Origin of the sequence: Bradyrhizobium sp. UNPA324 (assembly GCF_006658635.1) — a bacterium.
Taxonomy (GTDB): domain Bacteria; phylum Pseudomonadota; class Alphaproteobacteria; order Rhizobiales; family Xanthobacteraceae; genus Bradyrhizobium; species Bradyrhizobium nanningense.
In genome coordinates this window covers 6,425,732-6,537,895 of record NZ_LFJD01000004.1, presented here as the reverse complement: position 1 = coordinate 6,537,895, position 112,164 = coordinate 6,425,732, and the positions used below count along the sequence as shown (strand labels likewise).

Sequence of the window (112,164 nt, the reverse complement as noted above, 5' to 3'; positions counted from 1 at the left end):
TCCACGGCTGCGTGCTGTGCAAGGAGGGCACCCCGCTCTGCTACACCGAGGATGTCGGCCGCCACAATGCCGTCGACAAGATCGCCGGCTGGATGTATCGCCACGGCGTCGACCCCAGCGACAAGATCCTCTACACCACCGGGCGTCTCACCTCGGAGATGGTGATCAAGACGGTGCGCATGGGCATTCCGATCCTGGTGTCGCGCTCCGGCTTCACCGCCTGGGGCGTCGATCTCGCACGCCAGGTCGGTCTGACGCTGGTCGGCCGCACCCGCGGCAAGCGCTTCATCGTCCTCGCGGGCGAGGAGCGCATCGTCTACGACCAGGACCTCGCTTACGTCGAGGAGGAATCGGCGAAGCACAAGCGCAAGGGTGAAGCTGGTGACGACTGAATTTCCGGCCACGCAAGGTGTGCTGCTCGCCGGCGGTCTCGCCCGCCGCATGGGCGGCGGCGACAAGCCGATGCGCACCATCGGCGGCCGCACCATTTTGGAACGCGTGATCGCGCGCCTGAAGCCTCAATGCAGTGGGTTGATCCTCAATGCCAACGGCGATCCCGCGCGTTTCGCCGCGTTCGGCTTGCCGGTCGTCGCGGACGACGTACCCGGCTTTCCCGGCCCGCTCGCCGGCATCCTTGCCGCGCTCGACTGGACCGCGGCAAATCGGCCGGGCGTCGAATGGGTGCTCAGCGCCGCCGGCGACTGTCCGTTCCTGCCGCGCGATCTGGTCGCCCGCCTGCATGACGCGCGGAGCCGAGAGAACGCGCAGCTCGCGGTTGCCGCATCCGGCGAGCAGTCGCACCCCGTGATCGGCCTGTGGCGGGTCGCCTTGCGCGACCAGCTGCGCCATGCCCTGGTCGTCGAAGACCTCCGCAAGATCGACCGCTGGACCGCCCGCTATCCGCTGGCGACCGTGACGTGGCCGGCCGAGCCACTCGATCCCTTCTTCAACGCCAATACGGTCGAGGACATCGCCGAAGCCGAGCGGCTCGCGGCACTGGATGACGCGGCCTAACGGCCACGAAACGGCGGAGCCCGGCGGCTCGGGCAGCGACAGGATCAATCCGCCAGCGGCGCCTCCCAGGCATCGTAGCCGTAAACCCAGCTCGTATCGGTGCGCTCCTTCAACCAGATGTTCGCGCGCGAGGTTTCCTGCACCCGCGTCGTGCGCGCTTTGCGCGTCGCCTCGAAGCGGCGGAACGCATCCGCGAGCCGGTCGCGATCGACACCTTGGAGGCAACGCGACAGCACCGCAGCATCCTCGATCGCCATGGCCGCGCCTTGCGCCATGTAGGGTGTCATCGGGTGGCAGGCATCGCCGAGCAAAGTCGCCTTGCCGTCGGCCCAACGGTCGAGCGCCTCCCGGTCCATGATCGCCCATTTGTGCACGTCGGGGCAGGCCGCGAGCACTTGGCCGACTTGCGGATGAAAGCCTTCGAACGAGGCGCGCAGGTCGCGCACATCGCCCTTTGCCGACCACGACTCGATGCGGAAGTCCGGTTCGGGCTGGCTGGTGACGAGATAGACCTCGCTGCGATCAGGCTTGACGTAATAGATCACGATGTGGCGGTCCTCGCCCCACCATTTGGTGCAGTCGTCGATCTCTGCGCCTGCGAGCAATGCGGCGGGATAGGTGGTGCGGTAGGCGATGCGGCCGGTGAACCGGGCTGGCGCGGTGTCGAACAGGATATCGCGCACCGCCGAATGCACGCCGTCCGCGCCGACCACGGCATCGGCGACGGCGCTGGTGCCGTCGGCAAAGCTCAGCCGGACGCCATCTGTGGCCTCGTCGAGGCCGACCAGCTTGTGATTGAGCTTCACGAGCTCGGCCGGCACGACGCTCGCCAGTGCCGCATGCAAATCACCGCGATGGGCAAGCAGATAGGGTGCGCCGAATTTCTCTTCCGCGCTCTCCCCAAAAATCATGTCGAACTTGATGTCGCCGCTCTTCCAGTCGCGGTTGTTCCAGGAGCGTGGATAGAAGGAGTGCTCGCGCATCCGCGCTTCCAGTCCCAGCGCACGCAGCACCTTCATCGCGTTGCAGCCGATCTGGATGCCGGCGCCGATGCGGGCGAATTGCGAGGCCTGCTCGTAGACGATGACATTGATACCGACACGTCTCAGCGCCGCGGCGGTCGCAAGCCCGCCCATGCCGGCACCGACGATCGCAACCGAGAGCGGTCTCGCCATCGCGTCCCCTACCCTGTCGCGCGGCTTGAACGCCGCGTCGCCTGTCCTTACGCGGGCCGGAAGCCGGCCTGCTGCAGCGCCGCGCGCGCCTCGTCCGAGCGAAGCGCATCGAGAAAAGCCCGCACTGCCGGCCGGTCTTTGCGCGCCGTCACCAGAGCGAAATCATAATGCTCTTCCGCGAGCGGAATGAAACCGAGGCCGGCCGCATGGGCGACCGGCGCAATGGTCATGCCCCAGTCGGCGCGGTGCTGTGCCACGGCCGCCGCGACAGCGTTGTGCGACCGCGGCTGGTTCCAATAACCCTCGGGGCGCGCACCGCCGAGCAGACGGTCGATCAGGATGCGCGTGCCAGCACCCTGGTTGCGGTTGACCATGATGCAGGCGGGATCTTTGAGCGCGGCGGCGACCGCCTCCCTCGCATCAAGGCCCTCGAAACGTTGGTCGCCCTTGCGGAAGACGATGCCCTGCATCCGCCGCCAGCCCGGCACGAGTTCGAGTCCCTCGACGAGATAGGGCGAGTTGTAGGTCTCGCTCTTGTCGTCGAACAGATGGATCGGCGCGAGATCGCATTCGCCGCGCTTGGCCGCCGCGAGGCCGCCAAGACTGCCGACGGCGATCGAGCGCACGGCGAGACCGACATGCGCGAGCCCAGCGGTGACGAGATCGAGGCCCGTGCAATGGCTGCCGATAATGACGAGATCGGGCACGCGCACGTGCGGCGTGAACAGCGTCACCTCGGTTTCGGTGCCGGCCGGCATCTGGTCGGCGAGCGCATCGATGCGCAGAAAGCCGTCGGCCTGCGCGAAGGACGTGATCGCGCCGGAGCCTTTGCCGGAGGGATAGGCGATCAGGCGATCCCGCCCCTCGACCAGCGAGACCATGACGAACTCGGTGCGGCCGAGCTCGGACGCAATGCGCACCGGCACGGTCGCGCTCACCTTGGCATCCGAGCGCGGCGGCAGGCCGGCCAGCTTGCGCAGCACCGGCACGATCATGTCGTGGAAGGTGAACATCGCCGAGGTCGGAAAGCCCGGCAGGATCACCACCGGCTTGCCGTCGCACACCGCAAGGCACAGCGGCTTGCCGGGCTTGAGCGCAACACCATGCGCGATGATGCCGGGCTCGCCGAGCCGGCCGATAATGCGATGGGATAGGTCGCCGGCGCCTTTCGAGGTGCCGCCTGACAGCACCAGCATGTCGGCATCGGCGAGCGCGCCGCGCATGGCAGCTTCGAGCCTGGCTTCATCGTCGGGAATCGCACCCAGAAAGACCGCCTCGCCACCATTCTCGTCGATCGCGGCCGCGACGATGGCGCCGTTGGTGTCGTAGATCGCGGCGGGCGGAAGAGCCGCGCCGGGCTGAACCAGTTCATCGCCGGTCGAGATCACGGCAACAAGCGGCTTGCGCGCGACCTTCACCTCGGCGATGCCGCAAGCCGCCAGCATGCCGATCTCGCGCGAGCCGATGATGGTGCCGGCACGCAGCAGCGCCTCGCCGCGCGCAATGTCGGATCCGGCGTAGGACACGAATTGCCCGGGAGACGTGGCGCGACGAACCTCGATTGCATCCGACCCCGCCGGCTGGGTGTGCTCGACCATGACGACGGCGTCGGCGCCACGCGGCAGCGGACCGCCGGTGGCGATCGGCGTTGCGGTTCCCGCCGCCACCTGCAGCGCCGGCGCAGTGCCGCAGTGAATGGTCTCGCCGTTCAGCACAAGGCGCACGGCCGCGCCTTCCCCGGCCGCCGCAAGGTCGGCGGCGCGCACGGCGAAACCGTCGACATTGGAGCGGTCGAACGGGGGCACGTCGATTGGCGCCGTGATGTCTTCGGCAAGCGCTTTACCGAGCGCATCGGCGAGCTTGCGCGTTTGGCACGGAAGCGCGCGTGGAAACAGCGCCGCCTCGAAGCGCGCCAGCGCCTCTTCACGCGAGAGGATTTTGAGGAATTGCTCCTGTTCGAGCACGCTGCGATCTGGCGGTTTTGGGATCATCGTCATGCCGGAACTGATATCACTCCCGGATTAGATAAGCATCGACCGGCTCACCTGCCGCAAATCCCTCGTGATTGCCGGGAATGAGCAACCATGCATCGGCACGGGCAATCGCCTGAAGCGGCCATTCGCCCACGGCAAGCGGCCTCCACGTCCTATGTTCCTCAGCCAGCAGCACCATTTCGGCGATGCCAACGCCGGAGGCAATCTTGCGAGATAGCGGCAAGGTGATCTGACGGCGCGGCTGTCGCGCCGACAGGCGATCGACCAGCGGAAGCACGAGCGCGAACCACGCCGAGAGCGCCTGATCCGATGAACCGGGCAAGGCGACGGCGGGAACCCTGCCGAGCCGTGCGACTGCGGCGGTGCGTCCGGGCTGAAGTGCGAGACCATGAGCAAGCACCTCGCCGCGCTCGGCCAGTGCCGTGACGGCTGCGTCGTGGCGACCGACGCCGCTGCCGCCCATCGTCACGACAAGGTCGCAGGCGTCATCGGCGAGGGCCTCCGCGATCGATGCCGCAGCACGCGTGCCGGCTTCATGCATCTCCACGTGCAGTCCCGCTGCGCGCGCGATCTCGGCAATCAAATGAGCCGTCGTCGTCGCACCGGGCACATTGATGAGACGCAACCGCGGCCGGCGCACGCTCAGCTTGCCGACACCTGCAACGCGCGCGAGCAGCAGAGTGGCAGGCGTGACCGGACGCCCCTCTGCCACAACGGCTGTACGTTCTCCGATATCGCTGCCGGCGCGCCTGATGCCCTGCCCCGGCACGCCTTCCGCAAGCACCTGCACGAGCGGCCCCGACACTTCCACCGCATCGGCGTCGAGCACACAATCGCATCCCGCCGGCATCGCATCGCCAGCCTCGACCCATGCCGGCATTCGTGTCAGAGGCAGCGGCGAATAAGAGGAGGCGCCGACGAGGTCATTGGCGCGGAGCGCCCAGCCGTCCGTGGCGGCACTGTCGTGCGGCGGATGGGCCGCAAGCAGCGGAGTGCCCGCCGCAATGCACCCGGCTGCGTCGAGCAGCGGCAACTCCACCGGTGCAAGCGGCTCGAGCCCGTTCAACAACGCGGCGAGCGCGGCGTCGAGCGGTGTCAGCGATGGCGGCAGGCGCTGGGTCATGCGTCATGATGGACCATGCATCGCCCGGTTTGGCAACCGCCGGCGGTGCGGGCCTCAACCGCCTGACCTGTCCGAATTCGGGAAGAACAGCTGCTGCCCGTCGACCTTGTAGCCGGCGATCGCGGCCTGCCCCTCCGGCGAGGTCAGCCAATCGATGAAGGTCTGCGCGAGACCCTTCTTCACGTTCGGAAACTTCTCGGGATTCACCAGCATCACGCCATACTGATTGAGCAGCCGCCGGTCGCCTTCGACGACGATGTCGAGATCGCCGCGATCCCTGAACGAGATCCAGCTGCCGCGATCCGACAGCACATAGGCATTGGCGGCGCGCGCGGCGTCGAGAGCCGAGGCCATGCCCTGCCCCGCCTCGCGATACCAGGCGCCCTTGGCGCCGGCGATGTCGATGCCGGCGACGATCCAGAGCGCGAGCTCCGCGGCGTGGGTGCCCGACCGATCGCCGCGCGTCACGAACGGCGCGCCCTTGGCTTCGATCGCCTTCAGCGCCGTCACGATGTCCTTGCCCTTCACCGCCGCGGGATCGCTCTTCGGCCCGATCAGCACATAGTCGTTGTACATCACGTCGAAACGCTTCACGCCAAACCCGTCGGCGACGAATTTCTCCTCCTGCGGCCGCGCATGCATCAGCACGACGTCGGCCTCGCCTCTTCGCGGCCCGTTGAGCACCTCGTCGGCGCGCCGCGCGATCACGGTCACCTCGATGCCGGTCTTGTCGTGGAAGATCGGCAGCAGATAGTCGAGCAGGCCGGATTCCTGTGTCGCCGTCGTCGTGGCGAGGACGATGCTACGGTCCTCTGCGGATGACGCCGCAACGCCCGCGATGAGGCCGCAAAAGAGCGCGAATACAACGAACAGGCGGCCCATGATCAGGTTCCCACTGGCTAAGACGCGATCATGATGAGGATTGATTGCGCCCCACTCGTGACGGGCTTGCGCCGCCTAGCCGGGAAATTTCGGCAACGCCGGAGCGCCTTCCGGATCGTTCACCAAAGCAAAAACTGAGCGTGCGGATGTGTTGCAAAGCAGCGAGATGATCGGGCATGGTTCCGCTGACAGAATTGAAATGCAGAATTCCACCTGCGTCGAACGTCAAAAAGAAGCAAGAATTTGCATAGGAATGCAGGATGGAATTCCTGACGACCAGCGAAGCCGCCGACTATCTTCGGCTCGGCGAACGCAAGCTCTACGAACTCGTCACCACCGGCGCGATCCCCTGCACCAAGGTGACCGGAAAATGGCTCTTCCCGCGGCACGAACTCGATCTCTGGGTGCTGTCGGGCCTCGCGCGTCCGGCCGGCATGCTGATCGCGGAGCCGCCGCCGGTGGTGGGCGGCAGCCAGGACGAACTCTTGGATTGGAGCCTGCGCGAATCCGGCTCGGGCCTGGGATCGATGAGCGAGGGCAGCCTGCGCGGGCTCGAGCGCCTGCAGCGCAACGAGGTGATGGCGGCAGCGGTGCACTTCCACGGCCGGGATGCTTCCGACGATCTCGCCGTCGATGCCAGCATCGAAGCGCTGCGCGCAGCTCCCGACCTGCATGATGCGGTGCTGGTGGCGTTCGTGCGCCGCGAGCAGGGGCTTGTGCTGCCGCAAGGCAATCCCAAGCACCTGCACGGCCTGACCGACGTGCTCGCGCTCGGCGCCAGGATGGCGATGCGCCAACAGGGCACCGGCGCGCAGATGCTGCTCGACATGCTGCTGAAGCGCGCAGGCGCCTCGACGCGGGATTTGCGCCGGATCGAGCCGCCGGCCCTGACCGGGCCGGACCTCGTCGAGATCGTCCGCGCCGGCCAGGCCGATTGCGGCATCGCGACGCGCGCCAACGCCCGCTCGGCGGGTCTGGATTTCGTGCCGCTGGTCTGGGAGAACTTTGATCTTGCGATGCGGCAGCGCAGCTATTTCCGCCCCGCCATGCAGGCCCTGCTCCGGTTTCTCTCCGAAAGGCGCCTGCGCCAGCGCGCCGAGGAGCTGACCGGCTATGATCCCTCGCCCGCAGGGCAGATCCGGTTCGCAGCCTGATTGACGCCCGCCCCCAAATAGTTGCAAAAGAAACCAATTCAGCCGGGGGCACACCCGGGGCAACGCCGGCCAACGCGCCGGATCAGGGGAGGAGACACGTGAATCCAACGAGATTTGGACTACCGATCGCGGCCGCGTTGGCGGCAACGCTGATGTCGGGCGCCGCAATGGCGCAGCTTTCCGACGACGTCGTCAAGATCGGCGTGCTCACCGACATGAACGGTCCGGCCTCCGCGCCGACCGGCCAGGGCTCGGTGACGGCGGCGCAGATGGCGATCGACGATTTCGGCGGCACCGTGCTCGGCAAGCCGATCAGCGTCGTGGTCGGCGATCATCAGCTCAAGGCCGACATCGGCGCCTCGCTCGCGCGGCGCTGGTTCGATGTCGAGCAGGTCGACTTGATCGTCGACGTGCCGGTCTCGGCGGTCGGGCTCGCGGTGCAGAACATCGCCAACGAGAAGAAGCGGCTGTTCATCACCCACTCCACCGGCACCGCGGACTTCCACGGCAAGTTCTGCTCGCCTTACGCGATCCAGTGGGTGTTCGACACCCGCGCGCTCGCGGTCGGCACGGCGGACGCGGTGGTGAAGCGTGGCGGCGACAGCTGGTTCTTCATCACCGACGATTACGCCTTCGGCCATTCGCTGGAGCGCGACGCGTCCGCCGTCGTCACCGCCAATGGCGGCAAGGTGCTGGGCTCGGTGCGGCCGCCGCTGGCAACGCCGGACCTGTCCTCCTTCGTGCTGCAGGCGCAGGCCTCCAAGGCCAAGATCATCGGCATCGCCGCAGGCCCCCCCAACAACATGAACGAGATCAAGACCGGCTCGGAGTTCGGCGTGTTCAAGGGCGGCCAGCAGATGGCCGCGCTGCTGGCGCTGATCACCGACATCCACGGCCTCGGCCTGCAGGCGGCGCAAGGCCTGTTGCTGACCACCTCGTTCTATTGGGACATGGACGACAAGACCCGCGAATGGTCGAAGCGCTACTTCGCCAAGATGAACAAGATGCCCTCGATGTGGCAGGCCGGCGTCTATTCGAGCGTGATGCACTATCTCAACGCGATCAAGGAAACCGGCACCGATGATCCGCTCAAGGTCGCCGCCAAGATGCGCGAAAAGCCGATCGAGGATTTCTTCGCCCGCAACGGCCGCTTGCGGGAGGACAATCTGATGGTCCACGACCTCTGGCTGGTGCAGGTGAAGACGCCGGAAGAGAGCAAATATCCGTGGGATTATTACAAGATCCTCACCACGATCTCCGGCGACAAGGCGTTCGGCCCGCCGGACCCGACCTGCGCGATGGTGAAGAAGTGAGATTGGCGAGCGGCGAATAGGGAGTAGCGAATGGATTAACTCCATTCGCTACTCACCACTCGCCACTATTTCACCACCCCGATCTCGCGAAAATACTTCATCACGCCGGGATGGATCAGCTCCGGCCTTGGCGCGGCGGCGACCGTGTTCGACGCCGTGGTCTCGCAGGCCTGGGCGAGCTTCTTGCAGAAATTTCCCTCATTGCCGTGCAGCGTCTTTGCGAGGCGATAGGCAACATCGTCAGGCAAATCCTCGCGCGTCAGCACAAAGCTCCAGGAGCCGAGCGAGGCGATCGGCGCGTCCTGCTTCGGATAGCTATTCGCCGGCACCAGCAGCGGCTTCAGGAAGGAATGCTTGGCGCGGATGCGCGTCATCTCGTCGGCGGTCGGCGCGATGAAGCGCGCGCCTGACGCGCTCGAGGCGACCGCCGCAAAGCCGGGCCAGCCGATGCCGGCGCCCCACAGCGCGGCGACCCGGCCGTCCTCGACCATCGCGGGGCCATCGCCGGCGCGATCGAGATAGACGGCCTTGAAGTCCTCGTCCTGCTTCAGGCCGATGCCGTCCAGCACGTAGCGCGCCAGGATCGGCAGGCCAGAGCCCTTGGCGCCGAACGCGATCGGCTGGCCGATGAGATCGCGGATGGTCTTGTAGGGACTGTCCGCGCGCACCACGAACATGCCGGGATTGGAATAAATCGCCGTCAGGATCTTGAGCCGAACCGGCGCGCGGCCGATGCCGGCGAAGGCCTCATAGGCCGGCTCGCCCGCGACCAGCGCGAGATCGAGCTCGCCTTTCTCCAGAAGCGGGATGTTCTCGTTGCTGCCCTTGGTGTTGCGGGGCGCGATCGAGATTTGCGGATCGGCTGCGTTCATTACCTCCGCAAAGGCGTTGCCATAGAGCGGAAAGCCGCCGCCGGGCGTCGCGGTGCCAAGACTGATCGTGTGGCTGAGTGTCGTGGTCGGAATGGCGTTGCCTCCGGTCTGAGCAGCAGCGGGGCTGACGAGCAGCGCTGCGGCGAGAACGATAATCGCGAATCTCATGGTCGTCCCTGACGGGCCTGCGTCAACACCGACTTGCGGCGATGTAGGCAGCCGCCCGATTTTGTGAAAGCATGCCCCTAACGACAATAATGCAATGGGAGGCGTCATGTTGCGAATTTTGCGGTGCGGTGTTTTCGGGCTCGCAGTCCTTACAGGTCTTTTCAGCGCCACGCCTCCCGCCTCCGCCGCCTATCCCGACCGCCCCGTGCACTGGCTGATTGGATTTGCCGCCGGCGGCCCGGTCGACATCGTGGCGCGGATCATGGCGCAGTGGCTGTCGGACCATCTCGGCCAGCAATTCATCGTCGAGAACCGCACCGGCTCCGGCGGCAACATCGCCGCCGCCGCCGCGATCAACTCACCGCCGGACGGCTACACGCTGCTGTTCGTCGCGCCCAACAACGCGATCTCGACCTCGCTCTACAAGAAGCTGCCGTTCGACTTCCTGCGCGACACCACCCCCGTGGCCAGCATCATGCAGCTCACCAACATGCTCGTCGTCTCCAACGCGTTCCCGGCCAAGACGGTTCAGGAGTTCGTCGACTATTGCAAGGCCAATCCCGGCAAGATCTCCTTTGCCTCCTCCGGCAATGGCACCTCGGTGCACATGTCGGCCGAGCTGTTCAAGGTGCTGACCAAGTGCGACATGGTGCACGTGCCCTATCGTGGCTCGGCCATCGCCTTCCCCGACATCATCTCCAACAAGGTGCAGCTGATCTTCGACAATCTGCCGTCGGCCATGGAGCAGGTGAAAGGCGGCACTGTCCGCGCGCTCGGCGTGACCTCGCCGCAGCGCTGGCCGAGCGTGCCCGACGTGCCCGCGATCGCCGAGACCGTGCCGGGCTTCGAATCCGTCGGCTTCTACGGCATCTCCGCGCCGAAGGGCACGCCGCCCGAAGTGATCGAGACGCTCAACAAGGCCGTCGGCGAAGCGCTGAAGGACCCGAAGCTGGTCGCGCGCCTCACCGAGACCGGCGGCATTCCCAAGCCGATGACGCCAGCCGAGTTCGGCAAGCTCGTCGCGGACGAGACCGAGAAGTGGCGCAAGGTGGTGGAGTTCGCCGGGGTCTCGGTGGACTAGCGCCGGGCTAAGCCGCGAGCCTAACATTCGCCGGCAGGACATCGGAGGGGGCGAGGCAGGCCCCCTCCCATCAAAAGTCGCAAACAACCCCATGCACAGTAGACGAGGCCAGCAATTTCAATGAGTTAGCGGACGCGAAAAAGCCACCCTTCGCGAGGCGGTTTGCGTCGTCGGGCAAAACAGGGGTATACCGGCATCTTCGCCAATTTCGGTTATTTGAAAATGACTCGCGATGCCGCTCGGGCGTTCCCATCCGCCAGAGCCAGCATTGCACCCCCGCCTCCGTCCCTGTAAACGAACCGCGCACCGTTGCCGGCCGCACCTCCGCGGCCGCCTCGCGGCGGGGCCTGTAGCTCAATGGTTAGAGCCGGCCGCTCATAACGGTCTGGTTGCAGGTTCGAGTCCTGCCGGGCCCACCAGCCTTCGCTCGCTTCGCGAGCTTCGGCTCGGCAAGCCCGTGCCACGAACTCCGAGCGAAGCGAGTGAAGGCTGTCACGCCGAAGCCCGCAGGGCGAAGGCGGACTGGAGTCGACGAAATGCGTTGCCGAGGGTTCGCCGCTTCAGCTCGATGATGAGTTTTGTGCACTGTCGCCGTAATCCCGAGAGCTCTTCAGCCTCCATGATTTTCAAACCGGCCTCGGTTATTTTGACGACATCGGTCACGCACGATTCAAATTTTGTCTTTTGACCTTGGGGCAGGCAAATATCCGCCCACGCGGTCGTTGCCACCGTGTGCGGCGATGAACATGGCGACGGCCGACCGGCAACCGGACGTTCGACAACCGGCCTCTACACGTGCCCGTTTGGCCGCTCTTCTCCGCCAGTGCCGGATGGCGCTTCCAGGTCGAATGAGTATGATTGAGCATTGCAAGATCAGGAGGGCCGATCATGCCCTTGGACGGCCCCGTTCCGTTTTTCTCCCAAAACGCCGGTCCAAGCGGACCTGAGATCGATGATCCCACAGGTTGTTGGTACGCATGCGCACGAATGATGAGCGTGTACTACGGGGGCCCCTATTCCACACGCAAGGCAGTGCCGGAGCTCGACAACCCGGACGGGACTCATAAGGGGCTGCCGATGGCGGGGCCGGAATTAAGCACCTTCCTGAGAAATGAAAGATTGGTCCCTGTTACGACACGATTGACTACGCCGGACGATTTCGATGCGGTGCTGACCAACAGCGGGCCGATCATGGTCAATTGGTGGGTCCCTGGTCGCGGCCTTCACGTGTCGGTCATCGTCGGAATCATGGACAAGGACGTCGTCTTCCATGATCCCGCCGTTGGCCCCAATCAGTCGATGTTGGTGACAATGTTGAACCTTCGGCGCACCGGTCCGATCGGCGCCGTAAGCCCAATGTATGTGCGCGACCCAAAGGCCACAGGAAAGCGGCCGGTATCAACTCCGAACGAACTCGTTCTCGCATCGGACGGAGTAATTAAGAAATACCCGCTGCCGTGGCCGACGGGCTGGTGGCGCGTGTGGGACGGCGGCACATGGTACTACTACCTCGGCGACAACCGGATCGCGATGTCGAGCAAGACGGCGCCGTCCAATACCCAGCCGCCCGCCAAGACCAAGGTACACAACACCGGCACATGGGCTCGCACCTCGCCGCGGTCGCTCGTGGTCACCTGGAAGCAGGTCGCCGGCGCGCCGAAGAAGTGCGAAGAAACGTTCTGGAACGTGGTTGACGAGTGCGAGCGGATGAACGCGACCTCGAATTTGTACTCCCCGCTGGTGGCGACGCGGTTCCGGGCTCCGTGAAATGCGCCGGCCGCGGCGGCCCGGTTGCGCATCGAGCCGATGTGAAGCGTGGTGTCAGGCGTGCGGATCGACCGCCTTGGCAGGGAGCTTTGCCCCAGCTTGATTGGCCAACCGGCCGGCACCTGTGGGGATCAGAAAAGGAGTTGTCGCGGCGTAGGCGGCATATTCGGGAAAAGCCCGCCTCAGGATCCGCTCTTCGTTGATCATCCGTCGGCATTGGATCATCACGATCACGATGGCGAGGAGGACGGCAAGCGGTGAAAGGACCTGGAGTGTCATGCCGACGAGGGCAATCCCCTCGCAGAGATAGAGAGGATGCCGGACGATCCGATAAGGCCCTTTCGTCACAAGGCGCCTGGCTTCCGCTTGAATGCTGAAGGATCTCCCTAACCAGCGGAGCACCACGATAGAGAGCGAGGTACCCACCAGGATCAACGTCGTGGATACAGCCAACCAGATCGGGCCGAGCTCTGCCTTCGGAAGAAATGCGAGGACGATGCTCAAAAAAGTGCCCAGCAAAGCTGAGATCCGCGTCTCGATGCCCTGCGATTTCATGATCGGCGCTAGCCGGGCGATGGTTGTCAGCGCGACGAGGCCGAGGAACAGGGTGTTGGCAATTCTGGCCGCAACCGCAAGCCAGCCGTGGAGATTGTCCGGCGGAAGCAGCTGAGGGACGCTGGCGGCGCCTATCAGAGCAGACCCGCCATAAACGATCACGACAATTGCCCTGGCGGTCCAATCCAACCAAGAATTGACGCCGCGCCCGGCAATTTCCTTCCGGGCTATGACCGCCTGGTCGAGTTTGGCGTCAGTCACGGAGCAACCTCGCCTGTTCGAAACGTGCCTCATCAAAGGGCAGGCTGGCGGGGAGGTCAATTGGCCGGCCAGCCACGGCGGTCATGCCGTTCCCTGTGGGTTCCACAGCCTGATCATGGGATCGCATTGAACCCGCTGCTGTCGTGGCGAGACAAACGATGGAAGAAGACCATTAAGAAGTGGTGCTGGCATGCATTTGCACCGATCTGTGACATTGCGCCGTATCCTGTTTTTTGTCGCTGCGCTGATCATCTGTCACCCGGCATGGGCTGCGAATCGTGTCGCGCTCGTCATCGGAAACTCGGCCTACAAGAACGCCGCACTGCTTGCCAACCCGGCCAATGATGCTGCGATCGTTGAGGAGACGCTGAAGAAAGCGGGCTTCGACGTCGTCCAGACCCGCACGGATCTTCAGGCTGCCGAGATGCGGCGTGCGCTGCGCGATTTTGCCGATACGGCGCGCGACGCGGATGTCGCCGTCGTCTACTACGCAGGCCACGGCATCGAGCTCGAAGGTACGAACTACCTGATCCCGACGGACGCGACGCTCGAGCGCGACACGGATGTGTACGACGAAGCCTTTTCGCTCGAGCGAGTGCTGCTGGCGATCGAGCCGGCACGGCAGCTGCGGCTGGTGATCCTCGATGCTTGCCGCAACAATCCTTTCGCCGACAAGATGAAGCGGACGGTCGGCTCGCGGGCTGTCAGCCGGGGGCTCGCCAGGATCGAACCGGCGACCTCGAATACGCTGGTTGCCTTCGCCGCCAAGGCCGGCTCGACGGCGTCCGACGGTGGCAGCAAGAACAGTCCCTATGCTTCGGCACTGGTGAAATATATCGCCACTCCCGGCATGGACCTGCGCCGGGTGTTCGGCTTCGTCCGCGACGACGTCATGAAGGCGACCGGCAACAAGCAGGAGCCCTATGTCTACGGCACGCTTGGTGGCGACGACGTGCCGCTCGTGCCGGCACCGGCCAAGGAAGCGTCCAAGGAAGCGGCCGCCGCAACGCCTCAACCGGCCCCACCACCGCTGCCTGCAACTCCACCGGTCTCGGCGCGTGCCGAGATTCGCCAGGACTACGAGCTAGCCCTGCAGATCGGCAACAAGGATGCGCTGAACTACTTCCTTGCCCAGTATCCGGACGGCTACTACGCAAATCTGGCCAAGCTGCAGCTCGCCAAGATCGATGCGGAAGACAAGCGCGCCGCCGCAGCCGAAAAGGCGCGCCAGGCCGAGCAGGAGCAGGCGCGACTCGTCAACCAGGGTGCCCAGCAGACGCAACTGGCCAAAGCCGCCTCGGAGCTGAAAGCGGCGCAGGACGCCCGTGTGGAGGCGGAGAAGGCCAAGGAGACCGCGCAGCAATTGGCCGCGCAGGCCGAGCAGCGTCGCCGGGAGGCTGAAATAGCAGTCGCCGCAAAATCGGGCGCTCAGACCCCGTCGCAAGACGCCAACCCGAACTCGGACGCAAAACTGGCCGCGCGGTCGGCGCCACAGACGCCCGCGCCGGCACCGCCGCCCACTCCGCCGTCCAAAGCCGAGCTTGCAAAATCGGTGCAAGCCGAGTTGCGCCGAGTCGGTTGCTTCAGCGGACCGGCCGACGGCGACTGGGACGCGGCCTCGCGGCGTGCGCTCGAGTTGTACAACAAGAATGCCGGCTCCACGCTCGATGCCAAGGCCGCGAGCGCTGAGGCGCTCGAGGCGATCAAGCTCAAATCGGCGCGGGTTTGCCCGCTAGCCTGCAAATCCGGTCAGAGACGCGACGGAGATCAGTGTGTCAAGATCACCTGCGCCGCGGGCTACTTCCTGAATGACGATAATGACTGCGAGAAGCGCAAGGCCCGTCCGACACCATCTGCAAGGCTCGAGCGCCGGTACAGGGACCCCGAAGAGGCTCCGGAACGGCCTGCAAGGCCGCCGAAGCCCGAGGCTAGCGCTAGCGGAGGCGGCGGTGGCGGCATCGGCTTCATTCCGTTCTTTCTGCCCTGAGGATGCTCGGTAGCCGTCGCATACTTCATGCACCTCGTTAGACCCATCTCAAATCGGGCTAACGCATTCCGACAATCGGGTGCCTTACACCGCGAGTGCAAGCGCTTGGAACATGGCTGAAACTGCCGCCGACGCCGCAGCGAGCATGTCGAGGCGCCCGCCTTCTTCATCGCGGCGTGGAAAGGCACAAGGCCGTCAATGACGTCGTAAGTCGATCCAATCACCGCAAGAACCAAATCGTCGGTTTGGCGTTATCCCCGCGCTACGGCACCGTCTCGCGGAGGTCTCATGATGGACAACCAGGATCGGACGGCCTTAGTCCTATCAGCAGTCGCGTTGGCCATCGCCCTTGTGGTTGCATCCACGGTCACGATAGAGCACGTCAACACGCGCACGGCCAGCAACGACACGCCTCCCGGCACGACCGGGCTTGCCAAGCCGCACCCACCGCTGGACCGTGCGGCCGGCGAACCGATACAGACGGTAGGAACGCCGTCTCATGCGAGAATTTGGCAGCGCCCCTGACCGGACGCCAGCCGGCAGGCCGAAGCTCAATCTCGCCAGACAGAAATGTTCGGCCGGTTTCACGAAATGGGTGAAAACGAAGCGACCTTGACGCGCTGGACATCCAACCTCAAGCAAGAGCGGGAAACATGTCTCGGATGGCTCGCTCGTGCGCCAGCAGGAAGGGGACAACGTCGATGTAGTCGGACAACTGGAAGCTCATGCAGATCATCGAAGCAGCCCCCTTGCCTTGCATGCAAACGCTCCTCCAACAGGAGGAGGCGAGGCGCGACCAATGTGCTATCCTCCAGCCGGAAGGACGAACGGAGACACCCCATGCCAACCAGCGTCAAGCAGATGCTCGAAGCCGCCAACGCCGCGGTCCCCAAGATCTCGTCGGACCAGGCCGCCGAGATGATCAGAAGCGGCAACACGCTCGTCGTCGACGTTCGCGATGCACCGGAGGTCGCCGCCAGCGGCAAGATCGCGGGGGCCGTCAATGTCTCGCGCGGAATGCTGGAGTTTCGCGCGGACCCGGAATCGCCCTATCACGACAAGGCGTTCGACAAGGCCAAGACCGTGATCCTCTATTGCGCGTCCGGCGGACGGTCGGCGCTGGCGGGCAAATTGCTGAAGGATATGGGCTACGACAAGGTCTACAATGTCGGCGGCTTCAAGGACTGGACCGGGGCCGTCGAGAAATAGCGATCGCCGGCCAATCGTCGCTGAGGCAAATGCGGCGCGCAGACCATCGATTTTCAAACAGAGCTGCGTGGCCGCGCATCCGCCGCCCTACTCCATCGACGCCGTCTGCCGCCGGCGCAGCTCGGACGGGCTGTGGCCGAACTTGCGGCGAAACACCGTGCTGAAGTGCGATGAGCTGCTGAAGCCAAGGCGATAGGCGATCTCGGTCACCGACAGCGCGCGCAGCTCCGGGCGCATCAGCGCGTCGTAACAACGCTGCAGGCGGCGGTTCAGGATCCATTCCGATACCGACATCTCGGTCGATCGAAACAGATAATGCAGATGCCGGAGCGAGACGCCGTTATTCCTGGCAATCTTCTCCAGCGAGAGATCAGGCTCGGTGAGGTGCTCCTCGATCCAGGCCTTGACCGAGCGCAGCCGCGCCTTGCGGGCAGTGGCGTCCTCCGAGAACTCGTCCTTGTCGCCCATGTCGAGCGCGAGCGCCAGAACGTCCATCAGCTCGTGGCCGAGCCGGCCTCGCGCCGTCTCCTCCAGGCTTGACGCCTCCGAGGCGAGCAGCGCGCAGAACTCGGCGGCGATCCGCCCCAGGCCACGTCCCGTCGCGATCGTCGCAGCCAAGGGCATCTTGCCTTCGGCGAAGCGCGAGGAAAACTCCTTGCGCGGAATTTCCAGATAGAGCGACCGGAATTGGTTCGAGCACTCCAGATCATAGGCATCGGACGCCGAAAAGATCGCGCCGATGCCCGGGCTGGTCGCCAGCGTCTGGCCGGCCTGGAGCACGTCCATGGTGCCCTGTTGCAGAAACTGGACGTAGTAACAATCCTTGTCGAGCTTGGCGATGTGCCGCTCGCGCCGCGATATGCGCTGCTCCGACAGGAAGACGTCGCTCATCGTGACCGGGCCAAATTGCGCCTCGCGGATAAAGCCCTGGTAGTCGGCCGGCTTCACCGCGTTCACGTCGACATGAACGTAGTGATCGCAAATGGCATCCTGCCAGGCCGCAAAGCGCTTGGCGGGATCCAGCTCCTCGGTCGTAAACACCAGATCCATCGGCGGCCCGTTGCAGCAGTTTGGCTGTGCAGCGCACAAAAGCTGATGGCTTCAATCTTAGGTTCCCGGCGGCGTCGCGCAAGGCACTTTGCGCGCCAGCGCAAAAGGTTTGCGCGTACACGCAAGCCATGTTGAGGCCGCTCGCCTATCAAGCGCAAAACAAGTCTTGGGACGGGGGAGGCAGCGCGCGCCGAGACGGCGATCCCGCACGCGCAATGCCCTAAGGGATGGCAAGCGATGAAGCGCGTTCGGATCAGCCAACAAGAGATCGTGTTTGCGGTCTTCGCCGCACTCTTCCTGAGCTTCTCGATCTTCCTCAACGGCTTTCTTTCTGCCGACAACATGCTGACATTGCTGCAGAACGTGGCAGTGCTCGGCATCCTTGGCCTGGCCATGGCGATCGTCGTGATCGGGCGCGGCATCGACCTGTCGCTGATCGCGGCCCTCGCCGTCCCCGGCGGCCTCGTGCTGCAGATGGTGCAGAACAGCCATTCGCTGCCCGCCTCGCTGCTGGCGGCCGGTTTGCTGTCGATCGCGGTCGGTCTCGTCAACGGCTGGCTGATCGCCTATGCGGAGGTGCCGCCCCTGTTTGCCACACTTGCAACCGGCCTGTTCGTCGCCGGCCTCGGCCAGGCCGCCCTCTTCCAGCTCGACGTCGTGCAATGGAGCGACGGCATGGCCGGATTCGAGCGGCTCGGCCAGGGCAGCATCCTCGGTATCCCCACCTCGATCGTGATGTTCGCGATCGCCTGCGTGGTGGTCTTCATCCTGCTGCGCAAGACGCGCTGGGGCGCCTACATCTACGCGATCGGCGACAACCCGTTCGCGGCGCGCGTCACCGGCATCCCGACGCGGCCCATCATCGTGCTGCAATACGTCCTCGCGGGGCTGATCGGCTGCTTTGCCGGCCTCGTGATGGCGGCCTCCGTCAATTCCATGCCGACCCGCATCTTCAACTCGACGTTGATCTACGACGTCATCCTCGTCGTCGTGCTCGGCGGCATCGGCCTGTCGGGCGGACGCGGCGGTGTCGTCAACGTCATCATCGGCACGCTCTTGATCGGGACGATGCTGAACGGAATGACGATCCTGAACATCCCCTATGCCGGCCAGAACCTCATCAAGGGCCTCGTGCTCCTGATCGCGGTCATCACCGACACGTTCCTCAATCCACGCAACGAAGAAACGGCCCAACAGGGCGATATCTGATCTGCCCAAGGGGAAAATGCCTGGGAAAACGCCCGTCCAACAAGGAGGAAGACAATGGCCTGCATGAATAAGTTCGCGCTTGCGAGTATCGCCACACTGGCGCTCTCGGCCGCCGCAGTTCCGGCCCTCGCCCAACAGGGCCTCGACGAGCCGTTTCAGAAGACCTTCCGGGAGGCGCTTGCCGGCAAGACCGTCGCCTACGTGCCGGTCGCGATGAACTTCGACCTGACCGAAGGCTGGTATGCGGGCCTCAAGAAGGAGCTCGAGCCGTTCGGCGTCAAGTTCGTCATTCGCGATCCCAACTGGAATACCAATGCCGGCGCACAAGCCGTCACCTCGCTGATCTCGGAGAAGCCGGCGGTGATGGTGATCCACAATCCGGACGTCCAGACCTACGCAAAACTGCTTCAGCGCGCGGAGAACGAAGGCATCTACGTCATCCAGATCAACATGGGCTCGGCCTATCGCAGCTCGGCCTTCGTCGGCGCCAACTGGATCGAGATCGGCGAGCGCCAGACCGAAGGCGTGGTAAAGGCCTGCCAGGGCAAGTCGAACAAGATCGCCATCATCCAGGGCGCGCTCTCCGCGGCGGCCAGCGCCTACACGCTCAAGGGCGTCGAAAACATCCTCGCCAAGCACCCCGAGATCAAGGTCGTCTCCAGCCAGGCCGCCGATTGGGATGCCGCCAAGGCCAAGGCAATCACCCAGACGGTGCTGAAGCAGAACCCCGACCTCTGCGGCATCGTCGGCTTCTGGGACGGCATGGACATCGGCACCGCCGCCGCGATCAAGGAAGCCGGCCTGACCGGCAAGGTGTTCCTGGCGACATCGGGCGGCGGCGAGCGCAAGGGCGCCTGCGAGCTCGTGAAGAACGGCTCGTTCGATCTGAATATGAGCTACGACGTGCCGACGCAGGCAGCCCAAATGGCCGGCACGATCAAGTGGCTGTTGTCGTCGGGTGCCAAGCCGGGATCGATCAAGGGCTCCGAGTACACCACGCTGATCCCGATCACCAAGGAGAATGCCGACACCCAGACGGCGTGCTGGAATCTCTCCGATCTCAAGAAGTGATCGTATCCGAAGCTGCGCGTTCCGCCCCTTCTGATGCGGAACGCGCAACCTTGCTCATGGAATCAGCGGAAGGCAGATGCGCGAGACACTGACCAGGCTACGCTATCGCTACTGGCCGGACCATCTCCTCGGCGAGATCCTGTCCAAACGATGGACCGAGACCGCCATTCCGGTGATCCTGCTCCTGATCGTCGGCTTCGCGCTCAGCCGCTCACTCGAGCACTTCCTGTCGCCGGCGAGCCTCGCCGACACCGCGCGGCAGGCCGGCGAGATCGGCTTCATCGGCCTCGGCATGGCGCTGGTCGTCATCGTCGGCGGCATCGACCTCTCGGTCGGATCGATCTTCGCGCTGTCGGATTTCTGCGCGCTCTACCTGCTCGACGTCCTCAATTGGCCCGTCCCGGCCGTGGTGGTCGTCACCATGATCGTCGGTGGGCTGCTTGGCGCCGTGAACGGCGTGCTGATCGGGTATCTCAGGCTCCGCGCCTTCATCACCACGCTGATCACGCTGATCATCTACCGCTCCGCCTACGATCTCCTGATCCAGCGCTATTCCAACGCCATCGCCTCGGCCTTCCCCGACATTCCGTCGTGGGACTTCATCGGCGGCGGCACCGTGCTCGGCATCCCCAGCGTCGCGCTGGTCTATATCGTGATCGCGATCTTCGGTCATATCTTCCTGACGCGGTTGCGACCCGGCTGGCACATCACCGCAATCGGCGGATCGCGGCGCTCGGCCTACAATTCCGGCATTCCCGTCCGCCGCACTATCGCGCTCTGCTATGTCGCGAGCGGCGTGCTGACCAGCATCGGCGCGCTGTTCTTTGCGGCGCGGCTCGGCACGGTCGGCGGCGACATCGGCGTCGGCCTCGAGGTGATCGTGCTGACCGCAACGGTGCTCGGCGGCATCACGCTCGGCGGCGGCAAGGGCTCGGTGGTCAAGTCCATGGTCGGCGTGCTGATCGTCCTCCTCGTCACCAACGGGCTGACCGCCATGAACGCGCGCGGCGGGGTCAACCGCATGGCGCTGGCCTCGATCCTGCTGGTGGCCGCGATGGTCGACATCCGCTGGCAGAAGAACCGCACCCGCATCATCAGCAAGGTCTACGTCGCCCCGACCTATCATGCGCTGCCGCCACCGCCACCGACCGAGATCGGCAAGGGCGGGCCGTTCGAGCAGAACGACAGGCTGCGCGACGTCTCGCTGATCGGACTCGGCCGGATCGAGGCGCCCGAGGACGTCATTCTCGATCGCAACGACGTGCTCTACGCCGGATCGCGGCACGGCGACATCATCCGCTTCTTTCCGCCCGATTACGAGCGGATGGAGGTGTTCGCGCATATCGGCGGCCAGCCGCTCGGCATGGCGTTTGACAAAGAGGACAATCTCTATGTCTGCATCGGCGGCATGGGGCTCTATCGCATCAAGCCCGACGGCACCGTGGAGAAGGCCACGGACGAGACCAACCGCAGCATCTATTCCGTGAACGACGACAGCCGCCTGCGGCTTGCCGACGATCTCGACATCACCGACGACGGGCTGATCTTCTTCTCCGAGGCGACCGTTCGCTACGAGATGGACGAGTGGCCGGTCGACGGGCTGGAGGCGCGCGGCAACGGCCGCATCATCTGCTACGACACCAAGACCGGCACGACCCATACCGCGCTTCGCGGCCTCAAATTCCCGAACGGCGTCGCGGTCGCGAGCGACGGGCAATCCATCCTGTTCGCCGAGACGTTCGGCTGCTCGATCAAGCGCTACTGGTTCGCAGGTCCCAAGAAGGGCGCCGTCGAGATCGTCATGGACAATCTGCCCGGCTACCCCGACAACATCAACCTTGCCTCGGACGGCAACTACTGGCTGGCCCTGGTCGGCATGCGCAGCCCGTCGCTCGATCTCGCCTGGAAGATGCCGGGCTTCCGCCGGCGCATGGCCAAGCGGGTGCCGGTCGACGAGTGGCTGTTCCCGAACATCAACACCGGCTGTGTCGTCAAGTTCAACGAGCAGGGCAAGATCCTGGAATCGTTCTGGGACCTCAAGGGCCTCAATCATCCCATGATCACGTCGATGCGCGAGCATCGCGGCTATCTCTATCTCGGCGGCATCGCCAACAACCGGATCGGCCGCTTCAAGCTCGACAATGCCGATCCGAACTTCGTGCAGTACGACAAGCGCTGGGGGAAGTCGCCGTGATCGCCACTATCAGCGAATTCGCCAACCGCTTTCTCGGCCGCGGCGAGGCGGCCATCACCGTTCCGTCGTTCGACGGGGCGTTGAAGCCCAACCAGGCGCTCGAACAGGCGGATATTCTCTTCGAATGCGAAGCGCCGGAAGACGTTGCCACGGACGGCACGTCGCTGCTCATTGCCGACGGCGTGCGGCTGATACGCCTTTCCGGAAACTCGGCAACGACGGTTCGTACCTTCGAGCGACCGATCTCCGCGCTGGCGTGCTTGCCTCATGGAGGCTTGGCTGTCGCGCTCGGCGGCACGGAGGTCCGGCTCTACGACAACACCGCGGCCGAGACGCCCGCGACCGCATTTTCGCAAGGGCTGCACGCCGTCAATGCGCTGGCGCCCGCCGCCGACGGCACGTTGATCGCAACCGACGGATCGTCGTTGCGCGGTGTCGACGATTGGGCACGCGATCTGATGGAGCTCGGCAGGAACGGCCGGGTGCTGCGGCTGGATCCGAAGACCGGCGCGGTCACGCAGCTCGCCGGCGGATTGGGCTACGCTTTCGGCACTGTGGCGAGCGACGGCGATCTGCTCGTCAGCGAAAGCTGGCGGCATCGCGTGATCTCGATCGCGCCGGACGGAAGCCGCAAGGACCTGCTGCGCCACCTGCCCGTCTATCCGTCCCGGCTTTCGCCGGCGCGCGGCGGCGGCTTCTGGCTCACCGCATTCGCCGCGCGCACCCAGCTCGTCGAGTTCGTGCTGCGCGAGCCGGCCTATCGCCGCCGCATGATCGCGGAGATCGCCCCGGAATTCTGGGTCGCGCCGCGGCTGCGGTCCGGCGATTCCTTCAAGGAGCCGCTGCAGGGCGCGCACATCAAGACCATGGGGGTGATGAAGCCCTGGGCGCCGCCGCGGTCCTACGGTCTCGTCATCCGCCTCGGGGCGGACGGCCTGCCGCGCACCTCGCTCCATAGCCGGGCCGATGGCGTCAACCACGGGATCGCGGCCGCGGTCGAATTCGGAGGCGACCTCGTGATGATCGCCAAGGGGCCCGGACGCATCATCAAGCTGCCGCTGGCCTCCCTCGGCGAGGAGGTCCGCGCATGAACGACCTGGTCCTGTCGCTATCGAAGGCGACCAAGCTTTACGCCGGCGTGCCCGCCATCGACGGTGTCGACTTCGAGCTGCGGCGCGGCGAGATCCACGCCCTGGTCGGAGAAAACGGCGCGGGAAAATCGACGCTGACGAAAGTAATGGCCGGCGTCGTGACCCTGACCTCCGGCGGCATGACGGTCGACGGCGTCGAAGTCACTCCGAAGACTCCGCTGGAGGCGCGCAACCTCGGCATCGCCATGGTGTTCCAGGAGAACAGCCTGGTGCCGACGATGACGGTGGCGCAGAACCTGTTCCTCGGCCAGGAGAAGTTCTACAATCGCCTGCGCGGCATCTACATCGCGGCCCAGCAATTCCTGCAATCGCTCAACTTCGACGTGACGCCGACCGCGACGGTCGGCGGGTTAGGGGCGGCCAAGAAGCAGATGGTCGAGATCGCTCGCGCCGTCCTGCACAAGGCGAAGGTGATCATCTTCGACGAGCCGACGGCGACGCTGACGCCGGAGGAGAAGAAATACTTCTTCGATCTGGTCAAGGACCTGAAGCGGCGCGGGGTCTCCATCATCTTCATCTCGCATGCGCTCGAAGAGGCGCTGTTGCTTGCCGACCGCATCACGGTGCTGCGCGACGGCAGGCATGTCGTGACCGACGACGCCTCCCGCTTCGACCGGGCGCGCATCGTCCAGGCGATGGTGGGGCGGGATCTCTCCAACACGCTCTACGGCGCGCGCAAGACGCAGGTCCGCCCCTCGGGCAAGCGGGTGCTGACGGTGCAGAACCTCAAGATGGCGCCGATGGTGAAGAACAACTCGCTGTCGGTGTTCGCGGGCCAAATCACCGGCGTCTTCGGCCTCGTCGGCGCCGGGCGCACCGAGACGTTCAAGATCGTCGCGGGCGTCATGAAGCGCGACTTCTTCCATGGCGGTGAGGTGATCCTCGAGGACAAGCCCGTCCGCTACCGCGTCCCCGCGCCGGCGGTGCAGGCAGGCATTGCCTACGTGACCGAGGATCGCAAGGTCGAGGGGTTCTTCGAGACAGCATCCATCGCGCGGAACATCTATCTCGGCTTGCTCGCCAAGTTTCCCAGGGGACGCGCCTGGCTGTCGCGGCGCGAAAGCACGGCGGCCGGAAAGTCCTGGATCGAGCGCCTCAAGGTGCGCGCCATCGGCGACGAGGCCAAGGTCGTCGAATTGTCCGGCGGCAACCAGCAGAAGGTCGTGATCGCGAAATCGCTGATCCAGGATCCGGAGCTCATCATATTCGACGAGCCGACGCGGGGCGTCGATGTCGGCGCCATCGTCGAGATCCACGAGCTGATCAATTCGCTGGCCGACAAGGGCAAGGCGGTGGTCGTGATCTCCTCCTACCTGCCCGAGATCATGGCGCTGTCGGACCGCATCCTGGTGTGCCGGCAAGGCAAGGTCGTCGAGGAGTTTTCCGCGCTGGAGGCGACGGAGGAAGCCATCATGTACGCGGCGATCCACTGACCGCTCTGCGATCAGGGCGTCGCAGCGCAATCGGCGCGGACGGATCAGGCGGAACGCGGCCTGGAGCCGGGCTGCCCGCTCGGCTCATTCAGCAGCTTGCCCGTGGTGCTGTTGACGAAGTGCAGCGACATGCAGGCCGGGCACCTCACGGGCACATAACTGTCCGCCGGCTCGGAACGCTCGGGCCGCTCGTCATCGGTCCGATGCTGGACGTTCATGCCGGTGCGCGGGCACCTGAAGAGGATCTGGCGCTGCATGCTGCTTTCATGCGCCCTAATCTGAGCCGGCGAAATTGCGGACGATCCCTTACGGGCCTTCCCTATGGTTTGCGATGGGTCAATGCAAATGGCCTGCCGCGCCCTATCCTCTGTCCAGCATCGGGCGCGCTGTCGATCCGGTGCCGAACGAAGCGGAGCCCGGACTCCTAGGCACTCCGGGCACCGCTTCGGAAGACAGGGTGCAAGCGACCGCGATCAGGGAGCCGGCTTTGGAGAGCGGCTTCGCCGGCGGGTTCGATGGAACGAAGGCCGGTACCGCGGGTTGGATGGCCCAGCCCTGGATAGACCATGCAATCGGCCTCGGTGCCCCCTTGGAAAACCTCCTCGGAAACCGAGGCTGATTGATTTCGCCCGGCCGGCCGACACGAATGCCCGCCGCCGGCGACAGGCCACCATCGGGACCGCCTCGACCAGGAGAGCAGCCATGATGTCCGCCAACCTCGACGATCTCTCTGCGGCTGTGCGTTACGCGCTCGAGACGACGCGCGCGACCACGGTCTGCCCGTTCCACGATGAGGTGATCATCCGCGTGGGCGACGACGCCGCCGAGAGCCATGCGTACGAACGCGCCAAGCGCATCCTCAGGAGCGATGGGACGCCCTTCGAGGCAAACGCCCTCAGGGAAGAGATCGGCCACCAGCTCGCCAGCGCCGCGGACGGCCGCTGCCCGAAATGCGACTGCACTCGTCCGGCCGGCTAATGGCTGCAGAGTGCGCGGGCGTTCACCTCTACCGCTTGCGGGAGAGGTCGGCGCGAAGCACCGGGAGAGGGTTTTCTCCTCTTGGGGATTATCCCGTTGCGGAAGAAGCCCTCTCCCCGACCTTCTCCCGCAAGCGGGAGAGGGGTGCACCTCCGGTTGCAGCAATCAAACGTGATCTCATCACACGCTGGGCCTTGGCCCAACTCAATCATTGCCTAAAGGCGCATGCAGCTGCGGTCAGGATGCCGCTCGCCTGGAAGCATTCTTGCTTTGTCTGGAGCGCGCAAGGCTCCCAGGCCGCCCGATCAAATATCCCTGCATCTCGTCGCAGCCTTCCTGTACCAGGACCGACATCTGTGTTTCGGTTTCGATGCCTTCCGCAAGCACCGGCACCCCGAGCCCGTGGGCGAGGCCGATCACGGCCCGTACGATGGCCAGCGACCGCTCGCTCTGGCCGAGCAAGGCGACAAAGGATCGATCGATCTTGATGCGGTCCAGAGGAAACGCTTCGAGGTATGACAACGATGAATATCCGGTTCCGAAATCGTCGAGCGCGATCAGGATGCCGAGCGCCTTGAGCGACTGCATCGTCCGCTTGGCGCGCGACATATCCTCGATCAGGACGCCTTCGGTGATTTCGAGCTCGAGACGCGCGGCCGCAAGCCCGCTGTCCCGGAGCGCCCGACGGACCTGCCCGTCGAGATTTTCCCGGCGAAACTGCGCCGCCGAGACGTTGACGGCCACCCGCAGCGGCTGATCCCATGACGCCGCTTCCCTGCACGCCTCCATCAGGACCCAGTCGTCGATCTCTGCGATGGAACCGCTTTGCTCCGCGATCGGGATGAATTCTCCCGGAGGGATGATACCGCGCACCGGATGCCGCCAGCGCACGAGCGCCTCATAGGCCATGAGCGTGCCGTCGCGATGCTGCTGCGGCTGATACTCCAGATAGAGCTCGCCTCGTTCGACGGCGTTGCGCAAATCGTGCTCCAGCGCGCGGCGGTCCCGCAGCTGCTGATCCATCGCGCTGGTGAACAGGCGGATGGCTCCCCTGCCCTCGTGCTTGGCGCGATAGAGCGCAGCATCCGCATTCGCCAGCAGTGAAACGGAATTATCGGCGTCTCTCGGATACAGCGCGGCGCCGACGCAGAGATCGATCTTCAGCGCATGGCCGTCAACCTCGATCGGCTGCTCGAATTGGGCCCGCATCCTGGTGGCGAGCAGCTCTGCGGTTGCTGGCAGCGGCGACTGATCGGTGATGCCGATGAATTCGTCGCCGCCGACGCGCGCCACATAGCATCCCTGCGCGGCTTCCTGCAGGCGCCGCGAGGCCTCGCACAGCACGGCGTCGCCGACGGCATGGCCGAAACGGTCGTTGATCTCCTTGAAGTGATCGAGATCGATGCAGAGCACGGCAAAGGCGCTGTCGGTAATCTCCGCTCTTTCGATCGCGGCGCCGAGATACTCGTCCAGGGCGGCCCTGTTCGGCAGTTCCGTCAGCGCATCGTGACAGGCGAGATAGCTCACCCTCTGCTGCGCCCGATTGCGCTCCGTCACATCGAAGGCGACGCAGACATGGGCGGACTGCCCGTCATAGACCAGCGGCCGGGATTCGATCACGACCTCGATCGCCTCGCCGTCAGCGGTCCTGTGCAATTCGCAGTCGCGTTCGGCTCCTGCCTGCTGCTCACCATGCGCGAGCTGATGCTCGGACATGGCGAGGAGATCCTGGCGGACATAGCCGTAATGCCGGCACATCGCGCCATTCACGGCGATGAGCTGACGCGTCTTCGCATCGACAACCCACATCGGAAGCGGGTTCTCTTCGAAGAGCAGGCGGAAAGAGGCCTCCGCTTCCGCTAGCGCCCTCTCGGTTCGATGGCGCTCCGTGATGTCCTCGTGGGTCGCAACCCAACCCTTCCCCTCCATCGGGCGATGCCGGATCCGCACGATCCGCCCGTTGGTCAATTCCACATTCGTATCCGAGTTCTCGGCGGTCACCGAAGCGCTATTGCGCCAGTCCAGATAATCCTGCTTGGACATCTTCGGGGCGCTGCCGACCGAATAGCGGAGATCGACGATCTCGTTCAGCTTCATGCCCGGCCGGACCAGTTTCGGGTCGAGATCGTAGACCTCGAGGTACTGCCGGTTGCAGACGATCAGGCGCTGATCGGTGTCGAAGAAGCAGAGACCGTGGGACATGTTATTGAGCGCCCTGTCGAAGCGCTCCGCGAATGCGGTCGCGGTCTGCTCTGCGGCCCGCGCGCGATCACCTTCCTCGGACAGCCGTCCGTGGGTCTCGACCAGCTTCACGAAAGAACGAAAATTAGTGTTGATCATCCGGGCGAGCAGGGCAAGCAACGCCAGCAGATTGATCCCGACCGAGATCATCATGCCGTCACCGGAGAGCAGTAGGAGCGTGGCGATCGGTGCACCGGCAATCAGCATCGTCAGCAGGGACGCCGGCGGGAAGCTGCCGAGGCAATAGGCCGTTCCGACGCATCCCATGAAGATGAGAAGGGCAACCGGAGCGCGCAGGCCGGGATCCACGGCCATGAACAGCGCGAGAATCCAGATCACGAAGCTGGAGCAGATCACCACGGTGGCGAGACGAGCCCTTGCAAGCTCGCGATAGGCTTCCTCGGCGGTGAAATCGGCCTTCTTCAACCGGAGCCATTGGGCCAGCCGGAACGAACAAATGGCAAGGAGAGCGGCCGGCAAGGCAAATCTCAGCCATGCCGAGACCGTGTCCGGGAGGACCAAGCCTACGCTGATGCTGTCGACGAGGAGCACGGCGTAGAGCACCGGCACCTGCTCGCGAAGCACCCGGAACTGCTCGACGAGCAGCGCGCGGCCGAGCGGATCGGTCGTGTCGCCCACGGAGAAAGAATCACGAAGCCGCGCGAAGAAGCCCATCAATGCCGTCCCAACCACTCCGAAGGCTAGGGCAGAGAGGCGAAGGACCCGTAAAGGCGTGTGGTGTCTCCGACCTTAACGCGGCTAGCGCGAATAGGAAGAAGCCAATCCCGTCAACGAGTTCCGCGCTCCGCAACCCGCCATCGCGGAGGTTGAGGCGGTTCCAGCCGCGCTCAATCTTCAACCCGGTACAGCCGCCACCGCTCCGGCACGCCCTTGAGCTGGTGCATGCCGTGATCCCTGAAGCGGATCTCGGACTGCGCCACCAGGTCCCTGACCGCGCTCGAGACGAGAACTTCGCCGGCACGCGCCTTGGCGGCGACGCGCGTGCCGATGTGAAAGGCGAGACCGACCATCTCGCCCCCGCTCACACTATATTCGCCCGCATGCAGCCCGACCCTGATGTCGAGCCCCAGCGTGCGCACGGCCTTTTGAATCGCGGTCGCGCAGCGGATGCCGGAAGCCGGCGCCTTGAAGGTCGCCAGTACGCCGTCGCCGGTGGTCACCACTTCCTTGCCGCGCGTGCTTTTCAGCTCCTTGCGCACGGCGGCGTAATAGTGGCCCATGACCTTGGTCCAGCGCGCATCGCCGAGCTTCGCGGCCTTTGCGGTGGAGCCGACGATATCGACGATCAGGATGGTGGCGAGTGCTTGCTTGAGCTCGGCACTGCGCTCGCCGGATCGACGCCGCAGCTCGATCGGTCCGATCAACGGCTCATAGCGGTGGCTGCGGCGCCGCGCGATCGCGGCCTTCGTGTAGTCCTGGGCACGCAGCACCGTGCCGCAGCGAACCGTCTTCTCCTGCGGCAGACGCGTCCAGTAGACCGTTCGTCCATCGCCAGCGCCCTGGACCTCCACGGCGCCCCACTTCAGGAAAACCGCCGAACCAACCCGCCGGACGCACCACGCCTTCGACGTGTACCCCGATACGTTCGACTGATGGACTCCGATGCGAAGAAATTTGGGCATGTACGTGCAGCTGATCGTAGGACCGTGGGCTGGTCGAGGTGAAGCGTAGTTGCACATTCCCGCGTTGGCAACAGGCGAACTGCCGTGCGCGCTCACCGAGCAATGGCTCGCAGTCGACTTGGATCTCGTCGATCATCCCCTCCGCGTCGGCGCAATCGTCAGACGGATTCCGATCGCGGTCAGTGCCACCCCCGCGACGAGAGAAGCATTGATCGGCTCCTTCAGCACCCACGCGGAAATCAGCAGGCCCACGCTGGGTGTCGCCAACAGCGCCATCGACATGGTGCTTGCGGCAAAGCGACGGCCGGCCTCGACCACGGCCCAATAGGCGAACGCGGTTGCGATCGGTGCTACATAGAGGAGCGTGGCCGCGCCAAGCGGCGATATTGTTGGCGGGGCTCCCTCGACAGAGATCGCGATGGGAAGGAGCAGGATTGCCGCGATGAGCATTTGCCAAGGGGCGAGGCTCAACGCCGAAGAGGTGAAGCGATGCCCCCGTACTGTCACGATGGTGATGGCCCAAGCCGTTGCGGCGCCCATCAGCATCGCGTAGGCCAGGGTTTGCCTGCCGACGACGGCAAAGGATGGCGAGGCGATAACGGCAGTTCCTGCACATCCGACCAACACGCCCGCCACCGCCTTCGGCCCCAGATCTTCACCCAGCCGCCAGGCCGCAAGCGGCGCGACCACGATAGGTGTGGCAAAGGCCAGCACGGACGCGCGCCCCGGCGGCAAGATCGTCAGGGCGAGACCGGTGAGCGCCGAATACGCCGCCATTTGAAGCGCGCCCGAAATGACGACGAAGGGGAAATCAGCGGGCGGCGGCAACGCAAGCTCACCCCGCGCAACCAGCACTGCGAACAGGATGAGCGCCGCGACCGCATAACGCAGAAAGCCATACCAGATCGGCGGAATCTGTCCGACACCAATCTTGATGACCGGCCAACTGACGGCCCAAATCAACACCAGGGACAGCAGCAGCAGCCAGTCGCGCGGCTTCGGGGCGACGGCTCGGATTGCTGCAGCGGTCGACGATCTAGAATCTTTCACTGAACGGCCGCAGATCGAGCTCATGGGTCCACGCGCTGCGGGCCTGCCGGTGCAACTGATAATAGCTCTGTGCGATCGCCGCAGGCTGAAGCAGGGTCTCCGAGGAATCGTCCTCCCGCGCGATCATGCCGTCGAGGACGACGTGCGCCACATGAATGCTCTCTGAGCCCAGCTCGCGAGCCATCGCTTGTGCCAGCCCGCGCAGGGCGAATTTCGGAGAGGCAAACGCCGCAAATCCGGCGCCGCCGCGGACCGATCCGGTTGCACCGGAGAAAATGATCGTTCCGCCTCCGCTCTCCAACATGGACGTCGCCGCGGCGCGCCCGACCAAGAACCCGGCAAAGCAACCCGTGCGCCACGCCTGCTCGAACAAATCCGCGGAAATGTCGAGGATTCCTCCCCGATCCCATATGCCGACGTTGAACACGACCAGGGATGGCGGTCCAAGTTCGCCCCGCACGCGTTCGAACACCTCTTTGACCTGCTTAGCGTCCGTGGCATCGCAAGAGTAACGGCGAACCAGATCGCGTTGGGGCTCGCCCGCACCGCCACTGCGCGAGACCGCAGCCACGCGCATGCCCTCATCCGCAAAGCGCGCAACGAGCGCGTTGCCCAATCCGGCACCCGCGCCAACAACAATGGCGATCTCATTCGAGCTCATGTCCGGGTCTCCTGGTTTCAGTTGACGTCACGCCTTGGATTTCACGTAACGGACGACGCCGATGACGTCCTCGGCGACGAGCCGTCCGATCGCGCCGCTGGAATAGACGGCGGTGATCACCCTCCCGTTTGGGTCGAGAACAAAGCCGGTGGATTGCAGATAGCGCGGGCTTTCGTTGACATAGGCGCCGGTCACCGCAGCGATCCTATCGGCATCGACGCGATAGCCGACCGCAAAGTTCAGCCGATGCTTCTCCACTAGCGTCGCTGCGTCGATCTTGTCGTCGACGGACATGGCAACGACCTTGATTGCGAGCTCATCGAGCTTCTCCTTCGCGCGCGCAAAGGCCGAAAGCTGCGCATTGCAATACGGGCACCACGACCCGCGATATATCAGGACCACGCCGTGGTGGCCTGCCAAGTGGGGCGCGACCGAAACGGTGCCGTCGGCGACCGTATCGAACGTCAGAGCCGGAAAGGCATCGCCATTGTTGAGACGGGACATTCTTGTCTTCTCGAAAAAGTGGACTATTTAGTCCAAATACTTGCCAGCGCATTTGCTGTCAAGTACGGTGAAAGCCATGAACGAAAACGTGACTACAATGCCCAAGACGGCACGGGGCGCGGCAACACGCGCGCGCATCGTCGATGCGGCAACGGCGCTCGTGCGCGCCCGAGGCGCCGCAAACACGACGATCGATGCAGTGATCGAAGCCAGCAAGGCCAGCAAATCGCAGGTCTATCACTACTTCGCCGACAAGGATGAGCTCGTGCTGGCGGTGATCCAGCGGCAGGCTGAGTGCGTGCTGGGAACTCACGAGGGCCTGTTGCGAAAGCTCAATTCCCTCACCGGGCTTCGCCGCTGGCGCGACGCGGTGGTCGAGCTGACGGATCAGACCAATTGCGCAGGCGGCTGCCCGCTCGGCTCGTTGGCGGCAGAACTCTCGGAGACGCCGCGCACGCGCGCAGCGCTGGCGGAGAGCTTTGCGCGCTGGGCTGGCTATTTCGAAGCGGCATTCGCGAGAATGCAGACGCGGGCCGGGAAGAAGCCCACCAACGATCTGAAGGCGCTTTCAGAGGCTATGCTCGCCAGCCTGCAAGGAGGACTGCTGCTCGCACAAACCTTGCGCTCGACAAGGCCTCTGGAGTTGGCGCTGGATATGGCGATCGAGCATGTCGCCGCGCGGCTCGAGCTTTAGCCGGGCTGCCCGCCTCAGCCGTGATACGCAAACAGCTCGATCGGATCGCTGAAGCCGCGCACCTCGTGCTTGCCGACGTGCTCCAGCTCGAACTTCGGCTGCACCAGCTCCGCAAAGTCGCGCGACAGCAGCACCGTTCGTCCCAGCTGCTTGGTGAGGGCTTCGAGCCGAGAGGCCATGTTGACGGCGGGGCCGATCACGGTGAAGTCGAGCCGGCTGGTCGATCCGATATTGCCGTACATGACGTCGCCGACATGGACGCCGATGCCGTAGTTCAGCGGCGCGCGGCTCGTCGCGTTGTTTCGCTCGTTCAGGGCCACCATGGCCTGACGGGCCTCGGTGACGGCATGGAGCAGGTTTGTGCAGGCGTTGGGCTCTTGAAGCGGGAAGATGGCGAGCAGTCCGTCGCCGATGAATTTCAGGATCTCGCCGCCGTGCCGCGCGATCGGCTCCGACATCGCGTCGAAATAATCGTTGAGCAGATCGATGACATCGTCGCGCGGCCAGTTGTCTGAAATCTTGGTGAAATCTCTGAGGTCGCAGATCATGATCGCTGCGCGCACCGTCGTGCCGGTGCCGCGCCGGGTGGCGCCGGCCAGGATGAGCTCGCCGGCATGGGAGCCGACATAGGTCTCCAACAGGGTACGCGCCAGACGGTTCTTGATGCGGATTTCGCTGACCAGCGAAAGCACCGGCAAGAGCTTCTTGAGGGCGGCGATATGCGCGTGATCGAAGCCGCCGGGCCGGTCGGTCGCGAAAGTGATGAGATGCCGCTTGCCGAGCGTATGGTAGAGCGGCCATGCCACATAGTCGGTCAGGCCCCTTTCGCGCATCTCGTCGTAAAGCGCATGCTTGCGGCCGAGCGCGGGGTCACGTTCGAGATTCTCCCGCACCTCGGTCGCGCCGTCCTGCATTTCGTTGGCGGGGCTGCCGATGTATTCGGACCGCTCGCGCACGTCATAGTCGACCCGCGCGATCTCCGCCTCGCGCATGCCGTCGGACCACATGAAGCGGGCGCCAAGCCATTGCGGATGGTGGATCAGGACATGAAGCGTCGACCGCTTCAGCGGAATGCCCACCTGCTGGAGCCGGATGCACATTTGCGCGAAAATGTTGTCGATGAAGCGCTCGTCGCGCGTGCCGTTGGTCAGCCAGTCGACGACGCCGTCGGACAGCGTGGGAGCATTGTTGGTCGGCACGTTCATATCGTGCCCCTTAAGCTGTGGCCTGCATCGCAGCACATATCGCGCTCCAGTTGCGCGCCGTCAACCTGGCCAATTGCCCGGATTGTGCGCAGGGAGCGATCGCGCTAGCCGACCGGCCGGATCGAGCCCAGCACCGCCAGCCCCGACATCAGCGCGAGCTGCGAGGCCGCGGCGAGTTCCACCTTCAGCGTGTCCGCGTGCGAAAGCAAAAATTCTTCGCCGTCGAGGCGGATGCGGCAATCGCCGCGCGCGGCGTAAACCAGATGTGTGCCGGCGGCAAGCAGCCGCGTGCCGGGCTCGCGAAGCGCAACAAGATCGATCTCCGCCGCACCGCGCCGGGCCATCAGGTTCACAACCTCGACCGGACCTTCTTCGAGCGCGGTCACGATCTCCATCTCGCCGGTGAAGCGCACCGTCGTAAAAGGTTCACGCTCGTCGAACTCCTGCGTGGGCGCCTTCAGCACCAGCCCGCGACCGCCGACGACCATCTGCAAGCGATCGATGCCCGGCATGTGAGAGAACGGGCCGGGTGCCACGATCGGCGTGGACGCAAAGCGCCAGAGCAGGCTGTCCCAATTCTTCTGCGGAGCGTCTTTGCGATAGGCATCCGCAATGTCGGTGAAGATGCCGCCGCCGTTCTTCCAGGGCGCGCGCGTGTAGTCTTCGGATCTAAGCAGTGTTGCCTTCATGGAGATCCTCGATGCGTTGAGGGTGCAGGGGAGTGCGTTCGCGCGCATCCAAGAGCGGCTCGGCCTCCTTGCGCACCAAGTCCAGATGCGTGAATAGCGAGACGTGGCGGCCGTCGGGGATCGCCAGCAGCTTCGCCTGCGGGACTGCCCGGCAGACATTCTCGGCATGCGAGAACGGCACGACATTGTCGGCGCGTCCGTGCACGACAAGAACAGGCGCCGAGATCGATCCCGCGGGCAGCTGTTCCAGCGCGGCAAACTGCGCGATGTCGTTGATAGTTCCCGGAAGCCGGGCGGACAGATGTGCGAACACACTCGCTTGCAAGGTGCGCAACAGCGGACCGGCCTTCGGATGGCGCAAGGTCCGTTCGCGCATGGCGACATCGGGAATCGCGCGGCGGGCACCGGCTTGCGGATTCCGTTCAGCCTGCCACTTCAGGATGCGAGGCAATCCGGGAAGACGTGCTAGGTGGCGCATCAGGCGCAGGCGCGCTTTGATCTCCGGCGGCGTTTGCAATTGTCCCGTGCAGGCCGAGACCAGCACGAGCGAGTGGCAGCGCGAAGGGTGCCGTGCGGCGAATTGCAGTGCCGAGGGACCGCCGGCGGAGACCGCAACGACCGCCGCACTCGCAATCCCGAGCGCGTCGAGCAGCGCTCCATAGACATCGGCCTGTTCGTCGGGTGACGTGCCAAGCGCGAGGCGCGAGCCGAGATAGCCCGGGCGGGACACGGCCACCACCTGCTTGTCTCTGAGCGTCCTGGCGAGGGCGCGCGCCAGCAGCCACGACTGGTCGTGGCCGCCCATGCCGCCATGGATGGCCAGGATGGCGGGCCCCTCACCTGCGATCGCGCATTGGGCTGTCCCGCGAGAGGTCTGCACCGAAACCGGGGCAGGCCCGGCGAGCGGCAAGTCGTCCGGATTTGCGATCATGCCGCAGCTTCCGGTCGTCCGGCTGCGCTGGTCTTGAGCTGGCGCAGAAGCGCGGCCGCCTCCATCGGCGGCCGACGCTCGATCCTGCGATAGGCTCGCCCATCGGCCGTGCGTGAGACGAGGCCGTGATCGCATAGTGCGCGGCGAAGCAAGGCATCGTCGGCGAAAGCGTGTCGACTGTTCAACAGCCTCTTGACTTCCGCCTCGGCCAGACTGCACCGCGGCGGGAAGCCGGACCACAACACCCAGAGGCTCAGCTGCTGCAAATTGTGGCGGGCCGGCCAACGCAGCAGCCTGCCGTGGTCGTCGAAATGGCGCGCCGCGCGTTGCACGCGTTTCAAATCGACCGCATCGTCTTGGGCCGCGGGACTGCTGCGGTCATCCGCGGGCTTGCCGACCGCACCTGCCCGGAAGTGCTGGTAGTTCTTGTGTCCAGTCGCGCGCGCAAGAATGTTGAGCAGCTCGACGTGCCCGGGTGGCGACGTCCGCTGCAGAAGCTGGGCGCGCACGGATTTCGCGAGCGCGGAGATGTCGCTCGCAACAAAAGCAATGGGAGTTCTGGCCATGACCAATCCTCGATGTGCCGATCCGGATAGGATTGTCGGAGGTCACCGGCTTACGACGCGGCACGAGGTTTGGTGTCGGTACGAATGAGCCTTGCAGGTTTAGCTTCCCTCGCGGGACGGTGACGCCTGGGTGAACTGCAGACCCACCCAATCCTTACTATAGACGCCCGGCGGGCTCAAGAGCCTGATGTGAGATGCGCGGACGGCGCGATCGGAGCGCCGCCTGTCGCGGATTCTGACGCCGCTATTTCGACGTCAGGGCCGCCACCGCCCGCCAGGCGGCGCCGGGCGCGGCCGATGCGAGCTGCCGGCAGCGGTCGCGCATCAGTTCGGCGGGACGATCGTGGCCGCGCCGCTTCAACACCGTCTCGAAATCGGCGAGCGCGTCGGCAAAGTGCCGCGCGCGATAGCAGGCGAGGCCGCGCTCGTAATCCGCGATCCAGCCGATCGCCTCGCCGCCGATGGCGCCCTCGTTCACCATCCCGATCAGTTCGTGGACGGAAAGTCCCTCCTCCCGTCCGTAGACCGCGATGCTGTCGACCTCGCGCGTGATGACGGCGCCGCGCGCCAGACGCTCGGTGGTCTCGCCGATCAGGATCTGCGTACCATAGGATTTGTTGGCGCCTTCGAGCCGGCTGGCGACGTTCACGGCATCGCCGATCACGGTGTAGTTCAGCCGCAGCTCCGAGCCGATATTGCCGACCAGCATGCGGCCCGAATTGATGCCGATCCGGATCTGGAGCGGCTGGCCGAGATCGTCGACGAGGCCCGACTCTTCCACCGCCTTGCGACAGGCGAGCGCCGCGCGGCAGCATCGCGCGGCATGATCGTCCTGCGGCTGCGGCGCGCCCCAGAACGCCATCACGGCATCGCCGATGAACTTGTCGATGGTGCCGCCATTGGCGACGATGATCTCCGAGGTGACGTCGAGATAGCGCGACAGCAGCGGCACCACGCGATCGCCGAGCCGCTCGGACAGGCCGGTGAAGCCGGCAATGTCGATGAACATCACGCTGAGCTCCTGGACGCCGCCGCCGGGCCTCGCCTCGACACCCTGGCGCAGCAGGTCGCGGACGAGATCGGCCGGGATGAACTTGCGGAAGGCGGACAGGCCGGACGCCATCTCGGCGATCGCACCGGACAGGCTCGCGATCTCCTTGAGCCGTGAGGGATGGCGGCGGACCTGCTCCAGCGCGAAGGCTTCGACATGGCGAAGCTCACCGACGACGCGCGACAGCGGCGCAGCAATGACCGAGCGCGCCAGCATCGCCGAGGCCAGCGCCGCGAGCACGGCGCCGATGGCAAGGCCCAGGATCAGGCGGTGCAACGTCGTCTCGACCGGCCCGAGAAATTCGGCCTCCGGAATCACGGTGGCGAGCGACCAGCCGGGAAACGGCAGCGGCGTCAGCGCAACCTCGTAGGCCGCGCCGGCCGTCGTGAGCCGGCTTCGCCACGCCTCCTTGCGGCCGGCCTCCCCCGCCTTGTCGAGCGCCAGCCGCGCGAGCGGCAGCAGCGTGGTATCGCCGCGCGCCGGATGGAGCTCGTCTGCGTCCTTGTCCGGCGCCGCGACGAGCTCGCCGCTGCCATCAACGATGAAGGCAGTCCCGGTGCGCCCGACCTCGAGCTGCGACAGGAAGCGCGCGAGCCTTGTGTATTCGATGATGACGGCCAGAACGCCTTGCCGCTCCTGATAGACGTCGATCGGGCCGGCAAAGGCGATCGACGGCCGCTCGCCGGTCGCGTGGTCCATCACCCTGAACCATTGCGGATCGTCCGCGTTGAGCCCGGCCTTGAACCAGGCTTGATCGGCGACGTGGAAGCCGGTCGGCTCGAAGCGGCGATTGGCGAACTCGATGTCGCCAGGCACCACGTCATATTCATCGACACGGCGCTGGCCTCGATGGTCCGTCAGCGAAATCTCCATCATCTCGAGGCGGCGATCGCCGAGCTTGTGGGCGGCGAAGAAGGAGCCGTCGGGCCAGCCGAAAGCGACCCAGGAGATCGTCGCTTGCGACTGCAATTGCGAGAGAAACACGAACTCCCGCTTGTCGGCCTCGCGGGTGTCGAGCACGTTCTGCAGGAACAGCGTGCGGATCGCGGTGTGCGCGGCGCGCGCCTCGTCGACGATGGCCGAGACCTCCTTGCGCACCGCCGCCACGATCTGCTCGTTGATGGTCGAGGCGAGCTGCCGGCTGGTCGCCTCCGCCGTACGCCACCAGAGCAGGCTGGAGAGGGCGGCCGTCAGCAGGATCGCAGCCAGGACCAGCGCGGACACCGCGAGGCGGATGCTGACCGTCAGCCTTGCGATCGCACGAAGCCGTCGTTCGGGATCAACGTTCATCGCTGTCTTCGCCTGCCGGTTCACGCGCGCCACTGACATTGCTCTACGCCGCCGGCGCTCGTCCGTTACGTCTGGCAGGAAACCGACCCGCGCCGCCAATGCCCGGTGGCTACCGTCTCGATAGAGCCTAGGCATTGGCTTTGAGCCGACGCCTGCCCGCTAATACCGGCCCAAGCGCACCGGCGGTGCGCCCGATCCAATCGGTCTCACGGCTTCGTGAGCAGCCTGCAGGTAACGCAAGCTGCGCGCGCGGCGAAGGAGACCATGCGCGCATCGCCTGCCAGGCGGCGCCCATCTCGAACAGGAGAATCTCGATGTCTGCCAAACATGCCGTCACCTCGCTGGTCCTCGCCGGCGCCGTATCGACCGCGCTCGCGACCCTCGCCGCCGCCGGCCCGCTGACCAAGGCCGAGGCGGAGGCTGCGGTCGCCGCCAAGAAGGAGAAGTGCTTCGGCGTCGCGCTGAAGGGCCAGAACGATTGCGCGGCCGGACCGGGCACGACCTGCCAGGGCACCTCGACCGTCGACTTCCAGGGCAACGCCTGGAAATTCGTGCAAGGCGGCACCTGCACCAGCATCGAGCTGCCGGGCGGCAAGAAGGGTTCGCTCAAGCCGGTCTAACGGACGGCGCGACGTCGCCAGCGAGCACGAACGGAGCAGCACGATGAGCACGGTGATCCAGCCGACCCGACCGGCAGCCACGCCGCTCCGCTTCGCGACCCCGATCGGCGGCGTTGCCGGGACGAGCTTCAAGCCCGAGCATCTGCCTGATATCCGCGAGGCCGGACCTCGGCGTGGCTTCTTCGAGGTCCATGCCGAGAACTACATGGGCGACGGCGGCCCGCCGCATCGCGCGCTGGAGGCGATCCGCCGCGACCATCCGCTGTCCCTGCATGGCGTCTGCATGTCGATCGGCGGACCGCGGCCGCTCGACAAGGCGCATCTGGCGCGCTTCCGCGGCCTGGTCGCGCGCTATCAGCCGGCGCTGGTGTCCGAGCACCTGGCCTGGTCGACCCATGAGACCAGCTTCTTCAACGATCTGCTGCCCCTACCCTATACCGAAGCGACGCTGGCTTGCGTCTGCGACCACATCGACCAGGTGCAGGAGGCGATCCGCCGTCCGCTGCTCCTGGAAAACCCGTCGACCTATGTCGCCTTCCGCGACTCGTCGATGCGCGAGACCGAGTTCATCCGGGCCATCGCCCAGCGCACCGGCTGCGGGCTGCTGCTTGATATCAACAACGTATTCGTCTCCGTCACCAATCACGGCTTTTCGGCACTCGATTATCTCGCGGATTTCCCGCTGTCGCACGTCCGGGAAATTCATCTTGCGGGCCATGCCGAGCAGACCGACGACGAAGGCGATCTGCTGTTGATCGACAGCCACGACGGCCCGGTCGCGGACGCCGTCTGGAAGCTTTACGAGATCGTGATCCGGCGCCGCGGCGCCGTGCCGACGCTGATCGAATGGGACAGCAAGATTCCGGACTGGCCGGTGCTGCAGGCGGAAGCCGCTGCCGCACAGGCCATCCTCGACCGTCATCAGTCCGCAGCGACTGGAGGAGAACGTCATGCGGCCTGAAGCCAGTTTGTCCTTCGCCGATTCGTTCGCGCCGGCGCTGCTAAATCCGGCACGCAGCACGCCTGAGGTCGTGACCGGCCCGAACGGCAAGGCCGCCGGCCGGCGCTACGACGTCTACCGCAACAACGTCACGGTCAGCCTGATCGACGCGCTCGCCGCAGTCTACCCGGCGGTGCAGCGCATCACCGGCGCCGAGTTCTTTCGCGCCATGGCGCGCTTCCATGTTCGCAGCAATCCACCGACCTCGCCGCTGCTGTTCCAGTATGGCCGCGAGTTTCCCGCGTTCATCGAAGCTTACGAGCATGCGCAAGAGATGCCCTGGCTCGCCGACGTCGCGCGCATCGAGCGAGCCTGGCTCGACGCCTATCACGCGAGCGACGCCGCGCCGCTGCTCCCGACTCGGCTGTCGGCGATCGCGCCGGGACGGCTCGCGGACGCCGTCTTCATCCCGCATCCGGCGATGCGGATCGTCCGCTCGCCGTTTGCCGCCGTCACGATCTTCGCCGCCAACCGCGACGACGCCCCGGTCGACCGCATCGATGCGTCCAGGCCGGAGGACGCGCTGATCACACGGCCCGAATTCGACGTCGCGGTGCGGCACCTTCCGGCCGGCGGCGCCGTCTTTGCCGCCCGCCTCGCATCCGGTCAGCCGCTCGGCGAAGCTGCCGCTACGGCACTGGATGCATCGCCCGAATTCGACATCGCCGCGAACATCGCCGGCCTGATCGAAGCCGGCGCCTTCACCTCGCTTGCTTGCGGAGACGCATCATGATCACGGACCAACGCATGGCGCCGGGCGGCGGACTGCCGTCGCTCTGGCTGCTCGTCGACAAGGTCAATCAACTTGTGCAGACGATCGCCACCCCCTCGCTGGTCCAACTCGTGCTGCGCCTCGCGCTGGCGGTGCCGTTCTGGCGCTCGGGCATGCTCAAATGGGGCGGCTTCCTCAGGCTCAACGACACCGCCGTGACGCTGTTCAGCGACGAGTTCATGCTGCATCTGCCGGGCGGGCCCTATCACTTTCCAGCCCCGACATTGATGGCATTCCTGTCGGGCTCAGGCGAGATCATGTTTCCGATCCTGCTCGTGCTCGGGCTCGGTACACGGTTCGCAGGGCTTGGACTCTTGTTCATGACCGTCATCGTCGATCTCACGGTGCTCGACGGCTGGCCGATCCACCTCACCTGGGCGGCGATGGCGCTCGGCATCATGGCTTACGGGTCGGGAAACATCTCGCTCGACCACCTGCTCTGTCGCGCGCGATCGCACGCGCGGTAGTTACCCGATTTGTATCTCCACGAGCACTCCGTCATCCTGAGGTGCGCGCCCTTGCGCGCCTCGAAGGATGGGCCGCGGGCGCCTGTAGCCCATCCTTCGAGGCTCACTTGCGATGCGAGTGCATCGCAGGTGAGCACGCGCGGATGGAGCGCTTTACATCCCGCTCAACCCGCTATCCACCGCGAGCGTTTGCGCCGTGACGTAGACGCTTTCGTCCGACAGGAAGAACAGCACCGCGTAGGCGATCTCCCATGCCGTGGCCTGGCGGCCGAACGGAATGTGGCCCTTGCCGCGATTGGGGCGGCCGGCGCCGGCTTCGCGGCCGTTCGGGGTGTCGACGAGGCCGGGATAGACGAGATTGGCGCGAATGCCGCGGCGCGACCCGAGATGGGCGATGTTGCGCATCAGGCCGCCGAGCGCGGCTTTCGACGAATCGTACACCGCCATTTGCGAGCCGGCCTTCAGCGCGGCGATCGACGAGATGAAGACGATGGCGCCGCCATCGTCGAATTTCGGCAGCGCGGCGCGGCAGCACAGCATGGGGCCGCGGACGTTGACGTCGTAGATCCTGTTCCACTCTTCCGGGCTGACGGCATCGAGCCCGGTCTTGCCGAAGGTGCCGATGTTCAGCACCATGCCGTCGAGGCCGCCCATGGCGCGATGCGCCTCCTCGATCATGCCGATAACATCGGCTTCGCTGGTGACGTCGGCGGCAATGGCGAAGGCCTCGCCGCCCTCGTCGGTGATGCGCTTGACGGTCTGCTGAGCGGAAGCGAGGTTGAGATCGGCAACCGCGACCTTCGCGCCCTCGCGTGCGCACAGAACGCTCATGGCGCGGCCATTGCCGATCGGATCGGTGGCGGCGTCAAACACGCGCTGGCCGCCGCCGACAATCAGGATGCGACGACCTTTCAGTCGCTCCCTGCCCGGCGCCTCACCCAAAGATTCCGCGCTCGGCGGACGGATATAGCGCTCCGGTTTGCGCTCGGTTTCCGTCATCTCAGCCGCTCGACTTTTTGCCGCCCTCATAGACCGTCATGCCGGCGGCGGGATCGAGATCGGTCTCGGTCGCCTCGGTCACGCGCGCCATCATCATGTAGAAACCGAGCGCGACGATGGACTCCACGATCTCCTGGTCGCTGAAGTGTTTTCGCGCGGCAGCAAAGATGGCCTCGGGCACACGGACGTTCTCGACGACTTCACGCCCGAACCTCAGCAAGGCGCGCTCCGACTCATTCAGCGCGGCAGCATCGTAGTCACCGCGCTCGACCGCATCGACCTGGGCCTGCGTGCAGCCGACGCCGAGCGCGATCGGCACGTGCTGGCGCCACTCATAGGCGCCGCCTTCGAGTTGGGCCGCCTGGAGGATCAGCAGCTCGCGGTTGACGGCGATGAGCTTCTGCTTGTGCAAGATCGAATTGCCAAGCCGCATCGCCGGAATCATGTTGGCCTCGGCATGGGCCATCATGCGGAAGATGTTGAGCTTGACTGGCATGCGGTCGAACGAGGCGCGGATGTCGCCGCTCGTCGTCTCCGGATCAATCAGAGGCAGCCTTGCCACGGTTCTCTCCCTTTGGCTTTCGTTTCTTGGTGTCGGCGCCCCCTGTCGCAATCAGCGACAGGAAGAAGGCGAGATAGCGGTCGATCGCCTCGAGCACCTTGGCTCGGGGAGACGGCACCGCGCCCATCACGTAATGCTCGAGGCGGATGTAGATCAGGCCAGCGGCGAACAGCCGCGCGGTCTCGCGCGAATCCGGCGTCGAGATCAGGCCGGCGAGCGCGAAGCCGCGGAAATAATCCGTCATCAGGCTCTGCTCGCGCGCGTAAAAATGGTCGGCGAATTTGGCGCGGATGCCCGGGACGCGGTTGCGCTCGGCGGTGATGACTTTCTGAAACTGGTGTTCGCGCGGGTCGGACCATTGCTCGACGAGGTCTAAGGCAAACTGCCGGCAGAACGCGGCGGGCTGGCGCGCGAGCTGCTTGTAGCGCGGCTCCTCCAGCCGGCTCGCCGAACTCGCGGGACCGTGCTCGGCCACGATCGCCTCCAGGATCGCGGCCTTGCCGCTGAAGTGGTTGTAGAGGCTGCTCTCGCGAATGCCGACGCGGCGCGCCAGCTCGCGCATCGAGGCGCCGCCATAGCCGCTCTGCGCGAACAGGTCGAGCGCTTCGATGAGGATGCGCTCGCGCGTCGTGGGCGCGGCTGCTTCCGCAGCGGTGGGGGTATGGACAGCCATGATGGCTTGACTAACGAACGACCGTTCGCTAGTCAACCGTACGGACGATCGTTCGTTTTTCATATTATATGCGACGATCCGCGACCGCGACGCGGCAACAGCTTTGCATTCGCGGGGGGCATTTCAACTCCGTTCGATAAGCGGAGAAGCAATTGGGAGACAACGCCATGGCACGCCTCGCCCGCTTTTTGCCCGCGCGGCAAACCATTATAACGCTTCGCCTCGTCACATCGTCGCTGCTGATCCTGCCTGCGGCCGTGCCCGCACAGGCCGAGGATCCCGCCGCCTACCCCGCCCACAAGATCCGGATGCTGCTGCCCTATGCGGCCGGCGGCGGCGGTGACGTGGTCGGCCGGCTGCTTGCGGACAGGATGGGCAAGACGCTCGGACAGAGCATCTATATCGAGAACCACACGGGTGCGGCCGGCACGCTCGGCTCGCAGATGGTCGCGACGTCGCCAAACGACGGCTACACCATCACCGTCGGCGGAATGACCACGCATGTGCTGGCCCCCGCCATCTATCCAAAGCTGCCCTACGATCCGATCAAGGATTTCACGACGATCGGCCGCGTCGGCACCTCCTCGATCATGCTGGTCGCGACCAGGAATTTCGCCGCCAATGACATCAACGGCCTGGTCGCGCTCGCCAAGAAGGGTGAGCCGGTCCAGTACGGCAGCTGGGGCGTCGGCTCGACCGGGCAGTTCTGTGCCGAAATCCTGATGCAGCAGACCGGCATCAAGATGGATCACGTGCCGTTCAACGGCATCGCAAAATTAGCCGGCGACCTGCTCGGCGGCCACATCTCGCTGGCGACGCTCGACGTCGCGACCGCGACGCCGCTGGTGAAGGACGGCTCGATCAAGGCGCTGGCCGCCTGCGGCGAGCGCTCGCCGAGCCTGCCTGACGTCGCCAGCTACAAGGAGCAGGGCGTGCCGTTCGACCGCAACCTGTCCTGGGCGATGTATGCGCCGGCAGGCCTTGCCGAGCCGATCGCGAAGAGACTGTCGGCGGCGCTGAAGGAGGCGCTTGGCGATGATCAGGTGAAGCAGAAGCTGCTGGCGCTCGGCATCACGCCGCAATTCGTGCCCGGCGAGGAGCAGCGCGACATCAACGCCCGCGACATTGCGGCCTGGCAGCAGGTTGCAAAGGACGCCGGCATCGAGATCAAGTGAGCAGGAGTAACGTGGCGGGCCGCTTGCGTGTGGCGATCCTTCGAGACGCCCGCCTGCGGCGGGCCCTCAGGATGAGGTCCCATCATGTGGCGAGATATCAGACCCTCATGGTGAGGAGCCCGCCAAAGCGGGCGTCTCGAACCATGCAGGCTATGCTCGTCCCACGGCCTCGCGCTGTCCTGCGTGATAGTGATGCGGTAGTTTGAGTTGAAACAAGGAGCGCGGGCATGAGCCGCATCTTCGGCGCGGTGCGCCAGAACGGGTATGTGGTGCGGGACATCCACGCTGCGATGAAGCACTGGATCGAGGTGATGGGCGTCGGCCCCTGGTACTACATGGACCGCGTCAAGACCGACTGGTTTCGCCACCGCGGCCAGGACTCTGCGGTCGAGATGAGTATTGCGCTGGCCAATTCCGGCGATCTCCAGATCGAGTTGATCCAGCAGCGCAACGACGCGCCTTCGCTGTACAAGGAATTTCTCGACGCCGGACACGAAGGCCTGCAGCACATGTCCTACTGGAGCCACGACTACCAGGCGCTCTACGACAAGGCGATCGGGCTCGGCTACAGGATCGGCCATGAGGGCCAGATCGGCGGCGACCGCGGGCGCTTTGCCTATTTCGACACCCAGGCCCATCCGGGCACGGTGATCGAGATTTCGGACATCAGCGGCACCAAGGGGCCGTTCTTCGAGCGTGTCCGGCAGGCGGCCTTGAGCTGGGACGGCACGCGGCCGATCCGCGAGGTCGGCGGCGGGAGGTCGTAGGATCGATCGCCGGTGGATTTCGCGGCGTTGCTGGCTCGCGCGGGGAGCCATGCTAACATGCACTTCGCATTCGAACCCTCAGCGAGGCAAGCATGTCCGACACTGACAAGGTTTTCGCCGGCTCGATTCCGAAAATCTATGACGAGTATCTCGTCCCTCTGATTTTCTCCGTCTATGCGGAGGACATCGCAAGACGCGTCGCCGCCCGCTCGCCTTCCGTGCTGCTCGAGATCGCCGCGGGTACCGGCGCAGTGACGCGCGCCGTGGCAGCAGTGCTGCCACCCGGCATCCGTTACGTTGCGACCGACCTCAACGAACCCATGCTTGCGGTCGCCGCACAGCGTCAGGCGGATGACGATCGCATCACCTGGCGCCAGGCGGACGGAATGGCCCTGCCCTTCGGCGACGCCGAGTTCGACGCGGTCTGCTGCCAGTTCGGCGCGATGTTCTTTCCGGACCGCATCAAGGCGTACGGAGAGGTCAAGCGCGTCTTGAAACCGGACGGCACGTTCGTGTTCAACGTCTGGGACCGCATCGACGACAATGTGCTCACGCACGAGGCGACCGACGCGCTCGGCAAACTGTTTCCCGACGACCCGCCGCGCTTCATGGCCCGCACGCCGCACGGCTATTACGACAAGGCCCTCATCAGAACCGACCTCGAACGTGCCGGCTTCCGCGACATCTCGATCGAGACGCGATCTGAAATCAGCCGCGCGCCGTCGCCCGAATACGTCGCACTCGCGCTCTGCCAGGGCACGCCGCTGCGTAGCGAGATCGAGGCAAGGGATGCTAGCAAGCTTCAGGCCGCGACTGACATCGTCGCCGAGGCGATCCGCACGCGCCACGGCTCCGGACCGGTGGAAGGCAAGATTCAGGCTGTGGTGATCGAAGCGCGGCCCTAGTTGCCAAGCATGATGGGACGAGGGACGGAGGTACACTCCCTCTTCCGCTTGCGGGAGAGGGCTGGGGAGAGGGTGTATCCTCAATGAGACAATCCCCAAGAGGAGAAAGCCCTCTCCCGGCGCGCGGGACGATGCTTCGCATCACACGGAACGCGCCGACCCCTCCCGCAAGCGGGAGAGGTGAACGAGCCTGCGGCAATCGATTCGACCTAAAGCCACTCCGCTTTAGGCCGCGCCCCGCGTGCTACCACCAGCTTCGCTGCATCGGCTGCGTCGACTGATAATATTGATATTGGCCGCGCTGCCGGCGCGGATTGGCCGGCTGTACGTACGGATCGCGCTGCTGGAAGAAGAAGCCGAAACCGTTGCCGCCATTGTCCCAGCCGTCATCGCTGGCGATCATGGCAGGCGCGGTCGGCTTGCGGGTGATGAAGCCGCCCTGCGGCTGGTCGCTCAACACCGCGACGAATTCGGTGCGATAGTTGGTCTCGCTGCTCAGCGGCTCGTCCGAGATGATGATCGAGGAGCGCGGCAATGCGGTCGGCCCGATGCGGTCCCACACGTCCTGCGGGATGGTGATGCGGTCGAGGGCATTGCGGGCCTCGTCACCGTTTTCGATCGTGACCACGCTCCAGCGCAGACCCGTGCCGGACTTCGCCATCGCCGTGAAGACGTGCGTGCCGAGCGGCTGCTCGGGATTGCGGATCGTGACAGGAACCTCGATGCTGGTGTCGAACACCTCCCCGCCGCCGTCGGGCGCCGGCTTGTGGGTGTTTCGCCGCACGTAGAGCTTCTGCGTCGCGCGGCTGATGTAGACCGAGACCGGTTCGCCCGCGAGCTTCGCGTCGGTCGCGGCCTTGACGGCGTCGGCCTTCCTGGCCGCGGCGGCCTTCGCGGCCTCCTTGGTAGCGGCGACGGCATCGCGCTTCGGCTGCGCGGCGGTTTTGGCGGCGTCGAGCTGGGTCGCTACGTCGGCAGCCTTGGCTGCCGCCTTCTGCTTCAGCTCCTCGGCCTTGGCGCCGGCCTGATCGGTCTTGGCGTTCGCGAGCGTCTTGTCGGCGAAGGCGAGTTCGGCGTCTGCACGGGCCTTCTGCTGTTCGAGCTTGCGCAGCGCGGCAGGGAGCGAGGCAGCCTCCTTCGCGGCCGCGGAAGCAGCCTTCTTGGCCTCGTCGGCGACCCGAATGGCCTCGTCGGCCTCGGCAGAGAGCTTGTCGGCACGGCTCGGCACGGCGGCGATGGCCTCCGGCTTCGGCACGAACAGCGAAGGGTGCGAGAACTCGGTCGGGACCGAGTCATACGGCGAGATGATCACCCGCATCCCGATGTTCGTCTTGTCGAACAGATTCTCGGCAAAGCCGAAGGGCATGCGCACGCAGCCGTGCGAGGCGGCATAGCCAGGCAACGGTCCCCCATGCAGCGCGATGCCGTTCCAGGTGATGCGCTGCATGTTCGGCATCCAGGCGTCATCATACATCGTCGAGTGGTGGTCCTTGTCCTTCTCGATGACAGCGAAGACGCCGGCCGGCGTCTCGCGTCCCGTGGTCCCGGTCGAGACCGGCGCGCGCAGGATCCAGCCGTCCGCGTCGTAGAAGGTAACCTGCTGGCTCTTGATCGACACGATCGCCATGATCGGCTCGCCGGCCTGCCGCGGCGCCACCGCCTCGACCGGCTGGCGGGCCTGCTTGGCCGCCGCGGCCGGGGTCAAGACGGCAAACGCGACCATCGCCGCCAGCGTCACAATTCCGGGAGGGCCCCAACGCCGCATTGCCGAGGTGGATTGCGCCGTTGTCAGTCGGTTTTTCATGCCATCCTCGGTCGAATGCCGGCCCGCTCTTGCCGATCATGTATCAGATTGCGGTCATTCAATTAAGAATTCGCAGCCGCCTTACGTTCCGTCTGTGGCGATATTCGGCACGGCCCGGCAACAAATCCCTCATATACGATGGCCCGAGCCGGCGGAAGGTCGGTTGCAGCTGGGGCTGGTCCGAAGCTGGCGGCAGTCACTGCGGCAGGATGTCCGCTTCCGCCGGCCAGGACACCCGTCAGACGCCCAGAGCCTTGGCGTTGAAGCTCCGCAGGAACCGCAATGACAGTGTCCGGACATTGGCGACGTTGAGGAGCCAGGCTGCAGCAGCATAAGCGAGGCCGCCGGCGAAACTGATGATGATGAGTGCGACGAGGCCGATGCCGCTGACCTGTGAACGCGCAACCAGGATGGTGGCCGCCATCGCCGCGGCCGAAACCACAACCCCGGCGAGCCGGTTGAAGTCGAATGGCACCGGGTGGGCGCGATGCATCAGGACGACGGCAACGAGGAAACCGATCGCCTCGGTCGCGAGCGTTGCCAGCGCCGCGCCGTAGATGCCGTAGCCGGCGACCAGCGCGACCATCAGCACGACGCTGACCACCAGCGTGAGAAAGGATTGCGCCGCCAGCATGAAGGGGCGCTCGGCGAGCTGAAAGCTGATCTGCACGTAGAACTGATTGGCGATCCCGAAGAAGCGGGCGAGCACCAGGATCGGCAGCAGCGCCGACACGCCGGCGCGGAAGTCGATGCCGACGAGCGTGCCGGCGACCTGATCCGCCGCAAGCGCGAGCCAGATCGCGACGGGCGTGACGACGACGAGCAGGAGCTCGAGGCTCTCGGTCAAGCGCTCCCGCGTCGTCTCCTTGTTATGCTCTGACAAGGATCTGAACACCAAGGGCACAGTGGCGGCGGCGACGCTGGATGCGATCATAACCATGAACTGGCGCGGCAGATCGGCGGCGACGCCGAAGATGCCGGCGGCATCCTTGCCGAGCAGATAGGCGACGATGAGCCGGTCGCAGGCCGAATAGACCGCAACGGAGAGTCCGGCCAGCGTCAGCGGCAAACCGTAGCGGGCCAGCTGCATGAACTGGCTGCGCTGGAAGCGCGCGATCTTGGTGCGGTCGCCGACCAGGTTCAGGATGATTCCGGTGAGCGACCCCAGGCCGAACGCAGCAAGCAGCCCCAATCCACCCCAGCCAAGCCAGATGCCGACGAGGCCGAATCCGACGCTCGACACGCTGCGCACGATCGAGATCGCGGCAAACCGGTGGGGACGCAGTTTGGCGCGCTCGAACTCCTGACCGACATCGACGGCATTGGCCATGATCGCGACGAACATGCTGGCAAGCAGCAGTTCGACACTGACATCGCTGCGGAACAGGACAACCAGCGGGGTCGTGGCGCAAAGCACCGCTACGGTAAGGGCGAAGGCGACCATCGCCGTGCCGCGAAAATCCACCTCCGCCGACATCGCCTGATAGCGCGACACCGACAGCTTGATCCAGGCGAAGAAGATCGCGCCCAAAATGCCGGCGAGGCTAATGCCGACGACGTAGACGCCATACTCCGCGGGCGTCAGCAGCCGCGTATAGGCCGTGACAGCGAAGAAGCCCACCGCAGCAGGCAGGATGTAGGCGACCAGATAAATCGAGAAATGGCGGTTCAGCATGCGAGCACGGGACCGGTAGCGGTCTTGCGAGTGTGACGGCCGTTAATCAATGGGACCTTGGCGAGGCGAACGAACTGCGCCGCAGCATCGCTCAAGACTGTCACATAAGTCTGCAGATCGGCCGGCAAAGGAAGCCTTGCAGCCGCTTTCGCGCGTTAGCGTTAAATTTGCCCTTCCGCGAACGGCAAGGCGCGATGGTGGGTGGAAACCGTGACTTGCAGGCGGCAGAGGTTAACCCAACAGGGTGAAACCCGGGCGTTGCCAGGCACCGCTTGGTACAATGGGGGCGTTGGTTCGAGAAGGACTGCCGTGATCAGGCTCGATAGACGCGAATTTCTCCTCGGTAGCGCCGCAGCACTCGCGGCGGGAGCAACGGCATCCGCGGCGCCGGCGTCGAAGCTTACGCAGCGCCGCCCCGGCTTTGGCGCAGCGGCGACGCTGTGGGATCTGCAGGCCGATCCCAGGCTCGGCGAAGCCATCAGCACCTATTGCACGCAGGTGGTGCCGGTGCTCGAGCTGAAATGGCCGATGCTGCGGCCAAACGCCCACACGTTCAATTTCGAGCGCGCCGACGCGATCCTGGATTTCGCGCGGGACAACGACCTGACGATGCGCGGCCACGCGCTCGCCTGGTATCACGACATTCCAGACTGGACCAAGCAGATCAAGATGACCCGCGGCGTCGAGCGCGCCTATGTCGACCACATCGGCACTGTCGTCTCCTATTACAAGGACAAGCTGACGTCGTGGGACGTCGTCAACGAGCCGATTCCCGACAACCCCCGCGGCCCAAAGGACCGGCGCGACACGTTCTGGACGCAGCATCTGGGTCAGAGCTGGATTCCGCTCGCCTTCCGCACGGCGGCCGCGGCGGATCCCTTCGTCAAGCTCGCGATCAACGAATACGACATCGAATCCGCGAAGGACTCGTTCATTGCCAAGCGCGCGGCTTATCGCAACCTCATCATGGAGCTCCTCGACCAGGGTGTTCCGCTCCACGCCGTGGGCTTGCAATCGCATCTGCATGCCGAGCTCGAGATCGACACGCACGGCCTCGCTGAATTCGTCACCGAGCTGCGCTCGTGGGGGTTGGATGTACTCGTCACCGAGCTCGACGTCGACGATCAGAAGCTGGCGGGAAGTCCCGCGGAGCGCGACGCCATCGTCGCCAAGCGCGTCGATGATCTGCTGGCGGCGATCTCGACCAGCGGCCCGGTGCGCTCGATCCTGACCTGGGGCCTTTCGGATCGCTACAGCTGGATCAACGGCACCTTCGCCCGCGCCGACAAGCAGCCGAACCGCCCGCTGCCGCTCGACGGCGAGTTCAAGCCGAAGCCATTCCTGGACGTGATCAGCAAGTTTACGAAAGACGCCTGAGGGCGGTGGATCTCAGCGCGCTTTCGGCACGACGAAAGCGGCCGCCTCGTCGACGTGGTCCGGTGCAAGGCTCGGAGCCCGGCGATCGCGCGAAGAGAGGCGGAACACGTCGCGGATATCGTCGACGGAGGTCGAGGAATAGGACTGGATGCAGAGCGCGACCTGCTCGGGGGAGGCGGCGCACATCATCGCCTCGATGGCGGGACGGTCGAGCGGCGTGTCGTCCCAATGCGAGACCGCGATGCTGTCTTCGGTGACCCGGTGGGCGGCCAGATGCGCGGGCGAGTTCGCGACGAAATGGCCGTACATCAGATATTCCGAGAACTTCTTCTTGCGGCACAGCGCCAGGACCCAATTCAGCCCCGTCGCCGATTTGATCGCGGCGGTCATGGCGCGCGCGGCGTCCTTGTCCCAGACCAGCGCGTTGCCGACATAATCGTCGGCGGGGAAGGAGCGGTTCTTGATGCCGAGCAGCTGATCGACGGTGCGCAGCCACAGGCCATGCAGCGGGTGATCGGCGCCGATGTCCTTCGGAGTGACGAACAGGGGCGTCTTCTCGGCGCCGGCATATTGGCCAACGTCGAATTCGCGAAAGAACAGATTGTCCGAATCCAGGATGCAGACGCGCTGCTCGGGCGCGTTGAGGACGCCGGCGATCTTCAGGATCTGCTGGATGTGCCAGCCGTGCACCGGCGACGACAGCAGCGACAGCCAGACGCGCCGCTTGCTGATGAACTGAAGCGCCGGCGGCAGGGCGAACAGCCATTTCGGCAAATAGCGCGAGGCCGGAACGATGATCCGCTTGTCGGAGGCGAAGCGCTCGAACAGCGGCACATCCTCGTCATTAACGAGAACATAATGCCGCGTGTATCCCGTCAGCCAGGTGTCGATGCTCTCGCTGAGCAGCGAAAAACGTTCGATATCCTTGGCATAGCTGGCAGTCAGCAGTGCAACGGAATGCATGGGCGCGCGCTCAAATGGCCATCAGGCCGCACTCATAGCCGCGCCGCGAGATGGGGGAAACCAACGATTCGAATCAAGGTAAAACGAAACGAAGTGTTAGCCATCTGACAGCAGCGGTACTCGATGCCGCAAAAGCGTAGCGGCCGGGGCCCGCGGCGCGCTGCCACCCATCGGCGGCGCGGCGGTCGAGGACGGCCTGAGCGACTGACATCCCGGATGACTACGGGTTCACGCGCCAAAGCTGTGAATGATCAAGTTGCGTCTTGATTATTCGACGTCACCGCGCAAGATATTCGCACGTTTTGATTTGGACGATTATTTTCAAGGGGGGAGTGTTATGGGGTTCAGCAAATTTGCCAGGGGCACCTCGTTGGGCGACAAGGACCGCAGAGCTCTCCAGAAGCTCCTGGGTGCAAAGAAGAAGTAGGATTTCGTCGGCCGGGGACGCCGTACCAATCTCAGGCTTTACTTTTTTCGAAGATGGGCCGCTCGCGTGTCGAGCTGGGGTCTCGCACAAGCTTGCAGCTGTAAACCGGCCTGCAAATCGACAAGAATTCGCCCGGGTGGACCGCTAGAAGCGGTCTGCATGGCTGATTCTTGCTCAGTTGTTTCTTCCGTCAGGACGAGGGATTTGCCCTCCGCCTGACGCAAAAGGCCCAATTGATGCCGAACGACAGAATTGAACTCTTTGTCGGACTGATCGAGTCCATCGACGCGCCGGGCGCGGTCGAGACGTGCCGACGGCTGCTCTCGGTCGACGAACGGACCCGGGCCGATCGCTTCATGTTCGAGCGGCATCGACGGCAGTATATCTTCGCGCACGCCATGCTGCGCCTGGCGCTGTCGCAGGTCGCTCCCAACGTCGCGCCCTCCGACTGGTCCTTCGGGGCCGGCCGCTACGGGCGGCCATTTGTCGCAGCGCCCGCAACCTCGACCGCGCTGCATTTCAGCCTGTCTCATGCCGACGGCTGCGCCGCCTGCGTCGTCTCGCGGCATGAGACCGTCGGCGTCGACGTCGAAGTCGTGTCGCGGCGGGCGGCGCCGCTGTCCACCGCGCTTCGCTTCTTTGCGCCGGAGGAGGTCGAGACCTTGCGGGGACTGCCGGAGCCCGCCGCGATTGAGCGCTTCTTCGACTACTGGACGCTCAAGGAGGCCTATCTGAAGGCCAGGGGCTTTGGCCTCAATCTGCCGCTCGACGCCTTCGCGATGCAGGTGTCACGCGAGGCCATCGAAATCAGCTTCAAGCCCGATATCGCCGACGATCCCGACGGCTGGCGCTTCTCGCTGTGCTCGCCGTCGCCCTCGCATCGCCTCGCGATCGCCGATGGCTCCCGCGCGAACGGAGGCCTTCCCATCAGCCGTAATGCCTGGCCGCTGCAGCAAGCGGCTGAATAGCGCCCCCGCGGCAGCGCGCTTCAAGCCTCACCTCGCTTCTTCGAATCCCGCCAGCACCGAGGTCAGGTTCGCACCCAGAATATCCGAAAGATAGCCGCCTTCCTGCACGAACACGGTGGGCAGGCCCATCCTGGCGATGGCCTGGCCGATCCGGCGGAAGCCCGGCGTGGTGACGGCCAATCCCTTGAGCGGATCGTGTTCGGAGGCATCGAGGCCGAGCGCGATCACGAGCGCGCCGGGCGCAAAGGACTCGATGGCCTTGCGCGCGACGTCCAGCGACTGCATGTAGCCGTCATCGCCGGTACCGATCGCGAGGGGAATGTTGAGATTGGCGCCGAGGCCCGGGCCTTCGCCGCGCTCATGGGCATAGCCCCACACGTAAGGATAGTATGCAACGGGATCGGCATGGATCGAGATCGTGTAGACGTCGGGCCGGGCGTAGAAGATGCCTTGCGTGCCGTTGCCATGATGGACGTCGACGTCGAGGATGACGACGCGCTCGTGCTTCTGCCGCAGCTGGCCTGCGGCAATCGCACTGTTGTTGAGGAAGCAGAAGCCGCCGGCCATGTCGCGATAGGCGTGGTGGCCGGGCGGACGGCAGAGCGCGTAGACCGCATCCTCGCCGTCCATCACCATCTGCGCGGCGGTGACCGCAACGTCGGTCGCGGCACAGGCCGCGGCCCAGGTGCCCGGACCGATCGGCGCCGCGGTGTCGGCGGTGTGCCAGCCGAGCTTGCCGACGATATGGGTCGGATAGGTCGCGGCATGCCGCACCGGGTGGATGTTGCCGATCATTTCCGGGCCGGAATCGCCGAGCGCGGTCCAGGCGTCCCAGGCTTCGCTCAGGAACGACAGATATTCCGGGCTGTGAATGCGCGCGCGAGGCCCCTGCCCGAACTTGGTCGGCTCGACGAGCTGGTGCTTGCCGTCCTTCAACCCCTTGAGCAGCCTGTCGGCGCGCTCCGGCTGCTCGGTGGTGCGCTTGACGACGCCGCGGACCAGGAAGAATTGCGGATCATGGCTGCGGTGCAGTTCGGTATGGACGGCTTTCACTCAAACACTCCGTGCTCGCAGGTTCTTTTGACGTGCCACGAAAGTCTTGGTCCCCGCGGCGGCGAGATGCAAGCAAGAAGAATGCCGCACCTCTCGCGCGGCTCTCCGCCGGAAGCAGATCACGCTCTAGCAGCGCCCGCGCTGGAGGCAGTGCTCGCGGCCCTGCTGGTCGGTCCGGAAGGACTCGATGAAGCCGCCCTGACGCTGGGTGACGAAGACGGTCTTGCCATCGCGGCCGCCGAAGGCGAGGTTGGTCGGCTCCTTGGCCTTGAGTGCGATCTCGCGCTCGACCGCGCCATTGGGCTTCATCAGCGCGACCGTGCCCTTGAGAATGCGCGCGACATAGAGACGGCCGGCAACGTCGGTGCGCAGCCCGTCGACAGTGTCGGGCTGGAATGCCTTGACCAGCTTTGCGCCCGTCAGCTCGTTGCCATTGATGGCATAGGACCAGATCTGACCATTACTGGATTCCCCGACATAAAGCGTCTTGCCGTCAGGGCTGAGATCGATGCCGTTGGTGGTGCCCATCGTGCGCGGTGACGTCATCACTTGTCCCTGCACCGTGCCATCGGCGGCTTTCGCAATCCGCCAGATGTGACCTTCCCTGCCCTTCCAGTTCGGATCGCTCGCATAGACCGTGCCGTCGTGGGCGATGGTGATGTCGTTTGGCTGGTTCATCTCGTCGGAGTGAAACCAGACGATAGGCTCGGTCGCGCCCTTTGGAATCGCAAAGATGTTGTGCTTCTTGTAGTCGGCGATGAACATCGTGCCGCTGCGATCGAAGCGGATGGCGTTGCCGACACTGCCCTCCGGCAGAGCCGTGAATGGCTCCGACGCCGCACCGCCCGCAGGCAGCCTGCCGATGGTGCCGGGCTTGCCGAGATTGACCACGAACAAATTGCCGTCGAGGTCGGCTGCCGGGCCTTCGATGCCGAAGGTGTATTCGCCGGCGGGCGTCACCTGCGCGCTTTCGAACAGCTTCGTTTGAGCTTGCGCGGGCGCCGTCGCAACGACGAGGAGGACGCTACTGCACAGGCACCAGAAATTCCTGCCGGATGAAATAGCCATCGCCGTCGGTGCACTCGCCATTCAGGTAGGGATCGGCCGGCCGGAAGAATTGGCTGAAGCCGGGTTTGTCTACAGCGCTCCTTTGTGTCACGACAACGACCTTCGCAGCCGGTATTTCGCCGCATTCCTTGTTCGTCTTTCCAAAGAACTTGCGCTGCGGCGGGCCGGGCTTGATCCGCATCCGCGTGCCCGGGATCATCTTCGCAACAAGCAGATCCATCGTGTCGAGCAGGCGGGCATAGCCGGGCTCGGTCTTCGGCAGGCTCTCGCCGCCCGGCGGCATCAGCTTCTCCGCGCCGATGCCGCGCAGGCGCGTGCGCAGCTTGCCGGACGAGGGGTCGCCCGGATAGATCCAGCCGTCCTGCGCGAGCATGAAGCGGAGCGCCGCCCTGTCCTTCTCGGCCTCCGATCGAGCCGGCTTCAAACCGAAATCCGAATGACAGCCGACGCAGTGCCGCTCGACGAGGCCTCTGCGCAGCGTGGTGAGCCGGGCGGTGTTCTGCGCGTCCCGGGCGACAAAGGCCGCAAGCTGGTCGATCATCGCCTCGCTGCGCGTGTCGCACGGCAGCGGTGGCGGTGGGTCGCCTGCGGCACGATCGATGCGGATCACGCTCTGGTTCTTGTCCTCGATCAGCCAGATCGCGCCATCCTCCGCGACCGTCATGCCGACCGGCGCGCCTTGCGGCCGCGCGCCGTTGACGCGGTGCCAACCCGCGATCAGCTCCTCGAACGGCGCGGCCCCCACCTCGCCGGCGTCGGTCTGAAAACTGCGCGTCGGCTCGGCCGCGCAGCTGACGTGATAGTGCACCGGTGCCGGGCTTGGCTTGGGGAAACCGTGATCATCGACGTCGTAGACGAGGACGCGGCTGCCGGTCGGGCGATAGCCGTGCAGGCCGACCAGCAGCTTGCCCTCGAGCTCTGGAAACTTGGCGCCGTGATAATAGAGCATCGCGAGCGGCGCACCGTGCGGCGGCATCAGTGTGAGCGGCGGCTTGTAGAGCGCGCCTGCCGTGCACAGCGACTTGTAGACGCCACCCTGCAGCACGTTCCTGAATTCGGGACTCGGCGTCGACAGATCGTAGCAATAGGGCCAGCCATAATGCCTGCCCTGCAGAATCGCGTTGATCTCCTCGTTCGGCTTGAAAATATCGGGCAGATCACGCCCGTTCTCGCCCTGCAGGAAGGCGTAGCCGGCATCAGGGAAATTCGGATGCAGCACTAGGGCCATCGAGTTGCGCAAGCCGCGCGCATAAACGGTGTGCGGCGGATCGGGATCGCCAGGATTCAGCGCCGGGAAGACGCCGCTCGCAGGCGGCACGAACAGCCAGATCGACGCCATGGCGGAAGCGCCCTCGGCCGCCGCGCAAGGCTTCGTGATCGGCGCAGGCGTGATGCAGTCGTCGCTGTGCGAGCCGACGTTGACGAACAGCCGCCCGTTCCTGTCGAAGACGAACTGCTTGAGCGGATGCGCGCTCTCCTCGAGCCTGGTGCCGTCGGGCAACGTGATCCGGCGCCCGGGCATGTGACGGATGATGGTTTCGACCGTGCCGCGCGGATTGTCGGCGAGCGGATCGAACCGGAAGATCGTCTCGGCGGTCGAGGCGTAAAGCTTCTTGTCCGGACCGATCGCGAGGCCGAATGGATATTCGATTCCCGCCAGAAGCTCCTTGAGCCGCCCGGCCTGCGGCGCGCGCGGATCGAGCAGCAGCAGCCGTCCGTCGGTATGGCCCCAACCGCCCATGTCGGCCACCACGAACAGGTCGCGGCCCGGCACCTGGACGATCGACCGCGGAAACTTGAGGCCATCCTCTTCGCTGGCGACGAGCCCGGCGCAAAAGCCGGCCTTCATGTCGATCTGGATTCTGGCAAAAGCGAGATCGCCGTTGCCGCAGGTGTCCGCGCCGATCGCATAGCCGCTCCGGCGGAGCGGCTCTGATGATGCCACTGAGCCGAGCCCAAGCAGAGCCGTTAAGACTCCCGCACATGCGCGCAGCCTTCGGCGTTCGCGCTTAGATGTGAAATGGCTCACGGCGGCCTCCCAAACTTCCCCGCGAAAAGGTGTTCCATGCCGTGGAAATGCCGTCCAGTTCAACATCACTCGCCTGTGATTAAACCTGTAACGACCTTGAGGCCGACCAATATCCGTAAATTCCCTTACCGGGTTCGACCCGAATGTTTCGCAAAGGCTACGGGTGGTATCGCTTTGCCATCCCAGTTGCTCCGCCAGGAGGCGCATATGGTCCAGGTCTATTTTCACTGCTCGAACACCGAGGGCACGCTGATCGACCGCTACGGCGCCGCCGTGTCCAATCTCACCGAGGCGCGCGACCGTGCCTCTCAGATCATGCGATCGATGATCCTGACGCCGAGCAACGAAGACTGGCGCGACTGGGTGATCTATGTCAGCGACGACGACGGCGAGGAGATTTTCGACCTCCCCTTCACCGCCATGCTCGGCAAGCCGCATTGAGGTGATGCCATGTCGATCGCCTCACTGAGCCTCCTCCGCCAGCCCCTGAGCTTCGTCGCTGCCAAATGGCAGACGCTGATCCGGGTCGCCGGTGACCCCTACCGCCCCGAGCTTCACTATATGCGCGGGCCCGGCCCGAAATGGCGCGCCAAGTATCAGGCCAGCCGGCTGAACCGCTCGCTCTGAGCGGCCCTGCTTTTCGACCAACAGTCTCTCCACTCGTCATGCCCGGGCTCGTCCCGGGCATCCACGTCCTTGCATCCCCACGAGAACGTGGATGGCCGGGACAAGCCCGGCCATGACGGAGCTAGGGCAGCCGTAACCCTCACTTCCCGGTAAACCTCGCCCTGCGCTTCTCGACGAAGGCCTTGCGGCCTTCGACGGCGTCGGCACTCTTGCGGATCACCGCCTGGAGCTCGATCTCGCGGCGGAATTGCGCCTCGTAGGTCGCGTGCTCGCTCTCCTCGACGAGGAGGCGGGTTGCCACCAAAGCGCGCGTCGGGCCCTCGGCCAGCCGGTGCGCCAGCGTCAGCGCCTCGTCCATCAGCTTCGCGTCGTCGACGACCTGCCGCACCAGGCCGATCTGCCGGGCTTGCTCTGCGGTCAGCGGCTCGTTGAGCAGCATCAGCTCGAGCGCGCGCTGCCGGCCGACCAGCCGCGGCAGCAGCCAGGTCGAGCCGAGATCCGGCACCAACGCGATGCGGCTGAACACCTGGATGAAGCTCGCCGACCGCGCCGCGACGATGATGTCGCCGGCCATGGCGAGGCTGAAGCCGCCGCCGGCCGCCACCCCGTTCACGGCGACGACGACGGGCACGCGGCATTCGCGCAATGCCTTGAAGGCCGGCCAGTAGAAGCGCATCACGCCGGCCGCGATGTCTTCGCCGAGCGCCTCCGACGCCTTCAGATTTTGTCCCGAGCAGAAGCCGCGTCCCGCACCGGTCAGGATCAGGGCTCGAATACTCTCGTCCTGCGACATCTCGCCGACGGCGGCGGCGAGCGCGCCGAGCAGGTCCGGCGTCATCGCATTCAGGCTCGCGGGTTCGTCGAGCGTCAGGATTCCGACCGCACCATCCCGCGCCTGTTTCACACCAGCCATGTTGCGCCTCCCTTTGGATGTTCTCGTTGGCCGCAATGTGCCATTGTCCGCGCGCTTCGCCAATCGCGGAGCAAGTCAGCGCAACGAAGCCAGCCCAGAACATCAAGACGACATCATGCCCCATCAGTTCAGCCTCAACCAAACCGTCCGCAAACCCGCCGTCACGTCCAAGGGTGGCATCGTCGCCTCGCAATCGCGGCGGGCGGCCGAAGTCGGGGCACAGGTGCTGGCGGCGGGCGGCGACTGCGTGGATGCGATCGTGGCGACGACCATGGCGCTGAACGTGCTGGAGCCCTGGAACAGCGGCATCGGTGGCGGCGGTGCGATGGTGCTCTACCGTGCCAAGGAAAATCGCTACGAGGTGATCGATTACGGCATGCGCGCGCCGCAGAGCCTGCGCGTCGCCGACTATCCGCTCAGCGGCGAGGGCGCCGCTTCCGATCTCTTTCCGTGGCCGCGGGTGAAGGACGATCGCAACGTCCACGGTCCCGGTTCGATCGCCGTGCCCGGGGTCGTCGCGGGGATGGAAGAGGCGCATCGCCGCTACGCTAAAATGCCGTGGAAGGATCTGGTCGCGCCGGCAGCCAAGCTCGCCGGCGAAGGCCTGCTGGTCGATTGGTGGACCACGGTGACGATCTCCGGCTCGGCCGCCGATCTCAGGCGCTATCCCGCCAGCGCGGCGGCGTTCCTGAAGGACGGGCTGCCACCGAGCGCGCCATGGGGCATCAAGGCCGAGACCCGGCTGCCGCAGGACACGCTGAAGGCGACGCTGTCGCATCTTGCCGACGCTGGGCCGCGCGATTTCTACCAGGGTGACCTCGCCAGGAGCATCGCCTCCGACATCAAGGCCGATGGCGGTTCGCTGTCGGTCGAGGACCTCGCCGCATTCCGCGCGCATTTGCGCGAGCCGCTGGCGATCCCGTATCGCGACGGCAAGGTCTATGCGACGCCCGAGCTCACGGCCGGGCCGACCATGGCGCACGCGCTGCGCCTGTTGCAGCAGAGCCTGAAGCCGGGACGCGCGCCGGACGCGACCGCCTATGTCGAATACGCACTCGCTCTGCAGGCGGCCTTCCGCGAGCGGCTCAAGGACATGGGCGATGCCGACGGCAAACGCTCGCTCGGTGCCGAATATCTGGCGCCGGCCTGCACGACGCATTTCTCCGTGGTCGACCGGCACGGCAACATCGCCGCGGTGACGCAGACGCTGCTCTCGTCCTTTGGCTCGAGATATGTGACGCCGCACAGCGGCATCGCCATGAACAACGGCATCATGTGGTTCGACCCGACGCCCGGCACGACCAACTCGCTGGCTCCCGGCAAGCGCTGCCTTTGCAACTACACGCCGGTCATCGCCGAGACCAAGGACGGCAAGCGCCTCGCCGTTGGCGCCTCCGGCGGCCGCCGCATTCTGCCGTCGGTGATGCAGCTCGTGTCCTTCGCGATGGATTTCGGCATGGATCTCGATGCCGCCATCCATCAGCCGCGCATCGACGCCAGCGAAGGCGCGGTGGTGATCGGCGATGCTCGTTTGCCGGAGGATGTGCGCAAGACGCTGGGCTCGCGCTTCGACTATGAAGAGACCCGCGTGCAGGCCTTGCCGCAAAAGTTCGCCTGCCCGAGCGTGGTGATGCGCGCGGGCGACACGAATTTTGGCGCGGTCGAGATCTTTCAGCCCTGGGCCGACGCGGTGGCGGAAGCCTGAGGGCTAGGGATCGCTGCGCGATTCTGCCCGCGTTCGTTGAGCGCTCGCGCGATTACGCATCCAGGCGAGCATCACGACTCCTCCACATTCGCAGGGAACTTAGCTGCGCACAGTTCGTTCGTTAAACGGACAAATGCGCTCACCCCAGTGGAGGAATTGATGAAGAAACTTGCGCTCGCCGCGTCGCTGATCATCGCGGCCGGCTTCACGTTGACAGGCCCAGCTCTGGCCAAGGGCGGCCATGGCGGCGGCCATGGTTTTGGTTATGGTCATTCGATGGGTTATCATCACCTTGGCACGCCGCCGGGATGGTCGCGCGGACGCAAGGTCGGCTGGCGCGGTCACGGCTGCCCGCCCGGCCTGTGGAAGCAGGGCCGCTGCTGACATCCTATATCCGCCAATGATGCAAGGCGCTGCTCATCACCGGGGCGGCGCCTTCTTCAAATGCCGAGCCGGTCCCGCACCCGGCCCGCGATGACGGCGCTCGTCACACCCACCGGCCAGAACGCGTGCATCGGGATCGGCTTGATGCCGGTGATGGGCATGTCGATCTCCGCCCTGGCGCCGCCGATCAGCCGTCGCGCGAGTTGAGCGCCCATCGCGGTCGCGAGCGCAACGCCGCGGCCATTGCAGCCAAGCGAGATCAGCACGCCCTCGGCGGGCTCATGCACATGCGGGTAGTGATCCGCGGTGATGGCGAGCCGGCTGTTCCAGCCGTGAGTCCAGGAAACGCCTTTCAGCTGCGGCCATAGCCGCTCGGCATAGCGAATGAGATAAGCGACGTCGTACGGCGACTTGATCCAGCGCATCGGCCCGCGGCCGCCCATCAGGAGACAATTGTGCTGGTCGATACGATAATAGACGGTGATGTGACCGCTCTCGTAGAGCACCGGACGCGTCGGCATGATCGAGCCGGCAACCGCGTCGGAGAGCGGCGCGGTCGCGGCGATCGAGGAGAACACCGGCACGATGGTGCGGCGGAGCGCCGGCCAGAGATCGTCGGAGAAACCGTTGGTGGCGAGCAGGACCTTGTCGGCATGCACCACCGCCCGCGGCGTCTCGATGCGCCAGCGGTTGCCGTCGCGACGGAGCGACAGCGCCGGCGTCTCGCCATGCACCTTCGCGCCCGCCGAGATCGCGGCCCGCGCGAGGCCGCGGGCGTAGCTGAGCGGATGCAGATCGCCGCCGCGCGCATCAAGCATGGCGCCGACGTAGCGGTCGGTGCCGGTCATCTCGCGAAGCTGCTCGCGGTTGAGATAGGTCACCGGCATGCCGCGGCGGATGCATTGCCGCGCGGTCGCCTCGATCGCGGCAGCGCTGGCCTCATGATAGGCCGCGCGCAGCGTGCCGTTCTGCCGTGCCTCGCACGGGATCTGGTAGCGGCGGATCAGATCATGGGTGAAGTTGGTCGTGCCGTAGGCGAACTCGATCATGCGGCGGCCGAGCTCGGCGCCGAAATCGGCCTCGATCTGATCAGGATCGTGCTTCAGGCCCGGATTGGTGTGGCCGCCATTGTTGCCGGACGCGCCCCAACCCGGCTCCTGCGCCTCCAAAACCAGAGCCTCGACGCCCTGCTCCGCCAGATGCAGCGCGGTGGAGAGGCCGGTGTAGCCTCCGCCGACGATGGCGACGGAGACATTCTTGTCGACGTCGAGCGGCGGCGTGGCGACCGGCGCGACGGCGGTGTCGGCGTAGAGCGAGGGCGGCAGAGGCAGGCGCGTCATGGCGAAGACCGGTCAGAGCGGATGCAATACGCGCCGCAAAAAATCCTGCGTGCGCGGGTGCTGCGGTTGGTTGAGCAGCGCCTTGGCGGGTCCCTGCTCGACAATGACGCCGCCGTCGATGAACAGCACGCGGTCGGCGACGTCGCGGGCAAAGCCCATCTCGTGGGTGACGACGACCATGGTCATGCCGTCGTCGGCGAGCTTGCGCATCACGCCGAGCACGTCACCGACGAGCTCGGGGTCGAGCGCCGAGGTCGGCTCGTCGAACAGGATCGCCTTGGGCTGCATCGCCAGCGCCCGCGCGATCGCGACGCGCTGCTGCTGGCCGCCGGAGAGCTGCGGCGGGTGCGCATCGGCCTTCTCGGCGAGGCCGACCTGGGCGAGTAGCGCGCGGCCACGCTCGAACGCCTGGGCACGCGGCTCCTTCTTCACGTAGAGCGGTCCTTCGATCACGTTCTCCAGCGCCGTGCGATGCGGGAACAGGTTGAAGCGCTGGAACACCATCGAGACCTGGGTGCGGATGTTCACGATCGACGGCGCGTCGCGGTCGACCTTGAGGCCCTCGACGCTGATCTCGCCGCGATCGTAGCTTTCCAGCCCGTTGATGCAGCGCAGGATGGTGGACTTGCCGGAGCCGGAGGGACCGACGATGCAGACCACCTCGCCCTTCTCGACGGTCGCCGAGATGCCCTTGAGCACCTCGACCTTGCCAAAGCTCTTGTGGACGTCGTTCAGCTCGATCATCGCTTCCCGGCCCGCTTCTCGAAGTGACGGACCAGCAGGATCAGCGGAATGCTCATGGTGAGATACATCAGCGCCACCAGCGTGAACACGCTGGTGTTCTTGAAGGTCGAGGACGCAATCAGCTTGCCCTGCAGCGCAAGTTCGGCCACCGTGATGGTCGAGGCCTGCGAAGAGTCCTTCAGCATCATGATCATGACGTTGCCGTAGGGCGGCAGCACGATGCGCACCGCCTGGGGCAGCACCACGCGGCGCATGGTGAGCCACCAGCCCATGCCGATCGACTGCGCCGCCTCGACTTGACCCTTGTCGATCGCCTCGATGCCGGCGCGGAAGTTTTCCGCCTGGTAGGCTGAATAGGCGATGCCGAGCCCGAGGATGGCGGCCTGCAGCGCGCTGAGCGTAACACCGAGATCGGGCATCACGAAGTAGAGATAAAACAACAGCACGATAATCGGGATGCCGCGGATCACGTTGATCAGGCTGGCGCTGAGCATCGACAGCGCCTTGATGCCGGAGACCCGCATCATCGCCCAGACGAGGCCGAGCACCGTCGAGAGCAGCAGCGAGCCGATGGTGACGACGATCGTCAGCGCGACGCCGTTCATCAGGATCGGGAAAAACTCGGCGGCGTCGTGCCAGAAGCCTTTCATCGGCCAGCCTTCATCGATCCGTCGTTGTCGATCAGCCCTGGGCCTTCAGGCCCCACTTATTCAGAATTTTGTCGATGGTGCCGTTGGACTTCAGCTTCGCCAGCGAGGCGTTGATCTTGCCGAGCAGCGCGGTCTCGCCCTTGCGTACGCCGATGCCGACCGAGCCGATGGTGACGGGCTTGTAGCCCTCGACGAGGCGCACCTCCGGGAAGCCGCCCTGCTTCAGATTGTAGGCGAGGATCGGATAATCGGCGTAGCCGGCCTTGAGGCGACCGGTGTTCACGTCGCGCAGGATGTCCGGAATAGTGTCGTAGGCTTTCACGTCGGCAAACAGGCCGGTCTTCTTCAGTGCGTCGACGAAGGCGGTGCCGACTTGCGCGCCGACCGTCTCGCCCTTCAGATCCTCCTGGGTGGCATAGGCCTTGGTATCACTCTTCGGCACGACGAGGCCTTCGCCATAGCTGTAGATCGGATCGGAGAAGTCGACGACCTCCTTGCGCGGCGGCGTGATGAACATCGCGGCGGCTATGATGTCGATCTTGCTCGAGGTCAGCGACGGGATCAGGGCCGAGAACTGCATCGGCTCGATCTGCATGTTGAAGCCGGCATCCTTGCCGACCTCGGTGATGAGGTCGACCATGATGCCCTGGATGCTGTTGGTCTTGGTGTCGAGGAAGGTGAAGGGAATGCCCGTCGGGGTCGAGCCGACCTTGAGCACCTGTTGCGCCGAGGCCGGCATGAGTACTGCAATCGCGAGTGCCGCCATCGCGGCCTGAACAATACGCTTCATCTCATCCCCTTTGGGTCTGGCCGATGGCGGCGCTCGCGCATGTCGTGATCAGACGTTGCGGGCCACGCCGTTTCGGCCTATTTTCACCAATATGAAAATTTGGTCACACTTTCGCGGACGATGCAAGCGGTTTTCATGCACATGAAGGAAGCGGTTTGACGTGAGCGGTGGCAAAAGAATGCGCAAACCGGCCGTTGCAAAGCCGGCGAAGCGGGTGAAGCCCAAAGCCGTCACCAAACCGGCGGAACCTGCGATGGACGTCGCGGTCGGCCGCCGCATCCGGGATCTCCGGCGTATCAGGCAATTCTCGCTGGAAACGGTCGCGGCGCGCACCGATCTATCGATCGGCTTCCTCAGCCAGATCGAGCGCGGCCTGTCCTCGCCCTCGCTGCGCGTGCTGGCCACGCTCGCCGACGTGCTCGGCGTCGGCATCGCCGCACTGTTCGGCGCAAGTCCGAGTGCCGACGGCACCTCCGACCAGGTGGTGACGCGCGGGCTGCAACGCCCCGAACTGAAGCTGTGGCGCACCGGCGTGTCCAAGCAGCTGCTGAGCCCGGCGAGCGCCGACAACAAGCTCAACCTCTTCCTGGTGCATCTGGAGCCCGGCGGCTCCACCGGCGACGAGCTCTACACCCATGACGGCGAAGAGGCCGGCCTCGTGCTCGACGGCGAGATGATGCTGACGGTGGACAGCGAGACCTGGTCGCTGAAGACCGGCGACAGCTTCCGCTTTGCCAGCCGACGGCCGCACCGGTTTTCAAATCCGGCGCGAGATGCGAAGGCCGTGGTGCTGTGGGTGAATTGCGTGACGGGGGCGTAAGCTTCCGCTCCGCGGACTCCCTCTCAACCCGTCATCCCCGCGCAATGGCGAAGCCATTGTCGCTGGAGGCGCGAGTAGCGCGATGCAATAGCATCGCGCCGGGAGCCTCGAAGGATGCACGGCCCCGATGCGGCCGGGCCGTCGCCCTTCGAGGGCCGCTGAAGAAGCGGCCACCTCAGGGTGACGGTGATAGATTTGGACGCACATCACGTCCACATCGTCATTGCGAGGAGCCCTTGCGACGAAGCAATCCAGACTGGTCTCCGCGGAAGGAGGCTGGATTGCGTCGCTACGCTCGCAATGACGAGCTGAGAGAGTCTTACCCGAACCGGTGCTTGTACCGCTCCACCGTCAACGCACTCACATCGATGTCCGGCTTCTTGCCCGACAGCATGTCGGCGAGCACGCGGCCCGAGCCGCAGGACATGGTCCAGCCGAGCGTACCGTGGCCGGTGTTGAGATGCAGATTGGCGTAGTGCGTCGGGCCGATCACCGGCGGGCCGTCCGGCGTCATCGGACGCAGGCCGCTCCAGAATGTCGCTTTAGTGAGATCGCCGCCGCGCGGGAACAGATCGGTGAGCGAGTGATCCAGCGTTGCGCGGCGCGCATCGTAGAGCTTGTCCGAATAGCCGGAGATTTCCGCGGTGCCGCCGACGCGGATGCGGTTGCCCAATCGCGTGATCGCGACCTTGTAGGTCTCGTCCATCACGGTCGATTCCGGCGCGCCGGACGTGTCCTTGATCGGCACCGTGATCGAATAGCCCTTCACCGGATAGACCGGCAGCGAGATCCCGAGCGGAGCCATGAGGCGCGACGACCAACTGCCGAGCGCGAGCACGTAGGCGTCGGCCTGCAACAGGCCGGCGCCGGTCGCAACGCCGCTGACACGCGCGCCGTCGGTGACGATGCGGTCGATCGAGGTGTTGAACATGAAGCGCACGCCGAGCGCTTGCGCGTGCTTGGCCAGCGCCTGCGTGAACATGTGGCAGTCGCCGGTCTCGTCCTGCGGCAGGCGAAGCCCGCCGACGAACTTCTCCTTCACACCTGATAGCGCCGGCTCGACCGCGATGCAGCCCTCGCGGCTCAGCACCTCGAAGGGCACGCCATACTGCTTGAGCACGGCGATGTCTTCGCCCGTGCCGTCGAGCTGCGCCTGGTAGCGGAACAGCTGCAGTGTGCCTTGCGAGCGTTCGTCATACTGGATGCCGATGTCGCGGCGCAGATCGCGCAAGGAATCGCGGCTATACTCCGCGATCGGAATCATCCGGCTCTTGTTGACCGCGTAGCGCGCGCTGGTGCAGTTACGCAGCATCTTGAGCAGCCAGACCCACATGACAGGATCGAGCTTCGGCCGGACCACCAATGGGCCGTGCTTCATCAACAGCCACTTGACCGCCTTCACCGGCACGCCGGGGCCGGCCCAGGGCGAGGAATAGCCGGGCGAGACTTCGCCGGCATTGGCGAAAGAGGTCTCCAGCGCCGGTTCGGGCTGACGGTCGACGACCGTCACCTCGTGGCCGGCACGGGCGAGGTAGTAGGCAGAGGTGACGCCGATGACACCGCTGCCGAGGATCAGAACTTTCACGCTTGGTCAAACTCCCGCGGCATCACGCTCGCCGCTGCAAGGACACTACTCGCAACGGCGAGAGCAATTATCAGGCCACCTTGTTGATGGCGTCACCGAGGATCGAGACCATCTGGTCGATATGGCTCTTCTCGACGATGAGCGGAGGCGACATCGCGAAAGAGTCGCCGCTCATGCGCAGGTAAAGGCCGGTGTTGAAGCAGTCGACCATGACGTCATAGCCGCGCGCGCCGACGGCGCCGCCACGCGGTGCCAGCTCGACCGCGCCCATCAGGCCGCAATTGCGGATGTCGACGACGTTGGGCAGACCTTTGAGCGAATGCAGCGCATCGCGCCAATATTCAGCGATCGACGCGCCGCGCGTCAGCAGCCCCTCGTCCTTGTAGATGTCGAGCGTCGCGATGCCGGCGGCGCAGGCGGTCGGATGCGCCGAATAGGTGTAGCCGTGGAACAGCTCCATCTGGTTCTCGGGACCGACCATCAGCCCGTCGTGCACCTTGCGGCTCGCGAACACCGCGCCGCAGGGAATCGTGCCGTTGGTGATGCCCTTGGCCGTCGTCATCAGGTCCGGCGTGACGCCGAAGAAATTGGCGGCGAACGGCGTGCCCAGGCGGCCGAAGCCGGTGATGACCTCGTCGAAGATCAGCAGGATGCCGTGCTTGTCGCAGATCTCGCGCAGGCGCTGCAGATAGCCCTTCGGCGGCGGCAGCACCGCGGTCGAGCCCGGCACAGGCTCGACGATGACGGCGGCGATGGTCTCGGCGCCATGCAAGCCAACCAGACGCTCGAGATCGTCGGCGAGCTCGGCGCCATGCTCCGGCTGATCCTTGGCGAAGGCGTTGCGGGTGAGATCGTGGGTGTGGCGGATGTGGTCGACGCCGGGCAGCAGCGTCGTGAAGGCGCGCCGGTTGGCGACCATGCCGCCGACCGAGGTGCCGCCGAAGCCGACGCCGTGATAGCCGCGCTCGCGACCGATCAGCCGGGTGCGGCTCGCCTGTCCGGTGGCGCGGTGATAGGCGAGCGCGATCTTCAGCGCGGTGTCGACCGACTCGGAGCCGGAATTGGTGAAGAAGACGCGGTCGAGACCCTTCGGCGCGATCTCGGCGAGCCGCTCGGCGAAGTCGAACGCCAGCGGATGACCCATCTGGAACGACGGCGCGAAGTCCAGCGTCATCAGTTGGCGCTCGACCGCAGCCGCAATCTGCTTGCGGCCGTGACCGGCATTGACGCACCAGAGGCCGGCGGAGCCGTCGATCACCTTGCGGCCGTCGACGGTGGTGTAGTGCATGCCCTCGGCCGAGGAGAACAGGCGCGGCGCCTTCTTGAACTGCCGGTTGGCCGTGAACGGCATCCAGAACGAGTCGGTCTTGATAGTGTTCGGAATCTGATGAAGGGTCACGGCCGCGCTCCTTTGCTGACCCCATAGCAGAGGCACGGCTTGGAATGCGCAACAAGTCCTTTTCTGCTCGGCCGCAACCCATTGATTTGACTGGGGCTGTCGGTCCATATTTGCGCGATCCGCAACACCTGCAACAGGGGACCTGGGCTATGAGCGTCGACATCGGCGGACGGCTGCGATTCATCCGGGCGCGCCACAAGCTGTCGCAGCGCGAACTGGCCAAGCGCGCGGGGGTCACCAATTCGACGATCTCGCTGATCGAATCCAACCAGATGAACCCGTCGGTCGGCGCGCTCAAGCGCATCCTCGACGGCATCCCGATGGGGCTCGCCGAGTTCTTCGCGCTGGAGCCGGAAAGCCGGCGCAAGATCTTCTACCGCGCCGAGGAGCTGACCGAGGTCGGCAAGAAGCCGATCTCCTATCGGCAGGTCGGCGACAATCTGTTCGGCCGCAGCCTGCAGATCCTCAAAGAGCGTTACGAGCCCGGCAGCGACACCGGCCGCGTCCACCTCGTCCACGACGGCGAGGAAGGCGGCATCGTGATCTCGGGCAAGCTCGAAGTCACCGTCGAGGACGAACGCCGCATCCTCAATCCGGGCGATGCCTATTATTTCGAGAGCCGCCGCCCGCACCGCTTCCGCTGCGTCGGCGGCAAGCCGTGCGAAGTGATCTCGGCCTGCACACCGCCGACGTTCTGACTACGGTCCGCCGCATCGGAAGGAACCGGCTTTTATCCTGCCAGGCTTGAGCCATCTCAATTTTCGCCGGACCCCACCGCTCTATATTGCCAAACGTAGCCGAGCAGCCTGGCGCAAAGGTGCTGAGGTTATGGCCCCGGGCTCCTAGGCTCGCCGGGGCCGCTTCGTAGACGGAGCCCACGCATGAAGACTACCCCCGCCAATGCGGAAGCCGAAGCCGTACCCGAACTGGCCTTGCGCGATGCCGACAAGCTTCTTTCGCGCGAGCTGCGCAAGGCGATCGCCAAATACATCGAGCTGCAAAGAGAGGCGGTGAAGGACCGCCGCAGGAAGCTGAATTAATGGGACCAGGCCTCGCCCGAGCGCTCCTGAACCTTGGAGTCGCGGCGGACGACCAACCGGCAGCCACGATCTTGATCCAGCCAAGGGCCGCCAATGTTCGCCCCCTACCGCCTCGCGCTCATCACCGCGACGGTCCTGCTCGCTCCCGTCACCTGCCATGCCATGGACGATTACCTCCGCGCCGCCAGCGCTGCGCCGGTGAAGATCACGCTATGCGGCGAGGCCGACGGCAACGGTAGCGGGATCAAGCCAGCCGCCTGCAAGGAAAAGGGCTACGACAAGCTCGTCGCCGCGATCGACAGATCGTTCGACGCGGCGCTCGCCAGGACGCCCGCAAATATCCGGCCACTCCTCAAGCGCGACGAGGCCTGGTTCAACGAGATGATCTCGCAAGCCGCCGACACCGTGCAGGAGGTCAATGAGGCCGAGCTCAGCGACAATTTCGTCGCGACGCTGCGCCAGCGCAAGGACGCGCTCGACGAGATTGCCGGCGGCTTCGGCCGTGGCGGGCTCTCCGGCAAGTGGACCAACGCATTCGGAAAGCTCACCATCTCACCGGATGCGAACGGCGCGCGGCGCATCACGGTCGAAATGAATGCCTATTACGGCAGTGACAAGCATCGGCAATGCAGGCTCAGCACGACGGTGACAAAGGGCGGCAGCTGGCTCAGCGGGTCGATCCAGCCGCCGGATGCCGGGCCCTCGAACAGCGCATCGGCAAGCCAGGAGCGTGCCAGGCCAGCGAAACCCGCGACGATCAAGCTCCGTCGCCAAGGCGAGACGCTTCGTGTCGTCATGATCGATGGCGACGATACGATCGGGGATCGCGACGAGTGCGATGATCCCTCGCAGATCACCGGCACTTATTTCGCGAGCGGCAGCTCCGATGTGGCCGACAAGACCGAGACCTCGTTCGCCGCGCCGACCTTCGACTGTACGCGTCCGGAGACGGCGACGGACGAGGAAATCTGCGCCGACCCGGATCTCGCCGAGAACGATCAGCGATTGAACCGCGCCTGGAAGGCGCTGCTGCCGCGGCTCGACGATCCGACGCGGCGCGCACTGACGGAGGACCAGCGCAACTGGGTGCGCACACAGACCGAGGAATTCCCGGAATTTCTCCATCCCGCCTGGAACAAGCGGACCGCGCAGATGCACTTCACGGCCGACGCACGGGATCACGTCGATGCCCTGCAGCGCGAGCGGATCGCGCTGCTGGAAGGCTTCGACGACAAGCGCGCAGGCCTCGCCGGCATCTGGCTCGCCTACAACGCGATTCTGAAGGTCACCGTTGACAAGGATGGCCGGCTGATCGCGCATGGCTGGAAATGGGAGCAGGGCGACTGGAAGGCCGGCTGCGACTACGACATGACCGGCAAGATGGTCGGCGGCACGTTCCGCGCCGACGGACAGCGCAAGAACCCGGACACGCTGGAGCGCGACCACGCCATGCTGGTCGTCAACCGTCTCGACGATTCATTCGCGAAGAAGCGCAGCGGCAAGGACGACGACGACGAGGCGAAGTGCAAGCGAAGGCTCGACAATTCCTCGACCGCACGGCTGTTTCCGGCGCGTCCCTCGCCCGACATCGACAATTTCTCCGGCTCGATCCGCTGACGGCACCGGGCACGGCGCGCCCGGTGCCGCGCGGTTCCTCAAAGCTGCGTCAGCAACTCCTCGATCCGGATCGGGAATCTGCGGACCCGCACGCCGGTCGCATGCCAGACCGCGTTGGCGACAGCGCCGGCGCTGCCGGTGATGCCGATTTCGCCGACGCCCTTGATACCGAGCGCGTTGACGTGCGGGTCGTGCTCCTCGACCGTGATCACGTCGAGCGGCGGCACGTCGGCATTCACGGGGACGTGGTACTCGCCGAGATTGGCGTTCATGATCCGCCCGGTACGGCGATCGGTAATCGCCTCCTCGTGCAGCGCAAAGGACAGGCCCCAGATCATGCCGCCGAACAGCTGGCTCTGCACCATCCGCGGATTGACGATACGTCCGGCGGCAAAGGCCCCGACCATGCGGCTGACACGCACCTGACCGAGCTCGGGATCGACCTTCACCTCCGCGAACACCGCGCCATGGGCATGCATGGCATATTCCTCCATCGCGGCAGGATTTGGCGCGCCGGTCCCGCGGGCCTCGACCTCCGCGACGCCGGCGCGCGCGAGGATCTCGGCGTAGCTCTCACTGCGGCTTTCATCGTCGCGTCTGACCAGCCTTCCCTCGCGCGCGATCACGCCGGCATTGCCGGCGCCGAACAGCGGCGAGCGCTCGTCTCCGGTGGCGAGATCGGCCAGCTTTGCGATCACGGCCGCGCCGGCGCTGTGGATCGCAGCACCGGCCGTGGCCGTATGCGCGGAGCCGCCGGCGATGCCGGCATCGGGCAGATCGGACGTCCCCGCCTTGAATTCGACGCGCGCGATATCGAGGCCGACGGCATCGGCCGCGATCTGGGCCAGCGCCGTCCAGGCGCCCTGCCCCATGTCGTGCGCACCGGTCTCCATCACGCCTGAGCCGTCGCGCCGGATCGCCGCGCGCGCTTCCGCCTGGAACATCAGCGCCGGGAAGGTCGCAGTGCCCATGCCCCAGCCGACCAGGAGGCCGGCATCGTCGCGCATCTGCCGCGGCTGCAGCGAACGTTTCGCCCAGCCGAAGCGCGCGGCGCCCTGCTCGTAACAGGCACGCAGCGCCTTCGAAGAGAACGGCTTGCCGCTGATCGGCTCGCGCTCGGCATAGTTCTTCAGACGGAAAGCCAGCGGATCCATTCCGCAAGCCCAGGCCATTTCGTCGATCGCGCTCTCCAGCGCAATCGAGCCGGTCGCCTCGCCGGGCGCGCGCATGAACAGCGGCGTCCCGGTGTTGACGCGCACGGCGTCATGCGAGGTGCGGATGGCGGGTGCCGTATAGAGCGTATGCGAGGCATCGGCCGCGGGCTCGTAAAAATCGTCGAACGTGCTCGACACCGTCCGCGCATGGTGATCGAGCGCGGTCAGACGTCCCTCGCCGTCGGCGCCGAGGCGCAGGCGCTGGCGCGTGGGGGCGCGATGGCCGACCGGGCCATACATCTGCTCACGACGCAGCACCAGCTTGACCGGCCTGCCCACCAGCCTGGCCGCCATGATGCCGAGGACCGGCGGGCCGCCCATCAGCCCCTTCGAGCCGAAGCCGCCGCCGAGGAAGGGACTGCGGATGTGGATCTTGTCGTGCGCGATGCCGAACAGCTCAGCGATGCGCGCGAGCGATAGCTTCAGACCTTGGGTCGGCATGTCCACCGACAGCCTGTCGCCGTCCCAGCTTGCGACGACCCCGTGCGGCTCCATCGCGTTGTGATATTGCGGCGGCGTCTGGTAAGTCGCCTCGATCCGCTTCTCGGCCGAGGCAAGGTCCGCTTCAACGTCACCGCGGTGATTTTCGCTGGGATTGCCGACGCCGACAACGGGCGGCACGAAACTCTCGCCGGCGTCGAGCCCGACCAGCGGAGGCAGCGTCTCGTAGCGCGGCGCCAGCAGCACCGCGCCTTCCGTCGCCGCCTCCAGCGTTTCCGCGATCACGACCGCGATGGGCTGGTTGGCGTAGCGGACTTCGTTGCTCTGCAACGCTTCCATCCGGAACACGAACGGATTGGTCTTGATCTCCGGATCGATCGCGAGCGGGGGCTTGTGCTCCGGCGTCATGACGTCGACGACGCCAGGATGACGCTTGGCGGCGGCGACATCGAGGAAGGTCACGCGGCCGCGCGCGATGCTGGAAGCGGCGATCACCGCGAACAGCATGCCGGGCGGATGATTGTCGGCGGCATAGGTCGCCTGCCCCGTGACCTTAAGGACGCCGTCGCGGCGGGTCAGCGGCTGGCCGATATTCGAGCCATGCCGCAGATGGGCGGGTGCGCTGGTGAGGTTGAGCTCAGGCATGAATGGCTCCGGACGTCGAGGCAAAGGGAGACGCCGGCAGCGCCGGCAGGCGCGCGGGCGTACCGGCGGCGGCGAGGGTCAGCGCGCGCACGACGATGCGGCGCGCGAGCTCGATCTTGAAGGCATTGTCGCCGGAGGGCTTTGCGTCGGTCAGCGCACGCCAGGCGGCCTCCTGGAAGACGTCCGCCGTGGGCGCGACGCTCCTGAGCACGTCTTCCGCGGCACGGGCCCGCCAGGGCTTTGCGGCAACGCCGCCGAGCGCGAGGCGGGCTTCCGTGATCTTGCCGCCCTCGATCCGCAATGCAGCTGCGGCGGACACCACGGCGAAGGCGTAGGAGGTGCGCTCACGGACCTTGAGGTAGCGCGCATGCGCCGCGAACGCGCGCGCCGCCGGCGGCAGGCGCACCGCAACGATGAGGTCGCCGGGCTCGAGCACGGACTCGCGCGCGGGCCTGTTGCCGGGCAGACGATGCAGCTCGTCGAGCGCGATCTCGCGACGGCCGCCCTTGCCCTCGATCTCGACCATGGCATCGAGCGCGACCAGCGGCACGCAGAAGTCGGACGGATGCGTGGCGATGCAATTCTCGCTCCAGCCGAGCACCGCGTGGGTGCGGTTCTCGCCGTCGCGGGCATCGCAGCCGCTGCCGGCCTCGCGCTTGTTGCAGCGGCTGGCGGTGTCGTAGAAATACGCACAGCGCGTTCGTTGCAGCAGATTGCCGCCGACGGTCGCGGCATTGCGCAACTGCGCGGAAGCCCCGGAGAGGAGCGCCTCGGCGACGGCCGGATAGGACTTTGCAAAGGCCGGGTCATGCGCGAGATCGGCATTGCTCACCAGCGCTCCGATGCGCAACGAACCGTCGGCGAGAGTCTCGATTGCGTCGAGCCCGTCGAGATGGGTGACGTCGACGAGACGGTCCGGACGGCTGACGCCGCCCTTCATCAGATCGAGCAGATTGGTGCCGGCGGCGAGATAGGCGGCGCCGGGCTGGGCCGCGGCGGCGACGGCCTCTGCGACCGTGCCCGGCCTGAAATAATCGAACGATTTCATGCCGAGCGCCTCTGGTTGGATTCGTCCATCTGTCCTTGCGCATCGAGCACGGCATCGACGATGCCGGCGTAGGCGCCGCAGCGGCACAGATTGCCGCTCATGCATTCGCGGATGCGCTCGGGGTCGTTACCGGCCTGCGCTTCCTGCATCATGCCGATCGCGCTCATGATCTGGCCTGGCGTGCAGAAGCCGCACTGGAATCCGTCATGGGCGATGAAGGCGGCCTGCACCGGGTGAAGCTGGTCGCCGCGCGCGACACCCTCGATGGTGAGGATGTCGGCCCCGTCATGGCTGATGGCGAGCGCGAGACAGGAATTGATGCGCTTGCCGTCGACCAGAATGGTGCAGGCGCCGCACTGGCCGCGATCGCATCCCTTCTTGGTGCCGGTGAGATGGAGGCGCTCACGCAGGAGATCGAGCAGCGTGACGCGCGGATCGTCGAGGACGAAGTCGCGCCGCGCACCGTTCACGGTGAGGCTGATGGAGTGGTTCATACAAGGCTCCGATCAGATTTGGACATGAGTCATCGCGCAGCGCGCCACCGCCGTGGCCGCTGTCGACATGCGCCGGCCAGGCAGACGCCGGGCCAATAGCCAAGCGAAGATACGGAGGCACCCTCCGTTTAACAAGGGCCGGTGGAAAAATATTGGAATTCGTCAAAAGCCCCTGCGCCACCAACGCCATGCAGCTAGCCAAGGGTCCGACGAGGGTTCAATCTAACCAATTCGTGATCTAGATTGCCTGATATGGACGACCACAGCGACCAGACCCGAAAGCCCCGTGCCGATGCCGTGCGCAATCGCGAGCGCGTGCTCGAGGCGGCGAAAGCCGTGTTCAGCGCCGGCGGCCCCGAAGCGAGCCTGGAGGCCGTCGCCAAACGGGCCGGCGTCGGCATCGGCACGCTGTATCGGCATTTTCCGACGCGCGAGGATCTATTCGAGGCGGTGTACCGCCGCGAGGTCGAGCAGCTCAGCGAGCTGGCCGAGCAGTTGAAGAATTCCAAGGATCCGGTCGATGCGCTCCGCCGCTGGCTGCGCTCAGGTGTCGAATTCGTCGCCACCAAGAAGGGGATGATGGCAGCCCTGGCGCTTGCGGTGCAGAGCGGGTCCGAGCTGCACGCCTTCTCGTTCGATCGCCTGACCAAGGCGATCGGCTCGCTGCTCGACCGCGCAGTCTCGGCCGGCGAGTTGCGCCCCGATATCAGTCCCGAGGACTTGCTGCGCGCGTTCTTCGGCATGTGCTACATCCACGACCAGCCCCGCTGGCAGTCAACCGCGCTGCGGCTCCTCGACGTGTTCGTCGATGGCCTGCGCGTGCAGCCGGCGGGCAAGGCCGAGACGGGGACCAGCAAGGCGCGAGCCGCAAGGGGCGCGAAACCCGCGATGAAACGCAAGCGATAGCGCGCCCGTATTTCCCTGAGGTCATGCTAGAATCAGCATCGCCGGGATTTCAACGCGGAGCCTGCCATGCGCATTGCCGCCTTGCTCGTTGCTATCAGCATTGTCTTCAGCTCCGCCGCAGCCCTCGCCGACGATGTTGCCGCGGCGCAGGGCGTCATCCGCGCCCAGGAGCAGGCGTTTGCGCGTGACGATGCGGCCGCGGCCTATTCCCATGCCGCACCGGCGATCAAGGAGATCTTCCCCGCGCCCGACATCTTCATGGCGATGGTGCGGAACGGCTACGCGCCGGTGTACCGCCACAACAGTTTCGAGTTTGGCGAGAGCAAGATCGAGGGCGGCTGGATTGCCCAGCGCGCCCACATCGTCGATGCCAATGGCGAAGCGTGGGAAGCGCTCTACACGCTCGAGCAGCAGGCGGACGGAAGCTACAAGATCACCGGCTGCTCGCTGCTGAAGGCGGGACAGGCGGTCTAGATCGCGAAACCCGGTCCCACCTTGGCCGCGCTCATCCGCGAGCGGATCAGCAGCAGCACGACGATGCTGATGTTGAGCGCGTTCCAGGCCACGCCGTTCGCGAACGCCGCGCCGTAGGAGCCGGTGGCATCGAAGATCACGCCCGACACCCAGCCGCCGAAGGACATGCCGACCACGGAGGCGAAGATCACGATGCCGACGCGGGTCGCCGCCTCGCTCGCCGGCATCGCCTCGCGGACGATGATGGCGTAGCTCGGCACGATGCCGCCCTGGAACAGGCCGAACATCGCGGAGATGAGATAGAGCGAGGCGAGGCTGTCGAAGAATAGATAGAACACCAGCGCAAATCCCTGCGCCAGCGACCCGACCAGCAACGTGCGGATGCCGCCGATCTTGTCGGCGAGATAGCCGGAGCCGATCCGGCTGATGATGCCGCAGCCCATCATCAAGGACAGCATCTCGGCGCCGCGCGCCACGCCGTAGCCGAGATCGCCGCAATAGGCGACGATATGCACCTGCGGCATCGCCATGGCGACGCAGCAGGAGATGCTGGCGATCGAGAGCAGCACGGTCAGCGTGTTGGTCGACAGCTTGAGATCGACGCGGGGCGGCGGCGCGTTGGCATGATCGCGGACATGGTCGTCGCCCATCTGCGCGCGCAGGACGAGGACCAGAAGCGCCATCGTGCTCGCGCAGATGATGCCGATGCCGATATGGGTGTAGCGCCAGCCGATCGTCTGCGTGCCCCAACTCACGATCGGCGGCCACATCGTTCCGGCGACGTAATTGCCGCTGGCGACGATGGTCACGGCAAGGCCGCGATAGCGCTCGAACCAATGCGAGGCTTCCGCCATCAGCGGCGCGAAGGTCGCGGAGGTGCCGAGGCCGATCAGGAAGTAGGCGGCGACGAACTGCCAGAGCTGACTAGACAGCCCCGCGAGCACATTGGCGATGCCGAGAAAGGCAATGCTGATCGCCATCGCGAGCACGATGCCGAACCGGTCGGTGATCTTGCCGGCGATCACGCCGCCGAGCCCGAAACCGAACATCATCAGCGTGAAGGCCAGCGACACGGCGCCGCGCGTCGCACCGAATTCGGCCTGCACCACGGGAATCACGACCACGACCGCCCACATGCCGACGGCACCGATCGAGCCGATCACAAGCGCAAGAACGAGGCGCACCCAGGCCTGACGCGAATCAGGCGTGAAGGAGGCCGGTGTTTGTCCTGGATGATTTGGTGCGTGCACGGCGCGGACCATGACCCGCGGATCGTCGCATGGTCAAGCATTGTGGCGCGATATTGGGCATGCGCGGTGCACTGCGGTAAGAAGGTGCTTGGCGAATGCGTGATTTGCCACTAATTTGCAATCAGCGTGTGCACCATCGCCGCGCGAAGAGCATGTCGGCGGAATGTTGCTGCGATTGACACGATCGATGCGGATCAGGGTGGGGCGCCTCGTTGCCCTCGCCTATCTGTTCTGCGTGCTCGCGCCAGCCGCAAGCCTCGCATGGGGCAGCGGCCCAGCGCCGTGTCTTGACGAGGCCGTGCTGGCGGATGCCATGCCGCTACATCACCGGATGCCGGCCGGCCACGTGCATGACGGCGCATCACATGACCATGCGGGAACCCACGCCCATCACCACACCGCCGCGCAGGATGCACCGGCGTCGCATCATCACGGCGGCAAGGGAACAGTCGGCCCCTGCTGCGCGATGATGTGCGTGAGCGCGTTGCCGGCCGATCTTCCCAGCGTCGCCAAGCCGCTTCTGCCCGTCTCCGCCTGCGCGCCCGAGATCGTGGCCAGCCTGGGCAGCGCGGCGGCCCCCCTGCACTACCGCCCTCCCATCGCCTGATCTGACCCGACGATTTCGGGCTGTTGCGCGCTTTTGCGCGCGCGGACCTGTGGTCTTTCAGATCAGGGATGAATCATGCTGACGCTTTCCGGGGCCGAGTCCGCCGCAATATTCGCGGTCGATGCGCGACACTTTCGATTCCATTGGCCGCTGCTGGCCGCACTTGCGCTGGCGCTGTCCGGCTGCGTGCCGGCAACCACGCACGTCGCGGGTGCCGATCCTGCCGATCCATCGGCAAAAATCGCGCCTGTCGGCTATCGATCGACTGTCGCGCCTTACAGCAGCCTGCGGCCAGCGACGCCGGCGCCATGGCGCGAGCGCAACGGCGCCGTCACGCCGCAACCCAAGCAAGACCGGTAGGAGCGCGCCATGACGTGCCATTTTGCGCGAGGCCTGCTCGTCCTCACCGCGTTCAGCGTCTCCGGTTGCGCCGCGTTCTCGCCCGACAGCGGCATGAGCGCGGTCTCCGAGCTGACGAGCCAGACCATCAACAAGGACGTCGCCTTCGTGCGAACGGGGGACGGCGCCGGCGCGGTCGACGCGCGCGTTCACCAATTGCTGGCGCGCACGCTGAGCGTCGACAGCGCCGTGCAGATCGCACTGCTCAACAACAAGGGACTGCAAGCCGCCTATAACGAGCTTGCATTGGCCGAGGCTGATCTGGTCGAGCAGAGCCTGCCACCCAACCCGATCTTCTCGATCTCGCGCATCACAGGCAATGGCGCCAGCGAGATCGAGCGCCAGGTGGTCGGTGATATCCTTGCACTCGCCACCCTGCCGTTCCGCTCCGACATTGCCCGCGAGCGTTTTCGCCAGGCCCAATTGCGCGCCGCGCTGGCAACGCTGCGGCTCGCCGCCGACGTCCGCCGCGCTTATTGGCGCGCGGTTGCCGGCAACGAAATGGTGGTGCTGCTGACCGACGCGAAGGCCACGGCGGAATCGACCGCGCAGCTCGCGGCCAAGCTCGGCGAGACCGGCTCGCTCAACAAGCTCGACCAGGCCCGCGAGCAGGTGTTTTACGCCGAGACCACCGCCGACCTCGCCACCGCGCGACAGACCGCAGCGAGCGAACGCGAAAGGCTTGCACGCCTGATGGGATTGTGGGACGGCGGCCTCGACTTCCGCCTGCCGAACGCGCTGCCACCACTACCGCGCCGGCCGCAGACCTTGCCTTCGATCGAGGCCGACGCGGTCGCCCATCGCATCGACCTTCAGATCGCGCGGCTGGAGCTGGCGGCGCTGGCCAAGGCCTTGAACCTCACCGAGGCGACGCGCTTCGTCACGCTGCTCGATCTCGCCGGCATCTCCCGCCGCACTCAGGATCCGGAAAGCGCACCGTTCCGCGAGCGAGGCTTTGACGTACAGTTCCAGATCCCGATCTTCGACGGCGGCGAGGTGCGGGTGCGGCAGGCCGCGGAGACCTACAATCTCGCCTTCAACCGCCTCACCGAGCGCGCCGTCAACGTGCGCTCCGAGGCGCGCGATGCTTATCGCGTCTATCGCTCGACCTACGATATCGCCAGCCATTACCAGCGCGAGATCATCCCCTTGCGCAAGATCATCACCGAGGAGATGCAGCTGCGCTTCTCCAGCATGCAAGTCGACATCTTCGCACTGCTGACCGAAGCGCGGCAGCGCCTGGCCTCGCTGCGCGGCGCGATCGACGCCAGGCAGAGATTCTTTCTCGCCCAGGCCGACTTGCAGACCGCCGTCAACGGCGGTGGCGCGCCGACCGCCGGCAGCGACAATCCAACCACCGTCGCCGCGGCAGCACCTGCCGATGGCGGCGGCCACTGAGATGGAGGCCAAGATGTTTTCCCGCCGAGGATTCTTAGGGACTGCCGCGCTCGTCGGCGCATCTGCGGTTCAAGGCCGCGTGCAGGCAGCGTCGATTCCCGAAGCCCCGCACATGGACAAGGTGATGATGCAGCCGCCGCTGCATCCGATCAGCGGACCCGACTATCGTCCCGTGGTGACGCTGAACGGCTGGTCGCTGCCGTTCCGCATCAACGGCGACTGGAAGGAATTCCATCTGGTCGCCGAGCCCGTGGTGCGCGAATTCGCCGAGGGCATGAAGGTGAATTTGTGGGGCTACAACGGCCAGTCGCCCGGACCGACCATCGAGGCGGTCGAGGGCGACAAGGTCCGCATCTTCGTCACCAACCGCTTGCCCGAATATACCACCGTGCACTGGCACGGCATGATCATTCCGAGCGGCATGGACGGCGTCGGCGGATTGAACCAGCCGCACATCCAGCCGGGAAAAACCTTCGTCTACGAGTTCGAGATGAAGAAAAGCGGGACCTTCATGTACCACCCGCATTCCGACGAGATGGTGCAGATGGCGATGGGCATGATGGGCATGGTCGTCGTGCATCCGCGCGACCCGAGCTTCCGGCCCGTCGACCGCGACTTCGTCTTCGTGATGAGCACCTATCGCGTCGACCCCGGCACCTATCTGCCGCACGTCAACGAGATGACCGACTTCAACATGTGGACCTGGAATGCGCGGGTGTTTCCCGGCATCGATCCCTTAGCCGTGCGGCTCGGTGACAAGGTGCGCGTGCGCATCGGCAATCTCAGCATGACCAACCATCCGATCCATCTGCACGGCCACAGCTTTGCGGTGACCTGCACCGACGGCGGCTGGATTCCGGAGAGCGCGCAATATCCGGAGACGACGACCGACGTGCCGGTCGGTGCCGTCAGGGTGTTCGACGTGCTCGCCGACAATCCAGGCGACTGGGCGTTCCATTGCCACAAGTCGCATCACACCATGAACGCGATGGGGCACGACGTGCGCAACCTGATCGGGGTGTCGCGCAAGGATCTCGCCAAGGCTGTCGGCAAGCTCGCGCCTGACGGCATGGCGATGGGCTCGACCGGCATGGCGATGGGCAACATGGAGATGCCCGCGCCCGACAACACGCTGCCGATGATGACGGGCACAGGACAATTCGGCCCGATCGAGATGGGCGGCATGTTCACGGTGATGAAGATCCGCGAGGACCTCGCGCGCGACGATTACCGCGATCCCGGGCCGTACAAATTCCCGCAAGGCACCGTCGCCTACGAGGTCGCGGCGCCGGCCGCGGAGCCGGCGCGGCAGCAGCCGGGCAGCCCACCGATGAAACACAAGATGTGAGCGTTTCGATGAACCATCAACTGGAGATGACGATGAAGATGATCAAACTTGGCCTCGCGCTGGTTGCGCTGTCGACTGCGCCGGCTTTCGCGCACGACAAGCACGGGCACGCGAGCTTTTCGGCCGGCGAGCCCGGCGATCCCAACAAGCCCGCGCGCACCATCGAGATCCTGCTCAACGAGATGGACTACACACCTGCCAGGATCGAGGTCAAGCGCGGCGAGCAGATCCGCTTCGTGCTGCGCAATGTCGGCAAGGAGGACCACGAATTCCTGCTCGCCACCACCAAAGAGAATCTCGCGCATGCGGTGGAGATGAAGAAGCATCCGCATATGGAGCACGACGATCCCAACGGGGTCAGGCTCGCGACGCAAAAGACGGCCGAGATCCTCTGGAAGTTCAGCAAGCCCGGCACGTTCGAATATTCGTGCCTCATTCCCGACCACCGCGACAACGGCATGGTCGGTCACGTCACCGTCAAGTAACGCGAAGGGAGTCTCGCATGAACCGCATCATCAATATCATTGCTGCGCTGGCGCTGACGTTGAGCGTCGCCATCGGAGCCGTTGCCAACCGAGCCCTGGCGGTCGAGGCCGCCTCGATCAGCGGTGAGGTGAAAAAAATCGACGAGGGCGCCGGCAAGATCACGCTCAAGCACGGGCCGGCGAAGAGCCTCGGCATGGAAGAGCCCATGACCATGGTCTACCGCGTCAAGGACCCCGCCATGCTCAAGCAGGTGAAGGTCGGCGACAAGGTGACCTTCGAGGCCGAGGAGGCGGCGTCGGGGTACACGGTGACGAAGATGGACAAGGCGAAATAGGGCGGCCTTTTCCTCAGCCAGTCTTCCGACGCATCCATGCCTCCACAACGTCATGGCCGGGCTTGTCCCGGCCATCCCCGCCCTTCTCGCGGCACGAAGAACGTGGATGCCCGGGACAAGCCCGGGCATGACGACTTCTTCCCCTGCCTGAATGCCGAAACAGTCCATCCCGCCCCCTTCCCACCCCCTCCGTTAACCCTTTGCTAACCATACACCCGGCAAGAATTGCCGGGTGAAGTCGAGTGTCGTCGGCCGCGTAAAACGGGAGGACCCCCGTGGACGCCAGTGCGGTGCCTCACTTTCGAAACGGCGGCCCCTCGGCCGCCGCGCAGACGTTTGGGGCGCGCGGACGGCAGTCGCGCGGGGAGGCAGCTACCATGGTCGACGTCACCGCGGGACAGGGCGTAGGCGCCGCAAGAACCGGCATCCCCTCCGTCAACGAGATCGTCACCATCCTCAAGCGCGGCGACATCGCGCTGGCGCTCGGCATCCTCACCATCCTGGTGGTGCTGATCCTGCCGCTGCCCGCGATCGTGCTGGACCTGTTCCTGGCGATCTCGATCACGCTCTCGATCCTGATCCTGATGACCTCGCTGTTCATCCAGACGCCACTGGAATTCTCGGCCTTCCCGACCGTCCTCTTGATCTCGACCATGCTGCGCCTGTCGCTCAACATGGCTTCGACCCGCCTGATCCTGTCGCACGGGCACGAGGGCACGGCTGCCGCCGGTCACGTCATCGAAGCCTTCGGCAGCTTCGTGATGGGCGGCAATTTCGTCATCGGCATCATCGTCTTCGCCATCCTGATCATCGTCAACTTCGTCGTCATCACCAAGGGTTCGGGCCGTATCGCCGAAGTCGCCGCCCGCTTCCACCTCGACGCCATGCCCGGCAAGCAGATGGCGATCGACGCCGACCTCTCCGCCGGCCTGATCGACGAGAAGGTCGCCAAGGAGCGCCGCAAGGAGCTGGAGGACGAGAGCGGCTTCTTCGGCGCCATGGACGGTGCCTCCAAATTCGTCCGCGGCGATGCCATCGCGGGCCTTCTGATCGTCTTCATCAACGTCGTCGGCGGCATGATCATCGGCGTGGCGCAGCAGGGCTTGTCCTTTGCCGATGCGGGGCGCAGCTACACGCTGCTGACCGTCGGCGACGGCCTCGTCACCCAGGTGCCCGCGCTGATCGTCTCGACCGCGGCCGGCCTGCTCGTCTCCAAGGCCGGCGTGTCGGGCGCCGCCGACAAGGCGCTGATGAAGCAGTTCTCCGGCTATCCGCAGGCGCTCGCGATGTCCTCGGCGGTCATGCTGGTGCTGGCGGCGCTGCCGGGGATTCCGACCATTCCGTTCCTGGCGCTCGGCGCCGGCGCCGGCGCGCTGGCCTGGAACGCCCGCAACCACAACCGGGTCACCGCCAAGGCCGAGGAAGCGGCCAAGGCCGCACCGGCTGCAGGTAGCCCGGGTGCGCCCGGGGCGGCCGCCGCGGAAGAGCCGATCTCCGCCGCGCTCAAGATCGACGACCTCAAGATCGAGCTCGGCTATGCCCTGCTGCCGCTGGTCAACGGCCCCGACGGCACCGACCGTCTCACCGAGCAGATCAAGGCGCTGCGCCGCTCGCTCGCGATCGAGATGGGTTTCGTGATGCCGGCGGTGCGCATCCTCGACAACGTCCAGCTCGAGGCCAACACCTACATCATCAAGATCAAGGAGGTCGATGCCGGCACCGGCAAGATCTGGCCGAACCAGTTCATGGTCATGGACCCCGGCGGCAGCCAGGTGCAGGTGCCCGGCATCCACACCACCGAGCCGACCTTCGGCCTGCCCGCGACCTGGGTCGATGCCAGCCTCAAGGAGGAGGCCTCGCTCAAGGGCTACACCGTCGTCGACGCCGCGACCGTGCTCTCGACCCACCTCACCGAGCTGCTCAAGGCCAACATGTCGGACCTGCTCTCCTACGGCGAGGTGCAGAAGCTGCTCAAGGAGCTGCCGAAGGAGCAGAGCGAGCTGGTCAAGGACATCGTGCCGGCACAGGTCACGGTCTCCGGCATCCAGCGCGTGTTGCAATTGCTGCTCGCCGAGCGGATCTCGATCCGCGACCTCTCGACCATCCTCGAAGGCATCGCCGACTCGCTGGCCTTCTCGCGCAATCCCGCGACCATGGTCGAGCACGTCCGCGCCCGCCTGGCGCGGCAGATCTGCGCGCAGAACACCTCCTACGCCGGCTATCTGCCGCTGATCGCGCTGTCGGCGAAATGGGAGCAGGCCTTTGCCGAATCCATCATTGGCCAGGGCGAGGAACGCAGCCTTGCGATGCAGCCCTCGAAGCTGTCGGAATTCATGACCGCCGTGCGCGAGGCCTTCGAGCGCGCCGCGCGCGAGGGCGAGGCTCCGGTGCTGGTCACCTCTGCGGCCATTCGCCCCTTCGTGCGGTCCCTGGTGGAGCGGTTTCGGGCCCAGACCACCGTGCTGTCGCAGGCTGAAATCCACCCCAGGGCGAGGTTGAAAACGGTCGGAAGCGTCTGATTTGCCTTAAGAAGCCGTGTGTTTTTCGGTCACAGGCAAATGGTTTTTGAGTTCCTGGCGCCTTGTGGACCAACTGGCGAAAAAGGCGCCGGACAAGCACCTTACATCTTTGAAATAATTGCGAAAATGCACGATCAAGGACCTCCGCCTGATCGCGATCTTTCACGTCGTTTCACGCTCTTGTGATGGCCTCTTGGGAACGAATCCCCCCAATACTAGGTTGATGGGCACCGGAAGCATGAACCTGCCTGAACGGCGGGCGACTACTTCGGGTAGATGGCGGCAGGAGGCTTCCATGAACCACTCGATCTACAGCGCAGATCGCGCGACCCATTTGAAAGTCGTGGTCGTCGCCCTCGTCGCAGGGATCGCGGTGGCAGGCCTCGGTATCACGGCACGCACGGGTTCGGATGAAGGCCTGACCCAGACCGCCCGCGTCATCAAGGCCGGCAAGCCGGTCGTTGTCACAAGCGCGAACGCGTCCCTCGTTCGCTAAGGAGATCTGACGAGTTTTTCGAATTCACGCGGCTCTTTACCAGCCCCCCAAAGTCGCCACGTGGATATGTAGACGACCCCAACCCCAAGTCGACTACAGAAAGCGCCCGCCCCCCACGGGCGCTTTCTCATGTCTGGGGTGATGTCGCGGAGGCCTGCAGACGCCACCCAAAGTTCGGGTTTGCGAGCGACGCGACTTGGCCGCCGAAGCCTTTGGCGAAGGCGGAAGCAAACCAGATTGCCGTCGTGGAGTGATTTTGAATTGCTTTCGTCGCAAGCGCTGCTCGCAACGATGGAGTATGGGGGCGATTGCCATGGTTTCTGTACGTGATTATCTCGCCTGGCAAGCGTAGACATCGTCAATTGCCGTGCAAGGTCGCGATTGATTTCAACTCAAAGACAGCGCGGCCGAAGAGGTAGTTAGCGGCACATCAGGTAATGTACGCAGCATTGCCCCGACTACACTGCGCGCAATTCCCACAGTCTCGATAGCCTCTTCCACCGAAAGAATTACTTCGGGGTGTATCAGGGGATTCCTATGCAGCCTCGTCATTTGTTTGATCGACTCAATTACTTTGATGTCGCCAAACTTCTGTTTTTCCATTTCTGCGGCGAAGGTGCCCAATGTCTCAAGAGAAGGCCGGATCGCCCCCTTGGAAACGTGGTCCCAATAGCGCTTCACGACCGCCTCGGTGACACGAAAGATATGGAAACCACACGCGGTTGCGAGTTCAAAGGCCAAAGCTTTCCCAACTTCTTTGGCATCGGGAATTGCCTCTGGCACTTTGGCCGAAAGGGAGACTGGGAAAAGCTTCGTGCCCTCATCGATCAGCGTATTGACTTCGTAGCTCTCTTTTCCGGCAACGAGGAACGACGGGAGGAGACTCAAGTCTGCCAAAAATATAGTCTTGAACTGATCTCGCTCGTGGCTCATCGACCATACATCGTAATCACCAATGGTTGAATTCGGATCATCGACCAATTTCAGCATGACATCGATCGCGGCGTATAATTTACCGGCCTGTTCGCGAGATGCGCGTAAGTATGCCGCGTAAATGCTCTGATTAAACAGCGCTTCAAGCTGACCTTTTGCGTTATGCAGCACGTAAGCTGACGGACGCGGTGGATCCCCCTGAAAGAAAGTGTTGGGTATCGCATCAATGGCTGACACGACATCAAGAAACCACGGCAAAGACATTCGGATCATTTGGCGGCAGCCCCACGAACGTCCGGGCGCGAATCCCCCGGCACTACTCATGGTAGCACCGGGGCATTGGATACGTATAACGTTCACTTAGACGTCCCCCAAATTCATCATTGCGAGCGGAACGAAGCAATCCAGACTCCCTCGGCGGAGGCAACCTGGATTGCTTCGGCGCAAGGGCTCCTCGCAATGAAGGAGTGCGGGGCGATGCCATCGCGTTCTCAATTCGCAATTTCATTGCAGACACACCTTCGCTTCCTCGCGACTCATCTCGCCCGAGCTTTGCACGATCTCTTCACCCTCATGAATGAATGGAGAGGGCGCAGGGAAGACCGGGTGCCAGCCGGGCACCCACGGTCCACTGTGCGAGAGATGGCAACAAGAATTTGCACAGCGGCATACAGGTGGAGCCAAAACATCCCGCCTTCCCTGCGCAGTGGTTTTACGGCTTATGTCGCGCTCTCCCCGGGGAGCGATGCACTATTGCCCCCGTCGCCTTGCGGATGACTGATGCGTGCGCCCGGTCGGGCCGCACACATCACCGCAAGCCTTGACGCACAGACCCCGGGCATCAGGACCACACGATTTCGCCGTACGCTGATCACACCGGTCGTGTGCGCGACGGTTTTGCTCACGGCTCTCCGCCCTGCAAAACCTCTTCGCGCCGATGCAATCAGCGTCCACCGCCGCCCGGCCCGCGTTCGTGACGATCGCGATACGCCCCTCTTCCTTGGGCCGGGTTGCGGCGACACATACGAGATTTCCGAATTTCGGTAAAGCGTAATATTTTCGGCGACGCCGATTGACCGCGATCTTGGGTGTTTTGCCCGTCAGGCAACGCAAGGGGTTGTGGGCGGGACGTTCAATCTGGCGGTCAGCTTCGCAAGAAACCGCTGACGCGCGAAGGCCCACCGCGCGCGAACGAACGGTGGGCCTCACGTCGAGCGGCTCTACCAGCGATAGCCGCCGGTCAGCGTGCCGTTATTGTTGCCGTCAGGGCCGACGTCGCCCTGCGTCGAGCTCGGGGTCGGATGGCTGGTGCCGTTGATGGCGCCATAGGGGCCCGCGACGTCAGGATAGTAGGCGCCCGACTGGACCGGTTCGTAGGCGGGCGCGCTGCGGTCCCAGCTCATGCGCGATCCGTTCCAGTCATAGCCCTGCGCCGAGGCCGCCGCCGTGCCGGCGACGAGCGATGCCGTGATCAGGCAGAGGAGTTTTGACTTGTTCTGCATTGGAAATGCTCCTTGCTTGTGTCGGGGGCCAACGGTTGCACTGCGGGAGCGTTCCGGAACCCGGCAGGCGGGAGCGATCAACTCGGATCAACTGGTTATGAGACGCTTCTTTCGGAACGAAGTACCTGTCAGGAGAATCCGAGCGCTCTTGCCGCACCGGTTCCCCCGTTAATCCCGTGCCTTAACCAAAAATTAATTATACGTTTGCGGCTGGCCGACGGCCCGGCCTAGCGTGCGGTGGGGAGCCGCCGAAGCCAAACGAGTTGGTGCGTATCATGACCTACAGAATGCATGGGGCCTTGCTCGCCTCGCTCAGCGCAGCCGCGCTGCTCCTTAGCCTCAGCGATAGTTTTGCACGACCCGGCGGCGCCGCGCCGCATGGGCTGACCGCGGCGCCGTCCGGCGCCATGGCGCGTCCGCCCATCGCACCGGGAGCCCGCTTCCACCGGCGGAATAACCCCTTTGTCTATTGGCCGGGCGGCGGCGGCTTCTTCTACGACAGCGCCGGCTACAGCCAGCCCTTCGTCGATACCGCCCAGCCGGTCTCCACCGACGTGCGCTACACCTACACCTATGACGTTCCCTGGGACTGGACGCATCGCTTCCCGCCGAACGTCGTGCCGTCCGATCGGCCCTACGTGCCGAGCTGCCCGACCGAGCAGGTAACGGTGCCCGGCCGCGGCGGCAGCGAGCACACCGTCAACATCATGCGCTGCTATTGAGCTTGGCTCTAACCTAGCTCGAATTGGCTCTAACCTAGCTCGAAGCTGGTCACGCCGAAGACGCGGTCGATACGCAGCGACGGGATCGCTCCCGTGTACATCCGCGCCGTCTCGAACACCGGCTTCAGCCCAAGCGCCTCCGCGAGCGCGATGGCCTCGCGATTGACAGCGGGGACGTCGAGGAACACCTCGCCATCCGCGCTTGCCAGCAGGGCCCAGACGATCGTCTCCGCCGCAATGCGATCGTCGGCGACCAGCGGGCCGATCTTGTAGCCGGTCCGGCACGGCCGGATCACGCCCCAGGCGGCGAGCTTGCCGTCACGCAGGAGCGCGCGGCCGACATGGTCCGATGTGTTGATCCAGGCGCGCAGGAAGGCGCTGCGCCGAGCCGGGAAGACAGTGGCGTCGTCGGCTTCCACAAGCGCAAACGGGACCTTGTCGAGTGCGACGACATCGGCGGGTGGCTTCAGGGGCGCGGCGGCGATGCCGCCATAGCGGATATTGGCGTAAGCAAGCTGGAAACCGGACTTTCTGTAGTTGTCCTGCTGCGCCACCACGCCATCGAGCCCGATCACGCGGGTGCCCGCATGCGCGATCGCCGCGCTCCAGATGCGCAGGCCATGGCCAGAGCCGCGAAGATCCGCACGCACGATATAGAAGCCGAGGAAGGCGAAGCGATCGTCGTAATTGGCGCAGGAGACGGTCGCGACCGGTTCGCCGTCGATCTCGCCGACGAAGAAGCCTTCCGCGTCGGGAGCAGCGAAGCAGGCGGCGTCGGAGAAGCCGGGATTCCAGCCCTCGGCCGCGGCCCAGTCGATGGCAAGCGAGATTTCCTCGGGGCGCAAATTGCGGATCAGCAAGTCACTCATCTTGCGTTCCTCATGAGGTGCGTCCTTCGACCATGGACCTGCCGGCAGGTCTGGCTGTAGAAGGCCGCATGATAGGCCGAGCCTGCGGCTCGCCTCAACTCAAAGGGATGATCGGTCATGGCAGCAGAGAAGGTTGCGCTCGTTACCGCCGGCGGCAGCGGCATGGGGGCAGGGGCTGCGCGACGGCTGGCAGCGGACGGGTTTCGCGTCGCGATCCTGTCGTCCTCCGGCAAGGGCGAGGCCGTGGCCGCCGAACTCGGCGGGCTCGGCGTCACCGGCTCGAACAAATCCAACGACGACCTGAAGCGTCTCGTCGACGGTGCCATGGCGAAGTGGGGCCGGATCGACGTGCTCGTCAACAGCGCCGGGCACGGGCCGCGCGCGCCGATCACCGAGATCACCGACGAGCAGTGGCACACCGGCCTCGACACCTATCTCCTGAACGTGATCCGCACGACCCGGCTGGTGACGCCGATCATGCAGGCGCAAAAGGCTGGCGCCATCATCAACATCTCGACGGCCTGGGCGTTCGAGCCCAGCGCGATGTTCCCGACCTCGGCGGTGTTCCGCGCCGGCCTTGCCGCCTTCACCAAGATCTTCACCGACACCCATGCGGCCGACAACGTCCGCATGAACAACGTTCTGCCGGGCTGGATCGACAGCCTGCCGCAGCAGGATTCGCGCCGCGACAGCGTGCCGATGAAGCGCTACGGCAAGGTGGAAGAGATCGCGGCGACGATCTCGTTCCTGGCTTCCGACGGCGCCGCCTACATCACCGGCCAGAACCTCCGCGTCGATGGCGGACTGACGCGCTCGGTGTGAGCCGCGCGCGGATTCGCCCGCGCCCTGTCGTGACGCGCCGCGGATTTGCCTCGCGCGCCACCGCGGCAGGGACCGATGCGTGGCGCCGAGGTCACACTCGTCGCCCGTCTTGCGCGATAAGCCACCGATTACGTCACAGTCCCTATGAACTGCGCCGCAGACCGAGACGAACAACGGTGCTGCGCCTATTCCCGAGCTGCGCTGGATGGCTCCCATCTGCGCCTCGAAAACGCGGGTTCAGTCGCGTGGGGAATGGAGATCGAAATGAAGACGTTCTTGCTGGCGGCCGCATCGATTGTGCTTGGGACCGCTTCCGTGCAGGCTGCCGACCTTGCGGCGCATTACACCAAGGCGCCCGCGATGGCTGCGGCCTACAATTGGACCGGCTTCTATGTTGGCGGCAACATCGGCGGGCAATGGGGCAGCGCCGATCCCACCACCTCCACCGTGTTCTCGCCGACCGGCTATTTCGCCACCAGCAGCGTTCCGGCGATCAACACGGTCGGCGCCCAGAGCGTCAGCAGCTCCAGCGTGACCGGCGGCTTCACCGCGGGCTATAATTGGCAGGTCAACCACGCCGTGCTGGGCCTCGAGGGCGACATCAACTATTTCGGCTTCAAAGGCAGCGCGACGGGCTCGGCGGTCTATCCCTGCTGCGCGCCGACCGGCGTTACGGTCTCCTCGCAGGTCTCGGCCGACTGGCTCGCCACCATCCGCGGCCGCATCGGCTTCCTCGCCGCTCCGACCTGGCTGCTGTATGCCACCGGCGGTGCGGCCATCGCGGAGGTGAAGGGCAATTTCAACTTCACCGACACGTTCGCAGGCGCGACGGAATCCGCGGCGATCCGCGATACGCGGGTCGGCTGGACCGCCGGCGTCGGCACCGAATATGCCTTCGGCGGCGGCTGGTCGCTCAAGGCCGAATATCTCCATGTCGATCTCGGCCGCGCCAGCACGACCAGCACGAACCTTGCCGCGTTCGGGCCGGCCATCGCATTCCCGAGCAACGTCTACACCCACTCGGTCGACATCAAGTCGGACATCGTGCGCGTCGGCGTAAACTACAAGTTCGGCGGAGCTGTCGTCGCCAGATATTGAGCGCCATCCCATTCCCGATCTGCGTGGAGAGCCCCGGCCTAGCCGGGGCTCTCTGTCTTGGAGCTCAGCTTGCGTGCGAGGTGATCAGCCGCGCCAGCTCCGGCAGGATCTTGTAGCGCGCGATCTCGTGCGGATACTCGCCGCGATTGGCCAGCAGGACGATGCCGATCCGCCGCGCCGGCACGAGGCCGATATAGCCGGAGGCGTTGTTGAGGCCGCCGGGCTTGTCGATGACGGTGACGCCTGGCAGACGCACGGTCTCCCAGCCCATGCCCTGTCCGAATTTGTCGTCGATGCGGAAGGCCTCACGCTGCGTCATCCGCAACGCCTCGCGCAGGTGCGGATCGATCGCCCGGCCGTCGACGCAGGCTGCTGCGAAAGCGGCGAGATCCCGCACCGAAGCGAACATCTGGCCGGTACCGGGAAAGTCGAAATAGCTCTGCTGATCGCCGATCGGGCCGATGGCCGTGCCCTGGTCGGAATAGCCCTGGACCGCGCGCTGCATCCAGGCGGCATCCATGACCGCGCGATTGTCTGCGCCGCGCTCGGGGATGAAGGTCGCTTCCATCGCGAGCGGGCGGAGAAGGCGGTGCTGGATCAGCGCGCCAATCGGCATGCCGTAGCAGCGCTCGAGCACGAGCTGAAGCAGCACGTAGCCGGCATGTGTGTAGACGCGTTGCCGGCCGGGCGCGACGCTCACCGCCGGCGCGAAGCCGTTCAGCATGGCGATGAAATGCTCGCGCGTGTACTCATCGTTCGGCCAGGGCGGATGGTCGGTCGGCAGCAACAGTCCCGATGTATGCGTGGCCAACTGGCCGACAGTGACGTTGCGGATATAGTCGCCATTCAGCTCGGGCAGGTATTTGGGCAGGCGGTCGTCGAGCCGCAGCTCGCCGCGCACCACGCCGAGCGCCACAAGAGCCGCCTCGAACGGCTTTCTCAAGGAGGCGAGGTTGAACAACGTGTCCGGCGTCACCTTCCGTTTGGTCGCATCGTCGGCAAGACCGTAGCTGAAGAACTCGACATGGCGCCCGGCATAGAGGGCGGCGGCGAGCCCGCCCGCATGGTCTGGCGTCGCGGTCGGCGCCAGTTCGCTCGCGACGATGTCGCGCATCTGCGCGATCATGTCGGAATCCGCCAAGGCGCGGCGTGGCCGAAGCGCGATCGCAAGCGGGATGAGCGCAGCCCGGGTGAAGATTCGCCGGGTGATCGGGGATGAGGTGACAACAGGCGGCACTTGCTCTGATCAACGATGTTGATGCGCCCCCGATCTGCTTTAGCCGGAAGCGTCCCACGGCCCAATTCACAATTGCGCGTTGCGGGTTCCGCATCACTCGCACGCCACCAAATCACTTAGCTGATGAGCTAACAATTGTTTGACGCGGGACTCCAGGTCGCTTATAGTTAGCTTCATGGCTAACCAATCCCTCGACCAGGTTTTCGCAGCGCTTGCCGATCCGACGCGGCGGGCGATCGTGATGCGGCTGTGCGCCGGCGTGGCTTCGGTCGGGGAGCTCGCCGATCCCTTCGACATGGCGCTGCCGAGCTTCATGAAACACATCCACGTGCTGGAGACGAGCGGGCTCGTTCAATCCGAGAAGTCCGGCCGCGTGCGCACCTGCCGCCTCAGCCCGGATGCGCTGCTTGGTGCGGAGGACTGGTTCCAGCAGCAGCGCGCGATCTGGGAGGCGCGGCTCGACCGGTTCGAAGCCTACGTGATGAAGCTCAAGAAAGAGAAGGAAAGGGCGGCCGTCAAGCGTCCGTCCCGAACAACCAAACGGAAAGGTTCTGAGTGATGACGAATTCTGCCAATCCCGCTCTGTCGCAATGGTCGCTCGACCGCGAGATCGTGATGTCGCGCGTGATCGACGCGCCGCGCGATCTGGTGTTCGAAGCGTGGTCCGACCCCAAGCATCTGCCGCAATGGTTCGGGCCGAAGGGGTTCAAGGTCGAGACCTTTGAGATCGACGTGCGCGTCGGCGGCGTCTGGCGCTTCAACATGATCGGCCCCGACGGCACGGTCTATCCGAACCGCATGCGCTTCCGCCGCATCGAGCGGCCGCACCTGATGGAAATGGATCACGGCGTCGACCAGGACGAGGATCCCGGCATGTTCCGCTTCACCGTGACCTTTGCCGAGCAGAGCAACGGCAAAACCGTGCTGATGATGCGCCAGCTGGCCTCGAGCACCGAGCAACGCGACGGCATGATCGGCTTCGGCGCCGTCGAATACGGCTATCAGACTCTCGACAAGCTCGCGGCCTATGTGGCGCGCATGAAGCGGTGAAGACAACGCGGTCCCGGCGGAGAACACGACGGGACCGCTTTCGCGAACCACCGGCGCGCCAAGGCCGCCGGTGGTTTTTCAGTCCGGCGTTGTCCGCCTGGTAGGAACGATCGCCGCGCCACGGCTTTGGCAGTGATGGCGCACATTATCTTCAGCGACTACCGCAACCCCGCCGCGGAGCAGGCCTACGAGATCGCCTGGGACTTTCTCGACCGCGCGGGCGCGATCCGCGACGAATTCGACGCCTGCGTGTTCCTGGCGCAGCGCATCGCTGGGATGGTCGAGGAGGGACAGACGAACCGGATCCGCATGGCCAATCGCGCGATCTCCGAATATCAGCGCTTCGCCGAAAAGTGCGACAACCTCATCTGCAGCGGCGGCCGCAGGGCCGAGGGGCGCTGAGCCCGGACGTACGGCTTGGGTCGGCCCCGGGGCGTGAATTATGACAGTGCCGTCACGCAGATTTTTGTCGCGACCGCCTGCCTGAATGTGACAGAATTGCTACCGCTAGATGAAATATCGATTACAGCGGAGCGGCTCATGTTGCAGTGGCAGGCGCGGTCAAATCCCCTCGCGTGGTGGTGGGGGTCTCTCACGCTTGTCAGCAGCGCGAATATCCTCGTCTGGTTCATGCTGTATCGCGAGTTCTACCCGACGCCTTCGGGCAGCCTCGGCGGCGGCTCGGACATCGGGCTGATGTTCCTGCTGTGCGCGGGCTATGTATTCGGCTGCGCGTTCCGCTCGGTGCTGCCGCGCGCCGACGTGCAGCGCATCTGCCTGTTCGATACCTGGCTCTCGAGCGTCGTGGTCGGCCGAACGGTTGCGACCGTGGCCGAGCTCTGTTTCGTTGCGCAATGGGCCATCATCCTGCATCAGCTCGGCAAGATGACCGGCGCGGAGACCGCGGTGAATATCGCGCTCGTGATCGTGCCCATCATCATCATCGCGGAGTGCTTCTCCTGGTACGCTGTGGTGACGACCAACTTCCTCTACAACGCGATCGAGAATTCGCTATGGGCGGTGACCTTCTTCGCCGCCGGCATCGCATTGTGCCGCCTGATGCCGGAATTCCAGGGCGTAGTGCGCTGGGCGCTGATGTCAGGCATCGTTGGCATCGCCTGCTTCCTGGCCTTCCTCGTCACCGTCGACGTGCCGATGTATCTCAGCCGCTGGCGGGCAGGGCACGCCGACGGCAATACGTTCCTGGGCTTCCTCGAAGGCCTGCATGACGTCTCGACGCGCTGGGTGGTGACCCACGACATCGCGCATTGGAAGGGCGAGCTGACCTGGATGTTCCTGTATTTCAGCGCCGCAGTGTGGTCGAGCCTGGCGCTGTGCGCGCTCTATGCGATGGAAGGCTATCTGGCGCTGTATCTGGCCTGATTATTTACCCACCAGGCCGCACTTGCTGCGGTCGAGCGGACGGAAGGCCTGATCGGGCGGGATGGTCGCGATCAGCTTGACGAAATCCCATGGCCCCCGGGACTCCTGCGGTGTCTTGACCTGCACCAGGTAGAGATCGTGCACCATACGCTGGTCCTCGCGGATACGGCCGTTGGGCGTGTAGGCGTCCGACACCGGCGTTGCTTTCATCTTCGCCATCACAGTTGCGCTGTCGTCGGAATCGGTGTCCTTCACCGCTTGCAGATAATGGCGCACGGCGGAATAGACGCCGGCCTGGATCTGCGATGGCATGGCCTTGCGGCGTGTGTAGAAGGCGTCAGAGAACTTCCGGGCGGCAGGCGAGACATCCTCGAAGAACGAGGTGACGATGAGGTCGCCACGGGTTGCCTTCAGCCCGACCGCCGCGATATCGACGTTCTGGAACGACATCGGTACGATCTTGATGCCCTGATCGGCGAGGCCGAACTCCTCGGCCTGCTTGATCGCGGTGGCGTTGTCGCCGGCGACGTTGATGGCCAGGATCTTCGCGCCGGACGACTGCGCCTGCAGCAGGAACGAGCTGAAATCGGGCGTGCCGAGCTGCGCCTTGACGCTGCCGGCGACCTTGCCGCCGAGCTCGCCGATGCGGGCGCGGGCGGTCGCTTCGATCGAATGGCCGAACGCATAGTCGCCGGTGATGAAGAACCACGGCTCCTTGCTGGTCTGCATGATGCCGGAGACCACGGCGGTCGCGGTGGAATAGGCGTCCTGGGTCCACTGCACGCTGGTCGGCGCACAGGCTTCATCGGTGAGCTGGTTGGCGCCGGCGCCGGAGACGAGGAAGATCCTGCCGTTGCCGCGGACGAGTTCCTGCACCGCGAGCGCGGCGCCGGAGCTGCCGCCGTCGGCGATCGCCTGGATACCTTCGCTGAACCATTTGCGGGCGAGCGATGCCGCAAGATCCGGCTTGTTCTGGTGATCGGCCTGCAGGATCTCGATCGGCTTGCCGTTGATCTTGCCGCCGAACTCCCCCGCCGCCATCCGCGCCGCCTCGACCGAGCCCGGGCCCATGGCGGTGGCGAAGACGCCGTTCATGTCGGTGAGCACGCCGATGCGGATTGTCTCGCCCTTGATCTCGGCGCGCGCAGGCGGGCCTGCGAGCGCCAGCGTGACCAGCAGGATGGCGGCGGATGTCGTGCGGATGATGGCCATGCGTTTCCCCGTTTGTCGTTTTGATTGTTCGAAGACGTCGTCAGTCCGGTTCGGCGATGACATTGTTGCGCAAGGTGCCGACGCCGGAGATCTCGACCTCGACGGTGTCGCCGGGGCGCATCCACAGCGGCGGCGTGCGCTTTGCGCCGACGCCGCCCGGCGTGCCCGTGACGATGACGTCGCCGGGCACGAGCGGGCAGATCGTGGAGATGTAGGCGATCAACTCGGGGACGGCGGTGATCAGGAGATCGGTGGTGGTGTCCTGCACCACGGTGCCGTTCAGGCGCGTCTGCAAGCTGAGCTTCGACGGATCCGGAATTTCGTCCGCCGTCACCAGCCAGGGGCCGAAGCTGCCGCTGTCGGCGAAGGTCTTGCCGGACAGGAACTGGCTGGTGTGGCGCTGCCAGTCGCGGATGCTGCCTTCGTTGTAGCAGGAATAGCCGGCGATATAGTCGAGCGCGCGGCTCGCCGGGATGTGCCGGCCGGCCTTGCCGATGACGAGTGCGAGCTCGCCTTCATAGTCGAAATCGTCGCTCACTTTCGGCTTCACGATCGGCTGGAGATGGCCGACCTGGCTGCAGGCGAAGCGCGCGAACAGCGCCGGCTTCTCGGTGACAGTGCGGCCGGTTTCGGCGACATGGTCGCGGTAATTCAGGCCGACGCAGATGATCTTGCCGGGATCGGGGATCACGGGGGCGAAGCTGATCTTGTCGAGCGGATGATCGGGCGCGGCGGATGCGACCAGCTTGGCCGCCTCGGCGAGGCGGCCAGCTTCGAGCAACTGCCGCAGCGTCGAGCAGCCCGTCATGCGTGCACCGAGATCGACCACACCGTTGTCCTTGACGGCGCCGAAGGAGGCTCGGTCGTCGACGAGGAAAGAAAGCAGCTTCATGAGATATCCTTGAGAGTGTTCGCTTTAGGCCGCAGACGGCACGTGGGTTAGAGGCGTGATGGCGGCGATGAGCTGGTCGAGTTCGGCTTCGTTGCGGGCCGTGCCGCGCACATAGCGGTCGGGGCGAACGAGCGCGGCGATGATGCCGTGCTGGTGCAGCCAGTCGCCGATGGCGTCCGCGTCGCCGCCGGTCAGGATCCTCAGTCCCGCCTGTGCGAGAGCCGGGCGTGAGGCGAGGGCGGCCGCGTTTGCGGCGAACAGGACATGATCGTAGCCAACGCGATCGTCGCTGCGGCTGCCGTCCCGAAGCTCGAACTGCGGTGCCAAATCTCCGGCGAGAGGCTGATCGCGGGGCGCCAGCCGGGGGCCGAGCAGAGGCTTCTTCACCTCGAGCTTCACCGGCGCGTTCTCGCGAACCTCCCCGGCGGCAAGGCCTGCTTCGATCGCCTTGGTGTTGATCACGCCGCCGAGGCGAATGGCGAGCTCGATGAATTCGCGTACATGCGGCAGGCGCTCGCTCTGATAGGTGTCGAGCAGTTCGCTCCCTGCGTCGCCCCGGACGATGGCGTCGAGCTTCCAGGCGAGGTTCGCGGCATCGCGGATGCCGGCGCACATGCCCTGTCCGAGGAAGGGCGGGGTCTGGTGCGCGGAATCGCCTGCGAGCAGCAATCGTCCGTTCCGCCATTGCTGTGCGATGACGGAATGAAAAGTGTAGACCGCAGCGCGCTCGATCTCCGCATCGTCGGGTGTGATCCAACGCGACAGCAGGTCCCAGACTTTTGCAGGTTGCGCGACCTCGTGAGAATCCTCGTCCGGGAGAACCGTGATCTCCCAGCGCCGCCGTGTGCCGGTGCCGCGTACATAGGTCGCGGGCCGCCTGGGATCGCAATGCTGAAGGCTGTAGTCGCCAAGGTCGTTGCGCTCACGCTTGAGCAGCACGTCGATCACCAGCCAGCGCTCGTGGAAACCGAGATCGTCCATGCCGGAGCCGATGAAGCGGCGGACCAGCGAGCGGGCGCCGTCGCAGCCGATCACATAGCCGGCACGGACTTCAGTGAGTTGTCCGTTCGAGAGATCTTCGTAGCGGACGCGCACGCCATGATCGTCCTGATCGAGCGCGAACACGTCGCAGCGGTTGCGCAGGGTGACGTGCGGCCAGCGGGAGAGGCCACCGATCAGGACGTCCTCCAGATCCGGCTGGTGAAAGCGGTAGCTGAGATGCCAGCCCATCGGGGTCAAAGTCTGCGGGCGCGACCAGTCCAGCAGCATGCGGCCCTCGGCATCGAGAAAGAGCATGCCCGGGCTGAGGATCACATGCGGCAGGATGGCGTCGGCCAGACCGATGGTCTGGAACACGCGCATGCATTCGTCGTCGAAATGCACGGCGCGCGGCAGATGATAGGTCCGTGCCTCGCGCTCCAGCACCAGCGTCCGCACACCGCATAGGCCGAGCAAATTGGCGAGCGTGGCGCCGACCGGGCCGCGGCCGACGATCACGACATCGAACTCTTCGGGAGTGGATTTATCTTGCATGGGGCCATCTCTTCCCCAAGCCGCGTCGCAGCATCAACGCCGCCGGCAGAAGTGTCCACCCAGCGGACGCGGCTCGTGCCGCTGGTCATGGCCGGCTGGACGGTGTGGAGGCGTGAATGCGCTACACTTCGACAGGAATGGCCGAAGCCGTCTCCTGAAGCTGCACTGCAAACTGAGCAATCGCCTCGTCGATTCCCAGCGCCGAGCGAATCCAGATGATGGAGATGCAGCCGAAGACGGCCCCGTCGCGCACGATGGGGACGGCAATCGACGCCGTCTTGGGATTGTATTCGCCCTCGCTGCGGATCGCGTAACCGCGCGCCTGCGTCTCGGCGATCATGCGATCGAGGCGGGCTGCGTCCAGAAACGGACGGTCGTCGGCCTCGTCGATGCGGCGCAGATGATTGACGATCAGATCGCGCTCGCGCGCGGGGCAGGCGGCGAGATAGGCGCGGCCGGCGGAGGTGCGCAGCATCGGCAGGCGCTTGCCGATCATGCCGCGGTCGATCGAGAGCGGGCTGCGCGAATGGGTGGTCTCCTGCACCACCATCGCCGCATTCTCGTAGGTAGAAAGATCGACCGGCCAGACCAGGGTCTTGCTGAGCTCGGCGAGATAGGGCGCTGCCGCCTGGCAGATCACGACGCCGGGATCATAACCGTCGCCGAGGCTCAGCGCCCGCCGGGTGACGCGAAAGCGGTCGTCGCTGGCGCTGCGGGCGATGTAGCCGAGTTCCTCCAGCGTTTCGAGCAGGCGGTAGACCGTGGGGCGGGGCAGGTCGAGCGCGCGGGCGACGTCGCCGGCGCGGATGCCGCCGGAGCGATTGACCTCCCGCAGCACGTCGAGCCCGCGCTTGAAGGCGCGGACGCCTTCCGATTGCCGCGGCGCTCCCGGCCCCGTCCGCTCCTTGGACACTTCGCATTTCCTCCCTTGTGGCGCACGGTCCCGCGATTATCGTTGCGAGCGCGAAGCGATTGCGGAACGCCACGTTAAGATCGTGCGCGGCCGGTATCAAGTTCGCCGCATTGCGGCACACGCAATGCCTTCGGGAGGACTTCGATGGAAATCACCGCGCTCGGCTATATTGGAATCAGTTCGTCGCAGCTCGATCAGTGGGGCCGGATGGCGACGGGGCTGCTCGGCATGCAGCAGGTCGATCGCGGCGGCAAGAAGCGCGCCTTCCGCATGGACGATCGCAAGCAGCGGCTGATCGTGGATGGCAGCAGCGATGCCGGCCTCGCGGTGATGGGGTGGGAGGTGCCGTCAAGTGCCGAGCTCGGCCGCCTCGCCAGCGGGCTGGAGAGCCAGGGCGTGAAGGTGACGCTTGGATCACGCGCGCTCGCCGATGAGCGGCATGTCACCGAGCTGATTTCGTTCGCCGATCCCGCGGGCAATCGGCTCGAGGCCTTCTGCAAGCCCGAGCTTGCGACCGAGCCCTTCAGGCCGGGCCGTCCGATCTCGGGCTTTCGCACCGGCGCGCTCGGCATGGGGCACGTCGTGCTCAATGTGGAGGATGTTGAGCCGCTTTTGCCGTTCTATCGCGATGTGCTCGGCTTCCACGTCTCGGATTTCGGACTGAAGCCCTACGGGCTGTACTTCTTCCACGTCAACGGCCGCCATCATAGCTTCGCGATGGTCGGCTCCGGGCGGAAAGCGCTGCATCATTTCATGGTCGAGCTCGGCAGCCTCGACGATGTCGGTCAGGGCTACGACCTCGCGCAGATGGACGAGGGCCGCGTCGCTTATACGCTGGGCCGGCACACCAACGATCACATGACCTCGTTCTACGTGAACACCCCGTCCGGCTTCTTCATTGAGTATGGCTGGGGCGGGCGCGTGATCGATCCCGAGACCTGGCAGCCGCATGAGACGTTCGACGGCCCGTCGCTGTGGGGCCACGAGCGGCTCCATATGCCGGAAGAACAGCGCAAGCGATTGCGTGACATGCGGCTGGATGCGGCCGCGCGCGGCGTGCGTGTCGCCGATCCGCGCGTGCCGCCGCTCAACTGCGCGTGGCTGGATCAGGTGGTCGCGCGCGAATGATCCGTGGTGGCGGGAGAACGCTCAGGCCTCGCCGAGATCGGGCTCCGTCAACAGGCCCTGGCGCAGCGCGAGGCGGACCAGCTCGATGTCGGAGCCGACGCCGAGCTTGTCCTTGATCAGGGAATGCAGGTTCGCCACCGTCTTCGGGCTGACATGGAGCGTCTCGGCGATCTCGTCCGTCGTCTTCTCGGCGAGCAGCAGCCGCAGCACCTCGAACTCGCGGGCGGTGAGGACGTCGGCGGCCGAGCTTTCGCCGCCGAGCCGGCTCAGCGCCAGCTCGTGATCGATGTCGGGGCTGATGGCGATCTTGCCGGCGAGCACATCCATTACGGCCCGCACCAGCGTTTCCGGCGGGCTGGTCTTGGTGACGTAACCCCTGGCGCCGGCGCGGATCGCCTGCACGGCGAAGCCCGCATTCTGGTGCATGGTGAAGATGAGGATCCTTGCGCCCTTGTCCCACTGCCTGATCCGCCTGATGGCCTCGATGCCGCCGATGCCGGGCATGCTCAAATCCATGATGACGAGATCGGGCGCTTCGGATTTGTAAAGCCGGTAGGCCTCCGCGCCGTCGGCCGCTTCGGCGATGACGCGCAGGCCCGGCTGCTTCTGCAGCACGGAGCGGTAACCCTCCCGGACCACGGAATGGTCGTCGACCAGCAGGATCGACGCGTCGGCCGCGCTCATGCCGCATGCTCCAGCACCTGAGGCTCGGCGGCGGCGAGCGGAATGACGACGCGCAGCGCCGAGCCGCCGTGTGGGCCGACCTCGAAGCTCATCTGGCCACGCAGGGCCGCAACGCGCTCGCGCATGCCGAGCAGACCCATGCCGGATTTGCCCGAGGCATCGCTGGGCCGGCCGTCGTCGTCGATGGCAAGCGCGATCTCGTCTACGGCCATCGTCAAATGGACGCCGACCTTGGTGGCGCCGGCATGCTTGGCGGCGTTGGTGAGCGCCTCCTGCACGATGCGGTAGAGGTTGGCGCTGATCGTGGCGGGCAGGGTCTCGAAGGCGCCGTCGAACTGGATCGTGAAGCGCGTCTCGCCGCGGCTGCGGCCGTTCCAGCCCGCGACGAGGCCTTCCAGACTCGCAACGAGGCCGAGCTCCTCGACGTCGGGCGGCCGGAGCCGGAACAGCGCGCCGCGCAGCGTCTCCATCATGCCGGTCGCGGTGCGCGCGATGCCGTCGCATTCGGACAGCAAAGCGGGGCACTCCTGCGCGGCGGTCTGGCGGGCAGACGAGGCCAGCGCGCGGATGGCGGCCAGCGACTGGCCGAACTCGTCGTGCAGCTCGCGAGCGAGATGGCGACGCTCGTCGTCCTGCAGCGCGATCAGCTTGCGCGTCAGCTCGCTACGTTCGGCCAGCGCATTGTCGAGGCTTTCGGCGAGATGGTTGAAGCCGTCGCGGATCGCAGAGAGTTCGGCGAGATCGAACGGCGGCAGCCGCGCCGTGAGGTCGTTGGCCGCGATCCGCTCGAGGCCGGTGCAGATCAGGCGGGTTGGGCGTAGCGCGCGCGCCAGCGCGGCGTAGACCAAGAGGCACAACAACGGCAGCGCGATCGCAAGCGCGATCATCAGGCGGCCGGCCTCATGCCAGGCCTCCGCCGTCTGCACCGCTGGATCGACCGAGACCACGGTCTCGCCGAGCTTGGCGCCGCGCACGATCACGGGCCGCGCCGCTTCGCGGCCGGGATCGAACAGGCTGCGATAGAAGGCCGCGAAGGCCTGTGGCGGCGGGCTCGCCGGGGCCGGCGCACCGCTGCAGAACCGCTGCAGCATCTCGCCGCTCGCGCCGCGGAATGCCAGACACAGGCCGGGCGTCATCACATAGGCCGCGACGGGGTCGAGGTTGGGAAAGTCGCGCGGACCGGCCACCCACTGGATCTTGCCCTGCTGCAGCTCCAGCGACTTCGCCACGATCGCGGCGACGCCGTCGATGCGCGCATGGGCGTCGCGGTCGGCGGCAATCAGGAAATAGGCGGAGATTGCGGCGAAGCAGGCGGCCGTTATGGCAGCCACGCGCAACGTCAGACGGACCTTGAGATCGAATCTCGGGCGGTTCCACATTGGGGAGCACCTTGCGCGAACGGTTTTGTCGCCTCCGTATTAAACGGCAGAACGCCAGCCGCGGAAAGCACCACGCGCTACCGCAGTGCAATGTCGTGAAATTTTCCCGGGGCTCGCCGGGATACCCCCCGTTGCAGGGGCTCGGGCTGGCCGCCGAGATTTGCGAACCGCTCGTTCTAGCGAGGCCCCGCTCATGCACCTCTCCCGGTTGATCCTGCCTGCATTTCTCCTCTTCGTCCTCCCTCATGCCCCGGCTGCCGCCGAGGCCGCCATCGGCGTGGCCGTGGACGATTTCAGCTATACCGATACGTCCGCCGAGCCGACCAACCAGACTGCGGCCCATGAGCGGCGGCTGTCGGCGTTCATGGCCGCGCTCAGGCGGGATATCGGCGAGGCCGGGCGCTATCGGCAGGTGCCCTCTGCTCAGGACGGTGCCGCGTTCAAGGTCATCGGCGGCATCCAGAAGACGAGCACGCTGGTGCAATGGGCCAAGGTCGCGGTGATCGACGTCGGCGCCAAGAAGCTCGTGATGGACAAGCTCTACACCTTCCGCGGTGACAATGATGAATCGTGGGAGCGCGCCGAGATGTTTGTCTCGCGCGAGGTCATGGCTGCGCTCGCAACGCCGGCGCCGATCGCGCTCGCGGTGTTCGAGTTCGAGCTCGAGGATACGACGGCCGCATCAGCGGGCGCCTTGGCCGCTTCAGACGCCTCGTACCTCGCCGAGGTCACCGACGCCGTGCGCGAGGCGCTCGGTCAATCCGGGCGCTACCGGATCGTCGAAGTCGGCCGCGAGGCGGCGGCAACGGCAGGAGCGCTGCGCGACTGCGGCGGTTGCGAGGCGGCAATTGCGAAGGAGCTCGGCGCGGATCAATCGCTGATCGGCGTGGTGCGGCGGGTCAGCCGCACCGAATACACGCTCGGCTTCCAGGTGCGCGATGCCGGCACCGGCGCGGTGCTGGCGCGGGGCGACAGCGGCCTGCGCCTCGGCGCGGACTATTCCTGGAAACGGGGCGCGGTGCGGCTGGTCAGTGACCGGCTGATCGAAAGCCAGCAGGCCGCGGGCGCTCAAGAGCGATGAGATTCATCGCTCTTTCGATTTTTGGTTGAGCATGATCTCATCAGAAAACTGCCGCACACTTTTCCGGATCATGCTCTAGAAAGTGAGCTGCACCTTCATCGACTGTGAGCGGTCGCTGGCGAGCTCGAAGGCGGCGATAGCGTTCTCGAACGGCATGGTAGCCGTGATCAGCGGCTTCACGTCGATCAGGCCTTCGCCCATCAGCCGCACCGCCAGCTCGAACTCCGGGTCGAAGCGGAAGGTGCCGCGCAGCTGCAATTCCTTGGCGACGATGGAATTGATCGGCAGCGTCATCTCGCCGCCGAGGCCGAGCTGTACCAGCGTGGCGCCGGGGCGCAGCACGTCGAGCGCGGTGCGGAGCGCCGCCTGATTGCCGGAGGCTTCGAACAGCACGTCGAACACGCCCTTGCCGGCGCGCCAGGAATCGAGCGCCGCGGCATTGGTCGCGACGTTGATGGCATGACTGGCGCCGAGCTTCCTGGCAACCGCAAGCGGCGCCTCGGCGACATCGGTCACCACGATCTCGGACGCGCCGCCGAAGCGAGACACCAGGATCATCAGCGCGCCGATCGGGCCGCAGCCGGTGATCAGCACGCGCTTGCCGAGCAGGGGGCCTGCCTGCCGGCCGGCATGCAGGCACACCGCGAGCGGCTCAGCGACCGCGGCTTCCGCCAGCGACAGCTTGTCCGCGATCGGCACGGCCTGGATGGCGTCGACCGTGATGAATTCACGGAAGCCGCCTTGCACGTGAGGAAAGCGCATCGCGCTGCCGAGGAAACGCATGTCGAGGCACTGGTTGCGCATACCTTCCTGGCAATGCAGGCACGCCCCGCACGGCTTGCTCGGATTGACCGCAACGCGCGTGCCCGGCTTCACGCCGGTGACGCCGTCACCGACCGCGGCGACCACGCCGGCGATCTCATGCCCCAGCGCCATCGGCTGCTGGATGCGGACGACGCCGAAACCGCCGTGATGGTAGTAGTGCAGGTCGGAGCCGCAGATGCCGCCATTGGCGATCTTGACGCGGACCTCGCCCGGGCCGGGCTCCGCGTCAGGATAGTTGTCGATCCGCAGGTCTTTCGGGGCGTGAATGACGACGGCGCGCATGGGCTCGTTCCTTCAGAGTTCGGCAATCACATCGCGGCGATCATGCCGCCATCGACATAGATGATCTGGCCGTTGACATAGGTCGAGGCGTCGGAGGCCAGGAAGATCGCCGCGCCGACCAGCTCGTCCGGCTTGCCCCAGCGCTTCGACGGGATGCGACCCATCAGCCAGTTGTTGAAATCGGCGTTGTTGACCAGCGCCTCGTTCATGTCGGTCAGCATGTAGCCGGGGCCGATCGCGTTGGCCTGGATGCCGTGCTGGGCCCATTCCACCGCCATCGAGCGGGTCAGGTTCTTGATGCCGCCCTTGGCCGCGGTGTAGGGCGCGATGGTGGGGCGGGCGAGCTCGCTGCCGAGCGAGCCGATATTGATGATCTTGCCGTGCTTGCGGGGGATCATGCGCTTGGCGGCCTCGCGGCCGATCACGAAGGCGCTGGTGAGGTTGGTCTCGATCACCTTGCGCCATTCGTCGGTGGTGAACTCGACCAGCGGCTTGCGGTGCTGGATGCCGGCATTGTTGACGACGATGTCGACAGCGATGCCCTTCTTGTCGAAATCATTGAAAGCGGCGACGATCGCAGGCTCGTCGGTGACGTTGAACGCGGCGCCCTCGGCCTGATGCCCGGCGGCGCGAAACTCGGCGACGGCCTGCTCGACTCGCTCAGGGTCGACGCCGTTGATGATGATCCTGGCGCCGGCCTTCGCCATGCCCTCGGCGATGGCGCGGCCGAGACCGCGGGACGAGCCGGTCACGAGCGCGGTGCGGCCGGAGAGATCGAACAGGGAGGTGCTCATAATCGGAAAGTCCTTAGACGTTGGAGCGGCGCACGGTGAGATCGGAGCGGTCGAAGACACCAGGCAGGAGGTCGACGCCGAGGCCGGGACCTTCCATTGGATAGACAAAACCGTCCTTGATCACAGGCATCGTGGTGACGAGCTCGTTGTACCAGCCCTTGTAGAAGGCGCGGACCGATTCCTGGATCAAGGTGTTGGGCTGGCTGAACGACATGTGGATGGCGGCGATGAAGCCGATCGGGCCGATGCAATCGTGCGGCGCGAATGGCCGGTGATAGGTCTCGGCCATCGCGGCGATCTTGCGGCCCTCGGTGAGGCCGCCGGTCCAGCACAAATCGGCCATCACCACATGCATGGCATCGCGGTCGAGCATGTCCTTGTAGGGGAAGCGCGAGCCCAGCGTCTCGCTGGCGCAGACCCAGACGTCGGTCGAGCGGGCGTATTCGGCGAGCGCCTGCGGCGAGTTCATCCGGATCGGGTCTTCGTACCAGGTCGGCTTGTAGGGCTGGAGCGCGCGCGCGATCTGCTTTGCGGTCGGCAGATTCCAAAGCGAGTGGAGCTCGACCATGATCTCCATCTTGTCGCCGACCGCTTTGCGGATCTTCTCGAACGGCTCGATCGCCTGCTTCATCTGCGCGGCGGTGATGTAGAGCCCCTTGTTCTCCTGAGCTGCCGGATCGAACGGCCAGATCTTCATCGCCGAGATGCCGCTTTCCAGGAGGCTTTCGGCCAGCGCATCGGCGCGGTTCATGAAGCCGTCGAGATCTTCATAAGGACCCTTGGAGGCGCCGAGATTCCAATTCGAGACCGGGCTGATATTGGTGGAGCGGACATATTGCGTGCCGGCGCAGGTGTTGTAGATGCGCTGCTTGTCGCGGCAGAGGCCGCCGAGCATCTGGTGCACCGGCTGGCCGCAGACTTTGCCGAACAGATCCCACAGCGCAATGTCGATCGCGGATGCCGCGCGATATTCGACGCCGGTGGATGACTGAGCCATCGGCAGGTTCAGCATGTCGCGGTGGATCGCTTCGATGTGCAGGGGATTGCGGCCGAGCAGGCGGCCGGCAAAGGTGTCGTGGATCTGCGCCTCGACGGCGCCGGCGCCATAAAAGGTTTCGCCGAGCCCGATCACGCCCGTATCGGTATGGATGCGCACCCAGATGACGTTGGAGAACTCCTCGGTGCGCAGGGTCTCGATCGACGTGATCTTCACGGCAACAATCCTCCCGTCGGGGCCCATAGCGCCCGCTTTGTTTGTCGTTTCTGTGCCGCCATTGCCGGCGGGACCGGCGGTAGTCATAGCTCCGCTTGTAATATATCACAACATGTTTTAAGGATATCACAAACAGGGCGCCGCCACGCAACGAGCGCGCGGGCTGACGGGAGGACGACATGGCACGGCGCAAGCGCGCGCTCGAGGTGGTGAGAAGCGACGACGACGGCGAGGGCAGGCCCTCCCGGCGCAACCGCGTCAACTTCTTCGAGCTGGCCTATCAGAAGATCGAGGAGCTCCTGGTTCATTGCGAGCTCAAGCCCGGTCAGTTCATGACCATGCTGGAGTTGCAAGAGATCACGGGCTTGGGCCGCACGCCGGTGCACCACGCCGTCAACCGTCTCTCCGCCGACACGCTCATCATCATCCGTCCGCGCCACGGTCTGCACATTGCGCCGATCGATCTGGCGCGTGAGCGCATGCTGCTGGCCTTGCGCCGCGACATGGAGCGCTTCGTGGTTCGCCTCGCGGCCGATCGCGCCAGCCTCTCGCATCGCAATCAGGCGCTGCACATCGAGCGTTTGCTGCGGGAGCGCCGCGCCACCTTGAGCCTCGACGAATTCAACAGCATCGACCGGCGCATCGACGCGCTGGTGCTGGAGGCCGCGGGCGAACCATTCCTGGTGCACACCCTGCGCCCGCTGCACACGCTGTATCGCCGCATCGGGTATATCCACCATCGCTTCATGCCGGGACAGACCGACCTGTCCGGCACGATCGATCACCATCTCGCCATCCTCAGCGCCGTCGCCAACCGCCGCATCGACGATGCGGTGAAAGCGAGCGATGCGCTGATCGATTACATGGACGCGATATTCACCGGGATGGAGGCGGGGATCGACCCGCGCCTGCTCGATTGCAGCATTGAGCCGCTGCTGGGCACCTAGAGAGTTTTGAAGAGAGGACCAGAGATGTCGACGATGGCAATGCCACAACCGACCGCGAGCGAAGCCGCGGTCCGCTACCTCATCACGAACTACAGCCCCAAGGGCAACAAGGTCGGCTGGCTGATGATGGCCTCGATCCTGGTCGAAGCCTGGGACCTCTATTCGATCGCCTTCGTGCTGATCTTCATCAAGGAACAGTACAACCCCGATCCGCTGATGCTGGGCCTGGCCGCGGCCGGCACGCAGGGCGGCGCCCTGATCGGCGCACTGCTCGGCGGCTGGCTCTCCGACAAGATCGGCCGCCGCGTCATGTTCCTGGCCACGATGGTGCTGTTCATCGTGCTCGCGCTGGCGCAGGCCTTCGTGCCCAATGTCACCTGGCTCGTCGTGATCCGCTTCCTGCTCGGCATCCCGCTCGGCTCGGACATCTCGACCGGCTACACCTACATCATGGAATCCATGGCCAAGGGTGAGCGCGAGGTCATGGGCAATCGCTGGCAGTTCATGTTCGCGGTCGGTGAAGTCTTGACCGTCGGCGTCATCGTCATCTTCCTGCTGCTCGACATCCACCACGAGACGCTGTGGCGCGTGACGCTCGGTCTCGGCGCGCTGCCGGCCCTGATTATCCTGGTGATGCGCCACGACGTGCCGGAGACGGCGGTGTGGCTGGTGCAGAAGGGACGCTACCGCGAAGCCAAGCAGGTCGCGCGCGAGATGTTCAACGACAATCTCGACATGCTGCCCGACCAGGACGTTGTGGTGCCGAAGGTTTCAACCCGCGCGTTCCTCGCCGACCTCAAGAAGGATCCGATCCGCTGGCGCGCGACGGTCTACGGCTGGATCGCCTGTTTCATGCAAGCCAGCGAGTTCTCGACCTTCGCGTTCTACCTGCCGGTCCTGTTCGCGATGGTCGGCGTCTCGTCGATCCTCGGCAACAATCTGGTGACGATGGCGCTGTTTGCCTTCGCCGGGCTGTCGGGCTGGGTTGGACCCTTGCTGACGCCGAAGATCGGCCATCGCGGCATCGCGATCGCGGGCTTCTCCATCGTCCTGATGTCGCTCCTGGTCGCGGCCTTCGCGCTCTACACCGACAACAAGATTTTGCTGCCGTTCGCGGCCGCCGGCATGCTCTGGGGGCACTATTGGGACGCCTCGAACTGCATGACGATCCCGACCATGGTCGCCCGGCCTAAATATCGCGGCACCGCGAGCGGCTTCGCCTACATGTTCGTGAAGCTGCCGTCGTTCCTGGCGATCTTCCTGTTCCCGACGGTGTTCGCCGCGATCGGGCAGGCCAATGCGACGCTGATGGTCGCGATCTTCCCGCTGATCGGATTGCTTGCAGCAATCTTCATCCTGCCGGAAGTCTACGGCTACGAGAACGACTGACGAACCGGTGCCCGGTCGCGGCCACGGCCGCGATCGGGACTTACTTCGGGATGTTGCGCGCCGGCGACTACGGGCTCAGGAAGACCGGATCGATTCCCGTGCCATGGCTGAGCAGGCCGAGCGCTTGAAGCTGGGCAGAGTGGAGGTCGATCTCCACGATGGCGAATAGGGTGAACAATGCCACCGCGGAGATGACCAGCAGGGGGTGGGCCGTCTCGGCTCCGCTCTCGCTCGCTGCGGTGAGGCTCCGGATCGCGCGACGCAGAAGGGAGTTCTGCGGCAACGCCTTCGATTGGATCTGCATCATGAACCTTCCTTGACGCGCGATATCCATCTGATTTGCGCGACAATGGAATTTTAGCCACCGCTTCGCCGCCGGCATTGACGCACCGCAAATGGCCTGCACTTCATTTCGAAAGTGGCGTCCGGCCTGCCTTACCTGATGGCTGCCGCCAACGCTGCGATCAGAGCCGGCGGCGTCACCAGCAGTCCCAGCTTGAGGAATGGCCAGGCCCCGACCTCGATCTTTTCCCGGCGGAGCGCGACCAGCCAGAGGATGGTGGCGAGCGATCCGGTCACCGACAGATTGGGACCGAGGTCGACGCCGATCAGGATGGCGCTGACGACCGGGGCGGGCAAATGATCGCTGGCGGCAACCGAGCCGGCGACGAGGCCGACCGGCAGGTTGTTGGCGATGTTGTCGGCGAGCGCGGTGGCAACGCCGACGCTCCAGGCCGCCTGCGGGATCGATTGCGCCACCGCCTGGTGGAGCAGGGCGCTGAGCTGCGCGATCACGCCGGTCCTGATCAGCGCTTCCACCATGACAAAGAGCCCGCCGACCAGCGGCAGCACGCTCCAGGACACGCCGCGTAGCACCTGCAAGGGTGATTGCCGGTTGATGAGCAGCACGGCAGCCGCCGTCGCGGTCCCGCAGACGAATGTCGGCAAGCCCAATTGCAGATCGAGCGCAGAAGTCCAAATCAGCACGATGCCGATGGCGCCGATGCCGTAGGCAGTCAATCGGCCGCCGCGGCCGAGCTTCGGGTGAGGGACCCGCGTTTCGATCGTTTCGTGCTTCAGCTCGCGGTGCAGCGCAAGGCGCAAGGCGACGTAAGTGAGCACGATTGAGGCAAGTGACGGTAGCGCGAATTGACGGAGCCAGGTTCCGAGATGCGGCATGTGCTTGCCGAACACCACCAGGTTGGCCGGATTGGAGATCGGCAGCACGAAGCTCGCGGCATTGGCGATGAAGGCGCAGACGAACAGATAGGGCAGCGGCTTGGCGCCGGCCGCGCGTGTCGCGGCATAGACGGCGGGCGTCAGCACGATCGCGGTGGCATCGTTGGAGAGCAACACCGTCACCAGCGTGCCGACGAGATAGATCAGCAGGAACAGCCGTTGCGGCGAGCCGCGTGCATGCTCGACCGCAAAGGCGGCGAGATAGTCGAACAGGCCTTCGAGGCGGGCGAGCTCGGCGATCAGCATCATGCCGATCAGGAAGAGGTAGACGTCGAGACCTTTTTCGATGCCGGCGAGCGCATCCCGCCACGGCAGCAAGCCTGATAGCACCAGGGCGCTCGCGCCGATCGCGGCCCAGATCGCTTCGGGCAGGCGAAACGGCCGGATGATGACGCCTGCGGTCGCGACGACGATGATGCTCCAGGCCCAGATGGCGTCAGACGGCACGGTCGGCAAGTCGATCTCCAAAATCCGTCCCTGACTACCGTGCCCGGGACGGATCCGCCAGCCTCAAAACGGCGCCGTCAGCAGCATGGTGCCCGCGCCGATGCTGTGGGCGCACCCTACCAAACACTCCGCTGTCATCCCGGACAAGCGTAAGCGCAGATCCGGGATCCATACCGCGGAATCTTTCTCGGGACACATACGTCGTCGTTCTTCGCCAAACACGGTCCTGTGGCTATGGGTTCCGGATCGGCGCGCGCTTGGGGCGCGCTTGTCCGGGACGACACCGTGGGTTTGGCTCACATTCAGCGTGCCACCGACAGCTTCTCCGTGATCGCCTTGCGCAGGATGCGTGACAGCGACTCCACCGAATACGGCTTTTGGATCAGTTCGAAACCGCGATGGGCGTTTTCGGCGAGCACGTTGCTGTAGCCTGAGGTGAGCACCACGGGCAGGCCCGGATAGCGCTCGCGGATGATGCCGGCAAGCTCGACGCCGTTCATGCCGGGCATGATGACGTCGGAGAACACGAGGTCGACGGCGAATTCGTTCTCGCCGAGAATGGCAAGGGCCGCGTTGGCATTGGCGACGCGACGGACGACATAGCCGAGATCTTCCAGGAGCTCGGTGGAGAACTGACCGACATCGTCATTGTCCTCGACCACGAGCACGCGGTAGCCGCGCCCGGTGGTGGCGGCCTCGTGGGTCAGCCCCGCGGCTTCCTTCTCGCCGACAGGGCTCTGTGCCTGCGGCAGGTAGATGGTGAAGGTCGCCCCCTTGCCTTGCGTGCTCGTCACCGCGATGTCGCCCTCGGACTGCTTCGCGAAGCCAAAGGCCTGGCTGAGGCCGAGGCCAGTGCCCTTGCCGACCTCCTTGGTGGTGAAGAACGGCTCGAAGATGGAGTCGAGATGTTCCGGCAGGATGCCGCTGCCGGTGTCGGCGACGGAGATGGCAACGTAGTCGCCGCTGCGCGCAGACTGCGCGCGCAGGCTGGGGATGCCGGAAACCTTGCGCACGGCAATGGTGAGGCGGCCTTCGTCGTCCATGGCGTCCCGGGCGTTGATGGCGAGGTTGATCAGCGCGGTCTCGAACTGGGCGATGTCTGCGACGGTGAAGCAGTCGGCATCGTGAATCTCCACCGCGATTTCGATACGGGCGCCGACTAGCGGCCGGACCAGTTGCGCGACGCCCTCGACCTGGCTGCCGACGTTGAAAATCTGCGGTTTCAGCGGCTGCCGGCGCGCGAACGCCAGAAGCTGAGCGGTCAGCTTGGAGGCGCGTTCGACCGTCTCGGAGATGGCATCGACATAGCGGCGGCGGCGCTCTTCCGACAGCTCGCGGCGGCGCAGGAAATCGGTGGCCGAGCGGATGATGGTGAGGAGATTGTTGAAATCATGCGCGACGCCACCGGTGAGTTGGCCGATCGCCTCCATCTTCTGTGACTGCCGCA

At 65.2% G+C, this 112,164-nt stretch carries 109 protein-coding genes and 1 tRNA gene (2 of these 110 only partly in view); 54 read left to right on the top strand and 56 right to left on the bottom strand.

The features are described 5' to 3' along the window. Together fdhD and mobA are read left to right on the top strand one after the other, a co-directional pair. Window positions 1-392 carry the final stretch of a formate dehydrogenase accessory sulfurtransferase FdhD gene (fdhD, locus tag UNPA324_RS31385; RefSeq protein WP_128916034.1) on the top strand. The gene continues 499 nt to the left of window position 1, outside the view, so only the last 392 of its 891 coding nucleotides appear in the window; its start codon lies off the left edge, out of view; its stop codon occupies window positions 390-392. After that, entirely contained in the window at window positions 373-1,014 is a 642-nt protein-coding gene (gene mobA / locus UNPA324_RS31380; protein ID WP_128916033.1) for a molybdenum cofactor guanylyltransferase MobA, read from the top strand. The genes fdhD and mobA overlap by 20 nt, the downstream gene beginning before the upstream one ends. 44 nt (window positions 1,015-1,058) lie before the next feature. On the opposite strand, the gene UNPA324_RS31375 is transcribed toward mobA, so the two are convergent. The 4 genes from UNPA324_RS31375 to UNPA324_RS31360 are packed head-to-tail and all read right to left on the bottom strand — an operon-like array spanning window position 1,059 to window position 6,188. Further along, window positions 1,059-2,189 carry an FAD-dependent monooxygenase gene (locus UNPA324_RS31375; protein ID WP_128916032.1) on the bottom strand — a complete coding sequence of 377 codons (1,131 nt, stop codon included), beginning with the start codon at window positions 2,187-2,189 and terminating at the stop codon, window positions 1,059-1,061. Between the two features lie 47 nt (window positions 2,190-2,236). Beyond that, entirely contained in the window at window positions 2,237-4,186 is a 1,950-nt protein-coding gene (locus tag UNPA324_RS31370; protein WP_181769585.1) for a molybdopterin biosynthesis protein, read from the bottom strand. 13 nt (window positions 4,187-4,199) lie between these two features. After that, entirely contained in the window at window positions 4,200-5,306 is a 1,107-nt protein-coding gene (locus UNPA324_RS31365) for a molybdopterin-binding protein (protein WP_141937833.1), read from the bottom strand. 54 nt (window positions 5,307-5,360) lie between these two features. Then, window positions 5,361-6,188 (bottom strand): ABC transporter substrate-binding protein, encoded by an 828-nt coding sequence (locus UNPA324_RS31360; protein WP_141937831.1) that lies wholly within the window; start codon window positions 6,186-6,188, stop codon window positions 5,361-5,363. 260 nt (window positions 6,189-6,448) lie between these two features. Here UNPA324_RS31360 and UNPA324_RS31355 point away from each other — a divergent pair, with 260 nt between their 5' ends. Both UNPA324_RS31355 and UNPA324_RS31350 read left to right on the top strand, forming a co-directional pair. Then, window positions 6,449-7,342 (top strand): substrate-binding domain-containing protein, encoded by an 894-nt coding sequence (locus UNPA324_RS31355; protein WP_141937828.1) that lies wholly within the window; start codon window positions 6,449-6,451, stop codon window positions 7,340-7,342. 98 nt (window positions 7,343-7,440) lie between these two features. After that, complete coding sequence (locus tag UNPA324_RS31350) at window positions 7,441-8,655, top strand: ABC transporter substrate-binding protein (RefSeq protein ID WP_141937826.1); 1,215 nt, start codon at window positions 7,441-7,443, stop codon at window positions 8,653-8,655. A gap of 65 nt (window positions 8,656-8,720) precedes the next feature. Here UNPA324_RS31350 and UNPA324_RS31345 read toward each other — a convergent pair whose 3' ends face one another. Continuing rightward, a complete protein-coding gene (locus UNPA324_RS31345; protein ID WP_141937824.1) occupies window positions 8,721-9,695 on the bottom strand; it encodes a TAXI family TRAP transporter solute-binding subunit in 975 nt (324 codons plus the stop codon). Window positions 9,696-9,801: 106 nt separating this feature from the next. Here UNPA324_RS31345 and UNPA324_RS31340 point away from each other — a divergent pair, with 106 nt between their 5' ends. Beyond that, window positions 9,802-10,776 (top strand): Bug family tripartite tricarboxylate transporter substrate binding protein, encoded by a 975-nt coding sequence (locus UNPA324_RS31340; protein WP_128916025.1) that lies wholly within the window; start codon window positions 9,802-9,804, stop codon window positions 10,774-10,776. A 343-nt stretch (window positions 10,777-11,119) separates the two neighbouring features. Beyond that, window positions 11,120-11,195, top strand: a tRNA-Ile gene (locus UNPA324_RS31335). 73 nt (window positions 11,196-11,268) lie between these two features. On the opposite strand, the gene UNPA324_RS35440 is transcribed toward UNPA324_RS31335, so the two are convergent. Beyond that, window positions 11,269-11,439: a hypothetical protein gene (locus tag UNPA324_RS35440; protein WP_181769584.1), complete on the bottom strand. Its 171-nt coding sequence runs from the start codon at window positions 11,437-11,439 to the stop codon at window positions 11,269-11,271. A gap of 225 nt (window positions 11,440-11,664) precedes the next feature. Here UNPA324_RS35440 and UNPA324_RS31325 point away from each other — a divergent pair, with 225 nt between their 5' ends. Further along, window positions 11,665-12,543, top strand: a complete 879-nt coding sequence (locus tag UNPA324_RS31325) for a papain-like cysteine protease family protein (RefSeq protein WP_141937822.1) — start codon at window positions 11,665-11,667, stop codon at window positions 12,541-12,543. Window positions 12,544-12,597: 54 nt separating this feature from the next. Here UNPA324_RS31325 and UNPA324_RS31320 read toward each other — a convergent pair whose 3' ends face one another. Beyond that, window positions 12,598-13,359 (bottom strand): methyltransferase family protein, encoded by a 762-nt coding sequence (locus tag UNPA324_RS31320; RefSeq protein WP_246667255.1) that lies wholly within the window; start codon window positions 13,357-13,359, stop codon window positions 12,598-12,600. 190 nt (window positions 13,360-13,549) lie between these two features. On the opposite strand from UNPA324_RS31320, the gene UNPA324_RS31315 reads away from it, so the two are divergent. Beyond that, window positions 13,550-15,346 (top strand): caspase family protein, encoded by a 1,797-nt coding sequence (locus UNPA324_RS31315; protein ID WP_141937819.1) that lies wholly within the window; start codon window positions 13,550-13,552, stop codon window positions 15,344-15,346. Window positions 15,347-15,980: 634 nt separating this feature from the next. Here the strand turns inward: UNPA324_RS31315 and UNPA324_RS36005 are convergent. Beyond that, the gene (locus tag UNPA324_RS36005; RefSeq protein ID WP_283810282.1) at window positions 15,981-16,106 is read right to left on the bottom strand and encodes a hypothetical protein; all 126 of its coding nucleotides are present in this window, start codon (window positions 16,104-16,106) and stop codon (window positions 15,981-15,983) included. 80 nt (window positions 16,107-16,186) lie between these two features. Between UNPA324_RS36005 and UNPA324_RS31310 the strand changes: the two genes are divergently transcribed. After that, window positions 16,187-16,555, top strand: a complete 369-nt coding sequence (locus tag UNPA324_RS31310; protein ID WP_128918635.1) for a rhodanese-like domain-containing protein — start codon at window positions 16,187-16,189, stop codon at window positions 16,553-16,555. An 87-nt stretch (window positions 16,556-16,642) separates the two neighbouring features. On the opposite strand, the gene UNPA324_RS31305 is transcribed toward UNPA324_RS31310, so the two are convergent. After that, window positions 16,643-17,605 (bottom strand): helix-turn-helix domain-containing protein, encoded by a 963-nt coding sequence (locus UNPA324_RS31305; protein ID WP_128918636.1) that lies wholly within the window; start codon window positions 17,603-17,605, stop codon window positions 16,643-16,645. A gap of 237 nt (window positions 17,606-17,842) precedes the next feature. Between UNPA324_RS31305 and UNPA324_RS31300 the strand changes: the two genes are divergently transcribed. From UNPA324_RS31300 to UNPA324_RS31280, 5 genes are all read left to right on the top strand, one after another. Next, the gene (locus UNPA324_RS31300) at window positions 17,843-18,814 is read left to right on the top strand and encodes an ABC transporter permease (protein WP_141937817.1); all 972 of its coding nucleotides are present in this window, start codon (window positions 17,843-17,845) and stop codon (window positions 18,812-18,814) included. A 54-nt stretch (window positions 18,815-18,868) separates the two neighbouring features. Next, a complete protein-coding gene (locus tag UNPA324_RS31295; protein WP_141937815.1) occupies window positions 18,869-19,885 on the top strand; it encodes a sugar ABC transporter substrate-binding protein in 1,017 nt (338 codons plus the stop codon). A gap of 76 nt (window positions 19,886-19,961) precedes the next feature. After that, window positions 19,962-22,079: an ABC transporter permease gene (locus tag UNPA324_RS31290; protein WP_141937813.1), complete on the top strand. Its 2,118-nt coding sequence runs from the start codon at window positions 19,962-19,964 to the stop codon at window positions 22,077-22,079. Beyond that, window positions 22,076-23,170, top strand: coding sequence for an SMP-30/gluconolactonase/LRE family protein (locus UNPA324_RS31285; protein ID WP_141937812.1), 1,095 nt, complete (start codon window positions 22,076-22,078; stop codon window positions 23,168-23,170). Before UNPA324_RS31290 ends, UNPA324_RS31285 begins: the two co-directional genes overlap by 4 nt. Beyond that, window positions 23,167-24,663: a sugar ABC transporter ATP-binding protein gene (locus UNPA324_RS31280; protein ID WP_128918641.1), complete on the top strand. Its 1,497-nt coding sequence runs from the start codon at window positions 23,167-23,169 to the stop codon at window positions 24,661-24,663. The genes UNPA324_RS31285 and UNPA324_RS31280 overlap by 4 nt, the downstream gene beginning before the upstream one ends. Window positions 24,664-24,707: 44 nt before the next feature. Here UNPA324_RS31280 and UNPA324_RS31275 read toward each other — a convergent pair whose 3' ends face one another. Continuing rightward, window positions 24,708-24,920, bottom strand: coding sequence for a hypothetical protein (locus tag UNPA324_RS31275; RefSeq protein ID WP_128918642.1), 213 nt, complete (start codon window positions 24,918-24,920; stop codon window positions 24,708-24,710). 445 nt (window positions 24,921-25,365) lie between these two features. On the opposite strand from UNPA324_RS31275, the gene UNPA324_RS31270 reads away from it, so the two are divergent. Beyond that, window positions 25,366-25,641 (top strand): hypothetical protein, encoded by a 276-nt coding sequence (locus UNPA324_RS31270; protein ID WP_128918643.1) that lies wholly within the window; start codon window positions 25,366-25,368, stop codon window positions 25,639-25,641. A gap of 237 nt (window positions 25,642-25,878) precedes the next feature. Here the strand turns inward: UNPA324_RS31270 and UNPA324_RS31265 are convergent, their stop codons facing one another. The 5 genes from UNPA324_RS31265 to UNPA324_RS31245 form a co-directional block, all read right to left on the bottom strand. Further along, window positions 25,879-28,521: an EAL domain-containing protein gene (locus UNPA324_RS31265; RefSeq protein WP_246667254.1), complete on the bottom strand. Its 2,643-nt coding sequence runs from the start codon at window positions 28,519-28,521 to the stop codon at window positions 25,879-25,881. A gap of 209 nt (window positions 28,522-28,730) precedes the next feature. Further along, window positions 28,731-29,525: an adenylate/guanylate cyclase domain-containing protein gene (locus UNPA324_RS31260; RefSeq protein WP_141937808.1), complete on the bottom strand. Its 795-nt coding sequence runs from the start codon at window positions 29,523-29,525 to the stop codon at window positions 28,731-28,733. A 132-nt stretch (window positions 29,526-29,657) separates the two neighbouring features. Beyond that, entirely contained in the window at window positions 29,658-30,599 is a 942-nt protein-coding gene (locus UNPA324_RS31255; protein ID WP_128918646.1) for a DMT family transporter, read from the bottom strand. Next, entirely contained in the window at window positions 30,562-31,236 is a 675-nt protein-coding gene (locus UNPA324_RS31250) for an SDR family NAD(P)-dependent oxidoreductase (RefSeq protein ID WP_128918647.1), read from the bottom strand. The genes UNPA324_RS31255 and UNPA324_RS31250 overlap by 38 nt, the downstream gene beginning before the upstream one ends. Before the next feature lie 27 nt (window positions 31,237-31,263). Continuing rightward, complete coding sequence (locus UNPA324_RS31245) at window positions 31,264-31,740, bottom strand: redoxin domain-containing protein (RefSeq protein ID WP_141937806.1); 477 nt, start codon at window positions 31,738-31,740, stop codon at window positions 31,264-31,266. A gap of 76 nt (window positions 31,741-31,816) precedes the next feature. Here UNPA324_RS31245 and UNPA324_RS31240 point away from each other — a divergent pair, with 76 nt between their 5' ends. Then, a complete protein-coding gene (locus UNPA324_RS31240) occupies window positions 31,817-32,434 on the top strand; it encodes a TetR/AcrR family transcriptional regulator (RefSeq protein ID WP_128918649.1) in 618 nt (205 codons plus the stop codon). A gap of 14 nt (window positions 32,435-32,448) precedes the next feature. Here the strand turns inward: UNPA324_RS31240 and UNPA324_RS31235 are convergent, their stop codons facing one another. The 5 genes from UNPA324_RS31235 to UNPA324_RS31215 all read right to left on the bottom strand — a co-directional run bounded on the left by UNPA324_RS31235 (window position 32,449) and on the right by UNPA324_RS31215 (window position 38,166). Then, the gene (locus tag UNPA324_RS31235; RefSeq protein WP_141937804.1) at window positions 32,449-33,639 is read right to left on the bottom strand and encodes an adenylate/guanylate cyclase domain-containing protein; all 1,191 of its coding nucleotides are present in this window, start codon (window positions 33,637-33,639) and stop codon (window positions 32,449-32,451) included. Window positions 33,640-33,743: 104 nt separating this feature from the next. Beyond that, window positions 33,744-34,328 carry a HutD/Ves family protein gene (locus tag UNPA324_RS31230; protein WP_181769583.1) on the bottom strand — a complete coding sequence of 195 codons (585 nt, stop codon included), beginning with the start codon at window positions 34,326-34,328 and terminating at the stop codon, window positions 33,744-33,746. Further along, window positions 34,309-35,259 (bottom strand): alpha/beta fold hydrolase, encoded by a 951-nt coding sequence (locus UNPA324_RS31225; protein ID WP_141937800.1) that lies wholly within the window; start codon window positions 35,257-35,259, stop codon window positions 34,309-34,311. The genes UNPA324_RS31230 and UNPA324_RS31225 overlap by 20 nt, the downstream gene beginning before the upstream one ends. Continuing rightward, a complete protein-coding gene (locus UNPA324_RS31220; protein WP_128918708.1) occupies window positions 35,256-35,825 on the bottom strand; it encodes a DUF2087 domain-containing protein in 570 nt (189 codons plus the stop codon). Before UNPA324_RS31220 ends, UNPA324_RS31225 begins: the two co-directional genes overlap by 4 nt. A gap of 244 nt (window positions 35,826-36,069) precedes the next feature. After that, window positions 36,070-38,166 carry an adenylate/guanylate cyclase domain-containing protein gene (locus tag UNPA324_RS31215; protein WP_141937798.1) on the bottom strand — a complete coding sequence of 699 codons (2,097 nt, stop codon included), beginning with the start codon at window positions 38,164-38,166 and terminating at the stop codon, window positions 36,070-36,072. A 314-nt stretch (window positions 38,167-38,480) separates the two neighbouring features. Here UNPA324_RS31215 and UNPA324_RS31210 point away from each other — a divergent pair, with 314 nt between their 5' ends. From UNPA324_RS31210 to UNPA324_RS31195, 4 genes are read left to right on the top strand one after another with little or no spacing between them, the layout of a single operon-like run. Next, entirely contained in the window at window positions 38,481-38,786 is a 306-nt protein-coding gene (locus tag UNPA324_RS31210; protein ID WP_128918654.1) for a BufA1 family periplasmic bufferin-type metallophore, read from the top strand. Window positions 38,787-38,829: 43 nt separating this feature from the next. After that, window positions 38,830-39,747 carry an MNIO family bufferin maturase gene (gene bufB, locus UNPA324_RS31205; protein WP_141937796.1) on the top strand — a complete coding sequence of 306 codons (918 nt, stop codon included), beginning with the start codon at window positions 38,830-38,832 and terminating at the stop codon, window positions 39,745-39,747. After that, window positions 39,737-40,519 carry an HvfC/BufC N-terminal domain-containing protein gene (locus tag UNPA324_RS31200; protein WP_141937793.1) on the top strand — a complete coding sequence of 261 codons (783 nt, stop codon included), beginning with the start codon at window positions 39,737-39,739 and terminating at the stop codon, window positions 40,517-40,519. The genes bufB and UNPA324_RS31200 overlap by 11 nt, the downstream gene beginning before the upstream one ends. Further along, window positions 40,516-41,025 carry a DoxX family protein gene (locus UNPA324_RS31195; RefSeq protein WP_141937789.1) on the top strand — a complete coding sequence of 170 codons (510 nt, stop codon included), beginning with the start codon at window positions 40,516-40,518 and terminating at the stop codon, window positions 41,023-41,025. The genes UNPA324_RS31200 and UNPA324_RS31195 overlap by 4 nt, the downstream gene beginning before the upstream one ends. A gap of 153 nt (window positions 41,026-41,178) precedes the next feature. On the opposite strand, the gene UNPA324_RS31190 is transcribed toward UNPA324_RS31195, so the two are convergent. Genes UNPA324_RS31190 through UNPA324_RS31180 form a run of 3 tightly spaced genes read right to left on the bottom strand, consistent with a single transcriptional unit; the run spans window position 41,179 to window position 43,259 of the window. Then, on the bottom strand, window positions 41,179-42,024 hold the full coding sequence (locus UNPA324_RS31190) for an SDR family NAD(P)-dependent oxidoreductase (protein WP_181769582.1): 846 nt from the start codon (window positions 42,022-42,024) through the stop codon (window positions 41,179-41,181). A gap of 1 nt (window position 42,025) precedes the next feature. Further along, a complete protein-coding gene (locus UNPA324_RS31185) occupies window positions 42,026-42,586 on the bottom strand; it encodes a carboxymuconolactone decarboxylase family protein (protein ID WP_141937783.1) in 561 nt (186 codons plus the stop codon). Further along, on the bottom strand, window positions 42,564-43,259 hold the full coding sequence (locus tag UNPA324_RS31180) for a TetR/AcrR family transcriptional regulator (protein ID WP_141937780.1): 696 nt from the start codon (window positions 43,257-43,259) through the stop codon (window positions 42,564-42,566). The genes UNPA324_RS31185 and UNPA324_RS31180 overlap by 23 nt, the downstream gene beginning before the upstream one ends. A 209-nt stretch (window positions 43,260-43,468) precedes the next feature. Here UNPA324_RS31180 and UNPA324_RS31175 point away from each other — a divergent pair, with 209 nt between their 5' ends. The 3 genes from UNPA324_RS31175 (at window position 43,469) to UNPA324_RS31165 (ending at window position 46,106) form a co-directional block, all read left to right on the top strand. Continuing rightward, entirely contained in the window at window positions 43,469-44,434 is a 966-nt protein-coding gene (locus UNPA324_RS31175; RefSeq protein ID WP_181769694.1) for a Bug family tripartite tricarboxylate transporter substrate binding protein, read from the top strand. Between the two features lie 227 nt (window positions 44,435-44,661). Next, a complete protein-coding gene (locus UNPA324_RS31170; protein WP_128918662.1) occupies window positions 44,662-45,201 on the top strand; it encodes a VOC family protein in 540 nt (179 codons plus the stop codon). A 92-nt stretch (window positions 45,202-45,293) separates the two neighbouring features. Further along, window positions 45,294-46,106: a class I SAM-dependent methyltransferase gene (locus tag UNPA324_RS31165; RefSeq protein ID WP_141937773.1), complete on the top strand. Its 813-nt coding sequence runs from the start codon at window positions 45,294-45,296 to the stop codon at window positions 46,104-46,106. Between the two features lie 244 nt (window positions 46,107-46,350). On the opposite strand, the gene UNPA324_RS31160 is transcribed toward UNPA324_RS31165, so the two are convergent. Together UNPA324_RS31160 and UNPA324_RS31155 are read right to left on the bottom strand one after the other, a co-directional pair. Continuing rightward, window positions 46,351-47,910, bottom strand: a complete 1,560-nt coding sequence (locus UNPA324_RS31160; RefSeq protein ID WP_141937771.1) for a L,D-transpeptidase — start codon at window positions 47,908-47,910, stop codon at window positions 46,351-46,353. Between the two features lie 238 nt (window positions 47,911-48,148). Continuing rightward, entirely contained in the window at window positions 48,149-49,585 is a 1,437-nt protein-coding gene (locus UNPA324_RS31155) for a lipopolysaccharide biosynthesis protein (protein WP_141937769.1), read from the bottom strand. A 309-nt stretch (window positions 49,586-49,894) separates the two neighbouring features. On the opposite strand from UNPA324_RS31155, the gene UNPA324_RS31150 reads away from it, so the two are divergent. Further along, a complete protein-coding gene (locus UNPA324_RS31150) occupies window positions 49,895-50,962 on the top strand; it encodes an endo-1,4-beta-xylanase (protein WP_141937767.1) in 1,068 nt (355 codons plus the stop codon). A 12-nt stretch (window positions 50,963-50,974) separates the two neighbouring features. On the opposite strand, the gene UNPA324_RS31145 is transcribed toward UNPA324_RS31150, so the two are convergent. Then, entirely contained in the window at window positions 50,975-51,925 is a 951-nt protein-coding gene (locus tag UNPA324_RS31145; protein ID WP_128918667.1) for a DUF6492 family protein, read from the bottom strand. A 663-nt stretch (window positions 51,926-52,588) separates the two neighbouring features. Here UNPA324_RS31145 and UNPA324_RS31135 point away from each other — a divergent pair. Next, the gene (locus tag UNPA324_RS31135; RefSeq protein ID WP_128918669.1) at window positions 52,589-53,320 is read left to right on the top strand and encodes a 4'-phosphopantetheinyl transferase family protein; all 732 of its coding nucleotides are present in this window, start codon (window positions 52,589-52,591) and stop codon (window positions 53,318-53,320) included. A gap of 27 nt (window positions 53,321-53,347) precedes the next feature. On the opposite strand, the gene UNPA324_RS31130 is transcribed toward UNPA324_RS31135, so the two are convergent. The 3 genes from UNPA324_RS31130 to UNPA324_RS31120 all read right to left on the bottom strand — a co-directional run bounded on the left by UNPA324_RS31130 (window position 53,348) and on the right by UNPA324_RS31120 (window position 57,470). Beyond that, complete coding sequence (locus UNPA324_RS31130) at window positions 53,348-54,373, bottom strand: histone deacetylase family protein (protein WP_128918670.1); 1,026 nt, start codon at window positions 54,371-54,373, stop codon at window positions 53,348-53,350. A gap of 126 nt (window positions 54,374-54,499) precedes the next feature. Next, window positions 54,500-55,441, bottom strand: a complete 942-nt coding sequence (locus UNPA324_RS31125) for an SMP-30/gluconolactonase/LRE family protein (protein WP_181769581.1) — start codon at window positions 55,439-55,441, stop codon at window positions 54,500-54,502. After that, window positions 55,398-57,470, bottom strand: coding sequence for a PQQ-dependent sugar dehydrogenase (locus UNPA324_RS31120; RefSeq protein ID WP_128918672.1), 2,073 nt, complete (start codon window positions 57,468-57,470; stop codon window positions 55,398-55,400). Before UNPA324_RS31120 ends, UNPA324_RS31125 begins: the two co-directional genes overlap by 44 nt. 207 nt (window positions 57,471-57,677) lie before the next feature. On the opposite strand from UNPA324_RS31120, the gene UNPA324_RS31115 reads away from it, so the two are divergent. Then, window positions 57,678-57,911, top strand: coding sequence for a DUF6894 family protein (locus UNPA324_RS31115; RefSeq protein WP_141937763.1), 234 nt, complete (start codon window positions 57,678-57,680; stop codon window positions 57,909-57,911). 9 nt (window positions 57,912-57,920) lie between these two features. After that, window positions 57,921-58,097 carry a hypothetical protein gene (locus UNPA324_RS35435; protein ID WP_164936151.1) on the top strand — a complete coding sequence of 59 codons (177 nt, stop codon included), beginning with the start codon at window positions 57,921-57,923 and terminating at the stop codon, window positions 58,095-58,097. A 139-nt stretch (window positions 58,098-58,236) separates the two neighbouring features. Here the strand turns inward: UNPA324_RS35435 and UNPA324_RS31110 are convergent, their stop codons facing one another. After that, window positions 58,237-59,010 carry an enoyl-CoA hydratase-related protein gene (locus tag UNPA324_RS31110; protein WP_141937761.1) on the bottom strand — a complete coding sequence of 258 codons (774 nt, stop codon included), beginning with the start codon at window positions 59,008-59,010 and terminating at the stop codon, window positions 58,237-58,239. 115 nt (window positions 59,011-59,125) lie between these two features. Between UNPA324_RS31110 and UNPA324_RS31105 the strand changes: the two genes are divergently transcribed. Both UNPA324_RS31105 and UNPA324_RS35430 read left to right on the top strand, forming a co-directional pair. Next, window positions 59,126-60,715, top strand: coding sequence for a gamma-glutamyltransferase family protein (locus UNPA324_RS31105; protein WP_128918674.1), 1,590 nt, complete (start codon window positions 59,126-59,128; stop codon window positions 60,713-60,715). A gap of 159 nt (window positions 60,716-60,874) precedes the next feature. Further along, window positions 60,875-61,099, top strand: coding sequence for a hypothetical protein (locus tag UNPA324_RS35430; RefSeq protein ID WP_164936152.1), 225 nt, complete (start codon window positions 60,875-60,877; stop codon window positions 61,097-61,099). 56 nt (window positions 61,100-61,155) lie between these two features. On the opposite strand, the gene UNPA324_RS31095 is transcribed toward UNPA324_RS35430, so the two are convergent. The 4 genes from UNPA324_RS31095 to UNPA324_RS31080 are packed head-to-tail and all read right to left on the bottom strand — an operon-like array spanning window position 61,156 to window position 64,623. Further along, window positions 61,156-62,439 (bottom strand): NAD(P)/FAD-dependent oxidoreductase, encoded by a 1,284-nt coding sequence (locus UNPA324_RS31095; RefSeq protein WP_128918676.1) that lies wholly within the window; start codon window positions 62,437-62,439, stop codon window positions 61,156-61,158. Window positions 62,440-62,451: 12 nt separating this feature from the next. After that, entirely contained in the window at window positions 62,452-63,183 is a 732-nt protein-coding gene (locus tag UNPA324_RS31090) for an amino acid ABC transporter ATP-binding protein (protein WP_141937759.1), read from the bottom strand. Next, a complete protein-coding gene (locus UNPA324_RS31085) occupies window positions 63,180-63,833 on the bottom strand; it encodes an amino acid ABC transporter permease (protein WP_141937757.1) in 654 nt (217 codons plus the stop codon). Before UNPA324_RS31085 ends, UNPA324_RS31090 begins: the two co-directional genes overlap by 4 nt. Before the next feature lie 31 nt (window positions 63,834-63,864). Beyond that, window positions 63,865-64,623: an ABC transporter substrate-binding protein gene (locus UNPA324_RS31080; RefSeq protein WP_141937755.1), complete on the bottom strand. Its 759-nt coding sequence runs from the start codon at window positions 64,621-64,623 to the stop codon at window positions 63,865-63,867. 178 nt (window positions 64,624-64,801) lie between these two features. Here UNPA324_RS31080 and UNPA324_RS31075 point away from each other — a divergent pair, with 178 nt between their 5' ends. Beyond that, window positions 64,802-65,443 carry a helix-turn-helix domain-containing protein gene (locus tag UNPA324_RS31075; protein WP_181769580.1) on the top strand — a complete coding sequence of 214 codons (642 nt, stop codon included), beginning with the start codon at window positions 64,802-64,804 and terminating at the stop codon, window positions 65,441-65,443. Window positions 65,444-65,762: 319 nt separating this feature from the next. Here UNPA324_RS31075 and UNPA324_RS31070 read toward each other — a convergent pair whose 3' ends face one another. Together UNPA324_RS31070 and aptA are read right to left on the bottom strand one after the other, a co-directional pair. Beyond that, complete coding sequence (locus tag UNPA324_RS31070; RefSeq protein ID WP_141937750.1) at window positions 65,763-67,028, bottom strand: D-amino acid dehydrogenase; 1,266 nt, start codon at window positions 67,026-67,028, stop codon at window positions 65,763-65,765. A 70-nt stretch (window positions 67,029-67,098) separates the two neighbouring features. Next, window positions 67,099-68,427 (bottom strand): omega-aminotransferase AptA, encoded by a 1,329-nt coding sequence (gene aptA, locus UNPA324_RS31065; RefSeq protein WP_181769579.1) that lies wholly within the window; start codon window positions 68,425-68,427, stop codon window positions 67,099-67,101. A gap of 149 nt (window positions 68,428-68,576) precedes the next feature. Here aptA and UNPA324_RS31060 point away from each other — a divergent pair, with 149 nt between their 5' ends. From UNPA324_RS31060 to UNPA324_RS31055, 3 genes are all read left to right on the top strand, one after another. Further along, complete coding sequence (locus UNPA324_RS31060) at window positions 68,577-69,125, top strand: cupin domain-containing protein (RefSeq protein WP_018646206.1); 549 nt, start codon at window positions 68,577-68,579, stop codon at window positions 69,123-69,125. Between the two features lie 183 nt (window positions 69,126-69,308). After that, entirely contained in the window at window positions 69,309-69,467 is a 159-nt protein-coding gene (locus UNPA324_RS35425; protein WP_164936155.1) for a hypothetical protein, read from the top strand. Window positions 69,468-69,560: 93 nt separating this feature from the next. Continuing rightward, window positions 69,561-71,084, top strand: a complete 1,524-nt coding sequence (locus UNPA324_RS31055) for a lysozyme inhibitor LprI family protein (protein WP_141937747.1) — start codon at window positions 69,561-69,563, stop codon at window positions 71,082-71,084. Between the two features lie 38 nt (window positions 71,085-71,122). On the opposite strand, the gene UNPA324_RS31050 is transcribed toward UNPA324_RS31055, so the two are convergent. Genes UNPA324_RS31050 through UNPA324_RS31040 form a run of 3 tightly spaced genes read right to left on the bottom strand, consistent with a single transcriptional unit; the run spans window position 71,123 to window position 74,926 of the window. Further along, window positions 71,123-73,384 (bottom strand): xanthine dehydrogenase family protein molybdopterin-binding subunit, encoded by a 2,262-nt coding sequence (locus tag UNPA324_RS31050; protein WP_141937745.1) that lies wholly within the window; start codon window positions 73,382-73,384, stop codon window positions 71,123-71,125. Then, window positions 73,377-74,432: an FAD binding domain-containing protein gene (locus UNPA324_RS31045; RefSeq protein ID WP_141937742.1), complete on the bottom strand. Its 1,056-nt coding sequence runs from the start codon at window positions 74,430-74,432 to the stop codon at window positions 73,377-73,379. Before UNPA324_RS31045 ends, UNPA324_RS31050 begins: the two co-directional genes overlap by 8 nt. Then, a complete protein-coding gene (locus tag UNPA324_RS31040) occupies window positions 74,429-74,926 on the bottom strand; it encodes a (2Fe-2S)-binding protein (protein ID WP_128918686.1) in 498 nt (165 codons plus the stop codon). The genes UNPA324_RS31045 and UNPA324_RS31040 overlap by 4 nt, the downstream gene beginning before the upstream one ends. A 252-nt stretch (window positions 74,927-75,178) precedes the next feature. On the opposite strand from UNPA324_RS31040, the gene UNPA324_RS31035 reads away from it, so the two are divergent. Beyond that, a complete protein-coding gene (locus UNPA324_RS31035; RefSeq protein WP_141937739.1) occupies window positions 75,179-75,832 on the top strand; it encodes a TetR/AcrR family transcriptional regulator in 654 nt (217 codons plus the stop codon). Window positions 75,833-75,898: 66 nt separating this feature from the next. After that, window positions 75,899-76,306, top strand: a complete 408-nt coding sequence (locus UNPA324_RS31030; protein ID WP_141937736.1) for a DUF4864 domain-containing protein — start codon at window positions 75,899-75,901, stop codon at window positions 76,304-76,306. Here the strand turns inward: UNPA324_RS31030 and UNPA324_RS31025 are convergent. Continuing rightward, window positions 76,303-77,568: an MFS transporter gene (locus UNPA324_RS31025; protein ID WP_141937733.1), complete on the bottom strand. Its 1,266-nt coding sequence runs from the start codon at window positions 77,566-77,568 to the stop codon at window positions 76,303-76,305. The genes UNPA324_RS31030 and UNPA324_RS31025 overlap by 4 nt on opposite strands. Before the next feature lie 175 nt (window positions 77,569-77,743). Between UNPA324_RS31025 and UNPA324_RS31020 the strand changes: the two genes are divergently transcribed. The 8 genes from UNPA324_RS31020 to UNPA324_RS30985 all read left to right on the top strand — a co-directional run bounded on the left by UNPA324_RS31020 (window position 77,744) and on the right by UNPA324_RS30985 (window position 85,143). After that, on the top strand, window positions 77,744-78,163 hold the full coding sequence (locus tag UNPA324_RS31020) for a hypothetical protein (protein WP_245471843.1): 420 nt from the start codon (window positions 77,744-77,746) through the stop codon (window positions 78,161-78,163). Between the two features lie 75 nt (window positions 78,164-78,238). Then, on the top strand, window positions 78,239-78,523 hold the full coding sequence (locus UNPA324_RS31015) for a hypothetical protein (RefSeq protein WP_128918691.1): 285 nt from the start codon (window positions 78,239-78,241) through the stop codon (window positions 78,521-78,523). 9 nt (window positions 78,524-78,532) lie between these two features. Further along, complete coding sequence (locus UNPA324_RS31010) at window positions 78,533-79,960, top strand: TolC family protein (RefSeq protein WP_141937731.1); 1,428 nt, start codon at window positions 78,533-78,535, stop codon at window positions 79,958-79,960. A 13-nt stretch (window positions 79,961-79,973) separates the two neighbouring features. Beyond that, window positions 79,974-81,308 carry a multicopper oxidase family protein gene (locus UNPA324_RS31005; protein WP_141937729.1) on the top strand — a complete coding sequence of 445 codons (1,335 nt, stop codon included), beginning with the start codon at window positions 79,974-79,976 and terminating at the stop codon, window positions 81,306-81,308. Between the two features lie 32 nt (window positions 81,309-81,340). After that, window positions 81,341-81,793, top strand: coding sequence for a cupredoxin domain-containing protein (locus UNPA324_RS31000; RefSeq protein ID WP_164936156.1), 453 nt, complete (start codon window positions 81,341-81,343; stop codon window positions 81,791-81,793). A gap of 17 nt (window positions 81,794-81,810) precedes the next feature. Further along, window positions 81,811-82,128 (top strand): copper-binding protein, encoded by a 318-nt coding sequence (locus UNPA324_RS30995; RefSeq protein ID WP_128918695.1) that lies wholly within the window; start codon window positions 81,811-81,813, stop codon window positions 82,126-82,128. A gap of 377 nt (window positions 82,129-82,505) precedes the next feature. Then, complete coding sequence (gene flhA / locus UNPA324_RS30990) at window positions 82,506-84,647, top strand: flagellar biosynthesis protein FlhA (RefSeq protein ID WP_164936157.1); 2,142 nt, start codon at window positions 82,506-82,508, stop codon at window positions 84,645-84,647. Between the two features lie 295 nt (window positions 84,648-84,942). Beyond that, on the top strand, window positions 84,943-85,143 hold the full coding sequence (locus UNPA324_RS30985) for a hypothetical protein (protein WP_128918697.1): 201 nt from the start codon (window positions 84,943-84,945) through the stop codon (window positions 85,141-85,143). Between the two features lie 387 nt (window positions 85,144-85,530). On the opposite strand, the gene UNPA324_RS30980 is transcribed toward UNPA324_RS30985, so the two are convergent. Both UNPA324_RS30980 and UNPA324_RS30970 read right to left on the bottom strand, forming a co-directional pair. Next, entirely contained in the window at window positions 85,531-86,349 is an 819-nt protein-coding gene (locus tag UNPA324_RS30980) for a hypothetical protein (protein WP_141937727.1), read from the bottom strand. Window positions 86,350-87,296: 947 nt separating this feature from the next. Beyond that, entirely contained in the window at window positions 87,297-87,578 is a 282-nt protein-coding gene (locus UNPA324_RS30970; RefSeq protein WP_141937725.1) for a hypothetical protein, read from the bottom strand. Window positions 87,579-87,853: 275 nt separating this feature from the next. On the opposite strand from UNPA324_RS30970, the gene UNPA324_RS30965 reads away from it, so the two are divergent. Then, on the top strand, window positions 87,854-88,300 hold the full coding sequence (locus UNPA324_RS30965) for a hypothetical protein (protein ID WP_164936073.1): 447 nt from the start codon (window positions 87,854-87,856) through the stop codon (window positions 88,298-88,300). Between the two features lie 29 nt (window positions 88,301-88,329). Here the strand turns inward: UNPA324_RS30965 and UNPA324_RS30960 are convergent, their stop codons facing one another. Beyond that, window positions 88,330-89,169, bottom strand: coding sequence for a GNAT family N-acetyltransferase (locus UNPA324_RS30960; RefSeq protein ID WP_141937723.1), 840 nt, complete (start codon window positions 89,167-89,169; stop codon window positions 88,330-88,332). 117 nt (window positions 89,170-89,286) lie between these two features. Here UNPA324_RS30960 and UNPA324_RS30955 point away from each other — a divergent pair, with 117 nt between their 5' ends. Both UNPA324_RS30955 and UNPA324_RS30950 read left to right on the top strand, forming a co-directional pair. Next, window positions 89,287-89,991 (top strand): SDR family oxidoreductase, encoded by a 705-nt coding sequence (locus tag UNPA324_RS30955; protein ID WP_141937721.1) that lies wholly within the window; start codon window positions 89,287-89,289, stop codon window positions 89,989-89,991. A 264-nt stretch (window positions 89,992-90,255) separates the two neighbouring features. Beyond that, window positions 90,256-91,089, top strand: coding sequence for an outer membrane protein (locus UNPA324_RS30950; RefSeq protein ID WP_141937720.1), 834 nt, complete (start codon window positions 90,256-90,258; stop codon window positions 91,087-91,089). A gap of 64 nt (window positions 91,090-91,153) precedes the next feature. Here UNPA324_RS30950 and UNPA324_RS30945 read toward each other — a convergent pair whose 3' ends face one another. Then, a complete protein-coding gene (locus tag UNPA324_RS30945) occupies window positions 91,154-92,215 on the bottom strand; it encodes a serine hydrolase (protein WP_181769578.1) in 1,062 nt (353 codons plus the stop codon). Between the two features lie 286 nt (window positions 92,216-92,501). Between UNPA324_RS30945 and UNPA324_RS30940 the strand changes: the two genes are divergently transcribed. The 4 genes from UNPA324_RS30940 to UNPA324_RS30925 all read left to right on the top strand — a co-directional run bounded on the left by UNPA324_RS30940 (window position 92,502) and on the right by UNPA324_RS30925 (window position 94,759). After that, on the top strand, window positions 92,502-92,885 hold the full coding sequence (locus UNPA324_RS30940; RefSeq protein ID WP_141937716.1) for an ArsR/SmtB family transcription factor: 384 nt from the start codon (window positions 92,502-92,504) through the stop codon (window positions 92,883-92,885). Then, window positions 92,885-93,376, top strand: coding sequence for an SRPBCC family protein (locus UNPA324_RS30935; RefSeq protein ID WP_181769693.1), 492 nt, complete (start codon window positions 92,885-92,887; stop codon window positions 93,374-93,376). Before UNPA324_RS30940 ends, UNPA324_RS30935 begins: the two co-directional genes overlap by 1 nt. 135 nt (window positions 93,377-93,511) lie before the next feature. After that, window positions 93,512-93,778, top strand: a complete 267-nt coding sequence (locus UNPA324_RS30930; RefSeq protein WP_128918097.1) for a hypothetical protein — start codon at window positions 93,512-93,514, stop codon at window positions 93,776-93,778. A 138-nt stretch (window positions 93,779-93,916) separates the two neighbouring features. Continuing rightward, the gene (locus tag UNPA324_RS30925) at window positions 93,917-94,759 is read left to right on the top strand and encodes a hypothetical protein (protein WP_128918074.1); all 843 of its coding nucleotides are present in this window, start codon (window positions 93,917-93,919) and stop codon (window positions 94,757-94,759) included. Here UNPA324_RS30925 and UNPA324_RS30920 read toward each other — a convergent pair whose 3' ends face one another. The 4 genes from UNPA324_RS30920 to UNPA324_RS30905 all read right to left on the bottom strand — a co-directional run bounded on the left by UNPA324_RS30920 (window position 94,760) and on the right by UNPA324_RS30905 (window position 99,309). Beyond that, the gene (locus UNPA324_RS30920) at window positions 94,760-95,971 is read right to left on the bottom strand and encodes an ABC transporter substrate-binding protein (RefSeq protein WP_141937712.1); all 1,212 of its coding nucleotides are present in this window, start codon (window positions 95,969-95,971) and stop codon (window positions 94,760-94,762) included. A gap of 40 nt (window positions 95,972-96,011) precedes the next feature. After that, the gene (locus UNPA324_RS30915; RefSeq protein WP_141937710.1) at window positions 96,012-96,863 is read right to left on the bottom strand and encodes a fumarylacetoacetate hydrolase family protein; all 852 of its coding nucleotides are present in this window, start codon (window positions 96,861-96,863) and stop codon (window positions 96,012-96,014) included. A 24-nt stretch (window positions 96,864-96,887) separates the two neighbouring features. Then, window positions 96,888-98,396, bottom strand: a complete 1,509-nt coding sequence (gene mhpA / locus UNPA324_RS30910; protein ID WP_141937709.1) for a bifunctional 3-(3-hydroxy-phenyl)propionate/3-hydroxycinnamic acid hydroxylase MhpA — start codon at window positions 98,394-98,396, stop codon at window positions 96,888-96,890. 121 nt (window positions 98,397-98,517) lie between these two features. After that, complete coding sequence (locus tag UNPA324_RS30905) at window positions 98,518-99,309, bottom strand: DNA-binding transcriptional regulator (RefSeq protein ID WP_128918078.1); 792 nt, start codon at window positions 99,307-99,309, stop codon at window positions 98,518-98,520. Between the two features lie 144 nt (window positions 99,310-99,453). Between UNPA324_RS30905 and UNPA324_RS30900 the strand changes: the two genes are divergently transcribed. Further along, window positions 99,454-100,437 (top strand): VOC family protein, encoded by a 984-nt coding sequence (locus UNPA324_RS30900; protein ID WP_164936075.1) that lies wholly within the window; start codon window positions 99,454-99,456, stop codon window positions 100,435-100,437. Window positions 100,438-100,458: 21 nt separating this feature from the next. On the opposite strand, the gene UNPA324_RS30895 is transcribed toward UNPA324_RS30900, so the two are convergent. Together UNPA324_RS30895 and UNPA324_RS30890 are read right to left on the bottom strand one after the other, a co-directional pair. Then, on the bottom strand, window positions 100,459-101,121 hold the full coding sequence (locus UNPA324_RS30895) for a response regulator (RefSeq protein WP_128918079.1): 663 nt from the start codon (window positions 101,119-101,121) through the stop codon (window positions 100,459-100,461). Then, the gene (locus UNPA324_RS30890) at window positions 101,118-102,500 is read right to left on the bottom strand and encodes a sensor histidine kinase (protein WP_141937706.1); all 1,383 of its coding nucleotides are present in this window, start codon (window positions 102,498-102,500) and stop codon (window positions 101,118-101,120) included. The genes UNPA324_RS30895 and UNPA324_RS30890 overlap by 4 nt, the downstream gene beginning before the upstream one ends. A gap of 193 nt (window positions 102,501-102,693) precedes the next feature. Here UNPA324_RS30890 and UNPA324_RS30885 point away from each other — a divergent pair, with 193 nt between their 5' ends. Then, entirely contained in the window at window positions 102,694-103,581 is an 888-nt protein-coding gene (locus UNPA324_RS30885) for a DUF3280 domain-containing protein (protein WP_141937705.1), read from the top strand. Window positions 103,582-103,656: 75 nt separating this feature from the next. Here the strand turns inward: UNPA324_RS30885 and UNPA324_RS30880 are convergent, their stop codons facing one another. The 3 genes from UNPA324_RS30880 to UNPA324_RS30870 are packed head-to-tail and all read right to left on the bottom strand — an operon-like array spanning window position 103,657 to window position 106,695. Continuing rightward, a complete protein-coding gene (locus tag UNPA324_RS30880; protein ID WP_128918082.1) occupies window positions 103,657-104,688 on the bottom strand; it encodes an L-idonate 5-dehydrogenase in 1,032 nt (343 codons plus the stop codon). A 26-nt stretch (window positions 104,689-104,714) separates the two neighbouring features. Further along, entirely contained in the window at window positions 104,715-105,482 is a 768-nt protein-coding gene (locus UNPA324_RS30875) for an SDR family oxidoreductase (RefSeq protein ID WP_141937703.1), read from the bottom strand. Between the two features lie 13 nt (window positions 105,483-105,495). Beyond that, window positions 105,496-106,695, bottom strand: a complete 1,200-nt coding sequence (locus UNPA324_RS30870; RefSeq protein ID WP_181769577.1) for a mandelate racemase/muconate lactonizing enzyme family protein — start codon at window positions 106,693-106,695, stop codon at window positions 105,496-105,498. Window positions 106,696-106,874: 179 nt separating this feature from the next. Between UNPA324_RS30870 and UNPA324_RS30865 the strand changes: the two genes are divergently transcribed. Next, window positions 106,875-107,642, top strand: coding sequence for a GntR family transcriptional regulator (locus tag UNPA324_RS30865; protein WP_128918085.1), 768 nt, complete (start codon window positions 106,875-106,877; stop codon window positions 107,640-107,642). A 24-nt stretch (window positions 107,643-107,666) separates the two neighbouring features. Further along, window positions 107,667-109,031 (top strand): MFS transporter, encoded by a 1,365-nt coding sequence (locus tag UNPA324_RS30860; RefSeq protein ID WP_141937699.1) that lies wholly within the window; start codon window positions 107,667-107,669, stop codon window positions 109,029-109,031. Window positions 109,032-109,098: 67 nt separating this feature from the next. Here UNPA324_RS30860 and UNPA324_RS30855 read toward each other — a convergent pair whose 3' ends face one another. The 3 genes from UNPA324_RS30855 to UNPA324_RS30845 all read right to left on the bottom strand — a co-directional run. Continuing rightward, complete coding sequence (locus UNPA324_RS30855) at window positions 109,099-109,338, bottom strand: hypothetical protein (RefSeq protein ID WP_246667252.1); 240 nt, start codon at window positions 109,336-109,338, stop codon at window positions 109,099-109,101. Between the two features lie 128 nt (window positions 109,339-109,466). After that, a complete protein-coding gene (locus UNPA324_RS30850; protein ID WP_141939122.1) occupies window positions 109,467-110,717 on the bottom strand; it encodes an arsenic transporter in 1,251 nt (416 codons plus the stop codon). A gap of 302 nt (window positions 110,718-111,019) precedes the next feature. Continuing rightward, window positions 111,020-112,164: the 3' end of a hybrid sensor histidine kinase/response regulator gene (locus UNPA324_RS30845; RefSeq protein WP_141937697.1), read on the bottom strand. It continues 1,333 nt past the right edge of the window; only the last 1,145 of its 2,478 coding nucleotides appear in the window; its start codon lies off the right edge, out of view; its stop codon occupies window positions 111,020-111,022.

Coding starts and splice junctions, on each gene's coding strand:
- UNPA324_RS31375 (WP_128916032.1), bottom strand. CDS start 2,189: ATGGCGAGACCGCTCTCGGTTGCGATCGTCGGTGCCGGCATGGGCGGG.
- UNPA324_RS31370 (WP_181769585.1), bottom strand. CDS start 4,186: ATGACGATGATCCCAAAACCGCCAGATCGCAGCGTGCTCGAACAGGAG.
- UNPA324_RS31365 (WP_141937833.1), bottom strand. CDS start 5,306: ATGACCCAGCGCCTGCCGCCATCGCTGACACCGCTCGACGCCGCGCTC.
- UNPA324_RS31360 (WP_141937831.1), bottom strand. CDS start 6,188: ATGGGCCGCCTGTTCGTTGTATTCGCGCTCTTTTGCGGCCTCATCGCG.
- UNPA324_RS31355 (WP_141937828.1), top strand. CDS start 6,449: ATGGAATTCCTGACGACCAGCGAAGCCGCCGACTATCTTCGGCTCGGC.
- UNPA324_RS31345 (WP_141937824.1), bottom strand. CDS start 9,695: ATGAGATTCGCGATTATCGTTCTCGCCGCAGCGCTGCTCGTCAGCCCC.
- UNPA324_RS31340 (WP_128916025.1), top strand. CDS start 9,802: ATGTTGCGAATTTTGCGGTGCGGTGTTTTCGGGCTCGCAGTCCTTACA.
- UNPA324_RS31325 (WP_141937822.1), top strand. CDS start 11,665: ATGCCCTTGGACGGCCCCGTTCCGTTTTTCTCCCAAAACGCCGGTCCA.
- UNPA324_RS31315 (WP_141937819.1), top strand. CDS start 13,550: ATGCATTTGCACCGATCTGTGACATTGCGCCGTATCCTGTTTTTTGTC.
- UNPA324_RS36005 (WP_283810282.1), bottom strand. CDS start 16,106: ATGCAAGGCAAGGGGGCTGCTTCGATGATCTGCATGAGCTTCCAGTTG.
- UNPA324_RS31310 (WP_128918635.1), top strand. CDS start 16,187: ATGCCAACCAGCGTCAAGCAGATGCTCGAAGCCGCCAACGCCGCGGTC.
- UNPA324_RS31305 (WP_128918636.1), bottom strand. CDS start 17,605: ATGGATCTGGTGTTTACGACCGAGGAGCTGGATCCCGCCAAGCGCTTT.
- UNPA324_RS31300 (WP_141937817.1), top strand. CDS start 17,843: ATGAAGCGCGTTCGGATCAGCCAACAAGAGATCGTGTTTGCGGTCTTC.
- UNPA324_RS31295 (WP_141937815.1), top strand. CDS start 18,869: ATGGCCTGCATGAATAAGTTCGCGCTTGCGAGTATCGCCACACTGGCG.
- UNPA324_RS31290 (WP_141937813.1), top strand. CDS start 19,962: ATGCGCGAGACACTGACCAGGCTACGCTATCGCTACTGGCCGGACCAT.
- UNPA324_RS31280 (WP_128918641.1), top strand. CDS start 23,167: ATGAACGACCTGGTCCTGTCGCTATCGAAGGCGACCAAGCTTTACGCC.
- UNPA324_RS31275 (WP_128918642.1), bottom strand. CDS start 24,920: ATGCAGCGCCAGATCCTCTTCAGGTGCCCGCGCACCGGCATGAACGTC.
- UNPA324_RS31270 (WP_128918643.1), top strand. CDS start 25,366: ATGATGTCCGCCAACCTCGACGATCTCTCTGCGGCTGTGCGTTACGCG.
- UNPA324_RS31260 (WP_141937808.1), bottom strand. CDS start 29,525: ATGCCCAAATTTCTTCGCATCGGAGTCCATCAGTCGAACGTATCGGGG.
- UNPA324_RS31255 (WP_128918646.1), bottom strand. CDS start 30,599: ATGAGCTCGATCTGCGGCCGTTCAGTGAAAGATTCTAGATCGTCGACC.
- UNPA324_RS31250 (WP_128918647.1), bottom strand. CDS start 31,236: ATGAGCTCGAATGAGATCGCCATTGTTGTTGGCGCGGGTGCCGGATTG.
- UNPA324_RS31245 (WP_141937806.1), bottom strand. CDS start 31,740: ATGTCCCGTCTCAACAATGGCGATGCCTTTCCGGCTCTGACGTTCGAT.
- UNPA324_RS31240 (WP_128918649.1), top strand. CDS start 31,817: ATGAACGAAAACGTGACTACAATGCCCAAGACGGCACGGGGCGCGGCA.
- UNPA324_RS31235 (WP_141937804.1), bottom strand. CDS start 33,639: ATGAACGTGCCGACCAACAATGCTCCCACGCTGTCCGACGGCGTCGTC.
- UNPA324_RS31230 (WP_181769583.1), bottom strand. CDS start 34,328: ATGAAGGCAACACTGCTTAGATCCGAAGACTACACGCGCGCGCCCTGG.
- UNPA324_RS31225 (WP_141937800.1), bottom strand. CDS start 35,259: ATGATCGCAAATCCGGACGACTTGCCGCTCGCCGGGCCTGCCCCGGTT.
- UNPA324_RS31220 (WP_128918708.1), bottom strand. CDS start 35,825: ATGGCCAGAACTCCCATTGCTTTTGTTGCGAGCGACATCTCCGCGCTC.
- UNPA324_RS31215 (WP_141937798.1), bottom strand. CDS start 38,166: ATGAACGTTGATCCCGAACGACGGCTTCGTGCGATCGCAAGGCTGACG.
- UNPA324_RS31210 (WP_128918654.1), top strand. CDS start 38,481: ATGTCTGCCAAACATGCCGTCACCTCGCTGGTCCTCGCCGGCGCCGTA.
- bufB (WP_141937796.1), top strand. CDS start 38,830: ATGAGCACGGTGATCCAGCCGACCCGACCGGCAGCCACGCCGCTCCGC.
- UNPA324_RS31200 (WP_141937793.1), top strand. CDS start 39,737: ATGCGGCCTGAAGCCAGTTTGTCCTTCGCCGATTCGTTCGCGCCGGCG.
- UNPA324_RS31195 (WP_141937789.1), top strand. CDS start 40,516: ATGATCACGGACCAACGCATGGCGCCGGGCGGCGGACTGCCGTCGCTC.
- UNPA324_RS31190 (WP_181769582.1), bottom strand. CDS start 42,024: ATGACGGAAACCGAGCGCAAACCGGAGCGCTATATCCGTCCGCCGAGC.
- UNPA324_RS31180 (WP_141937780.1), bottom strand. CDS start 43,259: ATGGCTGTCCATACCCCCACCGCTGCGGAAGCAGCCGCGCCCACGACG.
- UNPA324_RS31170 (WP_128918662.1), top strand. CDS start 44,662: ATGAGCCGCATCTTCGGCGCGGTGCGCCAGAACGGGTATGTGGTGCGG.
- UNPA324_RS31165 (WP_141937773.1), top strand. CDS start 45,294: ATGTCCGACACTGACAAGGTTTTCGCCGGCTCGATTCCGAAAATCTAT.
- UNPA324_RS31160 (WP_141937771.1), bottom strand. CDS start 47,910: ATGAAAAACCGACTGACAACGGCGCAATCCACCTCGGCAATGCGGCGT.
- UNPA324_RS31155 (WP_141937769.1), bottom strand. CDS start 49,585: ATGCTGAACCGCCATTTCTCGATTTATCTGGTCGCCTACATCCTGCCT.
- UNPA324_RS31145 (WP_128918667.1), bottom strand. CDS start 51,925: ATGCATTCCGTTGCACTGCTGACTGCCAGCTATGCCAAGGATATCGAA.
- UNPA324_RS31135 (WP_128918669.1), top strand. CDS start 52,589: ATGCCGAACGACAGAATTGAACTCTTTGTCGGACTGATCGAGTCCATC.
- UNPA324_RS31125 (WP_181769581.1), bottom strand. CDS start 55,441: ATGGCTATTTCATCCGGCAGGAATTTCTGGTGCCTGTGCAGTAGCGTC.
- UNPA324_RS31115 (WP_141937763.1), top strand. CDS start 57,678: ATGGTCCAGGTCTATTTTCACTGCTCGAACACCGAGGGCACGCTGATC.
- UNPA324_RS35435 (WP_164936151.1), top strand. CDS start 57,921: ATGTCGATCGCCTCACTGAGCCTCCTCCGCCAGCCCCTGAGCTTCGTC.
- UNPA324_RS31110 (WP_141937761.1), bottom strand. CDS start 59,010: ATGGCTGGTGTGAAACAGGCGCGGGATGGTGCGGTCGGAATCCTGACG.
- UNPA324_RS31105 (WP_128918674.1), top strand. CDS start 59,126: ATGCCCCATCAGTTCAGCCTCAACCAAACCGTCCGCAAACCCGCCGTC.
- UNPA324_RS35430 (WP_164936152.1), top strand. CDS start 60,875: ATGAAGAAACTTGCGCTCGCCGCGTCGCTGATCATCGCGGCCGGCTTC.
- UNPA324_RS31095 (WP_128918676.1), bottom strand. CDS start 62,439: ATGACGCGCCTGCCTCTGCCGCCCTCGCTCTACGCCGACACCGCCGTC.
- UNPA324_RS31090 (WP_141937759.1), bottom strand. CDS start 63,183: ATGATCGAGCTGAACGACGTCCACAAGAGCTTTGGCAAGGTCGAGGTG.
- UNPA324_RS31085 (WP_141937757.1), bottom strand. CDS start 63,833: ATGAAAGGCTTCTGGCACGACGCCGCCGAGTTTTTCCCGATCCTGATG.
- UNPA324_RS31080 (WP_141937755.1), bottom strand. CDS start 64,623: ATGAAGCGTATTGTTCAGGCCGCGATGGCGGCACTCGCGATTGCAGTA.
- UNPA324_RS31075 (WP_181769580.1), top strand. CDS start 64,802: ATGCGCAAACCGGCCGTTGCAAAGCCGGCGAAGCGGGTGAAGCCCAAA.
- UNPA324_RS31060 (WP_018646206.1), top strand. CDS start 68,577: ATGAGCGTCGACATCGGCGGACGGCTGCGATTCATCCGGGCGCGCCAC.
- UNPA324_RS35425 (WP_164936155.1), top strand. CDS start 69,309: ATGAAGACTACCCCCGCCAATGCGGAAGCCGAAGCCGTACCCGAACTG.
- UNPA324_RS31055 (WP_141937747.1), top strand. CDS start 69,561: ATGTTCGCCCCCTACCGCCTCGCGCTCATCACCGCGACGGTCCTGCTC.
- UNPA324_RS31050 (WP_141937745.1), bottom strand. CDS start 73,384: ATGCCTGAGCTCAACCTCACCAGCGCACCCGCCCATCTGCGGCATGGC.
- UNPA324_RS31045 (WP_141937742.1), bottom strand. CDS start 74,432: ATGAAATCGTTCGATTATTTCAGGCCGGGCACGGTCGCAGAGGCCGTC.
- UNPA324_RS31040 (WP_128918686.1), bottom strand. CDS start 74,926: ATGAACCACTCCATCAGCCTCACCGTGAACGGTGCGCGGCGCGACTTC.
- UNPA324_RS31035 (WP_141937739.1), top strand. CDS start 75,179: ATGGACGACCACAGCGACCAGACCCGAAAGCCCCGTGCCGATGCCGTG.
- UNPA324_RS31030 (WP_141937736.1), top strand. CDS start 75,899: ATGCGCATTGCCGCCTTGCTCGTTGCTATCAGCATTGTCTTCAGCTCC.
- UNPA324_RS31025 (WP_141937733.1), bottom strand. CDS start 77,568: ATGGTCCGCGCCGTGCACGCACCAAATCATCCAGGACAAACACCGGCC.
- UNPA324_RS31020 (WP_245471843.1), top strand. CDS start 77,744: ATGCGGATCAGGGTGGGGCGCCTCGTTGCCCTCGCCTATCTGTTCTGC.
- UNPA324_RS31015 (WP_128918691.1), top strand. CDS start 78,239: ATGCTGACGCTTTCCGGGGCCGAGTCCGCCGCAATATTCGCGGTCGAT.
- UNPA324_RS31010 (WP_141937731.1), top strand. CDS start 78,533: ATGACGTGCCATTTTGCGCGAGGCCTGCTCGTCCTCACCGCGTTCAGC.
- UNPA324_RS31005 (WP_141937729.1), top strand. CDS start 79,974: ATGTTTTCCCGCCGAGGATTCTTAGGGACTGCCGCGCTCGTCGGCGCA.
- UNPA324_RS31000 (WP_164936156.1), top strand. CDS start 81,341: ATGAAGATGATCAAACTTGGCCTCGCGCTGGTTGCGCTGTCGACTGCG.
- UNPA324_RS30995 (WP_128918695.1), top strand. CDS start 81,811: ATGAACCGCATCATCAATATCATTGCTGCGCTGGCGCTGACGTTGAGC.
- flhA (WP_164936157.1), top strand. CDS start 82,506: ATGGTCGACGTCACCGCGGGACAGGGCGTAGGCGCCGCAAGAACCGGC.
- UNPA324_RS30985 (WP_128918697.1), top strand. CDS start 84,943: ATGAACCACTCGATCTACAGCGCAGATCGCGCGACCCATTTGAAAGTC.
- UNPA324_RS30980 (WP_141937727.1), bottom strand. CDS start 86,349: ATGATCCGAATGTCTTTGCCGTGGTTTCTTGATGTCGTGTCAGCCATT.
- UNPA324_RS30970 (WP_141937725.1), bottom strand. CDS start 87,578: ATGCAGAACAAGTCAAAACTCCTCTGCCTGATCACGGCATCGCTCGTC.
- UNPA324_RS30965 (WP_164936073.1), top strand. CDS start 87,854: ATGACCTACAGAATGCATGGGGCCTTGCTCGCCTCGCTCAGCGCAGCC.
- UNPA324_RS30960 (WP_141937723.1), bottom strand. CDS start 89,169: ATGAGTGACTTGCTGATCCGCAATTTGCGCCCCGAGGAAATCTCGCTT.
- UNPA324_RS30955 (WP_141937721.1), top strand. CDS start 89,287: ATGGCAGCAGAGAAGGTTGCGCTCGTTACCGCCGGCGGCAGCGGCATG.
- UNPA324_RS30950 (WP_141937720.1), top strand. CDS start 90,256: ATGAAGACGTTCTTGCTGGCGGCCGCATCGATTGTGCTTGGGACCGCT.
- UNPA324_RS30945 (WP_181769578.1), bottom strand. CDS start 92,215: ATGATCGCGCAGATGCGCGACATCGTCGCGAGCGAACTGGCGCCGACC.
- UNPA324_RS30940 (WP_141937716.1), top strand. CDS start 92,502: ATGGCTAACCAATCCCTCGACCAGGTTTTCGCAGCGCTTGCCGATCCG.
- UNPA324_RS30935 (WP_181769693.1), top strand. CDS start 92,885: ATGACGAATTCTGCCAATCCCGCTCTGTCGCAATGGTCGCTCGACCGC.
- UNPA324_RS30930 (WP_128918097.1), top strand. CDS start 93,512: ATGGCGCACATTATCTTCAGCGACTACCGCAACCCCGCCGCGGAGCAG.
- UNPA324_RS30925 (WP_128918074.1), top strand. CDS start 93,917: ATGTTGCAGTGGCAGGCGCGGTCAAATCCCCTCGCGTGGTGGTGGGGG.
- UNPA324_RS30920 (WP_141937712.1), bottom strand. CDS start 95,971: ATGGCCATCATCCGCACGACATCCGCCGCCATCCTGCTGGTCACGCTG.
- UNPA324_RS30915 (WP_141937710.1), bottom strand. CDS start 96,863: ATGAAGCTGCTTTCTTTCCTCGTCGACGACCGAGCCTCCTTCGGCGCC.
- mhpA (WP_141937709.1), bottom strand. CDS start 98,396: ATGCAAGATAAATCCACTCCCGAAGAGTTCGATGTCGTGATCGTCGGC.
- UNPA324_RS30900 (WP_164936075.1), top strand. CDS start 99,454: ATGGAAATCACCGCGCTCGGCTATATTGGAATCAGTTCGTCGCAGCTC.
- UNPA324_RS30895 (WP_128918079.1), bottom strand. CDS start 101,121: ATGAGCGCGGCCGACGCGTCGATCCTGCTGGTCGACGACCATTCCGTG.
- UNPA324_RS30890 (WP_141937706.1), bottom strand. CDS start 102,500: ATGTGGAACCGCCCGAGATTCGATCTCAAGGTCCGTCTGACGTTGCGC.
- UNPA324_RS30885 (WP_141937705.1), top strand. CDS start 102,694: ATGCACCTCTCCCGGTTGATCCTGCCTGCATTTCTCCTCTTCGTCCTC.
- UNPA324_RS30880 (WP_128918082.1), bottom strand. CDS start 104,688: ATGCGCGCCGTCGTCATTCACGCCCCGAAAGACCTGCGGATCGACAAC.
- UNPA324_RS30875 (WP_141937703.1), bottom strand. CDS start 105,482: ATGAGCACCTCCCTGTTCGATCTCTCCGGCCGCACCGCGCTCGTGACC.
- UNPA324_RS30865 (WP_128918085.1), top strand. CDS start 106,875: ATGGCACGGCGCAAGCGCGCGCTCGAGGTGGTGAGAAGCGACGACGAC.
- UNPA324_RS30860 (WP_141937699.1), top strand. CDS start 107,667: ATGTCGACGATGGCAATGCCACAACCGACCGCGAGCGAAGCCGCGGTC.
- UNPA324_RS30855 (WP_246667252.1), bottom strand. CDS start 109,338: ATGATGCAGATCCAATCGAAGGCGTTGCCGCAGAACTCCCTTCTGCGT.